The organism is Bradyrhizobium sp. SZCCT0153, assembly GCF_018129995.1.
GTDB lineage: Bacteria > Pseudomonadota > Alphaproteobacteria > Rhizobiales > Xanthobacteraceae > Bradyrhizobium > Bradyrhizobium japonicum_G.
In genome coordinates this window covers 1,027,386-1,140,344 of record NZ_JAFCKS010000002.1, presented here as the reverse complement: position 1 = coordinate 1,140,344, position 112,959 = coordinate 1,027,386, and the positions used below count along the sequence as shown (strand labels likewise).

The 112,959-nt window shown below is 64.7% G+C and carries 108 protein-coding genes and 1 pseudogene (2 of these 109 running past the window's edge); 43 read left to right on the top strand and 66 right to left on the bottom strand.

The features are described 5' to 3' along the window. The 4 genes in view from JQ572_RS12965 to JQ572_RS12950 are tightly spaced (at most 45 nt apart) and all read right to left on the bottom strand, a layout consistent with a single transcriptional unit that may run on beyond the window. Positions 1-121 carry the 5' portion of an amidohydrolase family protein gene (locus tag JQ572_RS12965; RefSeq protein WP_211383384.1) on the bottom strand. It extends 1,316 nt beyond the left edge of the window, so only the first 121 of its 1,437 coding nucleotides appear in the window; it begins with the start codon at positions 119-121; the stop codon falls past the left edge of the window. 18 nt (positions 122-139) lie between these two features. Further along, positions 140-1,165: an ABC transporter substrate-binding protein gene (locus tag JQ572_RS12960; RefSeq protein ID WP_211383383.1), complete on the bottom strand. Its 1,026-nt coding sequence runs from the start codon at positions 1,163-1,165 to the stop codon at positions 140-142. Between the two features lie 45 nt (positions 1,166-1,210). After that, positions 1,211-1,987: an ABC transporter permease gene (locus tag JQ572_RS12955; RefSeq protein WP_211383382.1), complete on the bottom strand. Its 777-nt coding sequence runs from the start codon at positions 1,985-1,987 to the stop codon at positions 1,211-1,213. Position 1,988: 1 nt separating this feature from the next. Then, the gene (locus tag JQ572_RS12950; protein ID WP_211383381.1) at positions 1,989-2,846 is read right to left on the bottom strand and encodes an ABC transporter ATP-binding protein; all 858 of its coding nucleotides are present in this window, start codon (positions 2,844-2,846) and stop codon (positions 1,989-1,991) included. Positions 2,847-3,042: 196 nt separating this feature from the next. Here JQ572_RS12950 and JQ572_RS12945 point away from each other — a divergent pair, with 196 nt between their 5' ends. After that, the gene (locus JQ572_RS12945) at positions 3,043-3,798 is read left to right on the top strand and encodes a GntR family transcriptional regulator (protein WP_211383380.1); all 756 of its coding nucleotides are present in this window, start codon (positions 3,043-3,045) and stop codon (positions 3,796-3,798) included. An 86-nt stretch (positions 3,799-3,884) separates the two neighbouring features. On the opposite strand, the gene JQ572_RS12940 is transcribed toward JQ572_RS12945, so the two are convergent. Continuing rightward, positions 3,885-4,301, bottom strand: coding sequence for a nuclear transport factor 2-like protein (locus JQ572_RS12940; RefSeq protein ID WP_211383379.1), 417 nt, complete (start codon positions 4,299-4,301; stop codon positions 3,885-3,887). A 148-nt stretch (positions 4,302-4,449) separates the two neighbouring features. On the opposite strand from JQ572_RS12940, the gene JQ572_RS12935 reads away from it, so the two are divergent. Then, the gene (locus tag JQ572_RS12935; protein ID WP_211383378.1) at positions 4,450-5,691 is read left to right on the top strand and encodes an amidohydrolase family protein; all 1,242 of its coding nucleotides are present in this window, start codon (positions 4,450-4,452) and stop codon (positions 5,689-5,691) included. Between the two features lie 213 nt (positions 5,692-5,904). After that, complete coding sequence (locus JQ572_RS12930) at positions 5,905-6,216, top strand: hypothetical protein (protein WP_211383377.1); 312 nt, start codon at positions 5,905-5,907, stop codon at positions 6,214-6,216. A 12-nt stretch (positions 6,217-6,228) separates the two neighbouring features. Here the strand turns inward: JQ572_RS12930 and JQ572_RS12925 are convergent, their stop codons facing one another. The 8 genes from JQ572_RS12925 to JQ572_RS12890 form a co-directional block, all read right to left on the bottom strand. Continuing rightward, entirely contained in the window at positions 6,229-7,152 is a 924-nt protein-coding gene (locus JQ572_RS12925; protein ID WP_211383558.1) for a DUF1932 domain-containing protein, read from the bottom strand. Continuing rightward, entirely contained in the window at positions 7,149-8,018 is an 870-nt protein-coding gene (locus tag JQ572_RS12920) for a substrate-binding domain-containing protein (RefSeq protein WP_211383376.1), read from the bottom strand. Before JQ572_RS12920 ends, JQ572_RS12925 begins: the two co-directional genes overlap by 4 nt. A 24-nt stretch (positions 8,019-8,042) precedes the next feature. Next, complete coding sequence (locus JQ572_RS12915; RefSeq protein WP_211383375.1) at positions 8,043-8,726, bottom strand: 4-carboxy-4-hydroxy-2-oxoadipate aldolase/oxaloacetate decarboxylase; 684 nt, start codon at positions 8,724-8,726, stop codon at positions 8,043-8,045. Further along, on the bottom strand, positions 8,723-9,436 hold the full coding sequence (locus JQ572_RS12910; RefSeq protein ID WP_211383374.1) for a PIG-L deacetylase family protein: 714 nt from the start codon (positions 9,434-9,436) through the stop codon (positions 8,723-8,725). Before JQ572_RS12910 ends, JQ572_RS12915 begins: the two co-directional genes overlap by 4 nt. 67 nt (positions 9,437-9,503) lie before the next feature. Continuing rightward, positions 9,504-10,805 carry a C4-dicarboxylate transporter DctA gene (gene dctA / locus JQ572_RS12905; RefSeq protein WP_211383373.1) on the bottom strand — a complete coding sequence of 434 codons (1,302 nt, stop codon included), beginning with the start codon at positions 10,803-10,805 and terminating at the stop codon, positions 9,504-9,506. Next, positions 10,802-11,686 carry an amidohydrolase family protein gene (locus JQ572_RS12900; RefSeq protein WP_211383372.1) on the bottom strand — a complete coding sequence of 295 codons (885 nt, stop codon included), beginning with the start codon at positions 11,684-11,686 and terminating at the stop codon, positions 10,802-10,804. Before JQ572_RS12900 ends, dctA begins: the two co-directional genes overlap by 4 nt. Further along, complete coding sequence (locus tag JQ572_RS12895) at positions 11,686-12,645, bottom strand: amidohydrolase family protein (protein ID WP_211383371.1); 960 nt, start codon at positions 12,643-12,645, stop codon at positions 11,686-11,688. The genes JQ572_RS12900 and JQ572_RS12895 overlap by 1 nt, the downstream gene beginning before the upstream one ends. A gap of 74 nt (positions 12,646-12,719) precedes the next feature. Next, positions 12,720-13,430 carry a TetR/AcrR family transcriptional regulator gene (locus tag JQ572_RS12890; RefSeq protein WP_211383370.1) on the bottom strand — a complete coding sequence of 237 codons (711 nt, stop codon included), beginning with the start codon at positions 13,428-13,430 and terminating at the stop codon, positions 12,720-12,722. Between the two features lie 115 nt (positions 13,431-13,545). Here JQ572_RS12890 and JQ572_RS12885 point away from each other — a divergent pair, with 115 nt between their 5' ends. Together JQ572_RS12885 and JQ572_RS12880 are read left to right on the top strand one after the other, a co-directional pair. Beyond that, a complete protein-coding gene (locus tag JQ572_RS12885; RefSeq protein WP_211383369.1) occupies positions 13,546-14,526 on the top strand; it encodes a tripartite tricarboxylate transporter substrate binding protein in 981 nt (326 codons plus the stop codon). Between the two features lie 10 nt (positions 14,527-14,536). Further along, complete coding sequence (locus tag JQ572_RS12880; RefSeq protein WP_211383368.1) at positions 14,537-15,337, top strand: ABC transporter substrate-binding protein; 801 nt, start codon at positions 14,537-14,539, stop codon at positions 15,335-15,337. Positions 15,338-15,480: 143 nt separating this feature from the next. Here the strand turns inward: JQ572_RS12880 and JQ572_RS12875 are convergent, their stop codons facing one another. Beyond that, entirely contained in the window at positions 15,481-16,623 is a 1,143-nt protein-coding gene (locus tag JQ572_RS12875) for a mechanosensitive ion channel family protein (RefSeq protein WP_211383367.1), read from the bottom strand. A 127-nt stretch (positions 16,624-16,750) separates the two neighbouring features. Between JQ572_RS12875 and JQ572_RS12870 the strand changes: the two genes are divergently transcribed. Continuing rightward, positions 16,751-18,004 (top strand): DUF763 domain-containing protein, encoded by a 1,254-nt coding sequence (locus tag JQ572_RS12870; RefSeq protein ID WP_211383366.1) that lies wholly within the window; start codon positions 16,751-16,753, stop codon positions 18,002-18,004. Between the two features lie 70 nt (positions 18,005-18,074). On the opposite strand, the gene JQ572_RS12865 is transcribed toward JQ572_RS12870, so the two are convergent. From JQ572_RS12865 to JQ572_RS12855, 3 genes are all read right to left on the bottom strand, one after another. Then, the gene (locus JQ572_RS12865) at positions 18,075-19,340 is read right to left on the bottom strand and encodes a cytochrome P450 (protein WP_211383365.1); all 1,266 of its coding nucleotides are present in this window, start codon (positions 19,338-19,340) and stop codon (positions 18,075-18,077) included. A gap of 111 nt (positions 19,341-19,451) precedes the next feature. Further along, a complete protein-coding gene (locus tag JQ572_RS12860; protein WP_211383364.1) occupies positions 19,452-19,778 on the bottom strand; it encodes a hypothetical protein in 327 nt (108 codons plus the stop codon). A gap of 106 nt (positions 19,779-19,884) precedes the next feature. Next, positions 19,885-20,658: a ferredoxin--NADP reductase gene (locus JQ572_RS12855; protein ID WP_211383363.1), complete on the bottom strand. Its 774-nt coding sequence runs from the start codon at positions 20,656-20,658 to the stop codon at positions 19,885-19,887. A 156-nt stretch (positions 20,659-20,814) separates the two neighbouring features. Here JQ572_RS12855 and JQ572_RS12850 point away from each other — a divergent pair, with 156 nt between their 5' ends. Next, the gene (locus JQ572_RS12850) at positions 20,815-22,011 is read left to right on the top strand and encodes an amidohydrolase family protein (protein ID WP_211383362.1); all 1,197 of its coding nucleotides are present in this window, start codon (positions 20,815-20,817) and stop codon (positions 22,009-22,011) included. Between the two features lie 125 nt (positions 22,012-22,136). After that, a complete protein-coding gene (locus JQ572_RS12845) occupies positions 22,137-22,826 on the top strand; it encodes a hypothetical protein (protein ID WP_211383361.1) in 690 nt (229 codons plus the stop codon). Positions 22,827-22,831: 5 nt separating this feature from the next. Here JQ572_RS12845 and JQ572_RS12840 read toward each other — a convergent pair whose 3' ends face one another. The 9 genes from JQ572_RS12840 to JQ572_RS12800 all read right to left on the bottom strand — a co-directional run bounded on the left by JQ572_RS12840 (position 22,832) and on the right by JQ572_RS12800 (position 31,525). Then, positions 22,832-23,221: a hypothetical protein gene (locus JQ572_RS12840; RefSeq protein ID WP_211383360.1), complete on the bottom strand. Its 390-nt coding sequence runs from the start codon at positions 23,219-23,221 to the stop codon at positions 22,832-22,834. Between the two features lie 43 nt (positions 23,222-23,264). Continuing rightward, positions 23,265-23,720: a MarR family winged helix-turn-helix transcriptional regulator gene (locus JQ572_RS12835; RefSeq protein ID WP_211383359.1), complete on the bottom strand. Its 456-nt coding sequence runs from the start codon at positions 23,718-23,720 to the stop codon at positions 23,265-23,267. 13 nt (positions 23,721-23,733) lie between these two features. After that, the gene (locus JQ572_RS12830) at positions 23,734-24,438 is read right to left on the bottom strand and encodes an ABC transporter ATP-binding protein (RefSeq protein WP_211383358.1); all 705 of its coding nucleotides are present in this window, start codon (positions 24,436-24,438) and stop codon (positions 23,734-23,736) included. Next, entirely contained in the window at positions 24,435-25,226 is a 792-nt protein-coding gene (locus JQ572_RS12825; protein WP_211383357.1) for an ABC transporter ATP-binding protein, read from the bottom strand. The genes JQ572_RS12830 and JQ572_RS12825 overlap by 4 nt, the downstream gene beginning before the upstream one ends. Beyond that, a complete protein-coding gene (locus JQ572_RS12820) occupies positions 25,223-27,112 on the bottom strand; it encodes an ABC transporter permease (protein WP_211383356.1) in 1,890 nt (629 codons plus the stop codon). The genes JQ572_RS12825 and JQ572_RS12820 overlap by 4 nt, the downstream gene beginning before the upstream one ends. A 166-nt stretch (positions 27,113-27,278) precedes the next feature. Then, on the bottom strand, positions 27,279-28,481 hold the full coding sequence (locus JQ572_RS12815; RefSeq protein WP_211383355.1) for an ABC transporter substrate-binding protein: 1,203 nt from the start codon (positions 28,479-28,481) through the stop codon (positions 27,279-27,281). 81 nt (positions 28,482-28,562) lie between these two features. Next, the gene (locus JQ572_RS12810) at positions 28,563-29,147 is read right to left on the bottom strand and encodes an amino acid synthesis family protein (protein ID WP_211383354.1); all 585 of its coding nucleotides are present in this window, start codon (positions 29,145-29,147) and stop codon (positions 28,563-28,565) included. A 27-nt stretch (positions 29,148-29,174) separates the two neighbouring features. Beyond that, the gene (locus tag JQ572_RS12805; protein WP_211383353.1) at positions 29,175-30,071 is read right to left on the bottom strand and encodes a UPF0280 family protein; all 897 of its coding nucleotides are present in this window, start codon (positions 30,069-30,071) and stop codon (positions 29,175-29,177) included. Next, positions 30,068-31,525 (bottom strand): 6-hydroxynicotinate reductase, encoded by a 1,458-nt coding sequence (locus JQ572_RS12800; RefSeq protein ID WP_211383352.1) that lies wholly within the window; start codon positions 31,523-31,525, stop codon positions 30,068-30,070. The genes JQ572_RS12805 and JQ572_RS12800 overlap by 4 nt, the downstream gene beginning before the upstream one ends. A gap of 258 nt (positions 31,526-31,783) precedes the next feature. Between JQ572_RS12800 and JQ572_RS12795 the strand changes: the two genes are divergently transcribed. After that, positions 31,784-32,266, top strand: coding sequence for a (2Fe-2S)-binding protein (locus JQ572_RS12795; protein WP_211383351.1), 483 nt, complete (start codon positions 31,784-31,786; stop codon positions 32,264-32,266). After that, a complete protein-coding gene (locus JQ572_RS12790) occupies positions 32,266-35,796 on the top strand; it encodes a molybdopterin cofactor-binding domain-containing protein (RefSeq protein WP_211383350.1) in 3,531 nt (1,176 codons plus the stop codon). The genes JQ572_RS12795 and JQ572_RS12790 overlap by 1 nt, the downstream gene beginning before the upstream one ends. A 55-nt stretch (positions 35,797-35,851) precedes the next feature. Here the strand turns inward: JQ572_RS12790 and JQ572_RS12785 are convergent, their stop codons facing one another. Further along, positions 35,852-36,820: a catechol 2,3-dioxygenase gene (locus JQ572_RS12785; RefSeq protein ID WP_211383349.1), complete on the bottom strand. Its 969-nt coding sequence runs from the start codon at positions 36,818-36,820 to the stop codon at positions 35,852-35,854. A gap of 422 nt (positions 36,821-37,242) precedes the next feature. On the opposite strand from JQ572_RS12785, the gene JQ572_RS12780 reads away from it, so the two are divergent. The 3 genes from JQ572_RS12780 (at position 37,243) to JQ572_RS12770 (ending at position 40,806) form a co-directional block, all read left to right on the top strand. Then, a complete protein-coding gene (locus tag JQ572_RS12780) occupies positions 37,243-38,982 on the top strand; it encodes an ATP-binding protein (protein WP_211383348.1) in 1,740 nt (579 codons plus the stop codon). A gap of 102 nt (positions 38,983-39,084) precedes the next feature. Further along, on the top strand, positions 39,085-39,663 hold the full coding sequence (locus JQ572_RS12775) for a peroxidase-related enzyme (protein WP_211383347.1): 579 nt from the start codon (positions 39,085-39,087) through the stop codon (positions 39,661-39,663). Between the two features lie 210 nt (positions 39,664-39,873). After that, positions 39,874-40,806: a hypothetical protein gene (locus JQ572_RS12770; RefSeq protein WP_211383346.1), complete on the top strand. Its 933-nt coding sequence runs from the start codon at positions 39,874-39,876 to the stop codon at positions 40,804-40,806. A 100-nt stretch (positions 40,807-40,906) separates the two neighbouring features. Here JQ572_RS12770 and JQ572_RS12765 read toward each other — a convergent pair whose 3' ends face one another. The 4 genes from JQ572_RS12765 to JQ572_RS12750 all read right to left on the bottom strand — a co-directional run bounded on the left by JQ572_RS12765 (position 40,907) and on the right by JQ572_RS12750 (position 44,693). Next, a complete protein-coding gene (locus JQ572_RS12765) occupies positions 40,907-43,459 on the bottom strand; it encodes an HAD-IC family P-type ATPase (protein ID WP_211383345.1) in 2,553 nt (850 codons plus the stop codon). Beyond that, positions 43,456-43,623, bottom strand: coding sequence for a hypothetical protein (locus JQ572_RS12760; RefSeq protein ID WP_211383344.1), 168 nt, complete (start codon positions 43,621-43,623; stop codon positions 43,456-43,458). The genes JQ572_RS12765 and JQ572_RS12760 overlap by 4 nt, the downstream gene beginning before the upstream one ends. Before the next feature lie 149 nt (positions 43,624-43,772). Further along, on the bottom strand, positions 43,773-43,916 hold the full coding sequence (locus tag JQ572_RS12755; RefSeq protein ID WP_211383343.1) for a hypothetical protein: 144 nt from the start codon (positions 43,914-43,916) through the stop codon (positions 43,773-43,775). Positions 43,917-44,066: 150 nt separating this feature from the next. After that, positions 44,067-44,693, bottom strand: coding sequence for a ParB-like protein (locus JQ572_RS12750; protein ID WP_211383557.1), 627 nt, complete (start codon positions 44,691-44,693; stop codon positions 44,067-44,069). Positions 44,694-44,965: 272 nt separating this feature from the next. Between JQ572_RS12750 and JQ572_RS12745 the strand changes: the two genes are divergently transcribed. The 6 genes from JQ572_RS12745 (at position 44,966) to JQ572_RS12720 (ending at position 49,778) form a co-directional block, all read left to right on the top strand. Further along, on the top strand, positions 44,966-45,307 hold the full coding sequence (locus tag JQ572_RS12745; RefSeq protein ID WP_211383342.1) for a hypothetical protein: 342 nt from the start codon (positions 44,966-44,968) through the stop codon (positions 45,305-45,307). A gap of 234 nt (positions 45,308-45,541) precedes the next feature. Next, positions 45,542-45,829, top strand: a complete 288-nt coding sequence (locus JQ572_RS12740) for an acyl carrier protein (protein WP_092025034.1) — start codon at positions 45,542-45,544, stop codon at positions 45,827-45,829. 10 nt (positions 45,830-45,839) lie between these two features. After that, on the top strand, positions 45,840-46,310 hold the full coding sequence (locus JQ572_RS12735; RefSeq protein WP_211383341.1) for a 3-hydroxyacyl-ACP dehydratase FabZ family protein: 471 nt from the start codon (positions 45,840-45,842) through the stop codon (positions 46,308-46,310). After that, positions 46,307-47,512, top strand: coding sequence for a beta-ketoacyl-ACP synthase (locus JQ572_RS12730; protein ID WP_211383340.1), 1,206 nt, complete (start codon positions 46,307-46,309; stop codon positions 47,510-47,512). The genes JQ572_RS12735 and JQ572_RS12730 overlap by 4 nt, the downstream gene beginning before the upstream one ends. 47 nt (positions 47,513-47,559) lie before the next feature. After that, positions 47,560-48,837, top strand: coding sequence for a beta-ketoacyl-ACP synthase (locus JQ572_RS12725; RefSeq protein WP_211383339.1), 1,278 nt, complete (start codon positions 47,560-47,562; stop codon positions 48,835-48,837). An 8-nt stretch (positions 48,838-48,845) separates the two neighbouring features. Continuing rightward, positions 48,846-49,778, top strand: a complete 933-nt coding sequence (locus JQ572_RS12720; RefSeq protein WP_211383338.1) for a lipid A biosynthesis lauroyl acyltransferase — start codon at positions 48,846-48,848, stop codon at positions 49,776-49,778. Between the two features lie 89 nt (positions 49,779-49,867). On the opposite strand, the gene JQ572_RS12715 is transcribed toward JQ572_RS12720, so the two are convergent. Further along, a complete protein-coding gene (locus JQ572_RS12715; RefSeq protein WP_211383337.1) occupies positions 49,868-51,655 on the bottom strand; it encodes a phosphatase PAP2 family protein in 1,788 nt (595 codons plus the stop codon). 197 nt (positions 51,656-51,852) lie between these two features. Continuing rightward, complete coding sequence (locus JQ572_RS12710) at positions 51,853-53,574, bottom strand: tetratricopeptide repeat protein (protein WP_211383336.1); 1,722 nt, start codon at positions 53,572-53,574, stop codon at positions 51,853-51,855. Between the two features lie 190 nt (positions 53,575-53,764). On the opposite strand from JQ572_RS12710, the gene JQ572_RS12705 reads away from it, so the two are divergent. Both JQ572_RS12705 and JQ572_RS12700 read left to right on the top strand, forming a co-directional pair. Next, positions 53,765-57,985: an autotransporter outer membrane beta-barrel domain-containing protein gene (locus JQ572_RS12705; RefSeq protein ID WP_211383335.1), complete on the top strand. Its 4,221-nt coding sequence runs from the start codon at positions 53,765-53,767 to the stop codon at positions 57,983-57,985. A 37-nt stretch (positions 57,986-58,022) separates the two neighbouring features. After that, a complete protein-coding gene (locus JQ572_RS12700) occupies positions 58,023-60,188 on the top strand; it encodes an autotransporter family protein (RefSeq protein WP_211383334.1) in 2,166 nt (721 codons plus the stop codon). A 244-nt stretch (positions 60,189-60,432) separates the two neighbouring features. Here JQ572_RS12700 and JQ572_RS12695 read toward each other — a convergent pair whose 3' ends face one another. The 7 genes from JQ572_RS12695 to JQ572_RS12665 all read right to left on the bottom strand — a co-directional run bounded on the left by JQ572_RS12695 (position 60,433) and on the right by JQ572_RS12665 (position 69,065). Further along, the gene (locus JQ572_RS12695; protein WP_211383333.1) at positions 60,433-61,542 is read right to left on the bottom strand and encodes a polyamine ABC transporter substrate-binding protein; all 1,110 of its coding nucleotides are present in this window, start codon (positions 61,540-61,542) and stop codon (positions 60,433-60,435) included. 6 nt (positions 61,543-61,548) lie between these two features. After that, positions 61,549-62,727: an aminotransferase gene (locus JQ572_RS12690; protein ID WP_211383332.1), complete on the bottom strand. Its 1,179-nt coding sequence runs from the start codon at positions 62,725-62,727 to the stop codon at positions 61,549-61,551. 8 nt (positions 62,728-62,735) lie between these two features. Then, a complete protein-coding gene (locus JQ572_RS12685; protein WP_015686918.1) occupies positions 62,736-63,062 on the bottom strand; it encodes a rhodanese-like domain-containing protein in 327 nt (108 codons plus the stop codon). A 159-nt stretch (positions 63,063-63,221) separates the two neighbouring features. Next, positions 63,222-65,150, bottom strand: a complete 1,929-nt coding sequence (locus tag JQ572_RS12680; RefSeq protein WP_211383331.1) for a potassium transporter Kup — start codon at positions 65,148-65,150, stop codon at positions 63,222-63,224. 141 nt (positions 65,151-65,291) lie between these two features. Next, entirely contained in the window at positions 65,292-67,190 is a 1,899-nt protein-coding gene (locus JQ572_RS12675; protein ID WP_211383330.1) for a potassium transporter Kup, read from the bottom strand. A gap of 246 nt (positions 67,191-67,436) precedes the next feature. Next, the gene (locus JQ572_RS12670) at positions 67,437-68,267 is read right to left on the bottom strand and encodes an OmpA/MotB family protein (protein WP_211383329.1); all 831 of its coding nucleotides are present in this window, start codon (positions 68,265-68,267) and stop codon (positions 67,437-67,439) included. Positions 68,268-68,291: 24 nt separating this feature from the next. Beyond that, the gene (locus JQ572_RS12665) at positions 68,292-69,065 is read right to left on the bottom strand and encodes a motility protein A (protein WP_071915126.1); all 774 of its coding nucleotides are present in this window, start codon (positions 69,063-69,065) and stop codon (positions 68,292-68,294) included. Positions 69,066-69,410: 345 nt separating this feature from the next. Here JQ572_RS12665 and JQ572_RS12660 point away from each other — a divergent pair, with 345 nt between their 5' ends. Then, entirely contained in the window at positions 69,411-69,704 is a 294-nt protein-coding gene (locus JQ572_RS12660; RefSeq protein ID WP_211383328.1) for a hypothetical protein, read from the top strand. A 15-nt stretch (positions 69,705-69,719) separates the two neighbouring features. Here the strand turns inward: JQ572_RS12660 and JQ572_RS12655 are convergent, their stop codons facing one another. The 4 genes from JQ572_RS12655 to JQ572_RS12640 form a co-directional block, all read right to left on the bottom strand. Beyond that, positions 69,720-70,439, bottom strand: a complete 720-nt coding sequence (locus tag JQ572_RS12655; protein ID WP_211383556.1) for an RraA family protein — start codon at positions 70,437-70,439, stop codon at positions 69,720-69,722. A 152-nt stretch (positions 70,440-70,591) separates the two neighbouring features. Next, a complete protein-coding gene (locus JQ572_RS12650; RefSeq protein ID WP_211383327.1) occupies positions 70,592-71,473 on the bottom strand; it encodes a CDP-alcohol phosphatidyltransferase family protein in 882 nt (293 codons plus the stop codon). Between the two features lie 87 nt (positions 71,474-71,560). Then, a complete protein-coding gene (locus tag JQ572_RS12645; RefSeq protein WP_256806929.1) occupies positions 71,561-72,265 on the bottom strand; it encodes a phosphatidylserine decarboxylase in 705 nt (234 codons plus the stop codon). A gap of 77 nt (positions 72,266-72,342) precedes the next feature. Further along, complete coding sequence (locus JQ572_RS12640) at positions 72,343-74,301, bottom strand: ABCB family ABC transporter ATP-binding protein/permease (protein WP_211383325.1); 1,959 nt, start codon at positions 74,299-74,301, stop codon at positions 72,343-72,345. 200 nt (positions 74,302-74,501) lie between these two features. Here JQ572_RS12640 and JQ572_RS12635 point away from each other — a divergent pair, with 200 nt between their 5' ends. Then, positions 74,502-75,107: an LOG family protein gene (locus tag JQ572_RS12635; RefSeq protein WP_211383324.1), complete on the top strand. Its 606-nt coding sequence runs from the start codon at positions 74,502-74,504 to the stop codon at positions 75,105-75,107. On the opposite strand, the gene JQ572_RS12630 is transcribed toward JQ572_RS12635, so the two are convergent. The 4 genes from JQ572_RS12630 to cysS all read right to left on the bottom strand — a co-directional run bounded on the left by JQ572_RS12630 (position 75,104) and on the right by cysS (position 79,197). Next, the gene (locus tag JQ572_RS12630; RefSeq protein WP_211383323.1) at positions 75,104-75,481 is read right to left on the bottom strand and encodes a VOC family protein; all 378 of its coding nucleotides are present in this window, start codon (positions 75,479-75,481) and stop codon (positions 75,104-75,106) included. The two genes, JQ572_RS12635 and JQ572_RS12630, sit on opposite strands and share 4 nt — an antisense overlap. 131 nt (positions 75,482-75,612) lie before the next feature. Continuing rightward, on the bottom strand, positions 75,613-77,211 hold the full coding sequence (gene cimA, locus JQ572_RS12625; RefSeq protein ID WP_211383322.1) for a citramalate synthase: 1,599 nt from the start codon (positions 77,209-77,211) through the stop codon (positions 75,613-75,615). After that, positions 77,208-77,699: a GNAT family N-acetyltransferase gene (locus tag JQ572_RS12620; RefSeq protein ID WP_211383321.1), complete on the bottom strand. Its 492-nt coding sequence runs from the start codon at positions 77,697-77,699 to the stop codon at positions 77,208-77,210. Before JQ572_RS12620 ends, cimA begins: the two co-directional genes overlap by 4 nt. A gap of 115 nt (positions 77,700-77,814) precedes the next feature. Continuing rightward, on the bottom strand, positions 77,815-79,197 hold the full coding sequence (cysS, locus tag JQ572_RS12615) for a cysteine--tRNA ligase (protein ID WP_211383320.1): 1,383 nt from the start codon (positions 79,195-79,197) through the stop codon (positions 77,815-77,817). Positions 79,198-79,486: 289 nt separating this feature from the next. Between cysS and JQ572_RS12610 the strand changes: the two genes are divergently transcribed. Beyond that, on the top strand, positions 79,487-79,792 hold the full coding sequence (locus JQ572_RS12610) for a hypothetical protein (RefSeq protein ID WP_211383319.1): 306 nt from the start codon (positions 79,487-79,489) through the stop codon (positions 79,790-79,792). Positions 79,793-79,923: 131 nt separating this feature from the next. Then, positions 79,924-81,114 (top strand): DUF2865 domain-containing protein, encoded by a 1,191-nt coding sequence (locus JQ572_RS12605; RefSeq protein WP_211383318.1) that lies wholly within the window; start codon positions 79,924-79,926, stop codon positions 81,112-81,114. A gap of 218 nt (positions 81,115-81,332) precedes the next feature. Here the strand turns inward: JQ572_RS12605 and JQ572_RS12600 are convergent, their stop codons facing one another. Genes JQ572_RS12600 through JQ572_RS12590 form a run of 3 tightly spaced genes read right to left on the bottom strand, consistent with a single transcriptional unit; the run spans position 81,333 to position 84,861 of the window. Continuing rightward, entirely contained in the window at positions 81,333-83,090 is a 1,758-nt protein-coding gene (locus JQ572_RS12600) for an NAD+ synthase (RefSeq protein ID WP_211383317.1), read from the bottom strand. Positions 83,091-83,114: 24 nt separating this feature from the next. After that, the gene (locus tag JQ572_RS12595; protein ID WP_063983991.1) at positions 83,115-83,468 is read right to left on the bottom strand and encodes a diacylglycerol kinase; all 354 of its coding nucleotides are present in this window, start codon (positions 83,466-83,468) and stop codon (positions 83,115-83,117) included. Positions 83,469-83,472: 4 nt separating this feature from the next. Next, on the bottom strand, positions 83,473-84,861 hold the full coding sequence (locus tag JQ572_RS12590) for a class II 3-deoxy-7-phosphoheptulonate synthase (protein WP_211383316.1): 1,389 nt from the start codon (positions 84,859-84,861) through the stop codon (positions 83,473-83,475). Between the two features lie 181 nt (positions 84,862-85,042). Here JQ572_RS12590 and JQ572_RS12585 point away from each other — a divergent pair, with 181 nt between their 5' ends. The 3 genes from JQ572_RS12585 (at position 85,043) to JQ572_RS12575 (ending at position 88,528) form a co-directional block, all read left to right on the top strand. Beyond that, a complete protein-coding gene (locus JQ572_RS12585) occupies positions 85,043-85,939 on the top strand; it encodes an alpha/beta hydrolase family protein (RefSeq protein WP_211383315.1) in 897 nt (298 codons plus the stop codon). A 136-nt stretch (positions 85,940-86,075) separates the two neighbouring features. Next, positions 86,076-87,869, top strand: a complete 1,794-nt coding sequence (locus JQ572_RS12580) for an adenylate/guanylate cyclase domain-containing protein (protein WP_211383314.1) — start codon at positions 86,076-86,078, stop codon at positions 87,867-87,869. A 230-nt stretch (positions 87,870-88,099) separates the two neighbouring features. Beyond that, the gene (locus tag JQ572_RS12575; protein ID WP_211383313.1) at positions 88,100-88,528 is read left to right on the top strand and encodes an SgcJ/EcaC family oxidoreductase; all 429 of its coding nucleotides are present in this window, start codon (positions 88,100-88,102) and stop codon (positions 88,526-88,528) included. A 77-nt stretch (positions 88,529-88,605) separates the two neighbouring features. Here the strand turns inward: JQ572_RS12575 and JQ572_RS12570 are convergent, their stop codons facing one another. Both JQ572_RS12570 and JQ572_RS12565 read right to left on the bottom strand, forming a co-directional pair. Next, positions 88,606-88,869, bottom strand: a complete 264-nt coding sequence (locus JQ572_RS12570) for a hypothetical protein (protein WP_211383312.1) — start codon at positions 88,867-88,869, stop codon at positions 88,606-88,608. A gap of 187 nt (positions 88,870-89,056) precedes the next feature. After that, positions 89,057-90,541: an aldehyde dehydrogenase family protein gene (locus JQ572_RS12565; protein WP_211383555.1), complete on the bottom strand. Its 1,485-nt coding sequence runs from the start codon at positions 90,539-90,541 to the stop codon at positions 89,057-89,059. Positions 90,542-90,654: 113 nt separating this feature from the next. Here JQ572_RS12565 and JQ572_RS12560 point away from each other — a divergent pair, with 113 nt between their 5' ends. Beyond that, positions 90,655-91,737, top strand: coding sequence for a substrate-binding domain-containing protein (locus JQ572_RS12560; protein ID WP_211383311.1), 1,083 nt, complete (start codon positions 90,655-90,657; stop codon positions 91,735-91,737). 39 nt (positions 91,738-91,776) lie between these two features. Here the strand turns inward: JQ572_RS12560 and JQ572_RS12555 are convergent, their stop codons facing one another. Beyond that, positions 91,777-92,364 carry a hypothetical protein gene (locus JQ572_RS12555; protein WP_211383554.1) on the bottom strand — a complete coding sequence of 196 codons (588 nt, stop codon included), beginning with the start codon at positions 92,362-92,364 and terminating at the stop codon, positions 91,777-91,779. A 157-nt stretch (positions 92,365-92,521) separates the two neighbouring features. Between JQ572_RS12555 and JQ572_RS12550 the strand changes: the two genes are divergently transcribed. Both JQ572_RS12550 and JQ572_RS12545 read left to right on the top strand, forming a co-directional pair. Further along, positions 92,522-93,460 carry a LysR family transcriptional regulator gene (locus JQ572_RS12550; protein ID WP_211383310.1) on the top strand — a complete coding sequence of 313 codons (939 nt, stop codon included), beginning with the start codon at positions 92,522-92,524 and terminating at the stop codon, positions 93,458-93,460. A 37-nt stretch (positions 93,461-93,497) separates the two neighbouring features. Then, on the top strand, positions 93,498-93,734 hold the full coding sequence (locus JQ572_RS12545; protein WP_349643093.1) for a helix-turn-helix domain-containing protein: 237 nt from the start codon (positions 93,498-93,500) through the stop codon (positions 93,732-93,734). A gap of 20 nt (positions 93,735-93,754) precedes the next feature. Here JQ572_RS12545 and JQ572_RS12540 read toward each other — a convergent pair whose 3' ends face one another. The 5 genes from JQ572_RS12540 to JQ572_RS12520 all read right to left on the bottom strand — a co-directional run bounded on the left by JQ572_RS12540 (position 93,755) and on the right by JQ572_RS12520 (position 96,504). Beyond that, positions 93,755-94,339 carry a TIGR00645 family protein gene (locus JQ572_RS12540; RefSeq protein WP_211383309.1) on the bottom strand — a complete coding sequence of 195 codons (585 nt, stop codon included), beginning with the start codon at positions 94,337-94,339 and terminating at the stop codon, positions 93,755-93,757. 33 nt (positions 94,340-94,372) lie between these two features. After that, a complete protein-coding gene (locus JQ572_RS12535; RefSeq protein ID WP_211383308.1) occupies positions 94,373-95,011 on the bottom strand; it encodes a TerC family protein in 639 nt (212 codons plus the stop codon). Continuing rightward, positions 95,008-95,370: a hypothetical protein gene (locus tag JQ572_RS12530; protein ID WP_211383307.1), complete on the bottom strand. Its 363-nt coding sequence runs from the start codon at positions 95,368-95,370 to the stop codon at positions 95,008-95,010. The genes JQ572_RS12535 and JQ572_RS12530 overlap by 4 nt, the downstream gene beginning before the upstream one ends. A 2-nt stretch (positions 95,371-95,372) precedes the next feature. After that, on the bottom strand, positions 95,373-95,834 hold the full coding sequence (locus tag JQ572_RS12525) for a TerB family tellurite resistance protein (protein WP_211383306.1): 462 nt from the start codon (positions 95,832-95,834) through the stop codon (positions 95,373-95,375). A 289-nt stretch (positions 95,835-96,123) separates the two neighbouring features. Next, positions 96,124-96,504, bottom strand: a complete 381-nt coding sequence (locus JQ572_RS12520; RefSeq protein WP_211383305.1) for a nuclear transport factor 2 family protein — start codon at positions 96,502-96,504, stop codon at positions 96,124-96,126. Positions 96,505-96,689: 185 nt separating this feature from the next. Between JQ572_RS12520 and JQ572_RS12515 the strand changes: the two genes are divergently transcribed. The 6 genes from JQ572_RS12515 (at position 96,690) to JQ572_RS12490 (ending at position 102,948) form a co-directional block, all read left to right on the top strand. After that, on the top strand, positions 96,690-98,450 hold the full coding sequence (locus JQ572_RS12515) for an MOSC and FAD-binding oxidoreductase domain-containing protein (RefSeq protein ID WP_211383304.1): 1,761 nt from the start codon (positions 96,690-96,692) through the stop codon (positions 98,448-98,450). Positions 98,451-98,465: 15 nt separating this feature from the next. Continuing rightward, the gene (locus tag JQ572_RS12510) at positions 98,466-99,062 is read left to right on the top strand and encodes a redoxin domain-containing protein (protein ID WP_211383303.1); all 597 of its coding nucleotides are present in this window, start codon (positions 98,466-98,468) and stop codon (positions 99,060-99,062) included. A gap of 85 nt (positions 99,063-99,147) precedes the next feature. Continuing rightward, positions 99,148-99,975 carry a class II glutamine amidotransferase gene (locus JQ572_RS12505; RefSeq protein ID WP_211383302.1) on the top strand — a complete coding sequence of 276 codons (828 nt, stop codon included), beginning with the start codon at positions 99,148-99,150 and terminating at the stop codon, positions 99,973-99,975. A gap of 19 nt (positions 99,976-99,994) precedes the next feature. Further along, positions 99,995-101,221 (top strand): carboxylate-amine ligase, encoded by a 1,227-nt coding sequence (locus JQ572_RS12500; protein WP_211383301.1) that lies wholly within the window; start codon positions 99,995-99,997, stop codon positions 101,219-101,221. 63 nt (positions 101,222-101,284) lie between these two features. Beyond that, positions 101,285-101,470 (top strand): hypothetical protein, encoded by a 186-nt coding sequence (locus JQ572_RS12495; RefSeq protein ID WP_211383300.1) that lies wholly within the window; start codon positions 101,285-101,287, stop codon positions 101,468-101,470. A 338-nt stretch (positions 101,471-101,808) separates the two neighbouring features. Then, complete coding sequence (locus JQ572_RS12490) at positions 101,809-102,948, top strand: hypothetical protein (RefSeq protein WP_211383299.1); 1,140 nt, start codon at positions 101,809-101,811, stop codon at positions 102,946-102,948. Positions 102,949-103,004: 56 nt separating this feature from the next. On the opposite strand, the gene JQ572_RS12485 is transcribed toward JQ572_RS12490, so the two are convergent. Genes JQ572_RS12485 through JQ572_RS12475 form a run of 3 tightly spaced genes read right to left on the bottom strand, consistent with a single transcriptional unit; the run spans position 103,005 to position 104,206 of the window. After that, a complete protein-coding gene (locus JQ572_RS12485; RefSeq protein ID WP_211383298.1) occupies positions 103,005-103,613 on the bottom strand; it encodes a general stress protein in 609 nt (202 codons plus the stop codon). Positions 103,614-103,634: 21 nt separating this feature from the next. After that, positions 103,635-103,970 carry a hypothetical protein gene (locus JQ572_RS12480; RefSeq protein ID WP_211383297.1) on the bottom strand — a complete coding sequence of 112 codons (336 nt, stop codon included), beginning with the start codon at positions 103,968-103,970 and terminating at the stop codon, positions 103,635-103,637. 53 nt (positions 103,971-104,023) lie between these two features. Continuing rightward, a complete protein-coding gene (locus JQ572_RS12475) occupies positions 104,024-104,206 on the bottom strand; it encodes a hypothetical protein (RefSeq protein ID WP_211383567.1) in 183 nt (60 codons plus the stop codon). 250 nt (positions 104,207-104,456) lie between these two features. Here JQ572_RS12475 and JQ572_RS12470 point away from each other — a divergent pair. The 3 genes and pseudogenes from JQ572_RS12470 to JQ572_RS12460 form a co-directional block, all read left to right on the top strand. Continuing rightward, positions 104,457-104,576, top strand: a pseudogene (locus JQ572_RS12470) (glutathione-dependent formaldehyde dehydrogenase); the annotation flags it as partial. A gap of 119 nt (positions 104,577-104,695) precedes the next feature. After that, positions 104,696-105,703, top strand: coding sequence for an alpha/beta fold hydrolase (locus JQ572_RS12465; RefSeq protein ID WP_211383296.1), 1,008 nt, complete (start codon positions 104,696-104,698; stop codon positions 105,701-105,703). Positions 105,704-105,809: 106 nt separating this feature from the next. Further along, entirely contained in the window at positions 105,810-107,105 is a 1,296-nt protein-coding gene (locus tag JQ572_RS12460) for a DUF892 family protein (protein WP_211383295.1), read from the top strand. A 334-nt stretch (positions 107,106-107,439) separates the two neighbouring features. Here the strand turns inward: JQ572_RS12460 and JQ572_RS12455 are convergent, their stop codons facing one another. The 4 genes from JQ572_RS12455 to rpiA all read right to left on the bottom strand — a co-directional run bounded on the left by JQ572_RS12455 (position 107,440) and on the right by rpiA (position 110,994). After that, a complete protein-coding gene (locus tag JQ572_RS12455) occupies positions 107,440-107,979 on the bottom strand; it encodes a hypothetical protein (protein ID WP_211383294.1) in 540 nt (179 codons plus the stop codon). 312 nt (positions 107,980-108,291) lie between these two features. Further along, complete coding sequence (gene gor, locus JQ572_RS12450) at positions 108,292-109,680, bottom strand: glutathione-disulfide reductase (RefSeq protein WP_211383293.1); 1,389 nt, start codon at positions 109,678-109,680, stop codon at positions 108,292-108,294. Positions 109,681-109,735: 55 nt separating this feature from the next. Then, positions 109,736-110,278, bottom strand: coding sequence for a DUF2059 domain-containing protein (locus JQ572_RS12445; RefSeq protein WP_211383292.1), 543 nt, complete (start codon positions 110,276-110,278; stop codon positions 109,736-109,738). A 2-nt stretch (positions 110,279-110,280) separates the two neighbouring features. Beyond that, complete coding sequence (rpiA, locus tag JQ572_RS12440) at positions 110,281-110,994, bottom strand: ribose-5-phosphate isomerase RpiA (protein ID WP_211383291.1); 714 nt, start codon at positions 110,992-110,994, stop codon at positions 110,281-110,283. 165 nt (positions 110,995-111,159) lie between these two features. On the opposite strand from rpiA, the gene JQ572_RS12435 reads away from it, so the two are divergent. The 3 genes from JQ572_RS12435 to moaA form a co-directional block, all read left to right on the top strand. After that, the gene (locus tag JQ572_RS12435; RefSeq protein WP_211383290.1) at positions 111,160-111,834 is read left to right on the top strand and encodes an HAD-IA family hydrolase; all 675 of its coding nucleotides are present in this window, start codon (positions 111,160-111,162) and stop codon (positions 111,832-111,834) included. A gap of 153 nt (positions 111,835-111,987) precedes the next feature. Next, positions 111,988-112,473 (top strand): hypothetical protein, encoded by a 486-nt coding sequence (locus JQ572_RS12430; protein WP_211383553.1) that lies wholly within the window; start codon positions 111,988-111,990, stop codon positions 112,471-112,473. 119 nt (positions 112,474-112,592) lie between these two features. Then, a protein-coding gene (gene moaA, locus JQ572_RS12425; RefSeq protein ID WP_211383289.1) for a GTP 3',8-cyclase MoaA crosses the window boundary here: on the top strand, positions 112,593-112,959 show its start. The gene runs 668 nt beyond the window's last position; 367 of the gene's 1,035 nt are visible here — the first part of the coding sequence; it begins with the start codon at positions 112,593-112,595; its stop codon lies beyond the right edge, outside the window.

The window sequence follows — 112,959 nt, the reverse complement described above, 5'->3', positions numbered from 1 at the left end:
CGGGCCCCGCTCCACCGGAGATGTCAGTGATGACGCCGCCGTCGTGGCGCAGCGTGACGTCGTCGCGGATGGCGCGGTCAGGACGACAGAACAGGCCGGTTGCCGCAATCTCCGTGGCCATGACCGCCGTTACTCCAAGCTAGTTGGCAGTATATACAAGCTCCCGCTCTGCGCGCGGCGGCAGGAACTCGCGGGAAAATACTTCCGCAGGCGTGGGGGCGCGGGCGAGCTGGTAACCCTCGACGATGATCCCGATCGCGCGCGTCATGCGGTCGTCCTTGATGTCGCCGATGCCGATCTCCTTCATCTCCGGGGAGACGATCAGCTTGTCGAAGGAATATTGCAGCCGGCGCTTCTCGACGGCGACGTCGATCAGATTGTCATAGTTCAGTGCGGCCTTCATGCCCGCATTCTGGTCCTTGGCGACCGCGATCGCGCCCTTGTTGATGGCGCGCACGAGGCCGGCAACGGCCTTCGGATTCGACGCGAGCAGCTTCTTGGAGACCATCACGCCGTTGGAATAGAGATCGAGGCCGTATTCACCGAACGAGAACCATTTGAAGTCCTTGTCCGGATCCTGGCGGTTGAGCACGAGGTTGAAGTAGCTGGTGATGTTGAAGACCAAGGCTGCGTCGATGTCGCCCTTGATCAGCATCGGCTCCTGCAGGTTCGGCGCCATGTTCGAGATCTTGATCTTCTCGCCGTCGAGCCCGTTCTTGCGCGTGAACACCGGCAACAGCCGCGTCGTCGGCGTGCCCTGCGCGCCGCCGAGCGTGTGGCCCTCGAAATCCTTGATGGTGTTGATGCCACTGCTGTTCTTGGCGACGATCGCAAACGGCGGCTGGTTCCACATCATGTAGACCATGACGGGGGCGTCCTGCGGCTTGGTCGAGGCGTTCTGGATGATGGCGTTGACGTCGCCGAAGCCGGCGTCATAGGCACCCGACATGACGCGCGTGACGGTCGCGCCGGAGCCTTCGCCCTGGTCGATCACGACGTTGAGGCCTTCCTCTTTGAAGAAGCCGTTGTCCTTGGCGTAGAAGAACGCGGCGTCGCTGCCCTGCGTCTTCCAGCCCAGCGTGAACTTGATCGTGGTGTCCTCGGCCGTGGCGACGCCCGTGGACAGGGCCAATCCCAGCAGTGCGGCAGTTGCTCTTCTCAACATCGAGACCTCCTCAAGCTTCGTTGCGTGACGGTTCAGAAATTCAGATCAAGTGGCGATGACGTCGTTCTTGCGCGTGGCCCATCCGGTGACCCGCCCCTCGATCAGCGAGAACACGACGTAGAGCGCGACGCCGAGGGCTGCGAGCACGAACAGGCTGGCGAACACCAGCGGCACGTTGAAATTGGACGAAGCGGTCATCATGACGTTGCCGAGGCCACGGTTGGAGGCGACCGTCTCCGACAACACCGCGCCGACGAAGGCGTAGGAGATCGCGACCTTCAGCGAGGCGAAGAAGAACGGCATGGTCCTGGGCAGACCGACATTCCAGAGAATGTCGAACTTGCTGGCGCCGAGCGCCTTGAGCACGTCCTCGAGCTCCGGCTCGGTGGTCGCAAGGCCCGTGGCGATGTTGACGACGATCGGGAAGAAGCAGATCGACAGCGCAGTCAGCACCGCCGGCACCGTGCCGGAGCCGAACCACAGCACGAAGATCGGCACCACGGCGACCTTGGGGATCGAGGAGAAGCCGATCAGGAGCGGATAGCAGGTGTCATAGGCAGTTTTGGAAACGCCGATGATCGCGCCAAGGGCAACGCCGAGCGCGACGCCCAGAACGAAGCCGAACATCGTGGTGGCGAGCGTCTGTACGATATGCGGCCACAGCACGGGAAAGCGCTGGTACAGGGTCACGAACACCTGCGACGGCCGCGGTAGCACCAGATCCGACATGCCGGTCGCGAGACAAAACAGCTCCCAGCCGACGAAGAACAGCACGATCAGCCCCGCCGACCACGCCTTCTGCCTGATATCAATTCCCGACATCTCAGCCTGCCCCCTGCTCGGCCGCGCCGCGCGCATCCTCGATGAAGGCGCGCAGCTTCTGGTTCAGCGCGACGAAATCCGGCTCGAACGTCATGGCGACGGTGCGCGGCCGCGCGAAATCCACACGGCTGTCGTCGAGAATGCGGCCCGGTCGCGCGCTCATCACGCAAATGCGGCTGGCCAGGAACCCGGCCTCGCGCAGGTCATGGGTGACGAGTAGCACCGTCGGCTTGTGCGTCATCCAGAGGTCCTGCAGGATCGCCCACAGTTCCTCGCGGGTGAACTGGTCGAGCGCGCCGAAAGGTTCATCCAGCAGCAGCAGGCGCGGCTCGTGGATCAGCGCGCGGCAGAGATTGGCACGCTGGAGCATGCCGCCCGAGAGCTGCCAGGGAAAGCGGCTGCCGAAGCCCTTGAGGCCGACCTGCTCCAGCAGTGCATTGGCCTTGTCGCGGAACTCGGTCTTGCGCAGCCTGCGGAAGTCCGAGCGAAACGGCTCGACGATCTTCAGCGGCAGCATGATGTTCCGCTCGATCGTCATCCACGGCAGCATGGTCGGGTTCTGGAAGGCCATGCCGACCCGCAGCGCTTGCGCCGCGACCTCGCGGCCGCCGACGATGACGACGCCGCCGGTCGGCTGCACCAGGCCGCTGACGAGACGCAGAATGGTCGATTTGCCGCATCCGGATGGGCCGACCAGTGCGACAAACTCACCGTCGGCGATCCGCAAGCTGGTCTTCGACAGAGCCGGCACGGCGCGATCGCCGCGCCCGAAGGTCACCGACGCCTCGGACAGCTCGATGGCGGCGGGGCCGGAGCCTTCGGGAACTGGCTGGCCGTCAAACTGGACGTTAGGTTGCATGCGCATCACAGCCAAAGTGCATGCAAGCTGAATGCCAGTCGCCGATCTCCGAAAAATCCAGGGCGTAGCCGAAAGGTGCGCGAGATGGCGGGATTTGATTTAGGCAATCCGCGCGCCAAACTGCATGCAATTGGAGCGCCGGTTTGCCAAAATGCTGTGCTAAAGACAGAAGAAGTCCCGCTCCATGGATTCGCCGATGGCCGCTCGCGCCTCCCACAAGACTTCCGAATCGTCCGACAAGGTCAGCGTGATCTGCCGCGCGCTGCGGCGCGCGATCATCGAGCAGGCGCTGGAGCCCGGCGCCAAGCTGCCGGAGGATTCACTCGGCGAACGGTTCGGCGTCAGCCGCACCATTGCCCGCCATGCATTGGGGCAGCTCGCCGCCGAAGGCTTGGTCGAGCTCCGCCGCAACCGGATCGCCGTGGTGGCGACCCCGAGCTGGCAGGAGGCGCGCGATGCCTTCGACATCCGCATCCAGCTCGAGGGCCTCGTCGTCCGCCAGCTCGCGGGCAAGCTGACCAAGAGCCAGATCGCGGAGCTGAACGACCATGTCGACGCGGAGGACCGCACGCGCGGCGGCACGGATGCGGTCTCGATCCGGCTCGCCACCGAATTCCACATCCTGCTCGCGCAGATGACGAGCAGCCCGATCCTGGTGCGCTATGTCAGCGAAGTCGCCTATCGCTGCTGCCTGACGCTGTCGCTCTACAGCCGGCCGCATTCGACCGAATGCGCGATCAACGAGCACCGCGCCATCATCGCCGCGCTCGCCAAGGGCGACGGGGCCAAGGTGATGGACTTGATGCATCATCATCTCGATTCCGTGGCCAGTCGCGCGCTGGTGGCTCCTGCCCCGCAGCGCGGCCGCGACCTGCTCGATATTCTCGCGCCCTATGCCGACGAGGCGACGAGCGATCGCGTCGTCAAGCTGCCGAAGGTGGCACGCCGCTAGAGCGCAATGAATTGCGCTTCAGCCTTTTCTAATTGCGCATGATCTCGTCGGAAAGCCGTTGCGCAGTTTTCCGGATCATGCGCGTGCTAGGCTTCAATCCCGCGCTGGACCAGAATGCGCTCGGCGCTGTCGTTCCAGACGTCCATCTTCACGATCTGCCCGTCCCTGACGACAAAGCGATCGACATAGCGGTTACCCTCGAACGGGGTGCCGTCGATCCACTCGCCGAAGAGAGTACCGACGCTGTAGACGACGGTCTCATCCGCACCCGGACAGACGTCGAACCTGTCCATCTTCTTCTTCACCCAGCGATAGCGTTTGGCGTTGAAGCCGGTCGGCCCGCGCGGATGATCGAACTCGCGCCCGCCGGTAAACGTGATCAGTGTCCCGGGCTTCATGTAGGCCGCGGCGGCATCAGGATCGGGTATCATCGAGGCGGTGAGATAGGCTTCCACGATCTCGGCGTCGGTCATCGGGCGTTCGGCTTTTGCAGGGGCGGACATGGCAGGTTCTCCGGGATCTCGATAGTCTACAATTCGCGCGCTAAACTGCATGCACATTTTTTGAACATTTTGGGCGCGTTACTGCACACAATCTGGAGCTGCCCGCTTCCCCAGCTTCCGCTAGGTTACCACAGTTGAATCCGACGCCATGACCACGCAGACCGCCTTCGACCTGATCTTCCGTAACACGCTGTTGCGATCATCCGCCGCACCCGTCGATATCGGCGTGAAGGGGGGCCGCATTGCTGCGATCGAGCCAAAGCTCGCCTGCGAGGCCGTCGAGGTCGATGTCGGCGGGCACCTTGCCCTGCCCGGCTTCGTCGATACCCACATCCATCTCGACAAGGCCTGCCTGCTCGGCCGCTGCGGGCACGATCACGGCAGCGTCTCGGAGGCGATCCGCGCCGTCGCCGGGATGAAAAAGGACTTTACGGTCGAGGATGTCTACGCGCGTGGCGCAAAAGTGCTCGAGCGCGCGATCGTGCACGGCACGACGCGGATGCGCACGCATGTCGAGATCGATCCGCGCGTCGGCTTGCGCGGCTTCGAAGCCGTGAAGGCGCTCAAACGCGACTATGCCTGGGCGATCGACCTGTCGCTCTGTGTCTTTCCGCAGGAAGGCCTGACCAACGATCCCGGAGCTGAGGAGCTGCTGATCCAGGCGCTGCGTGAGGGCGGCGAGGCGATCGGCGGCTGCCCTTACATGGACACCGACCCGAATGCGCACCTCGCGCGCATCTTCGATCTGGCCCAGGAGTTCGACGTCGATGTCGACCTGCATCTGGACTTCGACCTCGATCCCTCCTGGTGGCATCTCGATGAGGTCTGCCGGCAGACCGAGCGGCGCAACTATGGGGGACGCGTGGCGATCGGCCATGCCACTAAGCTCTCGGCCCTGCCGCCGGAACGGATGAAGGCGGCCACCGCGCAACTCGTCAAGGCCGGTGTTGCCGTCACCGTGCTGCCGGCGACCGATCTCTATCTGATGGGGCGCGAAGCGACTCACAACGCGCCGCGCGGGCTGACGCTTGCCCACAAGCTCGCCGGCAACGGCGTGCTGTGCTCGGTCGCGACCAACAACGTGCTCAATCCCTTCACGCCGTTCGGCGATGCGTCATTGCTGCGCATGGCGAATTTCTACGCCAATGTCGCGCACGCCTCGGTCAGCGATTTCGACACCTGCCTCGATCTGGTGACCGAGCTGCCGGCGCGGCTGATGAACCTCGGGGATTACGGCATCAAGGTGGGCAACCCCGCCGATCTGATCGTGCTCGATACCCGGGACAGCCGCTTCGCCATCGCCGAACTGCCGGACATCGTGATGGGCTTCAAAAGCGGCCGGCAGACTTTCGCGCGGCAACGGCCCACTCTGTTCCGCCCCGGCCGCTGACCCGCTGTCGGCGCATATCTGCATTGAAGCGTGGCGGATTGCCGCGCCATTTCAGTTCGATGTTACCGCTGATCGTTCTCATATTCCGAATCCGGTAGAACACCGGATAGTCGATCCGCACTGATTCCCGATAGCTGCACGCATTGCCAGTCCCGCGGTGCCGGTCGAAGCAGAACCTGCACTGATGTCTGCATTCATCGGGGAAGCATCGACATGTTCAGCGCATTCAACAGCATCGACCGTCACGCCGTTCGAGCGAGAACGCCGAGCGAAGCCGCGATGCAACGGCTCGACGGCATCGGGCACGTCCTGTCCGACCTCGATCTGGCGGGCGTCCGGAACCAGGATGACCTGACGCGCATGCTCCTGACGCTGGATACTGCCGACAAGTGCATTCGGGTGATCCGCGCGGAATTCCGCCTCGAAACCGTGAGCGATCGGCTGGCCCGCAAGGCTGAAAACCTGATGGTGCTGATCGAACGCGCGCGCGACGAACTCACCGGCTGCCGCGCTGCTAAATCCTGAGCAGGATGCCGCCTACGTCTCGCGATTGATCTTCGCCAGAATTCGATCCGCCTCGGTACGCCAGTCCGCACTGCGTGCGAACTCCGTGCTGCCCCTGGTGCCGAACAGCCCCTCATCGGCGAGATCGGCGACCCAGGTCTGACGCTCGGCTGTGCCCTGCGCGGACCATGGCGTCAGTCCTGCCTCACGCACGGTCTCGGCGACCTCGCGAACCTCTTCGGCACGGCGACGGCCATGCTCGATCACGCGCTGGAAGAAGTAGGCCCCCTGCTTTTCCCAGTTGATGGCGGGGAAGGTTTCCGCCAGTGACCCCAGCACCGCATCTTCGACGCCATAGGCGCGCGCAGTGGTGAAGCTTTCGATGACCATGGCCTCGAGACCCTTGATCATGATGCTGCGGCACATCTTCACCGCGGAGGATACGCCCAGCTTGTCGCTGGCAACCTTCGCCGCGAAACCGATCGTGTTCAGGAGCGGTTCCAGCTCCCTGGCGCCGGGACCGCCGAGCAGCAGCGGCACCTTGATGCGATACGGCGGTACCGAGGTCATCACGGCGCCCTCGACATAGCGTCCGGCAGCGCCGTCGATCAGCGCTGCGGCGCGCTGCTTGGCGCCTGGAGACGCCGAATTGAAATCGAGAAACCAGGTGCCTTGGTTGATCGCGGCCGCGCAGGCCTTTGCCACCGGAACGGCCTGGCTCGCCGTGACCGCGGAGATGATGAAATCGGATTTCGCGGTCAGATCGGCGTGAGAGGTCGCGAGCGTGACACCGAATTTGGCCGCATGCTCCTTCAGGGAAGCGCCCTGCTCGCCTGCGAGCTTGATGTCGTAGGCCGCGACCTTGATGTCCTGCTGACGCAAGTCCTCGGCAAGAATCCTGCCGACCTCGCCATAGCCAACCAGCCCGATCTGCCACCGCCTCGGATCCGACATCAGTTCAATCCTCGCGTCGTCTCGTCGAACAGCTCCTCGACCGCATAGCGGCGCGGGATCAGCGCCTGCTGAAATGCATAATCGACGATCAGCTCCAACGGTCTTCTGTTCGCTTCGATTCCGAACGGCACGAGGTCCGGCGTAGCGGCAGCGCCCATCTGTTCCTTGTTCCGCTTGAGCAGGTCATAGACGCCCGCGACGACATCGGGGCGCGATTTTGCCAGCTTCTCGGTCACGACCACGAGGTGATTGACCGGGACAGCGCCGCGAAGGGCAAACCATTTGGCGGCTTCCGCGGCCGGATCCGGAAACAGCGGCTTCAGCTTGGGATTATCAGAGGTCTCGCCGAGGACGGCATCGAGCTCGCCGTCGAGCAGCATCTGAAGGACCTTCTTGTCCTTCGGCGCCCGCTCGGTGGTGTCGACATATTCGGCGACGTGCGGGTCCTCGAAGGTGACCCAGCGAATCTTCTCGAGATTGACGCCGTAGTCGTTGGCGAGGATACCCCTGATCCAGGCCCCCGTCGTCGTCGTGAACGAGCGGATGCCGACGCGCCTGCCTTCGAGATCGGTTGGCCCAAGCGTACCCTGCGCGGGATTGTACAGCGCGTAAGCATGCTGGAAGCGGCCGAGCATGGTCGCCGGCAACAGCACCAGCGGCTTGCCATGGGCCTTCGCCATCAGATAAGTGACGATCGCCATCTCGCAGACGTCGAAAGCCTGCTCGCGCACCATCGGCTTGAACGCGGTGTTGGTCGGCGTGTACTCGATGAAGTCGAGGTCGAAAAGGTCGGAGCGGAGCTCGCCGCTCTTCACCGCCCGGACGTGAGGGTGACTGCCGAGCACGGCCTTCAGCTTGAGACGATCCATCCGCGCGCTCCGCTTCTCTTCGCCCTAGACGTCCTCGGGATTGTCGACATAGACGAGCCCGGCCTTGGCCAGCGTCTCGCGCATGCTGTACATGTCGAGGCCCAGTTCGCCCGACGCGAGACGCGTGCGCTTGCCGCCTTCATCCGCGTTGCGCTTCTTCGCCTTCTCGGCGACTTCCGCGGCATAGCGCTTCGGCACCACCACGACGCCGTCGTCATCGGCCACGATGATGTCGCCGGGATCGACGCTGACGCCGGCGCAGACCACGGGAATGTTGACCGAGCCGAGCGTGGCCTTGACCGTGCCCTTGGCCGAGATCGCGCGCGACCACACCGGAAACTTCATTTCATGCAGGGCCTTCACGTCGCGGCAACCGGCATCGATGATCAGCCCCTGCACGCCGCGCGCCTGGAGCGAGGTCGCGAGCAATTCGCCGAACATGCCATCGGTATTGTCGGTGGTGCAGCCGACGACGAGGATATCGCCCTTCGTGCACTGCTCGACCGCGACATGGATCATCCAGTTGTCGCCGGGCTGGGCCAGCACGGTCACGGCTGGGCCGGCAATCGCCGCGCCGGCCCAGACGGGGCGCAAGTAAGGCTTCATCAGACCGATGCGGCCGTAGGCTTCGTGCACGGTCGAAACGCCGTACTCCGCCATCCCGGCGGGATCGGCACGCTTGATGTTGCGAACGACGACCGGCTTCATGCAAGCTCCTCCGCAACGGTCGGGAACAGGCGCTGATAGGCCTCGCCGTAAGTCATGGGCACGCCTGTGTTGCGGCTGCCCTGGATGCCGCGGTTGAGCGCGACGCGCTCGTAATAGCCCCACAGATGCTTCTGCGCGGCGAGGATCTGGAACGCCTCGTACTTCTCCTTCCAGACCTCGTCGATCTTGAGGAGCAGGTCCGGCTTGTAATTGCACTGCTCGGGCTGGTGCGGCTCGAACAGAAACACCGGCGGCGCCGAATATTTGTACTGCGCGCCGGGCTTGTGGCCCATCGCCTGCGCGACCACGCGGGTCTCCTGCGCGAAATGCGCCGCGTTCGGATGGTCGAAATTATACGGGTCTTCCAGCGCGTGCGTCAGCACGAAGCTCGGATTGAGCTCGCGGTAGATGTCGACCATGCGATCGAAATGCGCCTCGTCAAGCTTCAGCGGATAGTCGCCGCAGTCGAAGAACTCGATCTCGGCGCCGAGCAGCTTTGCCGCCCGCTCCGCCTCGTCCTTGCGGCCGGCCTTGACCGATTCCAGCGTTGCGCCCTTCTCCTTCCAGGCGAACTGGCTTTCGCCGCGCTCGCCGAAGGACATGCACACGATCTTCATGCGATAGCCCTTTTTCGCATGCAGCGCGATGGCACCGCCGGCGCGCCAGACGAAATCGCCCGGATGGGCCGTGACCACGAGACCTGTCTTCATGGGACAAACTCCCCTCTTTCGTTCGTACGCAGCATAGGCCACCCGCGCCACGCAGGCAGCAATTTCATCAAGCGGTGACGGCCGCGGGTTCCTCGCCGTCGAGCACGCGCCTGAGGCGCTCGCCGTCGAGGGCGCCTTCCCATTTGGCAATCGCAATCGTCGCAACCGCGTTCCCGATCAGATTGGTCGGCGTCAGTCCCTGGGACATCAGGCGATGGATGCCGAGCACCAGCGCCACGCTCGTCACCGGAATGGAGCCGGTGGCGGACAGCGTCGCCGCCAGCACGACAAAGGCGGCGCCCGCGATACCTGCGGCGCCCTTGGAGGTCACGAGCAGGATCAGCAGCAGCTCGATCTGCTCGGCGAGCCCGAACGGCGTGTTGGTCGCCTGCGCCAGGAACACCGAGGCGGCGGCGAGATACAGACAGGTGCCGTCGAGATTGAAGGAATAGCCGGTCGGGATCACGAGGCCAACCACGCTCTTCTCGCAGCCGGCCTTCTCCAGCTTGGTCAGCATGCGCGGCAGCACCGTCTCGGACGATGTCGTGGCGATGCAGATCAGAAGCTCTTCCCAGATGTAGCGGATCAGCTTGAGCAGCGAGAAGCCGCAGAGACGCGCGACGGGGCCGAGCGCCACGATGATGAAGATCACGCAGGTGAGATAAAAGCCGCCGAGCAGCTTGCCGAGCGAGGCCAGCGAGCCGACACCGAACTTGCCGACCGTGAAGGCGATGGCACCGAACGCACCGATCGGCGCCGCCCACATCACGAAGCCGACGACGGCGAACACCATCTTTGCGGCGATGTCGATCAGATGAACCAGCGGTGCGCCGCGCTCGCCGAGCTGTACCAGTGCGAACCCGCACAGCACGGAGATGAAGAGCACCTGGAGGATGTTGCCTTCGGCAAACGCGCCGATGAAGGTTGCCGGCACGATGTTCAAGAGAAACGGCACGAAGCCGATGACGGCGGTCTGCTTGACGTAGGGCTCGATCACGCTGGCATTGATGCTGGCGGGATCGATGTTCATGCCGACGCCGGGCTTGAGCACATTCACCGCGACGAGGCCGATGACCAGCGCGATCGTGGTCATGATCTCGAAATAAACGATCGCCTTCACCGCGACGCGCCCGACCCGCGCCATGTCGGCCATGTGCGCGATGCCGTGCACGACGGTGCAGAAGATGATCGGCGCGATCAGCATCCGGATCGCCTTGATGAAGGCGTCCCCGAGCGGCTGCATCTTGGCGCCCGCCTCCGGGCTTACGATCCCGAGCGCGATGCCCGCCGCCATGGCGATGAGCACCTGGATCCAGAGCTCCTTCCACCAGGCCCGGCCGCGCGGCTTGTCGATCGCGAGCGCCGTCATTGGTCGAACTCGAACAGGCGCGCGGGATTGTCGACGAGGATCTTCTGCTGGAACTCCGGCTCCGGCGCGAACAGCGGGATCAGGTCGACGAGATCGCCGTCATTCGGCATCGCCTTGACGTTGGGATGCGGCCAATCGGTGCCCCAGATGATGCGGTCCGGAGCGGTCTCGACGATCTTTCGCGCGAACGGCACGGCGTCCGTGAACGGGGGACCGGCCGAGGACACCCGCTCCGAGCCGCAGATCTTGACCCAGCATTTCTCGTCGCGCTGCATCAGCTCGATCAAAATCTTGAACGGAATCTGGTCGAGCCCGTCGGACGCCTTCACCCGTCCCATATGGTCGATGGTGTAGCTCAGCGGCAGCCGTGTCAGCATGTCGGCATATTCAGGCAGGTCGATCGCATCGAAATGCAGGTCGATGTGCCAGCCGAGCGGGGCGACCATCGCGATGATGCGGTCGAACACCCGCTTGTCAGGAACGCCGCCGAGATGACGGACGAAATTGAAGCGGCAGCCGCGAAAGCCGCCCTCGTGCAGCACGCGGAGGTCGCGCTCGGTGATGGTGTCGTCAATGTTGGCGACCGCGCGGTAGGCGCCATTGCTCTGCGCGATGGCATCGAGCGCGACCGTGTTGTCGGTGCCGTGGACGCTGGCATTGACGATGACGGCACGCTCGACGCCGAGCTTGGCATGCAGGGCGCGGAAATCGGCGAGCGGCGCATCCGGCGGCGTGTAGGAACGGTCGGGCGCGTAAGGGTATTTCGCGCCGGGGCCGAAGATGTGGCAATGCGCGTCGCAAGACAGCTTCGGCAGCTTGAACTTCGGCGTACGGGTGTTCGGATCGGGCGGCGGAATGGTCGGCGTGTACATCATGCTCATCAGGTGAACTTGAACAGGCGCGCGGGATTGTCGACCAGCAGTTTCTGCCGGACCTTTGCGTCGGGCGCGTAGAGGGGAACAAGGTCGACGATCTCGCCGTCGTTCGGCATGATCTTGACGTTGGGATGCGGCCAGTCGGTGCCCCAGATGACGCGGTCGGGTGCATTGTCGATCAGCGCCTTCGCGAACGGCACGGCATCGTGGAACGGTTTGCCGGCCGCGGAGGCACGTTCGAGGCCGGTGATCTTGACCCAGCACTTCTCGTCCTTCTTCTGAAGGTCGAGCAAGGCCGTGAAACCGGGATCGTCGAGCCCTTTGCTCGCCTGGACCGTTCCCATGTGATCGATCACGTAAGGCGTCGGCAGCGCGGTCAGAAGGGCTGCGAATTCGGAGATCGTGCCCGGCTCGAAATAGACATCGACATGCCAGCCGAGCTCGGCGACGCGATGCACGATGCGCTGGAACTTGGTCATGTCGCCGACGCCGCCGAGGCGCTTGAGGAAGGCAAAGCGGCAGCCACAGATGCCGCCCTTGCCAAGCGCCGCCAGCTCTTTCTCGGTCATCTCGTCGTTGACGTTGGCGATGCCCTTGTAGGCGCCCTCGCTCTGCGCGATGGCATCGGTGACGACGCGATTGTCGGTGCCGTGCACGGTGGCATTGACGATCACGCAGCGCTCGACGCCGATCTTCTCGTGCACGCTGCGGAACGTCTCCAGCGGCGCATCGGCCGTATTGTAAGGGCGCTTTTCCGAGAAGGGATAACGCGACGCCGGCCCGAAAATGTGGGTGTGGCTGTCGCACGACTTCGGCGGCAGCTTGAAGGATGGCGTCTTGGGATTTGGATCCGGCGGCGCGATCGTCGGGATCGCTTTGGGCTCGGCACCTTGCGCGCGCGCTTCGCTCGTGAGCGCGGCACCGGCCAATCCGGTCAAGAGATGCAAACACTCCCGCCTGTTCATTTCCTCAACACCCTGTCACATGGTCCGCTTGCGAGCGAAAGCGCTGTTGCGCGCCTCCGCTCGAGCGGTTTCTTTCAAGTCTTGCTGCTGACGACCGGCCGCCGCTTCACCGGCGCGGCCTGATCGAGCGCCGGCGCCTGGAACGCGGCAACGGTGGCCTGCACCAATTGCTCGATGGCGCTGGCGGCATCGTTGCCGTCGGCTTCGCCACGCGACAGGCGCGAGACGCGATCCGGCGTCACCAGCGAGTAATAGAGCGCGCCGAGCAGGAAGTGGCTGCGCCAGACGATGTCGGTGCGCGGAATGTGCGGCAGGCTGTCGTGGATCGCGTCGATGAAGGCGTGGCTGGTGTCGTCAAAAGTCTGCGCGATGATTTTTCGCGCGACTTCGTTGCCTTCGGCCGACATCACGGCGCGCAGGCGCGTGAAGCGCGCTCCCCCGCCGGCGAGATCGCTGCCCGAGGTGAAGGCCGGCACGACATAGGCCCGCACCACCGCTTCCAGCCGGTCCTGGAGATCGCGCACGCGCTTGGCGGCCGCGAGCAGCTCGGAACGGCGCAAATTCATCGGCCCGCAATGACGCTGGTAGATCTCCAGCAGCAGGCCGTCCTTGGTCTTGAAATGATAGGTCACGCTGCCGGGATTGGCGCCGGCGGCCTGCGCGATGTCGCGCACCGAAACGGCATTGAAGCCGTTGATGGCGAACAGCTCCTCGGCCGCGGCGAGGATCGCCTCGCGCATGTTCGGCTTGCGGGCCGTTTCCTTGCTGGTGGGCTTGCGTACCATGTGATTTGTACTATCGTACAAAAGATCAGGTCTCGTCAACAAGAACCATGGGCGGCGTCCGGAACGGCCTGGAGACCGCCGCGGGGAAGCGAACGCCATCAAGGAGTGCTGGGAAATGCTGGGTTTGAACAAGACAATCGGCGGGTTGATGCTGGGCGCCGGCCTGCTGCTGGCGGGTGGCGCCGCGCAGGCCGCCGACAACTATCCGAGCAAGCCGGTTCACATCCTCGTGCCCTACGCCGCCGGCGGCGCGGTCGACGTGCTCGCACGCACGCTCGGCCAGGCACTGGCGAAGACCTGGGGCCAGCAACCGGTGATCGACAACCGTCCGGGCGCCGGCGGCATCGTCGCCTCGCAGGCGCTGACGCAGGCAGCGCCCGACGGCTATACGCTGATCCTGGTCGCGAGCGGCCACCCGCTCAACCAGTTCATCTATCCGAGCGTGCCCTATGACACGTTCAAGGACTTTACCGCGATCAGTGAAGTCGCCTCCTCACCGCTCGCGATCGTCGTCGCCAAGGACAGCCCCTACAAGACACTCGGCGATCTGCTCGCTGCGGCCAAGAAGGAGCCGGACAAGCTCTCCTATGGCATGTCCGGCAACGGCACCTCGGCGCATCTCGCCGGCGAGCTGCTCAAATACATGTCGGGCACCAAGATCGTCGCGATCCCCTACAAGGGCGGCGCGCCGGCGTTGACCGCGGTGATCGCCGGCGACATACCAATCAGCATCAATCCACTTGCGGAAGCGATCAGCCAGATCGAAGGCGGCCCGGTGCGCGCGCTCGCGGTGACCTCGGCCGAGCGCTCGAAGGCGCTGCCCAATGTCCCGACGGTCGCGGAATCAGGCGTCCCCGGCTACGACGTCTCGGTCTGGTGGGGCGTGCTTGGACCTGCAAAAATGCCGCCGGAAATCGTGGCGAAGCTCGAAACCGATTTGAAGGCGGCACTACAGGATCCGAACGTGCTGTCGACACTCGGCAAGATCGGTGCAGCCCCGATCGGCTCCTCCGCCAAGGAGTTTGACGCCTACATGCACGCCGAGGCAACCAAATGGGAGCCGGTGCTGAAGGCCGCCGACATCCGCGCGCAGTGAGGCTCGCTACATGAGGACCTCTTACGGTCGCCTTGTCCGCGCCGTCCTGCTCGCGTTTGCAGTCATCGGTCTGCCCGGTGCGCCCGCGTGCGCCGATGGCGAAGCAAAACTGCTGGCGCCGAGCGGCATCTTGCGCGTCGGCATCTATCCGGGCAGTCCGACCTCGATGGTCTCGGACGCGGCCGGCAAGCCGCACGGCCTCGCCTACGATCTCGGCGGCGAGCTTGCAAAACGGCTCGGCGTGCACGTCGACTATGTCAGGTTCCAGCGTGTCGCCGACATCGTCACCGCGATCCATGATCGCCAGGTCGACTTTACCGTGACCAACGCCACGCCGGCCCGCGCCAACGACGTCAGCTTCAGCCAGCCCGTGCTGGCGATCGAGCTCGGCTATCTCGTTCCCGCGAACTCGCCTGTCGGCAGGGTCGAGGACATCGACAAACCGGGCATCAAGATCGGCGTCACCAAAGGCTCGACCTCCGAGCGTACGCTGCCGGCCAGATTCAAGAACGCGACCATCGTTCCCGCCGAAAGCGTCAAGGTTGCCATCGCCATGTTCGGCCGCGGCGAGATCGATCTCTACGCGACCAACAAGCCGACACTGTTCGAGATGTCCGACCAGATGCCCGGCGCGAGGGTCCTCGACGGCAATTGGGGCCTGGAACACATGGCGATTGCGATTCCCAAGGGACGCGAGGATGCGCTTCCCCTGCTCAACAGCTTCGTCACGGACGAGCAGTCGTCCGGCGCGCTGGACACGATCCAGCAGCAGGCCGGCTTGCGCGGCGCGGCGAAGGCGACACGCGAGTAACCCGCAATTCGCCACCTGCTTCGCGGACCGCGAGACGATCTCCACCCTGGTCTGGGCGCGGCGAAAACTGCGCAAGCCGCGATCGCGCCCCGACCGGCAAGCCGGCGCAGCCGTGGTTGGCGCCGGCTGATCGTGCCCGCGATTCAATTGCGCACGCTCGCTCGCATCTTCTCCGGCGGCGCGGGGCGCCGCAGGACATCGGCGTCATCGTCGCCCGACGGGATCAGGATCGCGCGCTCGCGCGGCAGCGCTTCGGGCATCTCGTCGCGAATGAAAGCGATGAGCTTCTCTCTCATCTCGCAGCGCAAGTCCCAGGATTGCGGCGCATTTCGCGCGCTGACCAGCGCGCGCAGTTCGATGGTGCGCGAATCCGCGTCGATCACCTGGAGATTGACCACCGCGCCGTCCCAGAGCCTGGAGTCCTTCACCGCTCCCTCCAGCCAGCGCCGGATGCGCGGCACGTCGGCCCGATAATCGACGTGCAGCGCGATGACACCGATCAGGGACGCGGTGTCGCGGGTCCAGTTCTGGAACGGCTTCTCGATGAAATAGGACAGCGGCACCACCATGCGGCGCCAGTCCCACAGCCGGATCACCACATAGGTCGAGGCGATGTCCTCGACCCAGCCCCACTCGTTCTCGATGATGACGGCATCCTCGATGCGGATCGGCTGGGTGATCGCGATCTGCACGCCCGCGATCAGGTTGCTCAGCAGCGGCCGGGCGGCAAGACCGACGATGATACCGGCTGCGCCGGCGGAAGCGAACAGGCTGACGCCGTATTGCCTCACCGAGTCGAACGTCATCAGCGCGGTCGACACCGTGATGATGACGATGATGATATCGGTGACGCGCTTGAACACACGGACCTGGGTGACGTGCTTGCGCGCGATGAAATTCTCGGTGACGTCGCGAAAGTTCTGGAGATAGCGTGCCGCGCTCATGTCCACGATCCGGATCGATATCCACCCGATCAGCGCGATGAAGGCGACGACGAACAGGCTCGTCAGCGGCGTGCGAAAGGCATCGTCCAGCGGCGCGAGCGGCAGCACCAATGCTACAGTGGCAAGACAGAGGGCAAGTTGGGCAGGGCCAGCCGTCCGCTCGATGAACACGCTCATGAGCGGGAGACGGGTTCCGAAGGCGCGGTTGAACAGCCAAACCGCGAGGCGATAGATCGACAGGGCAACCAGGATCGCGCCGGCGACCAGAGCAAGGCCGACGAACCATGACGGTATCCACCCGAACATCCTGTCGATGTCGGCCAAAAGGGCCTGCCGATTCATTAAAGTCCCCGCATTTGCATCCGCGCTTGCCGTCCAACGCGTTGCAGCGTGGTTCGCTCCCGCGTTCAGTGCAACGCAGCATCCCTCTGATGCAATCACCGCCGAACTGCGCTATTTCTAGGCGATCATGACTCGACGCACCGGCAGCGCTGATCTTCCTCTCCACACGGGACGGGTTCCGCCGTGGCTGGCGAACCGCATGGCTTCGTTAGGGGCGATCGTCACGCAGGCAATCGTGCATCATTACGGCCGCGATGCGTTCCTGCAGCGGCTCTCGCATCCGTTCTGGTTCCAGTCGTTCGGGGCCGTCATGGGGATGGATTGGCACTCCTCGGGCATCACGACGTCCGTGATCGGCGCGTTGAAGCGCGGGCTCGCACCGCTCCAGGACGAGCTCGGAATTTACGTCTGCGGCGGACGCGGTCAGCACTCGCGCAAGACGCCTGACGAACTGCTGCAACTCGGCGACCGCGTCGGCTTCGACGGCGCCATGCTCACGCGTGCGAGTCGCCTCGTGGCAAAGGTCGACAGCGCCGCGGTCCAGGACGGATTTGACCTTTACCTGCACGGCTTCTTCGTCACCGCCGATGCCAAATGGACGGTGGTGCAGCAGGGTATGAACGGCGACAAACGGCAGGCCCGCCGTTATCACTGGCATTCCGAGGCGCTGACGAGTTTTGTCGATGCGCCGCACAGCGCGATCGACGGGCCGCTGCAAGGCGAGATCGTCAATCTCACCGACCATCGCGCCGGCGTCTCGCGCGATGCCCAGCTCGAGCTCTTGAGCGTCCTCGGCCCGGATCGCATCCTCTGCGAATTCGAGCGGCTCACCGGGACCGCGCCCGAGCCTGCGCAGGCGATGCTGCCGCACCTGATCATGCCCGCGCATCACGATGTCAGGCCCAAGGACGTGTTCGCGCGCCGCCTGCACGGCACGCTGGCGGCTGCGGCCGAACGTGGCCCGGTCGATTTTCCGGAGCTCCTGCTGATGCCCGGCGTCGGCGCACGCACGGTGCGATCGCTGGCGATGGTGGCCGAGGTCGTGCATGGCGCGCCCTATCGCTTCAGCGATCCCGCGCGCTTATCGCTTGCCCACGGCGGCAAGGACCGGCATCCCTACCCCGTCCCGATCAAGGTCTATGACGAGACCATTCGCGTGCTCAAGGGCGCGATCCAGAACGCGAAGCTCGGGCGCGAGGAGGAGATGCAGGCGATCCGCCGCCTCGACGATCAGGCGCGCCGGCTGGAACGCACCGCGCACGGTCCATCGGTGGAGACGTTCATCGCGGGTGAACGGGCGGCCTCGCCCGATCTCGACGGCCGCTCCGTTTTCGGCTGGGAGCGCGATCTTGTCGCCGCGAAGAAGCTGACCGGCTCTTAGCTTCGCCCACCTACTCGTCCTCGTCCTCCGCAAGCCGGTTGGCCACGGTTCCCGAGCAAGGGGCAACACGTCAACTGGCGAGCAATTGCGAGACGTCGGCCGTAGCCGAACCCGGCTGGGGCGTTGCGCCGGCATCGGCAATGACCGGCAAATTCGCAATCATGCGAATCCCCGGCCGCTTGCGCCAGTGAATCTGTGAGGCATCGACCGCGAGGCCTAGTCGTGGCCAGCGCGTGAACAAGGCCTGAAGCGCGCAAGTGGTCTCGATCCGCGCAAGCTGATGCCCCAGGCAGAAATGGATTCCCGTGCCGAAGGACATATGGCGGTTGGGCTTGCGTTCGAGGTCGAGCCTCTCCGGCTGGTCGTGCACATCAGGGTCCATGTTCGCCGCCGCGAGCATCACCATGACGCGGTCGCCCTTCTTCAGGCGCACGCCCTCCAGCTCGATGTCCCGCCGCACATAGCGCGGTTTTGAAAATTGCACCGGCGAGACGAAGCGCAGGAACTCCTCAACGGCGAGTCCGGCGCGTCTCCAGTCTTCTTCCAGCCAGTCGCGAAGGCCCGGGTTCTTCAGCAATTCGTAGACCGAGCCGCTGACGAGATGCGTGGTGGTCTCGGAGCCGGCCGCGAGCAGCAGGAACACCATCGACACCATTTCGTCCGGCGTGATCTGGCCGCCCTCCCGCTCGACCTGGACCAGCTCCGCGATCAGGCCTTCGCCGCCGTGCACGCGCGCGATCTGCAATTGCCGTTCGAGGTAGGCTCGCATCTTGCGGAACGCGAACAGCAGCCGGAAGAAGCCGGCAACGTTGGTCAGAGAAGACATCGAATTGGCCCAGGCGATGAACCTCGGCCGATCGGCGGGCGGCAGGCCCAACAGTTCGGAGATCACCGCAAGCGGCAGGATGCGCGCGTACCGCTGGACGAGATCGGCGGGGCTACCATCGGCAAACAGTTCGTCCGCGAGGCCATCGGCGATGGCGCGGATACGCGGCTCCATCGCGACGATCGCGCGGCGGCGAAAGGCCTCGTCCACGATGCTGCGCAGCCTCGTGTGATCCGGCTCGTCCATGGTCAGCATGTTGTTGGCGATGGTCCTGACGTAGCCCGGCATCCACCAGCGCAGACCGGCGACGTCGCCATCCTCCCTGCGCAAGGTGAAGGTGGTGCCGTCCTTCAGGACCTGGGCCGTCGCGTCATGAGTGGTGGTGATCCAGACATCGCCGACGAGAGGAAATCGCGTCGCGACCACGGGGCCGGACATGCGCAACCGCGCGATCGCCTTCGGCGGATCGCGAAAGAAGGCCTCGCTGGTGAAGTCGAGGCGTAGAGCCATGTGATCACCGGTGCAGCTGGTGGCGTCTCAGTCCGAGATGGTGCACGGCGCGGCCGGCGCAAGGGGCCGGAACCTCCGCTCCACCTCCGGCGCAGGCGTAGAGCGGCGGGCCTATCCGCGTCCCGGCGAACGCGGGCCGGTCTTGCGCTGCTGCTGATTGGTGTAGGCGTCCCAATGGCTCCAGCTGCCGCTGCTGAGGCTTTGCAGGTCGGTGGTGAGCGGACGGCGCGTGCGCTTGTCGTGATCGGCGATGACGCGCTCGGATTGCGCAATCTTGCGCTTGAGCTCCGCGGTCGCCTTCAGGGTCTGGCCGTTCCGCTTCGAGGTGGCGATCTCGCCCATCGTGAAGCGCGCGGTCTCGAGCGCCTTCAACTCGGCGCGGTTCCTCTTCAACTGAACCCGGTGCCAGGCGATGTTGCTGTCGCTGTCCGCAACCATGTGGGAACTCCGCTGATTCGTTCCCGCATAGTATCGTGTGCCGAATCGGCGCCGCAACGGGCGCCCGGCTGCGAAAATACGGTCTTATTGCGCGAAAACAGCGGGCCTAGCGCTCGGCGAAGGCTTTTTCGACCACGAATTGGGCAGGTTCGCCGTGATTGCCCTCGACGAAGCCCCGTTCGCCAAGCAGCGCGCGGGTATCGGTGACCAGCGCCGGACTGCCGCAGATCATGATGCGGTCGTGGGCGGCTTCCAGTGCCGGCAGGCCGATATCGGAAAACAGCTTGCCTGACGTGATGAGGTCGGTGATGCGACCGCGATTGCGGAACGGATCGCGCGTCACGGTGGGATAATAGATCAGCTGATTGCGGATATAGTCGCCGATCAGCTCGTCCTTCGGCAGCGTCTCGGTGATCATCTCGCCATAGGCGAGCTCCTTCACGTGCCGGCAGCCGTGCAGCAGCACGACCTTCTCGAACCGCTCGTAGGTTTCGGGGTCCTTGATCACGCTCAGGAACGGCGCAAGGCCCGTGCCGGTGCCGATCAAATAGAGGTTGCGGCCGTCTTCCAGATTGTCGATCACCAGCGTGCCGGTGGCCTTGCGGCTGACGATGATCTCGTCGCCTTGCTTGAGGTGCTGGAGCCGCGAGGTCAGCGGACCGTCCGGCACCTTGATCGAGAAGAACTCCAGCGTGTCCTCGTAATTGGCGCTGGCGACGCTGTAGGCCCGCAGCAAGGGCTTCTCGCCGACCTTGAGCCCGATCATGGTGAATTCGCCGTTGCGGAAACGGAAGGTCGGGCTGCGGGTGGTCTTGAAGGAGAACAGCGTGTCGGTCCAGTGATGGACGCTCAAAACGCTTTCCTGATTGAAATTGCTCATCTCACCCTTCCGTGGCGCTTCTTTGCGGTTCCGAGGCGGTCAGCTATGCGTCGTTTGTACACTATCATTCGTATACTAATGAATAATCCGGCTTGATCCCGCGGTCAAGGCTGCCCAAGATCGGAAGCGTTGCAGTTAAGGACAAGGACCCATTCCATGGCGCATGACGCACCCCAGGCCACCGGACCCTCGAAGCTCGTGATCCGAAATATCGGCCTGATCCTGTCCGGCGCGCTGGAAAAGCCGATCCTGGACGGCGACACCATCGTCGCCGAGAACGGCAAGATCACCGCGATCGGCCGCTTCAAGGACCTCGACACCGAAGGCGCGACCACCATCGTCGAGGCCAACGGCACCACGGTGGCGCCCGGTCTGATCGACAGCCATGTCCACCCCGTCGCCGGCGACTGGACGCCTCGCCAGAACCAGATCGGCTGGATCGACAGCAATCTGCACGGCGGCGTCACCACAATGATTTCGGCCGGCGAAGTGCACATGCCCGGCCGCCCCCGCGACGTCGTCGGCCTGAAGGCGATGGCGATCTTCGCCCAGCGCGCATTCTGGAATCTGCGGCCTGGCGGTGTGAAGGTTCATGCCGGCGCGCCGGTGATCGAATGCGAGATGGTCGAAGAGGACTTCAAGGAATTGGCCGCCGCGGGCGTCAAGCTGCTCGGCGAGGTCGGCCTCGGCGGCGTCAAGGACGGTCCCACCGCGCGTAAAATGGTCGGCTGGGCGCGCAAATACGGCATCCAGAGCACCATCCACACCGGCGGTCCCTCGATCCCCGGCTCCGGCCTGATCGACAAGGACGTGGTGCTGGAGGCCGATACCGACGTGGTCGGCCACATCAATGGCGGCCACACCGCCCTGCCCGACGACCAGATCCGCTGCATCTGCGAGGGCTGCAAGCGCGGCCTCGAGCTCGTGCACAATGGCAACGAGCGCTCGGCCCTGTTCACGCTGCGCATCGCACGCGAGATGGGCGATTTGCACCGCGTCATCCTCGGCACCGATGCGCCGGCCGGCTCCGGCGTACAGCCGCTCGGCATCCTGCGCATGGTCTCGATGCTGTCCTCGCTCGGCGACCTGCCGGCCGAGATCGCGTTCTGCCTTGCCACCGGCAACACCGCGCGGATGCGCGCGCTCGATTGCGGCCTCATCGAAGTGGGCCGCTCCGCCGACTTCGTCATCATGGACAAGGCCCAGCACTCGCCCGGCAAGAGCATCCTGGAGAGCGTACAGCTCGGCGACCTTCCCGGCATCGGCATGACCATCATCGACGGCATCGTGCGCACCCAGCGCAGCCGCAACACTCCGCCGGCCGGCAGGGTGCCCGAGGTGGTGGCGAAGTGACGCAGTCGGAGCGGCTCGCCGCTCCACGCGGTCCCCTGAAAGCATTGAACAAGTCGCTGGCCTGCTGCGTCTAACGCAGGCAGCCCCTGGCGGCGGCAGTTCATTGCTGGGACGTCGAGCAAGACATGAAGAATTCGTCGCGGATTGCCGCCGGCGTTGCCGGTGCGGTCGGAGGTTATGTCGCGACCTTTGTGCTGTTTTCAGTGCTCGATCTGGGCAACCGGGCGGACCCGATCACATCGGGTCTGCTGGCATTGTTCGTCTACTCACCCATCGGCGCGATCGCCGGTCTTGTGCTTGCGACCAGGCTGACGATGCGCTCGGGCAATGCCGAAAGCACTGGCGGCCTCGCACGCACCAGCCTGAAATCGCTCGGCGTGGTCGTCCTCCTCTGCGCCGCCGCCGGCGTCACCTATATTGTCTACGCCTATGCGACGGCCACACCCTGGCTCAACCGGAACGGCGGCAATCCCCTGCTCGTGTTCGAGGTTCGCCTTCCGGCCGGCGCAACGGTGCCGAAATCACCGCAAGGCATCACCGTCGAATTGCAGACAGACCTCAACACCATGCCGGGCGAATTGAACCCAGCCGGCTTCTATCGTGACGGCGATCAGCCCGTTATCGCAGGCGAAGTCGAACTGGCGTTTCGAACCTCGCACCGGCAGCTCGCCGTCAATATCCAGGGACAGCCCAGCCGGGTCTACCCGATCGGATTGACGGCCCGGGCTCCGCATACGCCGGAGTTCGGAACGTGGCAGCGGCTCGCCGACGGCAGCGAAATCCGCTACCGCGCCAAATGGCCGGGAAAGACGTAAGGAGATCAGCGCGGCTTTGCGATCTCACAACGCACATAAGTCTGGCGCCTGGCCTGGCCCACCGGGCCATTGTCCATCACGAGCCTGCCATCCGCAGCGATGGACAGCCGGGGATTGGAGCGATACTTCTCGCCCTCGCCTTCGCAGGCGAGCTTCATTTTCCAGCTGAGCTTTCCATTGGCCGTGATCTGGCTGGCCCGGCACCGCGTCTCGTACCAATAGAGGCGGTTGCCGCCTTCGATGCTCATGCGGTTGGCGCTATCCTGATCGCGGCAATCTTTTTTGGTCGACGCCCAGAATCCTTCATAGGCTTGCGCCGCCCAGGCCTGCGCACACCCGCCCGCCAGCGCCGCGCCCAGAGCCAAAACCATCGCAACCCGCCTCGCCACTCTCATGCCGGTAAGCCTCGACAAAACCATCATCGAGGTTAGTCGCGGCTCACCGCAGCTTGTTCAACAGCGCCATCAGCAACTCGCGCTCCTTTGCCTCGAGCGGCGCCAGCGTCTCCCGCGTGATCGCGAGCGCGTTCGGCGCGACCTTTTCCGCAAGCTGCTGCCCCGCGCGCGTCAGGCTGACCAGCAGTCGCCGGCCATCCTCGGGATCCTGGCTGGTCTCGGTCAGGCCGCGCGCCGTCAACCGGTCGATCACGCCCTTGATGGTCGCGACATCCATCGCCGTCAGCCGCCCGAGCTGGTTCTGCGAGCATGGTCCGGCCTCGGCGAGCTTGGACAGCGCCGCCCATTGCGTCGGCGTGATATTGGTGCCGATCTCGCGGGAGAAGATCGCGCTGTGGCGCTGCCAGACCTGGCGCAGGATGAAGCCAACCTGCTCGTCCAGCACGTAAGGCGGCTTTCCGGGTTTGACGCCCTTCTTCACCGCGACGCTTCTCGCCATCCGCTCCCGCCTCTCACAACGACAGATGCGCGTCGCGGATGTCCGGACGCGCGTCGAGCTCGGCCATGGTGCCGCCGAAACAGATGCGGCCGCGCTCGATGATATAAGCGCGATCGGAGATCAATCGCGCGAAATGCAGATTCTGCTCGGAGACGACGATGCTGACGCCCTCCTTCTTCATGGTCAGGATGGCATCGACCATCTGCTCCACGATCTTTGGCGACAGGCCTTCCGAGGGCTCGTCGAGCAGCACCAGCGACGGATTGCCCATCAGCGTGCGTGCGATGGTCAGCATCTGCTGCTCGCCCCCGCTCATGCGGCCGCCCGGGCGGTTCTTCATCTCACCCAGATTTGGAAACAGCGCGAACAGTTTTTCGCGGGTCCAGTACGGCGCGTTGGGACGCTTTGGCTGGCGGCCGACTTCCAGATTCTCCTCAACGGTCAGATCCGTGAAGATGCGGCGCTCCTCCGGGACATAGCCGAGCCCCTCGCGCACGATCTCATGCGTCGGACGCACCGAGACGTCCTTGCCCTCGAACATGATGCGGCCGGTTCGCTGCGCGACGAGACCGACGATCGAGCGGAACGTCGTCGACTTGCCGGCACCGTTGCGTCCGAGCAGCGCCACGACCTCGCCGGCGCCGACCTCGAAGCCGATGTCGAACAGGATGTGCGCGGGGCCGTAATGGCTGTTGAGCCCTTCCACCGTGAGCTTCATGCCGAGGCCCCCTCGCGATGCTGGGCATCGTAGAGAAGACCCTCGCCGAGATAGACCGCCTGCACCTGCGGATTGCCGCGCACCTCGGCGGGCGATCCCTCGGCGATCAGCGTGCCGCGGTTGAGCACGATGATGCGGTCGGCATGCTCGAACACCACGTCCATGTCATGCTCGGTGAAGAGCACGCCGATCGACTTTTCCCGCGCGATCTGCGCGGTCAGCCGCATCAGCTCGACGCGCTCGCGCGGCGCCATGCCGGCGGTCGGCTCGTCCATCAGCAGGAGTTTGGGTTGATTGGCGAGCGCAACCGCAAGCTCGAGCCGCTTGAGGTCGCCATAGGCAAGCTCGCCGCAGGGCCGATCCGCGTAGCCGCCCATGCCGACCAGTTCGAGCAGCCGGCCCGCCTCGCCGCGGTCGAAGTTCGGCGCAGAGCCCCAGAGATTGAACAGCTGCTTCTCATGCGAGATCAGCGCGACCTGCACGTTCTCGCGCACGGTCATCGTCGCGAACGTCGCCGTGATCTGGAAAGTGCGCCCCACTCCCATTCGCCAGATCTCGCGCGGCTTCTTGCCGGTGGTGTCCTTGCCGAGCAGCCGGACATGCCCCGTGTCGGGCCTGTTCTGGCCGTTGAGCATGTCGAAACAGGTGCTCTTGCCGGCGCCGTTCGGGCCGATCAGCGCCAGGATTTCGCCCGCGCGCAGCGAGAACGAGACGCCGCGCACGGCATGGATGCCGCCATAGGATTTGGTCAGGCCTTCGACCGCGAGAAGTGGGGGCGCGACGCTCATTCGGCAGACCCCATCGGCTTGGCAAGCAGGGTTGCCCCTGGCGGCGACGTGCTCTTGCGCCGCTGCGCCAGCATTTCCAGCATGCCGACGATGCCCTTGGGGAAGACGACCACGATCAGCACGATGAAACCGCCGAGCACGAGCTTCGACAGGTCGGTCTGGCTGACCAGCCAGATGTTCAGCGCCTTGTAGACGATGGCGCCGATCACCGCACCCGACACCGTCTCGACGCCGCCGAGCAGCACCATGACCAGCGCATCGACCGACAGCGAGATGCCGAGATTGTCCGGGAAGACGCTGCCCTTCAGGTACGCGAACAGCGCGCCGCCGATGCCGGCGGTCGTGCCCGCGATCACGAAGGCCGTCCACTGGATGCGCTTGGCGTTGATGCCGATCGCCTCGGTGCGCAGAAGCGAATCGCGCGTCGCCCGGAGCGCGTAGCCGAACGGCGAGAACACCATGGCCCGCAGCGCGATCGTGACGAGCGCCGCGACGCCGAGCGCGATCCAATAGAAATGCGACGGGCTCGCCGCCCAGCTCGAAGGCCAGACGCCGAGTATGCCGTTGTCGCCGCCTGTCACGCTCACCCACTGGAACGCGATCGACCAGACGATCTGCGCGAAAGCGAGCGTCAGCATCGCGAAATACACGCCGGAGAGCTGCACCGCGAAGAAGCCGAACACGGCCGCGCCCATACAGCCGAGCAGCGGCCCGAGCAACAGGCACACGATCATCGGCAGTCCCGCCATCTTGGCGAGGAAGGCGACGCCGTAGGCGCCGAGGCCGAAATAGGCGGCGTGGCCGAACGATGCGAGCCCGCCGACCGACATCAGGAAGTGCAGGCTGACGGCGAAGATCACGAAGATCGCGATCTCCGAGCCGACGGTCAGCGCGTAGTTGCCTGCGAACAGCGGCAGCGTCGCTGCGATGACGAGCGCCGCGAGAGCAGCAAGCCGCTCGTTCGACGTCAGCGGCCGCCAGGGATTGACGGTGAGACCCGGCGTCTTGCGCGCGGGCGCCTCCGGCTTGCCGAACAGACCCCAGGGACGCACGATCAGCACCGCTGCCATCACCAGGAAGACGAGGATGATGGAGATCTTCGGGAAGATCAGGATGCCGAAGGCGTTCAGTTCAGAGACCAGCACCGCCGCGACGAAGGCGCCGATGATGCTGCCGAGGCCGCCGATCACGACGACCACGAACACTTCAACGATGATGCGCAGGTCCATCGCGTGATGCACGGCATCGCGCGGGATCTGGAGCGCGCCGCCGAGCGCGGCGAGAAAGACGCCGACCGCAAACACCGAGGTGAACAGCCATTTCTGGTTGACGCCGAGTGCTGCGACCATGTCGCGGTCCTGCGTCGCCGCGCGCACCAGCACGCCCCAGCGCGTGCGCTGGAACAGCAGCCAGAGAATGCCGAGCACGACCGGCCCGAGCACGATCAGGAACAGGTCGTAGCTCGGGATGTTCTGGCCGAAGAAATCGATCGCGCCCCGAAAGCCGGGCGCACGGCGGCCGACGAGATCGTCGGGCCCCCAGATCAGCACGACGAGGTCCTCGACCATCAAGGTCAGGCCGAAGGTCGCGAGCAGCTGGAACAGTTCCGGCGCGTGGTAGATGCGCCGGAGCAGCACCATCTCGACGATGACGCCGATCAGCGCCACCGCGAACGCGGCCACCACGATGCCTCCCCAGAAGCCGAATGCGCCAGACAGACGCTCGGTGAGCGTGAAGGCGACGTACGCGCCGATCATGTAGAAGGCGCCATGCGCGAAATTCACGATCCGCGTCACGCCGAAGATGATCGACAGGCCCGAGGCCACCAGGAACAGCGACGCTGCGCTGGCGAGACCGGTCAGAAACTGTACCACATAAAAGGCCATCGGCGGTCCGGGTTAGGCATATGCTTCACTAATTGGCTTCAGTACTTGGCCTTCATCCTTCGAGACGGCGCTACGCGCCTCCTCGGGATGAGGTCCGGGACCCTCATGGTGAGGAGCGCGGCGACGCCGCGCGTCTCGAACCACGAGGCCCCGGTCTCTCTTCGTATCAATCCTTCGGCCGCAGCTTCTCGACTTCGGCGTCGCTCGGCAGATAGTCCGCGCCCTTCCTGTAGACGGACTCCACCATCACGCCCTTGCCGTCCTTCAGCGCGGTCTTGCCGACAAAGGCTCCGAGCGTCGACTGGTGATCGATCTTGCGGAAGGTGATCTCGCCGAACGGCGACGGCATCGACAGCCCCTCTGCCGCGGCAATCAGCTTCTCCGGATCGGTCGAGCCGGCCTTGGCCAGGATCGCGGCGGCGGCCTTGATGGTCTGATAGCCCACGATCGAGCCGAGACGCGGATAGTCGTTGTACTTGGCCTGATAGGCCTTCAGGAACGCGTCGTGCTCGGGCGTCTTGATCGAGTACCAGGGATAGCCGGTGACGATCCAGCCCGCCGGCGTCTCCTCCTTGAGCGGATCGAGATATTCAGGCTCGCCGGTCAGGAAGGACACGACCTCGCGTCCCTTGAACAGGCCGCGGGTGTTGCCTTCGCGAACGAGCTTCACGAGGTCGGCGCCGAAGGTGACGTTGAGGATCGCCTCGGGATTGGCGGCGGCAACGGCCTGCACCACCGGACCCGCATCGATCTTGCCCTGCGGCGGCCACTGCTCGTCGACCCACTGGATGTCAGGACGCTTCTCCGACATCAGCTTCTTGAACACCGCGACCGCGGACTGGCCGTACTCATAGTTCGGCGCGATCGTCGCCCAGCGCTTGGCCGGCAGCTTGCTGGCGGCTTCCACCAGCATCGCGGCCTGCATGTAATTCGAGGGGCGCAGACGGAATGTGTATTTGTTGCCCTTCGACCAGGTGACAGCGTCCGTCAGCGGCTCGGCTGCGAGGAAGAACACCTTCTTCTGGTTGGCGAAGTCGCTGACCGCGAGGCCGATGTTAGACAGGAACGTGCCCGTCAGCATCGCGACGCCCTCGCTCGACACCAGCTCATTGGCCGCGGTCTGGGCGTCCGCCGGCTTGCCGCCGTCGTCCTTGGAGACGACGACGAGCTTCTTGCCGTTGATGCCGCCGGCCGCGTTGATCTCCTCGACCGCGAGCTGCCAGCCCTTGCGATAAGGTTCGGTGAAGGCCGGCAGCAGCGAATAGCTGTTGATCTCGCCGATCTTGATGTCCTGCGCCAGGGCCGAATGAGCCATGCCGCCCGCCAGAAGCGCGAAGGCCGCGCCGACGAAAATGTTTCTTGCTCGCATCCCAACCTCCAGTTTTGAACTCTCTACGTCTTCAGCGTGATCCTCATCGGAGAAGCTGTGTCCGCCTCCCCGGTTCAAGCTCTATCGCAGACCGTCTTCGCCCTTGATCTCCGCAACCGTCAGTCCGCCGACACGCGGCAAAGGACGACCGCTGTCGGTGACGGCGACCGCGACCATGATCTCGTTGGCGCGCGGCGCGTCGTTGATCTGTACTTCCATCCCGTCGAAATGACTGCGCACGAAGGCTGCGTCCTTGTGACCAAGCGGAATGTCCAGCGTCGTGCCGGGACCGCTGCGCTTTTTCGACGACGGAATCAGCGCTGCGCCCTTGCTCAGCACCTTGCGCACCGGCGTGCCCATCTTCGGGTGAAGGATGGCGGCGGCGTGCTCCAGCTCGCCGTTCTCCCCGACAGCGGCGGCCTTGCCATAGCTCTGCGCCTTCGCGCCATCGATGCCGAGCGCAGCGACCGCGCGCTTCGACAGGAGCTCGCCGAGTTCCTCGCCGATTGCGATCAGCGGCGAGAGGTCCTCGACATATTTTCCGGCAAAGGGATTCTCGATCACGGCGATTGCGGCCGCACGCCGCGTCGGCGGCGAGACCTGGCGGCCCATCTCCATCTGCGTCTCTTCGACGACGGTGACGATCTTGCGGATGATCGCGCTCATGGTTGTTTCCCCGCTTCGTTTCCCTGCTCAGGCATGAACCGCGTTCTCCAGCACAAGCGGGCGCGATCGCTGCCGCTCGATATCCTTCGTTCCGATGACGAGCATATCACCACAAAGCTGCAGCACGGCACCCTCGATCAGTCCGCGATCGAATAATTGCCGTGCACATTTCGCGCCAGACTCCAGCGCGGCCGCAATCTCGTTCTGCGACAACTCACCGACGTCGCGGGTCACGAGCCGTGCGCCGAGATCACTGTCGGGCTGAAGCTCGTTCGCAGGCTTTCGGATGATGGCGGAATGCCCCGGCAGATCGACGGCATTGCCAATGATCGTCGCGGACGCATCGGCCTGCGACGCCGTTCGCGCCAACACGGTCACCGCATCGGCAATGCCGAGCGAAAAGCTGCGGCCGTGCCGCCCGCTGGTCGCGATGCCGCGCACGGGATCATTGGCATCGACCCTCATCGACCGCATCACGCCGTCGCGATCGGGCCGGTCCATCAGGCCGACCGAAAAATGCTCGCCCTCGCCGAGATGCAGCGCGATATCGCCGCCATTGTTGACGTAGGCCCGATCGAGCGATGCCGCGCCCAGCATTGCGCCCAAAACCTCCTCCGCCACGCTGCCGGCCACAGCGGCCATCGGCGTGATGAAGCAGTCCTCAGCATAGGGCGCCACGGCGGCGTGCATGCGACGTGCGACAACGCCTCTCAACGAAGTCCGCTCCCCGGCGGCGCCCCGCAGTTCCGGCAGTTCCGCGCAGAGCTCGTCGAGAAGCCCGGTGAACCGCCCGGCCGCAGCCTCATAGGCCGCACGCACAGCACCGGCGTGTCCCGTCGCCTCGATGACCAGATCAATCGGTCCATCCTGCAAATGCAGCCGCCGGCCGTCAGACAGCAACGCGATTTGCGGGAGCCTGGTCATGGCCGCGGCCCCGGAATCGGGTTCTGCCAGGGGAGCTGGCGGACATCGTCGCCGCCCTGCACCTCGGAGAGCGGCTTCACATGATCCATGTGCCCGCCGAGCGCGGCATAGTCGGACAGCTTCATCGTGAACTCGATCGGCGCGACCAGCGCCGGGGTCGGCACGTAGCCGAACGCACCCGCCGGCATCTGCGTCACGTCCACCATGTAGGTGATGCCGCCGCCCGGCCAGACATAGACCGGCGCACCGCCGCTGGTGACGCGCGTCAGCGCGTCCTTCACCGAGCGCGTCAGCCGCACCGGATTGTCGGTGACGCCCGCACGGAGCGAACCGCCCGCACCGGCCATGAACAGCACCGTGCACAGCGCCGGCTCGCAATTCTCCTTGATGCGCTCGACCGAAAACTTGAGGTCATCGGGCATCTCGGTCTCGACCGGCTTCAGGGCCTCGTCGAGCACATAGTAGGACGAATGCTCGCCGGTCGTGGAGACCATCAGCATGGAGAGACCGGCCTTGGCTTCCTTGGCGTCGAACGGTCCGAGGATCGCGAGCGGATCGGAGATGTTGGTGCCGCCCCAGCCCGTGCCGGGATCGGCGACCTGGAAATAGCGGCCAGGCGTCGAACGCCGGCCCTTCATCTTGATGCCGGTGTCGACGATGTCGAGCAGCTTGCCGGCCTGGTGCTCCGAGAGCACGCCGGTGATGTGATCGTCGACGACCACGACCTCGTCGACCTTGCCGTGCCATTGCTTGGCGAACATTCCGATCGTCGCCGAGCCGCAGCCGACGCGCATGCGCTCTTCCTTCATGCCGTTCACGATCGGCGGCTGGCCGGCCTGCACCACCACGGTCGCTCCGCCGTCGATGGTGAGCTCGACCGCCTTGCAATTGGCGAGATCCATCAGCGTGTCGCAGGTGACGCGGCCCTCCTTCTTCGAGCCGCCGGTCAGATGATGCACGCCGCCGAGCGACAGCATCTGCGAGCCGTATTCGCTGGTGGTGACGTGGCCGACCGCCTCGCCCTGCGCGCGCACGGTCGCGGTTTCCGGCCCGAGATAGCGGTCGGTGTCGATCTTCACCTTGATGCCGCAATAGGAGAAGATGCCCTCGGTGACGACAGTCACCATGTCGACGCCGTCGACTTCCGCGGAGACGATGAAAGGCGCCGGCTTGTAATCGGGATAGGTCGTGCCCGCGCCGATTGCCGTCACAAAGGTCGACGGCTCGTGGACGAGCTTGCCGTCCCAGTCTTCCGTGCGGCTGAAGGGGACGAGCTTGCCGCCATGGGAGACGGTGCGCTCCAGGATCACATGCGGATCGACACGGACGAGCTTGCCGTCGTGGTTGGCGTAGCGATCGCAGGCGCCTGCCGCACCCGGCTTGATGTAGCACATCACCGGACAGGCATCGCAGCGGATCTTGTCGATGGCGGCGCTCGTCGTTTCAGTCACCATGTCAAAGCCAGCCGACCTTGCGGTTATCATTCGTACACGAACGATGTTGCGCGCCCTCCCGAGAGGTGTCAAGCGGCGGAGCGGGGCAAAAGATGCGCCTGCCGTATAAAACCTCATTTGCCTATCACCACTGTCCACAAAGAAGGCATCCGCGCTGCACTGCGGCATGACCGGTTGCACGTTTGTGTACAAACGGTATCGTCGCGACGTACAATTCGCGTGATCGCAGGGCTTGTGATCGCAGGGCTTGGGAACGAGATGACGCAAACACCGATCCGCCTCACCGTGAACGGCAGGGTCCACGAGATCGCGGCGGCGCACGACACGCCGTTGCTCTACGTGCTGCGCAACGACCTCGCGCTCAACGGTCCGAAATATGGCTGCGGCCTGGGCGAATGCGGCACCTGCACAGTCCTGATCGACGGAGCCGCGGCGCGCTCCTGCGTGGTTCCGGTCAGCGGCTGCGCCGGCCGCGACATCGTGACGCTCGAAGGGCTCGGCACGCGCGACGAGCCTGACATCGTGCAGCAGGCCTTCATCGACGAGCAGGCTGCGCAATGCGGCTACTGCCTCAACGGCATGATCATGACCACCAAGGCGCTGCTCGCCATCAACCCGCAGCCGACCGAGCAGGAGGCGCTCGCGGCGCTGCGCTACAATCTCTGCCGCTGCGGCACCCATGTCGAAATTTTGCGTGCCGTGATGCGTGCATCGGGCCAGCTCACCGAGGCCGCGGATTGATGACCTTCCCTTCCTCGAACGGAGCTGAGCGCCAAGCCGGTTCGCTCGTCGTCGTCCGCACCGTGGACGAGGTCACATCCGAGACTTTCATCCGCATCACCGCGGACGGTTCGATCGCGGCCTATAACGGCCATGTCGATCTCGGCACCGGAATCCGCACCGCGCTTGGCCAGATCGTCGCCGAGGAGCTCGACGTGTCCTTTGCACGCGTCGTCGTGGTGCTCGGCGACACCGCGATCGTGCCGAACCAGGGCGCGACGATTGCGAGCGAGACCATCCAGATCACCGCCGTCCCGCTGCGAAAGGCCGCGGCACAGGCGCGGCACTTCCTTATCGCGCGCGCGGCGGAGCGGCTGGAGCTGCCGGCCGGCGACCTCAAGATCGAGGACGGTCTCGTGCGGGGACACGACAACCGCAGCGTCAGCTATGGCGAGTTGATCGGCGGCGAGATCATTCGCCTCGAACTTGCCGACGATGTCGCGGTCAAGCCCGTCGGCGACTACGCCATCGTCGGCCGGTCGGTGCCGCGCGTCGACCTGCCCGCCAAGGCCACGGGCGAATTGACCTTCGTGCACGACATCCGCCTGCCCGGTATGCTGCACGGGCGCGTGGTGCGCCCGCCCTATGCCGGCGTCGATGCCGGCCCGTTCGTCGGCACCAGCCTGATCGCGGTGGATGAATCCTCGGTGCGCAACGTTCCCGGCATCATCGCCGTCGTCCACATCGGCGACTTCGTCGGCGTAGTCGCCGAGCGTGAGGAGAATGCGATCCAGGCGGCCGCGCAGCTCGCCGTGAGCTGGAAGCCAACGCCTGATCTGACCGATCTTGCCGATATCGAGACCGCGCTGCGCGCCAACCCGTCGACCCCGCGCACGCTGATCGACCAGGGCGACGTGACTACCGCGATATCAGGCGCGGCCAAGCCGATGCGGCGCACCTACGTCTGGCCCTACCAGATGCACGCCTCGATCGGCCCGTCCTGCGCCGTCGCCGACTTCCAGGACGGCAACATCCGCGTCTGGTCCGGGACCCAGAATCCTCACGTGCTGCGCAGCGACCTGGCTTTGCTGATCGAGCGTCCCGAGAGCGAGATCGAGGTCGTCAGACTGGAAGCCGCCGGCTGCTACGGCCGCAACTGCGCCGACGATGTCACCGCCGACGCGCTGCTGCTGTCGCGCGCGGTCGGCCGGCCCGTTCGCGTGCAGCTGACGCGCGAGCAGGAGCACGCCTGGGAGCCCAAGGGCACGGCGCAGCTGATCGACGTCAACGGGGGCCTCGACGCAGACGGCGGCGTCGCTGCTTACGATCTCGCCACGCGTTATCCCTCGAACGCCGCCCCGACGCTGGCGCTGCTGCTGACGGGGCGGATCTCGCCAGAGCCCGACGTCCTCCAGATGGGCGACCGCACCGCGATCCCGCCCTACGATTACGACCACATGCGCGTCGTCGCCCACGACATGGCGCCGATCGTGCGCGCGTCCTGGTTCCGCGGCGTCTCGGCACTGCCGAACACCTTTGCGCACGAATCCTACATCGACGAAGCCGCGACCGAGGCCGGTGTCGATCCGATCGAATACCGGCTGCGCTATCTGAAAGACCAGCGCGCCGTCGATCTCGTCAACGCGGTGGCCGAGCGCGCGGGCTGGACGCCGCGCCCGGTCCGCGAAGAGAAGGACGGCGAGGTCGTGCACGGGCGCGGCTTTGCCTACGCGCTCTATGTTCACAGCAAGTTTCCCGGTTATGGCGCGGCGTGGTCGGCCTGGGTCGCCGATGTCGCGGTGAACAAATCCACCGGCGACGTCAGCGTGACACGCGTCGTTGCCGGGCAGGACTCCGGCCTGATGATCAATCCGGACGGCGTCCGCCACCAGATCCACGGCAACGTCATCCAGTCCACCAGCCGCGCGCTGATGGAAGAGGTCTCGTTCGAGCGCGGCGCGGTGGCGGCACGCGAATGGGGCGCTTATCCCATTATTCCCTTCCCCGACGTGCCCAAGATCGACGTGCTGATGCTGCCGCGCCAGGATCAGCCGCCGCTCGGCGTCGGCGAGTCCGCATCAGTGCCGAGCGCGGCAGCCATCGCGAACGCGATCTTCGATGCCACCGGCGTACGCTTTCGCGAGCCGCCGTTCACGCCGGAGCGTATCCTCACGGGGCTTCGCGGCGACACCCCGGCTACGCCGGAGGCCCTGCCCGGGCCCGCTGCGCCGCAGCCGTCCCGCATCTGGGAAAATCCGTTCGCCAAGCGCGCCGGCATCTTCGCGACCATTGCCGCCGTCTGCACCGCGGCGATCGGCATCGGCGCGGCGCTCCTGCCCGGGCGCGCCATCGCGCCGATCGAGCGGCCCGATGCATCGGTCTATTCTGCGGCGACCATCGCGCGCGGCCAGCAGCTTGCCGCGCTCGGCAATTGCGCGGAGTGCCACACCAGCTTCAGTGGCGCGCTCAATGCCGGCGGCCGCGCGCTTCAGACGCCGTTCGGCACGATCTACGCGACCAACATCACGCCAGATGTCGAGACCGGCATCGGAGCCTGGTCCTATCCCGCCTTCGAGCGCGCGATGCGCGACGGCTTGCATCGCGACGGTCGGCAGCTCTATCCCGCATTTCCCTATACGCATTTTTCGAAGACCAGCGATGCCGACCTTCAGGCGCTGTACGCCTATTTGATGGCGCAGCCCGCGGTGCGCGCGACGGCGCCCGCGAATGCGCTCGCCTTCCCCTTCAATCTCCGCCCGCTGCTGGCGGGCTGGAATGCGCTGTTCCACCGGACCAAGGAGTTCAAGCCTGATCCTGCCAAGTCCGAGCAGTGGAATCGCGGCGCCTATCTGGTCGAGAGCCTCGGCCATTGCAGCGCCTGCCATTCGCCGCGCAATGCGCTCGGCGCCGAGCAGCGCGAGGCCTACCTCGCCGGCGGCTTTGCCGAAGGCTGGGAGGCGCCGCCGCTGACCTCGCTCTCGCACGCGCCGATCCCATGGAGCGAGGACGAGCTTTTCGCATATTTGCGCACCGGTCATTCACGCTTTCACGGCGTCGCGGCCGGCCCGATGGCGCCTGTTGTGAAGGATCTGAAGTCGCTGCCCGATCCGGACATCCGCGCCATGGCGGTCTATCTCAATTCGTTCAACGACACCGCGACCGACGGAAAAGCGCACGATGCGACCGCTCTGAAGCTCGAAGCTGCGACGCAGGTCACTGTCGCATCTTCGACCGGCGCGCGGCTCTACCTCGGCGCCTGCGCCGTGTGCCACGAGGTCGGCGGCCTGCCGCTGTTCGGCAGCCGACCGTCACTCGCGCTCAACAGCAATCTGCACAGCGCCACGTCGGACAATCTCGTGCAGGTGATCCTGCACGGCATTGCGGAGCCCGTCTCGAGCGACCTCGGCTACATGCCCGCGTTCAAGAACAGCATGAGCGACGCGCAGGTCGAAGAGCTCGTCACCTTCCTGCGCAAGCAATTTGCACCCGACAAGCCCGCATGGACCGGTGTCCGCGAGACGATTGCACGGGTGCGCACGTCAACGCGTTAGATTTTCTTGAGCATGACCTTAGCGGAAAACCGCTTCACACTTTTCCGGGTCATGCTCAGCCGTGCTTCGTCGCCTCCACCGGCGGCGTGCCATGGGTGTGGAAGGACTCGATGGTCTTCAACCCCCAGGCCTGCCCCTTCTTGCGCTCCTCCTCGGTCCACACGATCGGCTTCCAGTCGGGCGCGAGGATGAGGCGGGCGCCGGCATTGGCGACTTCGACGCGGTTGCCGCCGGGCTCGTAGACATAGAGGAAGAAGGTCTGCTGGATCGCGTGCTTGTGCGGCCCGGTCTCGATGTGGACGCCGTTCTCCAGGAAGATATCCGCCGCGCGCAGAATCTCCTCGCGGCTGTCCAGCGCGTAGGTGACGTGGTGGAATCGGCCGGGCGTGCCGGAATGATCGAGCGAATAGGCGAAGTCGTAGCTCTTGTTCGACATCGTCAGCCACATCGCGGCTTCACGACCGTCGTTGAGGACGATCTGCTCGGTGAGGCGGCAGCCGAGGTAATTCTCGAAGAACTCGCGGTTGGCCTTGATGTCCACCGCAAGGCAGTTGAGATGGTCGAGGCGGCGGACGTTGACGCCGCGGGCGGGAAAGCGCTGCGCCTGGTTCTTCAGCGCGGGCTTCAGCTCGGGCGGCGCCTGATACCATTCGGTCTCGTAATAGAGCTCGACGATGTGGCCGTCGGGATCGCGGCAGCGGAACGTCGGCCCCTGCCCCATGTCGCCGTCGATCCAGCCGATATCGAAGCCCGAGCCCTTCAGCGCGGCGACGCGGCGCTCGAGCGCCTGCTGGCTGCGCGCGCGCAACGCCATGTGCTCCATGCCCGATGTCTTCGACGCCGTCAGCTTGAGCGAATAGCGCTCGTAATCGTCCCAGCCACGCAGATAGACCGACTCGCCCTTTTGGCCGCTGACGGTCATGCCCATCACGTCGACGAAGAACTTGAGGCTCTCGTCGGGCTTGGGCGTCAGCAGTTCCATGTGGCCGAGATGAGCAAGATCGAAAATCGGTTCGGGCTGCATGGTCTCCTCCAAGGCATCGCCGGATCCGGCGGACCGGCTCCCGCAATCAGGCGCAGGCTGCAAATCCGCTCACGCGCCGGGGCGGCATCAGGGTCGCCGGTTTATTTGTACTAATGTACAAATGATTAGGTCCCGTCAACAAATCAAACTGATTCGGATGGTGCTCCGTCCACATGGCAACATCCTCGAACGGCCGACTGACTGGCCGGATGGTAAAATATTCCTTAAACCCTTTTCGACCCGAAAGCCCAGGAAACCGGCATATTCCGGCCGTTTCCGCCCATCGGTATGCATTAGGAACAAACTTCATGGCCGGATTGTCGCGGATTTAACGAAGCCACCGCGCTTGCCGTTTAACCGTTTGTGCAGCGACGGCCGCGCATAGTCGTCCCAAAGCACTCGCTCTTGCCAGGTTCATTCAAGTGACATCCTTTGGACGCGTGATTTCGGTTCGCGGATCGCTCGCCCGGGTCGGGCTTCTGGCCGAAAGCCGGATGCCGGTCTCGGAGGTTCGGGCGACCGTCGGCCGCTTCGTCAGCATTCGCTGCGCAAGCTCGGTCATCGTCGCGATGATCACCGAGGTCTCCTGCGAAAATCTGTCGAGCGCCGACAATTACATCGCCATCGCCTCGGTCGACCTGCTAGGCGAGATCCTCAACGCCGCCGACAAGGCCAAATTCCAGCGCGGCGTCACCAATTATCCGACCATCGGCGATGCCGTCGACCTGATCACGAGCCAGGAGCTGCGCACGATCTACGCGCCGACCGGATCGGACCAGATCAATGTCGGCTTCCTCCAGCAGGACCGCTCCGTCATCGCCTATGTCGATGTCGAGGAAATGCTGTCCAAGCATTTTGCCGTGCTGGGATCGACCGGCGTCGGCAAATCGACCGGTGTCTCGCTGCTGCTCAACGAGATCCTGAAAGCGCGCCCGAACCTGCGCATCTTCCTGCTCGACGTGCACAATGAATACGGCCGCTGCTTCGGCGACCGCGCGCTGGTGCTCAATCCGCGGAACCTGAAGCTGCCGTTCTGGCTGTTCAATTTCGAGGAAATCGTCGACGTGCTGTTCGGCGGCCGCGCCGGCGTGCCCGAGGAGCTCGACATCCTCGCCGAGGTGATCCCGCTCGCCAAGGGCGTCTACACCCAGTACCAGAATGCCGACCGCATCGGCCTCAAGCGCATCGATCCCAAGCAGGTCGGCTACACCGTCGACACGCCGGTGCCGTACCGCCTGGTCGACCTGTTGTCGCTGATCGACGAGCGCATGGGCAAGCTGGAAAACCGCTCCTCGCGCATCATCTATCACAAGCTGATTTCGCGCATCGAAGCGGTGCGCAACGATCCGCGCTACGCCTTCATGTTCGACAACGCCAATGTCGGCGGCGACACGATGGCCGAGGTGATCAGCCTTCTGTTCCGCCTGCCCGCCAACGGCAAGCCGATGACGGTGATGCAGCTTGCCGGCTTCCCGGCCGAGGTCATCGATTCCGTCGTCTCGGTGCTCTGCCGCATGGCCTTCGATTTCGGCCTGTGGAGCGACGGCGTCTCGCCGCTGCTGTTCGTCTGCGAGGAGGCCCACCGTTACGCCTCCGCCGACCGCAATGTCGGCTTCGGACCGACCCGCAAGGCGGTGTCGCGCATCGCCAAGGAAGGCCGTAAATACGGCGTCTATCTCGGCCTCATCACCCAGCGCCCCGCGGAGCTCGACGCCACCATCATCTCCCAGTGCAACACGCTGTTCACGATGCGTCTTGCCAACGAGCGCGACCAGGCGCTGCTGCGCGCCGCCGTGTCGGATGCGGCCGCGAACCTCTTGTCCTTCGTACCCTCGCTCGGCACCCGCGAGGTGCTGGCGTTCGGCGAAGGCGTCGCGCTGCCGACGCGCCTGCGCTTCAAGGAGGTGCCGCCGCACCAATTGCCGCGCGGCGAAGCCACCATCTCGAGCGTGCCCTCCGCCACCTCCGGCCACGACATGCATTTCGTCAGCGCCGTGCTCGAACGTTGGCGCGGCGCCACCTCGCAGCGTGACGTGCCGAACGACCCCGTGTTCTCGGCACCGCCCGCCAAGACGCTCTCCAACGTCGAGGCCCCGATGCTGCAACCGTCGCTGGGGCTCGATCCGGACCGCTTCTCGCTTCTCAAGAAGCCGCTGCGGTAACGCAACGCTCGCTCCCTGACCCGTCATTGCGAGCCTGGCGTCACGTTGAGCATGGCGCCGGCATCGACTATGGTTGCCGGCCCCAAGCCGGAATCCATGCCCATGACAAAGCCCGCGCAACGCTTCCCCGCCCCCGCCCTCGACACGCTTCCCGACGACATCCGCATGCGCCTTCTCGCCGTGCAGGAGAAGAGCGGCTTCGTGCCGAACGTGTTCTTGACGCTGGCTTACCGCCCCGACGAGTTCCGCGCCTTCTTCGCCTATCACGACGCACTGATGGAAAAGGACGGCGGCCTCACCAAGGCCGAGCGCGAGATGATCGTGGTCGCGACCTCGGCGGCCAATCAATGCCAGTATTGCGTGATCGCGCACGGCGCGATCCTGCGCATCCGCGCCAAGAACCCGCTGATCGCCGACCAGATCGCGGTGAACTACCGCAAGGCCGACATCACGCCGCGGCAGAAGGCGATGCTCGACTTCGCGATGAAGGTCTCGGCCGATGCGCAGCGGATCTCGGAGGAGGATTTCGCCGCGCTCGCTCCGCACGGCTTCAGCGACGACGACATCTGGGACATCGCCGCGATCTCGGCCTTCTTCGCCCTGTCGAACCGGCTGGCGAACTTCACCGGCATGCGGCCCAACGACGAGTTCTACCTGATGGGACGGCTTCCGAAGAAGTGATCGACCGCTCCGTGTCTCGAACGCGAACGTAACGCCTCACCAGCAAACGCAACGCGCGAGTTCCCGTCTAACGGGAACTCGACGTTTTCACAATCAGACACGTTTTCTTAAGATACTCACCCTCAACTAGCAGAAACGCTTCGACACAACTTGCACAGTTTCCGTCAAAGGAGACGCGGATGAGTCGTGCCTGCAGAGGGGATCTGTCTCATGAACGTGCGAGCATTCGCCGTCGCGTCTTGCATTGGTGCAACGTTCTTCGCCGCTGGATACGTATGGAACTATCAGCCCGACGCCATCAACCCCGGCGAAATATGGAGCATGCTTCAATCGGAGCACGGCATGGCGCGAGCCGCTGTCGCACGCGTACTGATCGAGCCGAGTTCAGCTCATTTCAACGGATTGCGAACGGTCGACGCGGACAACGCACGATTCGTGTGCGGCTCCGTGAAGGCGATGGACAAGGAGAGGCAGTATGTCGAGACCGCCTTCGTTTACACGGTCGCGATCGATTATGCCCGTATCGACGACGAGGGACGGATCACGTCGCAGCGCTCGACATACAAGCCCTGCCCAATCGCGGCCGACGACAAAATTGCCGACCGGGGGACGCTGATATCTCCGGGCGCCCTGTCGATGATCAAGACCGTCGAAAAGGTCATACCCAAGTCCAGCGGCGGGACGATGGAACAGCAGCTTGGCCAGTTGGCCGGACAGACAGCGGCGCGCGCACCAGGTTCGGCAGGCGCGCCGAGATCGGGAGTCTCGTCAGGTTCGGCCGGGGCCGGCTGGACGTCAGCAGAGCAGCATCCAGGTTCGCGCGTGGAGGCTGCGCAGAAGGATGAACTCACGTGGCGTGTCGACCAGCCGCCGTCGGTATGGCCGACGTTCCCCTCGGGCCACTCCCTGGCGAAATCAACGCAGAAGCGGACGACCGCTGACGCCCTGGCTTTCGCGAAAGATATCGAGGCTCGCTGGGAGCAGTCGAAATCATCCGAGGGGCCAACGAGGCGTCCTTCGCCGGAAGAGATCAGGGAGGCATGCCGCGCGCTGCTGACGATCGATCCCACGGACAAGGAGTATCCGCGGGCCTGGGCCGCCTTCGTGCGGTTGCGGAAAATCGATCGCGACGCGGCTGCCTGAAGCGGACGTCCAATCCATCCGTGCCGCTCTTGACCCGCTGCGCCGGAGGCAAAAGGAGCCGCGCTAGCCGAGATGCATGCGGAGAACTGGGCGGTCGTCGCTAGAACCGAAGCCGCCGCGCCCACAGCGGTTTCAGCAATTCGAGCATCGTGAGCACCAGCAGTCCCGCGCCGAGCGTGATCATCAAATCGTCCGCATGCAACGGACCAAACCGGAACAGGCCGGAGGCCGGCGGCCAGAGCAGCGCCGTGGCGAGAACGAGGGCGACTGCTGCGAAGATCCAGACCAATGCGGGATTTGGACGGAAGAATGCGGACGCGAACGATGCGCTGAACGACCGGTTGACCAGGACCAGGGCGACGATGCAGACGACGAGCGTCACGAAGGCGAGCGTCCTCGCCTCGTCGGCTGCAAGGCCGGAGCGAAGCGCGCCAATGAAAATGACGGCGGTCAGGGCAAATGCGAAGCTGCCCTGAAGCACGCTCCAGCCAACCAGTGTCCATGAGAACAGTTCGGTATCAGGCCGTCTCGGCGGACGCATCATCGCATCGCGCTCCTCCCGCTCGGCCTCGAACACAAGCGAGCATACGGGGTCGATGATCAGTTCCAGAAACGCGATGTGCACCGGACTGAAAATCAGCGGCAGCCCGAAGACGAGAGGCAACAGCGCCAGCCCGGCAATCGGGATATGAACGGCGAAGATGAAGGCCATCGCCTTGCGCAGATTGTCGTAGATGCGGCGTCCCAGACGAATAGCCGACACGATCGAGCCGAAATCGTCGTCGAGCAGGACGATCGACGACGCCTCTCGCGCGACGTCGGTCCCGCGCCCTCCCATCGCGATTCCGATATGGGCGGCCTTGAGCGAGGGCGCGTCGTTGACGCCGTCCCCGGTCATCGCCACGATCGCGCCGTTGAGCTTCATCGCCTGGACGATGCGCAGCTTCTGTTCCGGCAAGACCCGGGCGAACACGTTCACATGCCCCACGCGGTCTGCAAGTTCCTGATCGTCCGCCCGCTTGACCTGATCGCCGGTCATGACGTCCCCGACCTCGAGCCCGGCCTGGTTCGCGATGGCAACAGCCGTTGCCGGATAGTCGCCCGTAATCATGACGACGCGGATTCCCGCCGCACGGCACTCGCGAACCGCCGCCGGGACAGCAGGCCGCAGCGGATCGGCAAGCCCGACCAGGCCGACAAAGCGAAACACGAAAGCTTGCTGGGTCGGCGGGAGTGAAGCGTCATCGCAGGCGGCGACCGCCATGCCCAGCACGCGAAGCCCGTCCTTCGCCATCGCTCCGACGGCAGCTTGCATCGTCTCTTGCTCGGCAGGGTTCATCTCGCACAGGCGCGCAATCGCCTCGGGCGCCCCCTTCGCGCATACGGTGAGGTCGGCCCGGCCGGCTAACCGCCAGACCTGCGTCATGGCCAGCAGCTCGGGGCGCAGACCGTAGGTACGTACCAGCATCCGCTCGCCATCCAGCGCAGCGCCGTCCCGAAAGGCGTCATGCGCGAACAGATGCAGAGCCTTCTCCATCGGATCGAACGGTTCCGGGGAGCTCGCCAAGACACCACAGCGCGCCAACTCGACAAATTCGGGCCTGGCGTCGTCGTGTCCCACCACCGCCGGACGCATGCGCGCACCATCCGGCAACCGCAGCTCTGCGACGGACATCTGGTTCTGCGTCAGTGTCCCGGTCTTGTCGGTGCACAGAACCGTCGCAGAACCGAGCACCTCGATGGCTGCGGCTCGCCGCGTCAGCACGCGGGCTTGCGAAATCCGCCATGCTCCCATCGCCATGAAGACCGTGAGCACGACGCCGAACTCCTCCGGGAGCATCGACATGCCGATTGCGATTCCTGCGAGCAGCGCTTGCAGCCAATCCCCGCGCAAGACCCCGTAGAGCACGATGGCGGCTAAGCTGACCACGGCGCCGCCGAGAAAGCAGAGCCGCACCAGTCTTGCGATCTGTTGCTGGAGTCGGGGCGGCTCGGACTGCAACCCGCGCAGTGACAGCCCGATCTTCCCGATCTCGCTGCGTGGGCCGGTGGCCTCGACCAGCGCCATCCCCTCGCCGCGCACGACGAGCGAGCCGGAATACACGAAGGGCTGATCCTCGCCGCCGGGCCGGTGATCGACTGATGCGGCCTCGTCGGCGACCTGCTTGCGGACCGGTACGGATTCGCCGGTCAGCAGAGACTCGTCGACTTGCAGATCGCGCGCGTCCACGAGCGCGGCGTCGGCCGGAATTCGATCGCCTTCGCCAAGGACGAGGAGATCTCCGTGCACGACTTCGCGGCCCGGAATGCGCCGACGTGCACCGTCCCGCACCACGAGCGCACGCGGGCTGCTCAGGTCGCGCAAGGCTTCCAGGACGCGCTCGGTCCGGCTCTCCTGCACCACCGTGATGACGATCGACATCGCACCGAATGCCAGGAGGATCAGCGCTTCCCTGAGATCGCCGAGCACGAGGTAGACCAGCCCGCCGCATAGCAACAGCACGAGCATCGGCTCGCGCAGCACTTCCATCACGATGCGCAGCGGACTGCGTCGTTCGGGCCGAGGCAATTCGTTGGCGCCGTCCGCCTTCAGCCTCGCCCGGGCCTCGGTCTCGCTGAGCCCGGCCGATCTGCGGCGTTGCGTCTGGCTCACGTCGTCCGCCGTAGGCTCCAGAGGCTGCCGGCACCGACGATGGCAGTGACGAGCAGAACGGCGATGAAGGTCTGAATGATGGTGAAATTCAAGGCATCGCGCGCGACAAACAGCGCCGTGATCGCGCCGGCGGCGACAAAGAGAATACGAAAGATGAGGCTCATGGCCGTGTCTCCAGGTCAGCATGACTGGAGCCGACCTGGCCTCTCGGCACGGGGCGCAACGCTGGTTCGGCAATCATGCAGGCGGACCATAGCCGCCTACCGCCGCCGCGAATTTGCGAAAGATCAAGCGTGCCCGGGCCGCCGGGTCGCTAGCGTTTCACCATCAAATCCAGCGCCGGAGCAAAGCGCTCGGAGAATGTCAAAGTCCTGGCGTGGTGGACTGCGGCAAACGATGCCGAGATTCCTGCTGACGCGACCGCGAGCAAGGCAACAATGAAAATCAGACGGCGCATATTGGCCTCCTGTGTGAGCTCGATGACCTCACAACATGGGATTGCTCTGTTTCAGGACGGCTTCATCGGCGCGGGAAATGATGTCGCTCAAGCAGCTGTGATGAGGCCCGGTTTGCGGGCCGCGTGCCGCACTGCTGCGAGCGCCCGCGCCTAATCATCCTCCGCCGGTCCGCACCAGCCGGGCAGATAGATTGCATCCCTGCTCTTGGCCGAGGACATCGCCTTCTCGAGCGCCCTGTCGAAATTGGCATCGACCGCCTTGCGCGACAGCTTTCGGCGCAGATAGTCGGCCCACAGGAATTCGGAGAACGGCGTGGTGTCCTTGGCGAAGCCGCCCATGCGGCGGAGCTCGCCGGCCAGGCTGCGGAACGGATCGTCCTTGAGATCGACGACCGATTTCGGCAGATCGCGGAACGGCCGCCTTTCCCCCTTGGCGTCGTAGGGATAGACCCAGCGCTTGTTGTCCATCACGCCCCAGAACGCCTCGCGCTCGACCATGCGGAGATCGCCGACGATGGTGACCAGCACCTCCTTGACGCCCTCGTCGTGTAGCGCGCGGCCGAGGTGATGATGGTCGATCACGTAGTAGCGCTGGTCCGGCCCGTGGACGACCGGGATCATGTGCTTGCCGAGCAGGTCGGCCTGCTTCGACTTGTCGTGCTCGCGCCAGCGCTTGCGCTTCTCCTTGACCTCACGCATGCCGACCGTCATCTGCGTCGGCCGAAGCGACAGGATCGAAACCGGATGCACTCTCGGCTCGCGCGCGTTGGTGGTCATGGTCGAACGGCCCTTCACATGGTTTGTCAACGACGGCTCAGGTTCCCTCGACTATGCCACGGGGCATGGCGCCGGGAAAATGCGCCCGGCCGGGCCTGGAGTTGTTGCATCGCAACTCGTGCATGCCGGGACGACGGCGGTTCCGTGATCGTTCGCGCCCCCCTGCAGGATAGTGCGAATGCGCAATGAAGTTGCGCGTTGAGAAGATTTTCTGCAACGCGTTCATCACGTATGCTATCTAAAAATCGCTGCTTCGGAGTGATCTCTGCACCATGAAAACCCAGCGGCCCATAAGCTCGGATGACGAGCACCGGGTGCTCCAGTTCAGGCCGCGCACCTCGCCTTCCCCGACGGCCCACCGGGGCAACGGTAACGTGCAGCCGTTGCGTGTCGCGCCCGAACCGCTCGACCTGTCGCGCTACGAGCAACCCCGCACCGAGCCCGACGATTTTCGTCACCGCATGCTCGCCAACATCGCGGCACTCGCCTTCACCATCGCCCTGACCGCGATCGGGATCTGGCTCGCGGTCAGCATCGCGGACCTGCGCCGGACCCAGGATTGCGTGCTGATGGGCCGCCGCGACTGCGTCAAGATCACGACGCCGCACATCTAGGCGACATGTCTGGCAACGCCGGCCGCCGGTCGTTCGGCGGAAAGGGCTCCATCGGGCATCCCCAGCCCTGCCCCCACCCCTGTCCGGCTCCATTGAACTCAGGGCGGCGCTCCGATATACGGGCTTTCAACCCGGTCAGAGGGGGGTTGAGGGCGTCATCAGGGGCGCGATGCCCACCCGCCGTGCCACCCTGGATAATCAGACAAATATCCGCAATATATCAAAGGCTTAGTGATGTCCACCACATTCGATCAGGTCGCCACGATCATCGCTGAAACCTGCGACATCCCGCGCGACACGATCACACCCGATAGCCACGCCATCGATGACCTCGGCATCGACAGCCTCGATTTCCTGGACATCGCCTTCGCGATCGACAAGCAGTTCGGCATCAAGCTGCCGCTGGAAAAGTGGACCCAGGAGGTCAACGACGGCAAGGCAACCACCGAGCAGTATTTCGTCCTGAAGAATCTCTGCGCCCGCATCGACGAACTGGTTGCGGCCAAGGGCGCGAGCGCCTAAGCGCGCGGTCATGCAACTCGAATACTTCCACATGATCGATCGGATCGTCGACCTCAATGTCGGCGAGAAGAAGATCGTCGTCGAGGCGCTGGTCCCGAAGGAGAGCACCATCTTCGAGGGGCACTTCCCGGGCTATCCGCTGATGCCGGGCGTGCTCCTGATCGAATCGATGGCGCAGGCCTCGGGCTTCCTCCTGCTTGGCGTGCTCAAGTTCGAGCGCATGCCGATTCTCGCTGCCGTGAAGGAAGCCAAGGTGCGCGGCTCGGTGTTTCCGGGCGACCTGATGACCCTTGAGGCGAGCGTGGCCCATGAGGGCTCGGGCTATGCCATGACCGAAGCCAAGATCCGGGTCGGCGGCAAGCTGCGCGCGAATTCGTCGCTGACCTTCACGCTGATCCCCTTCCCCAATGCGGATATGCGCGGATACATGACGAAAGTCGCCGAGCGAGTCGGCTTTCCGCAACAGGCCGTATCGCCATGACCGACACCACTTCGAAGCCCGGCCAGACGGAAGTCTGGATCACCGGCATTGGACTTGCCACCTCGCTCGGCGAGGGCCTGGACGCCAACTGGACCGCGCTCCAGGAGAAGCGCATCAATGTCGACGAGAAGGGCTTTGCGCCCTACATCGTGCATCCCCTGATGCCGGTCTCTTTCGACAGCCAGATCCCGAAGAAGGGCGACCAGCGCCAGATGGAAGCCTGGCAGCGCATCGGCACCTATGCCGCCGGCCTTGCGCTCGACTCCGCCGGGATCAAGGGCAACAAGGACATCCTGTCGAAGATCGACATGGTGGTCGCCGCCGGCGGCGGCGAGCGTGACCTCAACGTCGATACCGGCGTGCTCACGGCCGAAGCCAAGGGCGCCAACGCGCCCGGCTTCCTCAACGAGCGCCTGATGAGCGATTTGCGGCCGACGTTGTTTTTGGCCCAGCTCTCCAATCTCCTCGCCGGCAACATCGCCATCGTCCACGGCCTCGGCGGCACCTCTCGCACCTTCATGGGCGAAGAAGTCGCGGGCGCCGATGCCGCGCGCATCGCGCTTGCGCGCATCGCCTCGGGCGAGAGCGACATCGCGCTGATCGGCGGCTCGCACAATGGCGAGCGCAAGGACCTGATGGTCCTCTACGAATTCGGCGACTTCAATTTGAAGGACAAGTTCGCACCCGTCTGGGCGCGCAAGGACCACGCCGGCTTCGCGCTCGGCTCGGCCGGCGCGTTCCTGGTGCTGGAGTCCCGGGCGCATGCGGAAGCGCGCGGCGCAAAGCCGTTTGCAAGGCTGTCGAGCGTCGTTGCCGACCTCGCCCGGCGCAAGCAGCCCGGCGACATGGCCGCGACGCTCGAGAAGCTGTGGGCCAAGCTGCCCAGGCGCGAGGGCAAGGGCGCGATCATCACCGGCGCGACCGGCGCGGAGCCTGCGACCTCGGAAGAGCGCGGCTTCCTGAAGGGCCATGCTGAATTCCCGGTGCGCTCGACCGGTACGATGTTCGGCCACACCATGGAAACGCAATTCCCGCTCGGGCTCGCGCTCGCCGCCCTCTCGATCTCGCGCGGCGCGCTGTTCCCGCCGAACGATTCCACGGGGACCGAGATTGAAATGCAGGGGGCGCCCACCCAGATTGTCGTGGTGGGGGCCGGACATTGGCGCGGCGAAGGCATGGCGCTGGTCGAGGCTGTCAGCTGAGCGCGGCGTGCTCTAGCTGGATGCTCTAGCTCTATCGGGGGATCGACATGACTGCACCACGCGACAAACTCGGGCGCCCCGTCGTCGTCGTCACCGGCATGGGCATCATGACCTCGCTCGGCGCCGGCAAGGCCGACAATTGGGCGAAACTCGTCGCCGGCGAATCCGGCATCCGCACCATCACGCGTTTCCCGATCGACGGCCTCAAGACCACGATGGCCGGCACGGTGGATTTCGTCAGCGTCGATCCGTTCTCCTCCACCGGCCTGTCCGAGCGGATGGCCGAGCTGGTCACGGAGGAAGCGCTGGAGCAAGCGGGCATCGGCGCCAAGGCCGATTTCCCGGGTCCCCTCTTCCTGGCCGTTGCTCCGGTCGAAGTCGAATGGCCGCAGCGCCGCGAACTCGGCCGCGCCGTAGGCTCACCCGACTTCACCTATGACGATTTGCTGCGCATCTCCGGCGGCGGCAAGTACAGCGCCTATCATCATCGCTTCATGTTCGGCTCGGTGGCCGCGTATCTGGCCGAGACCTTCGGCACCAAGGGCTCGCCGATCTCTCTGTCGACGGCCTGCGCTTCGGGCGCGACCTCGATCCAGCTCGGCGTCGAGGCGATCCGCCGCGGCGAAACCGACGCCGCGCTGTGCGTGGCGACCGACGGCACCGTCAATCCGGAAGCGCTGGTTCGCTTCTCGCTGCTCTCGGCGCTGTCGACCCAGAACGATCCGCCGCAGGCGGCTTCCCGTCCGTTCTCCAAGAACCGCGACGGGTTCGTCATGGCCGAAGGCGCCGGCGCACTCGTCCTGGAGAGCTACGAGGCCGCCACCGCGCGCGGCGCCAAAATCCTGGGCGTGATCGCCGGTTGCGGCGAGCTCACCGATTCCTTCCATCGCACCCGCTCCTCGCCCGACGGCAAGCCGATCATCGGCTGCATGAACAAGACCCTGGCCGATGCCGGCATGACGCCGGACCAGATCGACCACATCAACGCGCACGGCACCGCGACGCCCGAGAACGACAAGATGGAGTACAACACGACATCGGCCGTGTTCGGCGATCTCGTGCAGAAGATTCCAGTCACCTCCAACAAGTCGATGGTTGGCCACACCATCTCGGCCGCCGGCGCGGTCGAGGCGATCTTCTCGCTGCTGACACTCGAACATCAGCGCATCCCGCCGACGATCAACTACGAGACCCCGGATCCCACGATCCTGTTCGACGTCGTCGGCAACAAGGCCCGCGACGCCCGCGTCACCGCGGTGATGTCGAACTCGTTCGGCTTCGGCGGCCAGAATGCCTCGCTGATCCTGACCCGCGAACCGGCCTGACCGTCCGCATGGCGCTGCTTCCTGCGAGCATGAAGGCCCGCGCACGGGAGGCCGCCAAGTCGATCGGCGGCGGCCTGATCGGCGCCGCCACCGTCGGCATGCTGCGCACCACGCGCTATTTCGATCCGGCCAAGACCTCGGATTTTTTCGCACGCGTCACCAAGCTGATCGGCCCACGCCTGCGCGAGCACCGCATCGGCCGCGCCAATCTCACCGCGGCATTTCCGGAGAAGTCGCCTGAAGAGATTGAACAGATCCTGATGGGCGTCTGGGACAATCTCGGCCGCGTCGGCGGCGAATTCGCGCATATGGACCACGTCTGGGATTACGACCGCGCGCATCCGGAAAACAGCCGGATCGAATTGCCGAAGCGCACCATCGAGCTGTTCGACCACGTCCGCGACGACGGCAAGCCGGCACTGATCTTCGCCGCGCATCTGTCCAACTGGGAATTGCCGGCGCTTGCCGCCGTCGCACACGGACTGGACACCGCGATTCTCTACCGCCGACCCAACATCGCGTCCGCAGACCGCATCATTCAGGAGATGCGCCAGGTCAACATGGGCACGTTGATCCCTGCTGGCCGCGACGCCCCGCTCCGCCTCGCGCAGGCGCTAAGAGACGGCAAGCACGTCGCGATGCTGGTCGACCAGTACCTGACCGGCGGCGTCGAGGTCACCTTCTTCGGCCGCAAGACCCGCGCCAATCCGATGCTGGCGCGCCTCTTGCGCCAGGTCGAATGCCCGATCCACGGCGTCCGCATCATCCGCAAGCCCGGCGGCCGCTTCACCGCCGAGCTGACCGAGGAAGTCCCGCCCGTGCGCGACGCCGAGGGCAGGATCGACATCCAGGGCACGACCCAGGCGATCACGAATGTCGTGGAGAGCTGGGTGCGCGAGCATCCCGAGCAGTGGCTCTGGCTGCACCGCAGGTGGCGGTAGACGTGCAGTCCTGACCTTGCAGTCCTGACCCTCACCTCGCGCGAGGCAGCTCGGGACCGCTGGCGATCCCGAGCACCTCGCGTCCGGCGTCAGCGCGCCGTCATCTTCTTGACCGCGCGGAAGAACGAGTCTTGCCCGTTGACCGCGGCGTAGAGGTTGAGCCGCCCCCACCCATCCCAGGTGTTGCCATCGAGCAGTGCGAAGCCTGCCGGCAGCGCCGTGTTGCGCAGGATCTCGGTCCGCTGCTCGTCGGTGGCATAGGGGTAACGGGTCAGCAGCAGCGCCTGAGCCTGCACCGGAACGGTCTCGGGCAGCTTCATGGATGCCGCCAGCGCGAGCCCGTAGGTCAAGCGATAGGTGTAACCCCTGCTGTCGTCAGGATCGAGGTTGCAGTCGAACTTGTTTCGATCGTCGCGGTCGTGATCCCGCCCGTCGCGACGGCCGCGACCATCGCGATGGTCGTGGTCGTCGTCGTGCGCGCCGTCAGCGCGCTTGAGGCAGGCTTCCACCGTGCTGGTGCCGCACGACTGCGCCAGATATTTCTGGGTCTTCATATGGGCCTGATAGATCGCATAGGCCGCGGCGTTGGTGGATTTGGTCCAGTCCAGCCGGTTGCCGCTCGTATCGTAGAGCGCGCCGTAGATGTTGGTCGCGACGATTGCCGTCGCCTCGATGCGGCCACCGATCACATCCAGCGGCGAATGCATGCCGGCAAGGATGCGATTGTTGCCGAGGTCGGCGGCGCGGACCAGGAGGCTTTCGAATTGCTGCGGCACCAGGAAGGCCAGCCCCAGCGCCTGATTGTAGGCAAGATTGGTGTGGCCGCTGACATAGGCCCCGTCGCCATAGGGGTTGGTGCCATTCGCGACCTGCCAGAGCAGTGTCGGGACCTTGACCTTGGTCGAGAGCCTGAACGGACGGGGCGCCGTACCGATGCCCGGGACGTAGTCGCCCGCAACGAACTGGGTGGGGGTGAAATTGCCCGCGGCGTCATAGCTTCCCACATTCGGGACCGTGATCGGCCGGCCGCCATTGGCGGCCACCAGGGCCGGCGTCACGGTGAAGCCCCTCACCCAGTTCAGCGTGTTGTAATAGGCGGTCGGGACCGCAAAATTGCTGAAATAGCTGGGAACGACGAACTGCGCGGTGTCCGTCACCGAAAGACCGGCCTTGTTGCTCGCGGCATTGTAGTTGGCGTAGCGCGCATCGAGCGGGCTGATCACGCCGGTGGTGATCGAAGCGGGATTCACGACCGGCGCGGTCGAGCCCATGTAGCGCGCGAACGTGCGCTTCGGCGGTTCGGTCGAGGCGTTGTTGCGGATGGTGGTGTTGAGGAAGTTCGCGGCATCCGCCAATGGTGTCGCGGTGCCGTTGCCGAACGCCGCAAAGCCGATGGTCGCGCTGTTGAGATAGTTGATACCCTGCGCGCTCGCCTCGTAATCCTGCAGCGTGGTCACCTGATACGACGTCGGTGTCAGGCTCGCTGGCGGTGTTGCCGTCGTGGAGGACCCGATCCCCGTCATGAAGTACGACGTTAGCGGGCCGAGCCCGTTGAGGACGCTGTAGGGCTGCGAGGTCCGATCGTCATGGATCGCCGCGAGCGTCTGCGCCGGCGTACGTTCCTGCGTCATCCTGATGACGGTCTGATAATTCTGCTCCATCAAGCCGCCGCCATTGTGCAGCCTGGGATCGACCTGCATGAGACGGGTATAGGAATCCAGCAGGTTGACGATCGTGGAGCCGACCGAGGCGGTCGAACTGTTGGTGAAATTCACCGGCGGCATCGTCGGAATGGAGCCGGCATGCGCCACGGCCGGCAGCAGCGCGGCGCCGAGGGTCGCATATTTCCAGAAGTTCGCGGACGGCAGGGATATCATCTGAACTGGCTCCAGATCGTGGCGTGCTGAATCCACCCGGCGCTTCTGCACGCGGGTGAGGACGCGCTCGACTGTCTGATGCCATCCCCGCGTTTGACCTATTTATCGAACATTACAGGACGATAACGTTAGGCTGACAGGATCGCTCGATGCACATCCGTGAAGGCCGGCGGCGAAGCGGCACGCCCGCAAGGCGTTCACTGCTCCGGCAGTCCTGCGTCGACCTCGGCCTGAACGATGCGCTCCCAGGCTGCGATACAAATCGGACTTGCGTTCTTCATCGGCGGCCAGACGCTGCGCCTGTTCGTGCCGGGCCGCAATCGCAGTCCCTCCGCGACAGCCGCCTTCGCTTCGTCGAACCGGCCCGATCTCTGGTAGGCGGCGCCAAGCAGCAAATGCGAGCGGCCGGTCGCCGGCGTGATGGCGATCGAACGCTGCAGCCACGGCAATGCCTCCTCGTAGCGCCCCATCAGGACATACGTCATGCCCGCGCCGAGCAGCCAGGTCCAGCGCGAGGCCGGCGGCGTGTCGTAACGATCGGCCTGCTGGAATGTCGCGAGCGCATCGTCGAAGCGGCCGAGATAGACCTGCCCAAGACCGATCAGGTAGAGCGCAGACCCGTTCCACGGGTCGAAGCCCAATGTCTTGGCGCAGGTGACGAGACTCTCCACGAAATGATTGGTGGCGCTGAGGAAGCGGCAAGTGGCTTCCAGCACCGGAATCGAATTCGGCTTCGCGCGCAACGCCTGCTCGAGCGTCGCATTGGCCTTCGCCTCGACCGCGACGGCCTCCTCGGGGCTGAACCAGACCATCTGGATGCCGCGCATCTGGAGCGAGGCGAGCGCGACGGCGAGATCGACATTGTCAGGATCTTCGCCAAGCGCCTTTTGCAGCATGGACTGCGCCATGCCGAAGCGCTCACGCGTGGTCTGGTTGATCGATGCGAGCGACTGCTCGACGGCGACCTTGTCACCGCCCGCGGACGATTTCCGGCTTGCCGACGACGCGACACTGGGCTCCAGCAGCTCGTTGAGGCGGCGCGCCAGCACATGCCCCACGCCGGCGACGAGGCGCGATTGCTGAAGTTGTGCATCCGCCTCGGCGGTACCGACCGACGCGGCGGCGACCGCCTGAACCTCGCCGCTTCCGGTCTTGATGATGCGCGCCCGCAAGGTCCAGGACTGATCGCCGTGCTGGAGCTCGCCGCGGATCTCGTAGTCGGGCGATGCGGCCACCGCACTTGCGCTCTCGACACCCGCCGATGCGCGCGGCGCGACCACGCTGATGTTCTGGATCTTCGCAAAGCCGTCCGTGAGGCGGCCAGTGACCTCGGCCGCCATGGCCGAGCCGCGCGGATCGTTGCTCTCGTCAACGATCGCCGTCACGGCGATCCGTGGCGGCGTGCGCTTGAACAGGGAGTCGGGCTTCAGCACCGGCGCGGCAACCGCAAGCCCGATGATGATGACGCAGAACGCGGTCACGGCACCAAGCACGGCCGGGCTGCGCAGGTGGAAGACCGAGCGCTGTGCCGTCGCTGGTGCAGGTATCGCCACGACCTCGGCCGGCGCGGCTGCCCCGGCAGCCGGCACCGCGGCATGAGCATGGCTCAGCTCGGGCTCGGTCACGACCTCAGCCGTGAGCGAATAGCCGCCGCCGGAGGCGAGCTTGATCAGCTGCCGCTGCTCGTCGCCGAGCGCGGCGCGTAGCTCGCGGATGCATTGAAACAGGCTGTCCTCGCCGACATGGACGTTCGGCCAGACCGCCTCCATCAGCTCTTGCTTGCTCAGCACCCGGCCGCCACTGGCGGCGAACAGCCGGAGCATCTCAAAAGTCTTGGGCCGGAGCTTGATCGGAGCACCATCGGGCCCACGCAGCTCCGCGCGCTGCTGATCCAGCTCGAAGCCGGCGAAACGAAGCAACTTATCCCCCACGGCGTCTCACTGGCCGGCTCATATAGGGCAACTGTGTCGAAAAAGCCCGAAAAGTTTCCCTGAAACGGAAATATCAGAAACTTTCAGAAACTGGCCACCCCCTTATCAGGACACCACTCCCAGCCCGATGCGATGAATCCGGTCGTGGACTCGCGACCGCGTGCTTTGGGGGAAGTTGGTGACCGGGAAAGATTGTTTCAAAGCGACCCGTCGCCTGCGGGTCGCGCTGCTGACGTCGTCGGCGCTGGCTCTGGCCTGGGCGCTGCCGGCCGCGCCATCGCGCGCCGCGTCGAACGGCACCTGGCTCACCTCCCCCGGCAGCAACGACTATGGCACCGGCTCCAACTGGGACGGCGGCTTCGTGCCCCTGGGCACGGCCTCGTTCGGCACCTCTGATACCACCAGCCTGGCGATTACGAGCGCCAGCGTCGGCGGCTGGACCTTCAATGCCGGCGCCTCGAACTACACGTTTGACGTCAACGGTCCGTTGACCTTCACGGGTGCCGGCATCACCGTCAACGGCGGCAGCGCCACGATCACCAACCACAATGTCCTGAATTTCTTAAACAGCAGCACGGCCGGAAGCGCCACCATCATCAACAACGATACCCTGGGATTCTTCAGCACCAGCACGGCGGGCAACGCCACCATCATCAACAACAACGAGCTGGACTTCAACGACGCCAACACGGCAGGCAACGCCACCATCACCAACAACGGAACTCTGTATTTCCTTGGCACCAGCACCGCCGGCAATGCCACCATCACCAACAATTACGTCGTCCGGTTCCGGGACAGCAGCACGGCCGGCAATGCGGCCGTCATCAACAATGCCGGCGGCTCGGTCGATTTCTCCCTCACCACAGGATTGAACGGCGACAACAAGATCAGCGCCGGCTCGATCGCGGGCGCCGGCTCTTACAACCTCGGCGCCAATGAACTGACGGTCGGCTCCAACAATTCCTCGACCGAGGTCAGCGGCGTCATCTCCGGCGCCGGCGGCTCGCTGGTCAAGATCGGCACCGGCACGCTGACACTGTCGGGCGCCAACACCTATACCGGCGGCACCACCATCAACGGCGGCTCATTGGTGCTTGGCAATCTCGCCGGCGGCGTCGGCTCCATTCTGGGGGCGGTCACCGTCGGTAGTGGGAGCATGCTCGAAATCTCGAACGCCGACACAAGCGGCATCACGACGATCTTGAACAATGGCTGGACGGCTTTCCGCAGCGCCACCAGCGCCGGCAGCGCCACCATCACCAACAACAGCGTCCTGCAATTCATCAACACCAGCACGGCCGGCAATGCCACCATCACCAACAATGGCGGCCTGGATTTCTACAGCTCGGCCGGCAATGCCACCATCACCAACAACAGCGGCGGTTGGCTGACTTTCTACCAGACCGGCTCGGCGGGCAGCGCGAGCATCACCAACAGCAGCGGCGGGACAGTCTTTTTCAACGACAGCGCCACGGCGGGAAGCGCCGGCATCACCAACAACGGTACCCTGAACTTCAATGCTTCGAGCACGGCCGCAAGCGCAACCATCACCAACAACTTTTCGATGGGGTTCGTCGGCGTCAGCACGGCTGGCAGCGCGACCATCACCAACACCTATAATCTATCCTTCATGGGCTGGAGCACGGCCGGCAACGCGATCATCACCAACAATGGCGGCGGTCCCTTCCACAGCTCCATCGGAACGACCTATTTCCGGGACAACGCGACCGCGGGCAATGCGCAGCTGGTCAACAACGATCCGGGCGCGGTCTTCGATTTCTCCGGAAGCACCGGCCCGAACGGCGACAACAAGCTCAGCGCCGGCTCGATCGCCGGCAACGGCACCTTCTCACTCGGCGCCAACGAGCTCACGGTCGGCGGCAACAATCTGTCGACCACCGTGAGCGGCGTGATCGCCGATGGCGGCTACTTCGGCGGGACTGGCGGTTCGCTGGTCAAGACCGGCACCGGCACGCTGACGCTGTCGGGCGCCAACACCTATACCGGCGGCACCACCTTCGCCGGCGGGACGGTCAGCGTCTCCTCGGACGCCAATCTCGGCGACCTCGCGGGCGGCCTGACCTTCAATGGCGGCACCCTGCAAGTCACCGGCACGACATTCAACACCACCGCACGCGCCATCACCCTGGGTGCCGGCGGCGGCACGATCGAGATTGCCGACGCAGCCAACGAATTCGTCGTCAGCCAAAGCATCAGCGGCGGCACGCTGACCAAGTCGGGCGCTGGCACGCTGACCCTGACCGGCGCGGCAAATTTTTCCGGCGCGACGGTGTCTGCCGGCACGCTCGCATTCCTCGATGCCACGGCCGGCAACGCCGAGATCACCAACAACGCGCAGCTGACGTTCTACGGCAACTCCACGGCCGGCAGCGCGACCATCGTCAACAGCGGCAATGTGCTGTTCGACGGCAATTCCACGGCAGGCAACGCGCAGCTCGTCAACACCACGGCCGGCGCCGTCATCAACTTCTTCACCCCCGGCCCGAACAGCGACGGCAAGCTCACCGCCGGCTCAATCGCCGGCAACGGCCGCTTTGACCTCAACAGCATAGAGCTGACGGTTGGCGGCAATAATTTGTCGACCACCGTCACCGGCGTGCTCACCGGCGACGGCATGATGACAGGGACATCGCTGATCAAGGTCGGCACCGGCACGCTGACGCTTTCGGGCATCAACACCTATACCGGCGCCACGATCGTCGACGGCGGCACGCTGGCGGTGAACGGCTCGATCCTGGCATCGAGTGGCGTCACCGTGAACGCGGGCGGCGCGCTCGGCGGCACCGGCGTCGTCGGCAACACGACGATTGCGAGCGGCGGCACGCTCGCACCCGGCAATTCCGTGGGCACCCTCACCGTCAGCGGCAATCTTACTTTCGGTGCCGGCAGCTTCTACAGGGTTGAGGTCTCCCCCACTGCCGCCGACCGGACCAATGTCTCGGGTATTGCAACACTCGCCGGCGCCACCGTGCAGGCCGTTGCCTTGTCCGGCAGCTTCCGTGCGCAGACCTATACCATCCTCACGGCAACCGGCGGATTCGGCGGAACACAGTTCGCCGGCATCACGGGCAGCAGCTTCGCACCCGGCGCGCGCAATCCGCACCTCACCTATGATCTGAACAACGTCTATCTCGTGCTCGATCCCGGCGCGATCGCGCTGCCGGCGGGCACCGGTGCCAACCCGACCCGTGTGGCCGACGCCATCAACAGGGCGGTCGTGGGCGGTGCGACACCGCCGGCCGGCTTCGATGCGTTGCTCAACATGGGCAATCCGCAACTCGGCCACGCGCTCAACCAGGTCTCCGGCCAGCCCGGCGCCGCCGGCACGCAGGCCTCGTTCGGCGCGACGCAGCAGTTCGTGGGCATGCTCGATCCCGGCGGCGGCATGGACGCCGGGCGCGGCGCGGGTGGCTCCGCCCCGGGTGGCGGCGCGCTCGGCTATGCGTCCACAGCACCGGGCGATGCCAGGGTGCGCGAAGCCTATGCCGCGGTCACGCCACGCGACGCGAGCGGCGATGTCATCGACCGTCGCTGGGGCGTGTGGGCTTCCGCCTATGGCGGCGCCAGCACGTTGAACGGCAGCAGTGCCGCAGGTTCAAGCACGACCACCAGCCGCATCTACGGCACCGTGGTCGGTGCCGATTATCGCGTCTCGCCCGACACCGTGATCGGCTTCGCACTCGGCGGCGCCGGCTACAATTTCGCGCTGTCCGACAGCCTCGGCGGCGGCCGCGCCGATCTGTTCCAGGCCGGCCTCTATGGCCGTCACAACTTTGGGCCGGCGTATCTCTCCGCGTCCCTCGCCTATGGCTGGCAGGACGTCACCACCGATCGCACCGTGACGGTGTCGGGCACCGACAAGCTCACCGCGAACTACAAGGCCAGCACCTTCTCAGGCCGCCTGGAAACCGGCTGGCGCTTCGCACCCATCCCCGCCTCCACCTTCGGCGTCACGCCCTACGCGGCCACCCAAGTCACGACCTTCCATTTGCCCGGCTACGGCGAGACCGCGATCGTCGGCAGCAACCAGTTCGCGCTGTCCTACAATTCGCAGGACACGACGAACGTCCGCACCGAGCTCGGCGCCCGCACCGATCAGCGCTTCCTCGTCAACGATGGCGAGCTGACCCTGCGCGGCCGGCTCGCCTGGGCGCACGATTCCAACACCAATCGCCTCGTCAGCGCCGCCTTCCAGACGCTGCCGGGCGCAGCCTTCACCGTCAGCGGCGCGCAACCGGCGGCGGACTCCGCGCTTCTCGGCGGCCGTGCCGAGATGAAATGGCGAAACGGCCTCTCGCTCGCGGGCACGGTCGAAGGCGAATTCTCGCAGAGCACGCAGACTTACACGGGCAAGGGCACGGTGCGTTATGAATGGTAGGCGGCACATCGGCTCCCGGCTCGCGAGCCAACACGCAATGCGGACGAGGCTGGGCAAGATCGTCTGCGCCTTGGCCGCCCTGGCGCTGCTGTCATGTCCGCTTGCGACAGCGCGGGCGCAGACCTCCTGCGCCATCGCCGGCACCGATCAAACCTGCACGAACGCGACGACAATCTCGGGCAACAGCATCGGCGTCAGCGACACGGCGACACTGACATTGACCAATACTGCGGCCGGTACGATCTCAGCGGTGGGCACGATTAGCATGGGCATCAGCGCAATCACGGCAAACGTCACCAATGCCGGCACGATTGAGGCGAACGGAGACTTCCCCGTGGCCGTTTCGGCCACCACCATCAACCTGACGAATACCGGTACGATCCGGGGGATCGGGATTCCATGGAACGGAGGCTTTACCGGCGGCAGCGCAGTCTCCGGCACCGACGTCAACGTGACGAACTCGGGTACCATTGTCGGATATTTCTACGGCGTAGCGTCCACCAACACCCTCAACCTCACCAACTCCGGCACGATCCAGTCGCTGATATTTGGCTCTGCCGTCAGCGCATGGAACGCCAACATCATCAACACCGGAACCATCATGGGGTCGGACAGTGTCTTCGACATATCCGGCATATACCTGGAGTCCGGCAACGTCATGAATTCGGGCACCATCCTGGGGCGGAACGGCGGCTACGGCATCATTGGCGGCCTCGGCGTGAACGTCGTGAATTCCGGGTTGATCGAAGCGACCGGATCTGGGAGCCGCGGCATCACCATTAGCGGCGGCAGTGTCACGAACTCCGGCACCATTCGCGCCAGCGGAGCATCCAGCATCGGTATCTACAGCTACGGAACACTGAATGTAACCAATTCCGGCACGATCATCGGCGAGACGGCGGCGTTGAGGTTCGACAATGCATGGGATCCAAGCCAGACGGCCGACGTACTGACCCTGCTGCCGGGCTCGCATATCGTCGGCGCGATCATCACGAGCGGCGGCGGCGACACCATCAACGTCCGCGCCGGCAACCAGAACCTGACCTTCGATACGCTGGCGGGCGCGACCATCACCAGCACGACGCCCTATGTGGTGCTCGGCAATCAAATTGTCACCGTTGACGTCACCTCCTTCGCCGCGAACCGGCGCACGCTGACCGACCTCACCCGCGGCGTGTCCGATGCCGTGCCGGTGTTTTCCGGCGGCACGTCCGGCGGCAGCGCGCCGCTCGCCTTCGCGGGACCTGATGCGCCCTCGCGCTTCGACGATGCCTTTGCGTCACTGCCGGGGCTCTCGTCCGCCTATGCAAGCGAGGCCGCCGTCTTCAAGGCGCCGACATTGACCTATGCCGACGGCACCACGATGTGGGCGCGCGGCTTTGCTGGCCAGCGCATCCAGCAGCAGGACGGCGTCGTGCTGCGCACCGCCAATCTGTTCTATGGCGGCATGATCGGCGCCGATTTCGCGGCGCGTCCCGACCTGCACACCGGCGTCTTCCTCGGCGGCGGCAAGACCCGCACCAGCATCGATCTCGGCCTGGGCGGCACCGATTCCAACATGCTGTTCGCGGGCGCTTATGCCCGCTACGATTTCGGCGCCTCCTTCCTGCATGGCGCGATCCAGGGCGGCGGTTCGCGCAACATCACGACGCGCACGGTCAACAACAATCTCGCGCTTAACGGTATCGAGAACGCCGTCGGCTCCTTCAACGGCTGGTATGTCAGCCCTGAGCTGACCTTCGGCCATCGCTTTGCGCTCGGCCAGCTCGCGGATGCCACCTACACGCTGACGCCGAGCACGCGCGTGCGCTATCTCTTCGGTGCCTTCGACGGCTACACCGAGACCGGCACCAGCGCGCCGCTGACGGTGGGCACGCAGACTGCAAGCACAGTCGAGGAGCGCGGCGAGGTCAAGCTGACGCGGAGCGTGGCGATCGCTCCGATGAACGAGCTCTCCACCAGTCTCTCCGGCGGCGTGCTGGGCACGCAGCGCGTCGGCGGCTCCACCGTCAACGCCGCCCTGCTCGGCCAGGCCATTCCGTTCGCGACACCGGGTCAAGCCAACGTCTGGGGTTACTTCGGCGGATTGGGACTGGAGTGGCGCAGCCGCAATGTCAGCTTCTTCGCCGCCGCCGAATATCTGGCGCTGGCCGACAATTCCAACGTGGTCAGCGGCCGCGCGGGCCTGCGTGTCGGGTTCTGAGCGGTGATGGGCAGGATGTCATCATGCCAGTGTTTTGCCCGACGTGTCAAATGACCCACGCCTGACTCTGCGGCGCGTCGGACGGCTCACGTCGTGTAGTCCATGAGGTGCGCCAAGCGCCTTTGCGCGCGCACGCCAATTCAATCAAGCGGCATCGGCACTTGAGCATCACCGCCGAAATCGCGGTTCTACTGTGCATGGGGTTGTTTTGCGGATTTGGTTTTGAGGTTGATCGCGGGAACACTTATCGCCCCGTCTTCACCTTGGTCCAGAGCCGGTTGATGACGCGTTGCGTCGCCGGATCGCGCGCCGTGATGACGAACAATTTTGCGAGCGTCGCCTCGTCCGGATAGATGTTCTTGTCGTTCAGGATCTTCGGGTCGACCAGCTTCTGGCTGGCGAGGTTGCCGTTGGCGTAGGACAAAAAGTCCGAATTCTTGGCGGCGACGTCGGGACGGTAGAGATAGTTGATCAGCTCGTAGGCCTCGCTGACGTTCTTGGCGTCCGCGGGGATCGCGAGATTGTCGAAGAACATCTGCGCGCCCTCCTTCGGGATCGTGTAGCCGATCTCGATGCCACCCTTCGCCTCCGCCGCGCGGGCGCGGGCCTGCATGATGTCGCCGGACCAGCCGACCACGAAGCAGATCTCGCCGGTCGCGAGCGCGCTCAAATATTCGGACGAATGGAACTTGCGCACGGAGGGGCGGACTTTTGCGACGATGTCGGCGGCCTTCTCCAGGTCGGCCTGCTTGGTCGAGTTCGGATCGAGCCCGAGCCAGCTCAGCGCCGCGGGGAAGATGTCGTCGGCGGAGTCGAGCATGTGCACGCCGCAGTCCTTGAACTTGGCGAGGTTCTCCGGCTTGAAGACGATGTCCCAGCTGTCGATCTTGGCATCAGCCCCGAGGATCTGCTTCACCTTGGCGACGTTGTAGCCGATGCCCGTTGTGCCCCACATGTAGTTGGCGGCGTAGACGTTGCCGGGGTCGTAGATGCCGAGGCGCTGCGTCACCACGGGCCAAGCATGGCTAAGGTTCGGCAACTTCGACTTGTCGAGCTTGTGGAAGATGTTGGCCTTGATCTGGCGCTGCAGGAAATAGGCGGTCGGCACCACGACGTCGTAGCCGGATTTGCCGGCCATCAGGCGGGTCTCCAGCGTCTCGTTGGCGTCGAACGTGTCGTAGACGACCTTGATGCCGGTCTCCTTGGTGAAGGCCTCAAGGACGTCGGGCGCCATGTAGTTCGACCAGTTGTAGAAGTTGACGACCCGCTCCTCGGCCTTTGCAGGGGCGGAAAGCGTCAGCGCGGCTACGATTGCAAAACCAAGGCAAAGCCTCCAGCCGCTGACGTTCGTCATCTCGATCTACCTCTTGCGCCCGCGCACCGCATCCGACAGCCGCTCCAGCGCGGTGTCGAGCGTCTCGTCCTTCTTGGCAAAGCAGAAGCGCACCACCGAAGTCACGGGGTCCTGCTCGTAGAAGGCCGACACCGGGATCGCCGCCACCTTGTATTCCTTCACAATCCGCCAGCAGAACTCGGTGTCGCTCTCGTTGAGCCCGAGCGGGGACAGGTCGACAGTGAGGAAGTAAGTGCCCTGCGACTTCAGCACGGGAAAGCCGAGGCTCTCCAGCCCCCTGGCCAAGCGGTCCCTGCTCCGCGTCAGGTCCTTGCGCATCGACAGGAAGTAGTCGTCGGACTTGCCGAGGCCGTAGGCAACGGCGGCCTGCAGGTTCGGTGCGGTGGTGAAGGTCAGGAACTGGTGCACCTTGGCGGCGACGCGCAGCAGCGGCGGCGCGGCGCAGACGAAGCCGATCTTCCAGCCCGTCAGCGAGAAGATCTTGCCGGCCGAGCCGACCTTGATGGTGCGCTCGCGCATGCCGGGGATGGTGATCAGCGGGATGTGCTTGTGCTCGTCGAAGGTGACGTGCTCCCAGACCTCGTCGCAGATCGCGATGACGTCGAACTCCTGGCAGTAGCGCGCCAGCAGCTCGAGATCCTCGCGCGGATAGACCACCGCGGAGGGATTCAAGGGGTTGTTGAAGAGCACTGCCTTGGTCTTTGAATTGAAGACGCTTTTCAGCATGTCCTCATTCAGCCGCCAGTGCGGCGGCTCGAGCCGGACGAGGCGCGGAATGCCGCCGGCCTGGCGGATGATCGGCAGGTAGGAATCATAGACCGGCTGGAAGCAGACCACCTCGTCGCCGGGCTGGACCACGGCGAGGATGGCCGAGGTCAGCGCCTCGGTGCCGCCGGAGGTCACCATCACCTCGCTCATCGGATCGAGCTTGAGGCCGTGCCAATGGCCGTAATGGGTTGCGATCGCCTGCCGCAGTTCCGGCAGGCCCATCATCGACGGATACTGGTTGTAGCCGTTCAGCGAGGCGTCGGCCGCGGCGCGGCGGATGTCCTCAGGGCCTGGATCGTCGGGAAAGCCCTGGCCGAGATTGATGGCGGCATTGTCGCGCGCGGCCTGCGACATCGCCTCGAAGATGGTGACGGGAAGGTCGGCAAAGACCTTGTTGAGGGACGAGCTTTTGGACATCGGCCGGGTCAGCCGCCGACCTTGCTGGGAAGGCCCGCCGCCTTCCACCCGAGCATGCCGCCGGCCAGATGCTTGTCGTAAGGCAGGCCCGCCGCCTGCGCCGCGAGCGAGGCGGTCACCGAGCGCTTGCCCGAGCGGCAGGCGAACACGACCTCCTTGCCGGCGGGATCGGGGATCGCCTTGGGATCGAAGGTCGAGAGCGGCACCACCACGCCGTAGGGATAGGCCTCGGCCTCGACCTCGTTCGGCTCACGGACGTCGACCAGCAGATAGCGTCCTTCCGCGACACCCTTGGAGACCTCGTCCGGGGTCAGATCCTGCACTTGATTTGCCACATCATCCTCCAAACGTCGCAGCCGCATGCCGGAGCGATCCCGGCCGGCGGCAACCTCGCCTCTCGGCTCACGAAAATCAAGCGCTACAAAGGCTTGAGCTCGGTCCTGCAAGTTAAAGCTAAATCGCAGCGACTTGAAGTGGGGCCTTGGTTTGCCTGACTAGATCGTCACCTGGGTGCCGACCTCGACGACGCGGCCGCTGGGGATCTGGAAATAGTCGGTGGCATCGTTGGCGGAACGGCTGAGCGAGATGAACAGCCGGTCCTGCCAGCGCGGCATGCCCGAATGGGCGGCCGGTTTGAGCGCCCTCCGCGACAGGAAGAACGAGGTCGACATGATGTCGAACTGCCAGCCGAGCTTGCGGGCGATCGCCAGCGCCTTCGGCACGTTGGGCGATTCCATGAAGCCGAACTTCAGCGTCACCTTGGAGAAGGTCGGGCTGATCTGTTCCAGCCTCACCCGCTCGGCCGGATCGATGCGCGGGGTCTGTGCGGTCTCGATGGTGAGAATGACGTTCTTCTCGTGCAGCACCTTGTAGTGCTTCAGACTGTGCATCAGCGCGGTCGGCGCGCTGAGGGGATCGCTGGTCAGGAACACGGCGGTGCCGGACACGCGCTGCGGCGGCCGCTTCTCAAGCATGGCCACGAGGTCGGCGAGCGGGAATTCGAGCTTGCGCGACTTCTCGAACAGCAGCCGGCTGCCGCGCCGCCACGTGTACATCAGGATGATCATGAGCGCGCCGAGCGCCAGCGGCACCCAGCCGCCCTCGAACACCTTGAGCAAATTGGCCGCCAGGAAGGTCAGGTCGAGGAACAGGAACGGCGCGATCAGGGCGGCAGCCGCGAACGGCGACCACTTCCAGACCTTCCAGATCACGACGAAGCCCATCATCGCCGTGACCACCATGGTGCCGGTAACCGAGATGCCATAGGCCGACGCCAGCGCGCTGGAGGAGCGGAACAACAGCACCAGCAGCACCACGGCGACCAGCAGAAGCTGGTTGATGCGCGGGATGAAGATCTGGCCGGAATGGGCTTCGGAGGTATGGCGAATCTCGAAGCGCGGCAGCAGCCCGAGCTGGATCGCCTGGCGCGTCAGCGAATAGGCGCCGGTGATGACCGCCTGGCTCGCGATGACCGTTGCGGCGGTGGCCAGCACGACCATGCAGCCACGTAAAAAGCCTTGCGGGAAGAGCTGGAAGAACGGGCTCACGATCGCGCCGGGATCACCGAGGACGAGGGCGCCCTGCCCCAGATAGTTCAGCGCCAGCGACGGCAGCACGATGAACAGCCAGGCGGTCTGGATCGGCCGCTTGCCGAAATGGCCGAGGTCGGCATAGAGCGCCTCGGCGCCGGTGACCGCCAGGAACACCGCGCCCAGCGTCACGAAACCGATGATGCCGTGGTGGATCATGAAGGACACGGCGTAGAGCGGGTTCAGCGCAAACAGCACCTGCGGCTGCTGGATGATCGGATGGATCGCCGCAACCGCGATCACGGCGAACCAGACGCACATGATCGGGCCGAAAAACGCGGCGACCCGCGCGGTGCCGCGCGACTGCACGGCGAACAGGCCGACCAGGATGATCACGGTCAGCGGCACGACATAGGGCTCGAAGTGCAGGGTGATGTCCTTCATGCCTTCGATCGCCGACAGCACCGAAAGCGCCGGGGTGATGACGGCGTCGCCGTAGAACAGGGCGCCCGAGATGATGCCGAGCAGGACGATCGTCGCCCCGCGGGTACCGACCGCGCGCTGGGCCAGCGCCATCAGCGCCAGCGTGCCGCCCTCGCCGTTGTTGTCGGCACGGAGCAGGATCACGACGTATTTGAGCGTCACCACCACGATGAGGGCCCACAGGATCAGCGAGAGCACGCCGAGCACGGCCGCGGGCGTCGGCACCCCCTCCGCGCCCGAGGCAGCCATCACCGCCTCACGGAACGCGTAGAGCGGGCTGGTGCCGATGTCGCCGTAAACGACGCCGATGCTGCCGAGCGTCAGCGCACCGAAGCGGGCCGTGGTGTGGGCATCGCCATGCCCATTGGTCGCCGCCGTTTCCGGGGCGGAAATCGCTACGTCACTTGTCATGGGAGAGCCTGATGGCCTCTAAAAATGCTTCACTGCACAACGGCGGAAGGGCGCGCGGCTTATAGGCCTGCGCTACCGGCATAGCCTAGCCCGATTCTGGGCCCTCACCATGCAAAATTTGCATAGGTCGGCCGATTGCGTTCAAATGGTGACTTGGGTGCCGACTTCAACCACCCGTCCGGTGGGAATCTGGAAATAGTCGGTGGCGTCATTGGCAGACCGGCTCAGCGCGATGAACAGATGGTCCTGCCAGAGCGGCATGCCGGACTGCGCCGAGGCCTTGAGCGAGCGCCGCGACACGAAGAACGACGTCGACATGATGTCGAACTGCCAGCCCTGCTTGCGCGCGATCGCGAGCGCCTTGGGTACGTTCGGCTGCTCCATGTAGCCGAAGCGCAGCCGGACCTTGGAGAACTTGTCGCTGATCTTCTCCATCCGGAACCGATCGGACAGATCGACCCGCGGTGTCTGCGCGGTCTCGATGGTCAGGATCACGTTGTGCTCGTGCAGCACCTTGTTGTGCTTGAGATTGTGCAGCAGCGCGGTCGGCACGAAGGAAGGATCGCTGGTGAGGAATACCGCCGTGCCCTTGACGATGTGCGGCGGCCGCTTCTCCAGGCTCTTGATCAGGTCGTCGAGCGGCACCTCGATCCGGCGCGTTTTCTGGATCAGGATCCCCGTCCCGCGCCGCCAGGTCCAGATCGTCCCGGCCATGACGACGCCGAACAGCAACGGTACCCAGGCGCCTTCGAGCAGCTTGAGCAGATTGGCGCTGAAGAAGGTCATGTCGACGACGACGAAGGGCATGATCACGGCGGCTGCCGTTGCAGCGCGCCAGTTCCACAATTTCCAGATCACGACGAAGCCCATGATGCCGTCGGCAACCATGGTGGTGGAGACCGCGATGCCGTAGGCCGAAGCCAGATTGCTGGAGGTGTGGAACAACAGCACCAGCAGCATCACGCCGATCAGCAGCAGCCGGTTCACCCGCGGCAGATAGATCTGGCCGGCATGAGTCTCGGAGGTGTAACGCACCTCGAAGCGCGGCAAGAGGCCGAGCTGCACCGCCTGATAGACCAGCGAATAGGCGCCGGTGATCACCGCCTGGCTCGCGATCACGGTCGCTGCGGTCGCGAGTCCGACCAGTGGCAGCACCAGATATTCGGGCACCATGCGATAGAACGAATGCTCGATCGCACCGGGGTCGGACAGCACCAGCGCGCCCTGCCCGAAATAGTTGATCAAGAGCGAAGGCAGCACGAAGAACATCCAGGCCGACTGGATCGGCTTGCGGCCGAAATGGCCGAGATCGGCATAGAGCGCCTCGCCACCGGTGACCGCCAGGAAGACGGCGCCCAGCGTGACGAGGCCGATGGTGCCGTGTGAGAGCAGGAATTGCAGCGCGTAGTAGGGATTGATCGCAGCCAGTACCGATGGATCGTCGGCGATATGGACGGCGCCCATCACCGCTAGGCAGCTGAACCAGATCACCATCACCGGCCCGAACGCCGAGGCCACCAGCGCGGTCCCCTTGCTCTGGACCGCGAACAGCAGCACCAGAATGAAGACGGTGAGCGGCACGACGTAATGCTCGAAGGCGGGGGTGGCGAGCTTCAGGCCCTCGACTGCCGACAGTACCGAGATTGCCGGCGTGATCATGGAATCGCCGATGAACATGGAGGCGCCGACAACGCCGAGCGCGAGCAGGAACCAGCTTCGCCGTCCGAGCGCACGCTGGCCGAGTGCCATCAGCGAGAGCGTGCCGCCCTCCCCGTTGTTGTCGGCGCGCAGCAGCAGCAGGACGTATTTGGCGGTGACGACGATGAAGAGCGCCCACAGGATCAGCGAGAGCACGCCGAGCACCATGACCCGCGAGACCGGCTCGCCATGGGCCGCACCCCGGACCGCCTCGTGGAACGCGTAGAGCGGCGACGTCCCGATATCGCCGAAGACGACGCCGATGCTCCCGAGCGTCAGGCCCCAGAAACCCGAGGTGACCGGCCCATCCTGAGCTTCGGTGGATGTGATGCTCGCCGTCATGTGAAACTAGAAACGCTTCTTCCAGAGAATTGATCCGGCGCTTGTGACGGTTCTGGCGCGCCTGTCAATCGGCACCCCACCATAGCAGGCGCCGGGGCAGATGCTGTGACGGCGCAGCAACGGTCATCGCAAGCGCGACGACATGCCTCAGGTAAGATGGTAGCGCAAGTGCCGAAAGCCTTTCCACTCCGATTGAATCGGAACGGGATCAGGTTCAAGCGAAGCAGCGTCCGCCTCGCCCGAAAACTAGGGCTTCAGATTCGGCGGCAGCGGCGGGTCTTCGCGCATCAGTGTGATGGTCACCCGCCGGTTGGCCGCGAGCGAGGGATCGTCCGGGAACAGCGGCTGGGTGTCCGCCTTGCCGGCGACGGCGAAGATGTGCGAGGCCGGCAGGCCCTCGCGTTCGAGGATCTGGCGCACGGCATTGGCGCGGTCGGCCGACAGGTCGAAGGCACCGTAGTCGCCGCGGGTCGGCACGAACCCGGCTGCGGTATGGCCTGCGATGGAGACGCGAAGCGGCGTCGCCTTGAGCGGAACGGCGAGCTTCTCGATCAGGCGCCGCGTGCGGTCGTAGGGGACCTTGGAGCCGTCGGCGAACATCGAGCGGCCGTCCTGGTCGACGATCTCCAGGTTGAGGCCCTGCTTGGTTTCCTCGAACATGATGTGCTTGGACATCTCGGTCAGTTCCGGCATGTCCTGCAACGCCTGACGCAGCGAGGCCGCGGCGAGGGCGAAATTGCGGTCGACCTTGATCTTCGCGCCCGACGTGCGGTCGCGGTCCTCCTGGTCCGGTGTCGGCGTGTTGGAGGAGTCTTCAGGCTGGATATGGTCGACGTTCTTCAGCCGCGGACGTGTCGGCAGACCGTCGGACTCGACGATACCGGAATAGCGCGCTTCGCTCTGCACGCCGAAGGCGTCGCGCATCGAACCGGCGACGATCTTCAGCTTGTTGGCATCCTGCGTCGAGAACGCGACGAGCATCACGAAGAAGCTCATCATCAGGCCCATCAGGTCGGCGAAGGTCACGAACCAGCCGTGACCGCCACCGTGAGCATCGCCGCGCTTCTTCTTGGCCATCTCTCGATATCCCGGCGGGCGGCGTTACGCCGGCACCGGCTCGCCTTCGGCGTGACGATGCTTCTCCGGCAGATAGGCCAGCAGCATTTCGCGCACGAGCGTCGGGCTCTTGGAGTCGCGGATCATCAGGATGCCGTCGATGATCAGCGTGCGGTTGGTCTCTTCGTCGAGCAACTTGCCGTGCAGCTTGTCGGCGATCGGCAGACAGAACAGGTTCGCGACCAGGGCGCCGTAGAGGGTTGCGAGCAGCGCGGTAGCCATGAACGGGCCGAGCTTGGAGGGGTCGGTCATGTTGGCGAACATCTGCACCATGCCGATCAGGGTGCCGATCATGCCGAAGGCCGGGGCGCAGTCGCCGATGGCGCGGTAGATCTTGCTGCCCTCGTCGAGGTGCATCAGGAAGTTGTCGCGGTCGCGCTCGAGATTGTCGCGGATGAAGTCGAGGTCGTAACCGTCGGCGACGTAGCGGATGCCCTTGGCCAGGAAGGGCTCGTCGGTCTCGACCTTTTCGAGCCCGACCGGACCCTGCTTGCGGGCGATCTCGGCGATGCGGGCGAGTTCGTCGACGAGGTCATGGGCCGACAGGCGGCTCATGGTGAAGGCGAACTTGGCGCCGAGCGGAAGGCCGTGCAGGAGCGCCGAGAGCGGGAAGCGGATCATGGTCGCGGAGATCGAGCCGCCGAAGATGATGATCATGGCATGTTCGGAGATGAACATGTGGAGATCGCCGCCCATGAAGACCATCGCCGTGATGACGATGATGCCCGCAATGAGCCCGACGCTCGTCATGATATCCATGGGACACTCCAACGCGAACGAACAACGGCCATCCTGGCCGCTGGCGCAGTCCAACCCCGAACCGCATCGGAAACCCTAGAGCGCCGCCCTTAAAGCCGCGTAAAGGTTAAGTTGAGCCGACGCGCCTGACTGGCGCAGCGCGCTGAAGCGACTCCGGCTTTGCCGGCCTCCGACGGGCATCTCAACGTTTTGCTAACCATAAGGCGTCGCGCGCCCCGTCGGCTCGGCCCGGTGCGCTCGCTTGATCGCGTGGACAGTCTGGCTGCGGCCCTGGGCCACATCAGGGGGCGGAGGATCGGTTGGTAGTCTGGAGCGGGGCGGACGCTCGTGGCGGGAGCCATCGCAATGGTGACGCTGTTCAGTCTTCTTACCGCACTTCCCGCTGTGCTGGCGCTCCATATGCTCGAGCCCGAGCTCGTCCTGCCGGCGTTCAGCGTGCTGCTCTTTGTCGAGGCTGCCTTCGCCGTGATCGCAGCGCGCCTGATCCACGCCGCCGACAATGCGGAAGACATCACCCTGTGGGATTTGGCCGGCGGCTTCACCTTGATTGGCTGCGCTGCCGCGGTGCTGGGCGAGCCGGATCAGGCTGCCCTGTTCCTGGCTGAACAGGGCAGCCCGCGAGCGGCGTCGCCGCCGTAGATCGTGCCGGTCCGGTTAGTGGATTTCCGCCGAGCGCCTCAGCGCGGCCTTCAGCTTCTCCAGCGAGAAGTCGGGGCTGCGGGCGATCTCCAGGATCGGCGTCTCGCGGCGGCCGCAGAGCTCGGCGGCCTCGGGCAGCTTTGCGGCGATGTCGAGCGGGATCACGATGGCGCCGTGCTGGTCGGCGTGGATGAGGTCGTCGGACTTCACGGTCATGCCGGCGACGCGGACCTCGCCGCCAAAGCTCTCCGCATGCACCCAGGCATGCGACGGGCCGATCGAGCCGGCCAGCGCCTGAAAGCCCGGGGCCCATTGCGGGATGTCGCGGATCGAGCCGTCGGTGATGACGCCGAGACAGCCAAGCGCCTTGTGCACGTTGCTCTGCACCTCGCCCCAGAACGCGCCGTAGCCGACGTCGGGACCGTCGATGTCCTGGATCACCGAGATGCGCGGGCCAAAGCCGGTGCCGACATATTCGTAATATTCGATGCGGCGCTTCGACTGCTCTTCGGCCGGTAGCGAGAACTTCAGCACCGAGCGGATCGCCACCGTGCGGGCATAGCCGACGATCGGCGGCAGGTCGGGAAACGGACAGACCAATTGCTTGGTGGTGTAGCCAATCAAGCGGCGCTCGGGCGCCACGATCTCCATGGCATTGCAGATCGTCGGCGTGTCATAGCGGCCCAGCGCTTCAAGGACGGAAGCGGGCAGCGGCCCGGTCGCGTTATCGGTCACGGCGTTCTCTCCCAGATTGGCGGCCGCTGTTGGCGCGGTGCCGCCGACACTGGCGATATAGCCGAGATCGGGTCTCAACCCAACTCAGGAAGCCCTCATGGCTGATATCCGGGTTTTGCCGCTCAGTGCCTTGCTGCTCGGTGCCTTGCCGCTCAGTGTAGCCTTCCGGGCCGATCGTCGTCATGCGGCGGCTCGGACAGGTTTGCCAGCGTCGGTGCCGAGGGCGGCGACGGGACCTCGCCTCCCGAAGAAGCTGCTGCTTGCATCGCGCGCGCCTGGTCGCGATAGGATTTGTAGCCGAGCGGCAGGCAGACCAGATACAGCACCGTGCCGATCGACAGCACGTGCCAGGGATAGGCGATCAGCAGCGCGATGAAGACGATCACGGCGACGAACGCCGGCAGCACCAGCTCGGGCGCCACGCGCATCCGCTTGGTCTTGCCGGAGAACACCGGCAAGCGCGACACCATCAGGAAGGCAATCAGCAGCGTGTAGCCGGCCGTCAGCGCCGCGGGCCAGCGCCCCAGATCCAGGAACGCCGCATAGATCGGCAACATCACGGTGATCGCCCCGGCCGGCGCCGGCATGCCAGTGAAGAAATTGGCGGCGAAGGCCGGCTTGTTCGGATCGTCCAGCGTGGCATTGAAGCGCGCGAGGCGCAGGCCACCCGAAATCGCGAACACCATCGCGGCAATCCAGCCGGCATTGCCGAGCTCGTGCAGCTGCCAGAAATACAACATCAGGCCGGGCGCGACGCCGAAATTGACGAAGTCGGCGAGGCTGTCGAGCTCGGCGCCGAACTTGGACTGACCCTTGATCAGGCGCGCGATGCGGCCATCGATGCCGTCGAGCGCGGCCGCGAACACGATGGCGTAGACCGCGAGCGACATCCGCCCCTCGATCGAGAGCCGGATCGAGGTCAGGCCCGCGCAGATCGCCAGCAGCGTGATGACGTTGGGCACCAGCATGCGCACCGGGATCGGGCGGAACCGCCTGCGGCGCACGTCGGGATCTTTGAAGTCATAGGGCGTCATGGCTCGTCCTCACCTTGAGGCGAGATATAGCAAGCCATGTTCCTCTCCGCCATTGCGGCGGAAGGCCCCTTGAGGCCGACTTGATGGTTAATTGGCGCGGTAGGCGCGGCTCGGGTCGTCTCCGGCAAGATCGGCCAAGATCGTCTCGCCGGCGATCGCGGTCTGCCCTTCCGAGACCAGCGCCTTGGTGCCCAATGGCAGATAGACGTCGAGCCGCGAGCCGAAGCGGATCAGGCCGAAGCGCTCGCCGGCGCCGATCGCCTGCCCCTCCTTGACGAAGCAGACGATGCGCTTGGCGACGAGCCCCGCGATCTGGATCACGCCGATCCGCGCCGTCGGCGTCGTTATCACCAGCGAGTTGCGCTCATTGTCCTCGCTCGCCTTGTCCAGCTCGGCATTGATGAACAGGCCGGGCCGGTAGGCGATACGGTCCACCCTGCCCGCGATCGGGCTGCGGTTCACGTGGCAGTTGAACACGCTCATGAAGACCGAGATGCGCGGCAGCGGCCGGTCGCCGAGCCCGAGCTCGGCCGGCGGCAGCGCCATGGTGATCATCGAGACGCGGCCGTCGGCCGGCGACACCACGAGCCCTTCGCGCACCGGCGTCACCCTGACGGGATCACGGAAGAACAGCGCGCACCACACGGTCAGGATGGTGCCGATCCACCCCAAGGGCGACCACAGCCAGAACAGGATGAGGCTTGCCAGCGCAAAGCCGCCGATGAAGGGATAGCCCTCCTTGTGGATCGGCGGGATCTGGCGCTGGATCGAATCGAGAATGGACATCGCTATCTGCCGCTCAGGGTTGATGGCGCAGGTCGTCCCGCGCGGTGGAGTTGTTTAGGCCAGAGTTGGGACCGGAGACAAGGTCACTCGGCAGCCGCAGGTGCCGTCAGGACGTCGGCGACCGGCGGAGGCTCCCGGTTGGGCGCCTCGCGGCTGTCGGCCATCTGGGCCAATTTCTCACGCGCCGCCTCGGCTTCGCGCTGCCTGTTCCACATGCTGGCGTAGAGGCCGCCCTGCGCAAGCAGTTGTGCGTGGGTGCCGCGCTCGGCGATGCGGCCCTGGTCCAGCACGATGATCTCGTCGGCGCCGACGATGGTCGAGAGCCGGTGCGCGATCACGAGCGAGGTGCGGTTCTTGGCCACGCGCTCGAGCGCGCCCTGGATCTCGTGCTCGGTGTGGGTGTCGAGCGCGGAGGTCGCCTCGTCCAGCACGAGGATCGGCGGCGCCTTCAGCACGGTGCGCGCGATCGCGACGCGCTGCTTCTCGCCGCCGGACAGTTTCAGGCCGCGCTCGCCGACCTGGGTCTCGTAGCCCATCGGCGCCATGCGAATGAAATGGTCGATCTGCGCCAGGCCCGCCGCCTCCTCGACTTCGGTGTCGCTGGCGTCCCAGCGGCCGTAGCGGATGTTGTAGCGGATGGTGTCGTTGAACAGCACGGTGTCCTGCGGCACCATGCCGATGGAAGCGCGCAAGCTGGCCTGCGTAACCTCGCGAATATCCTGGCCGTCGATCAGGATCCTGCCGCCGGAGATGTCGTAGAGGCGGAACAGGAGCCGCGAGATGGTCGATTTGCCCGCGCCCGACGGCCCGACGATCGCGACCGTCTTGCCCGCCGGCACCTCGAAGCTGATGCCTTTCAGGATCGGCCGCGCCGGCTCATAGGCAAAGCGCACGTCCTCGAAACGCACGGTGCCGGCGGAGATGACCAGTGGCTGCGCATCGGGAACGTCCTTGATCTCGGCCTCGCGTCCCAGCACCCCAAACATCTTCTCGATGTCGATGATGGCCTGCTTGATCTCGCGATAGACCATGCCCATGAAATTCAGCGGCTGGTAGAGCTGGATCATCATGGCGTTGACCAGCACGAAATCACCGACCGTGTTGGTGCCGTTGCGTACGCCGATCGCGCACATCAGCATGGTCGCCGTCAGCCCCAGCGTGAAGATCACGGCCTGGCCGGTGTTGAGGACGGCGAGCGACGTATAGGCCTGAACGCTCGACTCCTCGTAGCGCGCGACCGAGCGGTCATAGCGCTGCGCCTCGCGCGCCTCGGCGCTGAAATATTTCACGGTCTCGTAGTTGAGCAGCGAGTCGATCGCCTTGGTGTTCGCCTCGGTGTCGGAATCGTTCATCTTGCGGCGGATGCCGATCCGCCACTCGGTCGCGATATAGGTGTAGTACATGTAGACCGTAACCGTGATCAGCGTCGCGACCACGTAGCGCCAGTCGAATTGCCAGAGCAGCACGGCCATCAGGAGCGAGACCTCGACGATGGTCGGGATCAGCTGGAGGATCACCATGCGCACGATGACTTCGATGCCCTCGCGGCCGCGCTCGAGCACGCGCGTCAGGCCGCCGGTCTTGCGCTCGAGGTGAAAGCGCAGCGAGAGCTCGTGCATGTGAATGAAGGTGATGGTGGCGAGCTTGCGCACCGCATGCATGGCGACGCGCGCGAAGATGCCGTCGCGCCATTGCGTCATCACCGCCATCAGGATGCGCATCACGCCGTAGCTGGCGGTCAGCAGCAATGGCGAGGCGATCACCCAGAGATGCCAATTGTCGGGCAGCACCGGCGCGGTGTTGGCGCCGGTCAGCGCGTCTGTCGCCCATTTGAAGCTGAACGGAACCGTCAGCGTGATCAGCTTGGCGGCGAGCAGCAGCACCATCGACCAGACCACCCTCATCTTCAGGTCGAAGCGGTCGCCCGGCCAGATATAGGGCCACAGATGCGCCAGCGTGCCCATCAGCGTAGCCCGCTCCAGCTGTCCCCCGGGAGGCGGATCAGGAACGTCGGCGCCGTCGAACGATTGAGGTTGGTCCATCAAGAAGCCTGAAAGCCCGCCGGATGCGGGCGCGGTACGATTTGCGATTTTCGCTCGTCATATAGAGCCTTCCCGATGCCAGCGCACCCCGCCAGATGGCGAATCTTCGATTGTTTGCCGCCATTTACCGGTAAATATCCGGGTCACCCGAATCACCGATTGGGCTTGACGCCTCTTCGCTGCAATGCATCATGGCACCAATGAGCACGATCAAAACCGTCTGTGTCTATTGCGGCTCCGGCCCCGGAACCAATCCCCGCTTCACCGAGGGCGCCAAGGCGTTCGGCAAGGCCCTCGCCGATAACAACATTCGCCTCGTCTATGGCGGAGGCTCGCTCGGCCTGATGGGCTCGGTCGCGACCTCCGTGCTGGATCACGGCGGCAGCGTCACCGGCATCATTCCCGAATTCCTGCGGAAGCGCGAGAACGCGCTGACCCGCGTGCAGGAGATGATCGTCACCCCCGACATGCACGAGCGCAAGCGGCTGATGTTCGAACGCTCCGACGCCTTCGTGGCGCTGCCGGGCGGCGTCGGCACGCTGGAGGAGCTGGTGGAGCAGCTGACCTGGAAACAGCTCGGCCGCCACGCCAAGCCGGTGCTGCTCGCCAATTTCGACAATTTCTGGGAGCCGCTGTTCTCGCTGCTGTCGCACATGCGCCAGACCGAGTTCATCCGCGCCGGCCTCTCGGTCGACATCCTCAAGGCCGATCGGGTCGAGGAGATCCTGCCGAAGCTGAAGGCCGCAGTGGCGCAGCTCGCCGAGGCGGAAAAAGAGCTCGCGCCGGAAGTTGCACGCAAGCTTTAGCCAGCGGGAAACGTCACCGCCTCGATCCGGTTGCCGTCGGGATCGGTGACGAACGCCGCGTAGTAGCGCACGCGGTCGTGCGGGCGGATACCCGGCGCGCCGTCCGATGCGCCGCCGGCGGCAAGGGCCGCGGCGTGAAATGCATCGACCTCGGCCGTCGTCTTTGCCCGCAGGCAGATGTGCACGCCGCTCTCGGGGGCGACATGCGGCATGCCCTCGCGCAGATTGATCCAGAATTCGGGATAGGCCTTGCCGAAGCCGACCGTCCGCGGCCGCGTGACGAGGCGCGACAGGCCGAGGGCGGCGAGCGTCGCCTCGTAGAATCTTGCCGAGCGATCGAGATCGCCGACGCCGACGGAGATGTGGTCGATCATTGGTCGCGCTCCCCTCTCTCCTCGGCATTGCGAGCCAAGCGAAGCAACCCAGACTGTGCCGGCGGAGACAATCTGGATTGCTTCGTCGCTTCGCTCCGCGCAATGACGGTGTTTGTGGCGCCGCCGTCGTTCTACGCCGGCGCGCCCGACTTCACGAGCTTGTAGATCACCGAATCCATCAGCGCCTGGAACGAGGCGTCGATGATGTTCGGGGACACGCCGACCGTGGTCCAGCGATCGCCGGTCTCGTCCTCGCTCTCGATCAGCACGCGCGTCACCGCGCCGGTGCCGCCATTGAGGATACGCACGCGGTAGTCGATCAGCGTCAGCCCCTCGATGTATTTCTGGTACTTGCCGAGGTCTTTTCGCAGGGCAACGTCGAGCGCGTTGACCGGGCCGTTGCCTTCGGCGGCCGAGATCAGGTGCTCGCCGGCGACGTCGACCTTGACCACGGCGAGCGCCACGGTGACGCGCTCGCCATGCGAATTGTAGCGCTGCTCGACATTGACGTCGAACTGCTCGACCTCGAAATAATGCGGCACCTTGCCGAGCGTGCGGCGCGCCAACAGATCGAACGAGGCGTTGGCCGATTCATAGGCGTAGCCTTGCGCCTCGCGCTCCTTCAACTCCTCGACCAGACGCGTCAGCTTCGGGTCGCTCTTCTCGTAGGGAATGCCGGCCCGGTCGAGCTCGGCGATGACGTTGGAGCGGCCGGCCTGGTCGGACACCAGCACCTTGCGGTGATTGCCGACCAGTTCCGGCAGGACGTGCTCATAGGTCTGCGGATCCTTCAGCACGGCGGAGGCATGAATGCCGGTCTTGGTGACGAACGCGCTCTCGCCGACATAGGCCGCATGCCGGTTCGGCACGCGGTTGAGCATGTCGTCGAGCGTGCGGGACACCTTGACCAGGGTCGCCAGCTTCTCTGCGGTGACGCCGATTTCGAAGGCGTCGGCGAATTCCTGCTTCAGCTTCAAGGTCGGGATCAGCGAGCAGAGATTGGCGTTGCCGCAGCGCTCGCCGAGGCCGTTCAGCGTGCCCTGGATCTGCCGCGCGCCGGCGCGCACCGCGGCCAGCGAATTCGCCACCGCCTGCTCGGTGTCGTTATGGGCGTGGATGCCGACATGATCGCCGGGGATGTGCTTCGTCACCTCGGTGACGATGGCCTCGACCTCGTTCGGCATGGTGCCGCCATTGGTGTCGCACAGCACCACCCAGCGCGCGCCGGCCTCATAAGCGGCCTTGGCGCAGGCCAGCGCGAAGCTCGCGTCCTCCTTGTAGCCATCGAAGAAATGCTCGCAGTCGAGCATGACCTCGCGGCCGGCGGCCTTCGCGGCGGCCACGCTGTCGCGGATCGAGGCGAGGTTCTCCTCCTTGGTCGTCTCCAGCGCCACGCGCACCTGATAGGCGGAGGATTTTGCCACGAAGCAGATCGCATCCGCCTTCGCGTCCAGCAGCCCAGCGACACCGGGATCGTTGGAGACCGACCGCCCTGCCCGGCGCGTCATGCCGAAGGCGGTGAAGCGCGCATGATCGAGTTTCGGCTTGGTCGCGAAAAACTCGGTATCGGTCGGATTGGCGCCAGGATAGCCGCCCTCGACATAGTCGATGCCGAGATCGTCGAGCATCGCCGCGATCACCTGCTTGTCCGTCAGCGTGAAATCGACGCCATTGGTCTGCGCGCCGTCGCGCAGCGTGGTGTCGAACAGATAGAGACGCTCCCTGCTCATTGCGGTGCTCCGAGCGTCTTCTGCATCGTGGTATTGGCGAGCCACTCGTCGTTGACGGTGACGGTGTTGCGCTGCTTGGCGATATAGCCGCGCTTGGCGAAGAAGCCTTGCGCGGTGTCGCTGGCATCGACCGCGAGGCTGGTCGCGCCACGGCCGCCGGCGAGCTTCTCCAAAGCATCGACCAGCATGGTCGCGATGCCCTGCCGGCCGACGGCCGGATGCACATAGAGCATGCGGATGTGATCGGCGCCGCGCAGCGAAGCGAAGCCGACGGGCGAGCCCTCGAGCGTCGCGACCAGCGTCAGGTCGGCCGCGAGCCGCTTGCCGAACTCCTCGTCATCGGCCGCGGCCATCCAGGCCTGCTGCTGCGCTTCGTTGTAATCGTCGCCGGTCAGCTCCTCGATGCTGGCGGCGAAGATCGCGGCGAGCACCGGCACGTCATCAGGCAGCAGGGGCCGCAGGCCGGGTTTTGGCAAAGTCTGTCCCATCGTCTTCACCACATCCCATAGAGTTTCAGCGCCAGCGCCACGGCAGCGCCGAGCAGCAGGATTTTCAGCGCGATGTAATAGAGCCAGTGCCGCGGGAACGGCGTGTCGGGGCGCGTCATCGTGCGACCTCCCACGTCGTCCCTTCCTTGGAGTCCTTGATCGCAACGCCCATCGCCGCCAACAGATCGCGGATGCGGTCGGATTCCGCAAAATCCTTGCGCGCACGCGCGGTCGTCCGCTCCGAGATCAGACGCTCGACTTCCCTGGCATCGACCCCGCTCGCCTGCCGCTTGCGCCCTTCCCACTGGGCTGCGCTCTCCGAGAGGAAACCGAGCAAGCGCAATGACCCCGCCAGGGCAGCCACGTCACTGCCACGCAGGCCATGCAGCGCCGCGATTGCGAGCGGCGTGTTGAGGTCGTCGAGCAGCGGCTCGACCACCGACGAAGCCGGCTGGCCGGGCGCGACGTCGGCCGCGACGCGATACCAATCGTCGAGCGTCTTGGCGCTCTCCTCCAGCGACTTCGTGGTCCAGTCGATCGGCGAACGATAATGCGTCTTGAGCATGTTCAGACGCAGCACCTCGCCCGGCCAGTCCGCGAGCAGCTCGTGGATGGTGACGAAGTTGCCGAGGCTCTTCGACATCTTCTCGCTCTCGACCTGCAGGAAGCCGTTGTGCATCCAGGTGTTCGCCATGCGCGGCTGGTGGAAGGCGCAGCAGGTCTGCGCCACCTCGTTCTCGTGATGCGGAAACACGAGATCGATGCCGCCGCCATGGATGTCGAAATGCTCGCCGAGGTGCTTCCAGGCCATGGCCGAGCACTCGACGTGCCAGCCTGGACGCCCCTGCACGGCGATGCCCGCCGGCGACGGCCATGACGGCTCGCCCGGCTTGGACGGTTTCCACAGCACGAAGTCGGTGTTGTCTTTCTTGTAGGGCGCGACATCGACGCGCGCGCCGGCGATCATCTCGTCGAGCGAGCGATTGGACAGCGCGCCATAGCGCGGCAAGCCGGAATTGGCGGCGTTCATCGCCTGCGGCGAGAACAGCACATGGTCCTCGGCGACATAGGCGAAGCCGCCGGCAACCAGCCTCTCGATGATCTCGCGCATCTCGCCGATATGCTCGGTCGCACGCGGCTCGACGCTCGGGCGGAGCGCGCCGAGCGCATCGACGTCGGCGTGAAACTGCCTGCCGGTCTGCTCGGTGACCTTGCGGATCGCCTCGTTCAGCGGGAGCCCTGGAAAATCGCGCGCGGCGCGGTCGTTGATCTTGTCGTCGACGTCGGTGATGTTGCGGACATATTTGACGTGCGCCTCGCCATAGAGATGGCGCAGCAGCCGAAACAGCACGTCGAACACGATCACCGGCCGCGCATTGCCGATATGGGCGAAGTCGTAGACGGTCGGTCCGCAGACATACATGCGGACACTGTTCGCATCGAGCGGCTGGAACGGCCGCTTCTCCTTCGTCAGCGTATCGTAGAGGCGCAAGTCCATATGGATACCCGTCGGCTGTTGGCCGGGCGTCCAGTGCTCTCAATGTTTTTGAGAAAAGACGGCTCCAGCCAGCGAATCGCTAGCTCGTAATCTCGCGGCAAATGGCGCAAATGACGAGGAGACCGTTCATGACGGAACATATGGGCTATGAGGCCGCCCCGCGTCAAGAGAGCCGCGGAAACGCCGCTTTATCTCCGCAATCCGCGGCCGCCTGCCTTTATGGTTCATCATCCTTAACTATTTGAGCCCATTCTGGAACTGGCAGTTCCTTTTTTGCCCCGGTGTTTTCATGCGATCATTGCTTGCGCTGATTTCCTGCGCCTCCATCCTTGCGGCGTCCAGCGCATGCGCCGAGACCCGCGTCTTCATCATCGCCAACCAGGCCGACGGCTACGGCGTCGACCAGTGCCTGGCCAAGGGCGAGAAATGCGGCGCGCAGGTCGCACGCACCTATTGCCAGTCACGCGATTTTGCCCAGGCATCAAGCTATCGCCGGGTCGATCCCGACGAAATTACCGGCTCCGTCCCCAAATCCGGCGCAAACTGCTCCCATGGCCATTGCGACGAATATGTCGCAATCACCTGCCAGCGCTGAATTCGCTCGGAACTGGCGTAACTTAGGCCCCGATCCTTGGTCCCCGAAACGACGTGACGATGCCGCAGGAAGCGGCTATTGGAGGGCGCGCTTCGGCCTTCCAGATCACGCTGGGCCGTGACCTCGCTAGAATGGCGGATATGCCTGAATTTTTGTCCCTCTCCCGTGCCCGCTTCCTCCTTGCCTGCGCCGTGCTCCTTGGCACCGTCGTGCTCGCCACCAGCGCTTTCGCACAGGCCGGCCCGCCCGGACCGCCGCCTCAGCCCGGCCAGAACGGGCTTGGAACTAATCCGATGTGCGTGCGACTGGAAGGACAGCTCGCCGCGCTCGATCGTGGCGGCGGCGGTGACCCCGCGCGCGAGGACCAGATCCGCCGCTATCAGGAGTCCCAGACCCGTCAGCAGGCCGAGCTCGACCGCGTCACCATGCAGGCCAAGCGCATGGGCTGCGATTCCTCCGGATTCTTCTCGCTGTTCAACGGCCAGTCGGCACAGTGCGGTCCGGTCAACACCCAGATCCAGCAGATGCGCGCCAATCTGGACCAGATTACCGGCAATCTCGAGCGCCTGCGCGGCGGCGGCCCCGGCGGCTTCAGCCCGGAGCGCGACAACCAGCGCCGTTCGGTGCTTGCAGCGCTGGCGCAGAACAATTGCGGCCCGCAATATGCCAACGCCGCGCAGTCGCAAGGCGGCGGCAATTTCCTGAGCAATCTGTTCGGCGGCAACAACGCCAACAATCCGCAAGCCGTGCCGCCCTCCGATCTCGGGCCGCAATCCGGCACCTACCGCACCGTGTGCGTGCGCACCTGTGACGGCGCTTACTTCCCCATCTCGTTTGCCACCGTGCCGGCGCGCTTCCCTGACGACGAGAGGACCTGCAAGGCGCTGTGCCCGGCCGCTGAAGCCGTGCTCTACACCCATCGCAATCCCGGCGAGGACATGAACTCCGCGGTCTCCATCAGCGGCCAGCCCTACACGGCGCTGCCGACCGCCTTCAAATTCCGCAGCGAGTTCAACCCGTCCTGCTCCTGCAAGGCCGCGGGCCAGACCTGGGCCGATGCGCTGAAATCGGCCGACGACAAGGCCGCGGCCGAGCAGCAAGGTGACATCATCGTCACCGAGGAGAGCGCCAAGAAGATGCAGCAGCAGCGGCTCAACAAGGGCACGCCTGCGAATGCCAAGAAGGGCGCTGCTCCGGCACCCACGACAGCCGCCGCGCCCGCGGCGACGCCGCCTGCGGATACCGGCACGCCTGCGACCTCGTCCGAGAACAAGCCGATCCGCTCGGTCGGACCGAGCTTCCTGCCGCAGCAGCAGAAGTAGTGCCGTTCCCTTCTCCCCTTGTGGGAGAAGGTGGCGCGAAGCGCCGGATGAGGGGTTCTATCCGCGCTCACATATGCATATGCGTACGTGGGGATAGACCCCTCACCCGAGTGAGTCCGTTTCGACGGCAGTGCCGCCCTCTCCCACAAGGGGCGAGGGCACAATAACGCCCATCTCGCTCGCGGGTATGGGCGAGGTAAACCCAAGCGCCAAACCCGTCACCCCTCGAACGCGTCGATCGACGCTTTGCTCCCACGCGAGACCAGCGTCTCGTCCGCGGCGGGCAGCGGCTCTCCCTTGTCGCGAAAACGGTTGGTGATGGGGTAGCGGCGGTCGCGGCCGAAATTCCTGGCCGTCACCTTCACCCCCGGCGCGGCCTGACGGCGCTTGTATTCGGCGACGTTGAGCAGATGATCGATGCGCACCACGGTCTCGCGATCGAAGCCGGCGGCGATGATCTTGTCGAGCGGCTCCTCGCGCTCGATCAGGCGCTCCAGGATGGCATCGAGCACGTCGTAAGGCGGCAGCGAGTCCTGATCGGTCTGGTTCTCGCGCAATTCCGCGGTCGGCGGGCGCGTGATGATATCGGGGGGAATGACCTCGCCTGCAGGGCCCAGCGCGCCATCGGGTTTCCAGCTGTTGCGCAATGCCGCCAGCCGAAACACCTGCGTCTTGTAGATGTCCTTGATCGGGTTGAAGCCGCCGTTCATGTCACCATAGAGCGTGGCGTAGCCGACCGACATTTCCGACTTGTTGCCTGTCGTCATCACCATCAGGCCGGTCTTGTTGGAGATCGCCATCAGCAGCGTGCCGCGGGTGCGGGCCTGGAGATTTTCCTCGGTGATATCAGGCGGCAGATTCTTGAAGATGTCCGAGAGAATAGTCTCGAAGCCGCTCACGGCTTCCGCGATCGGCAGCACCTCGTAGCGGATGCCGAGATGGCCGGCGAGCTCGCCGGCGTCCGCGATCGAGTGTGCTGCCGTATACCGGTAAGGCAGCATCACGCCGTGCACCTGGTCGGCGCCGAGTGCATCGACCGCGATCGCAGCGCACAGGGCGGAGTCGATGCCGCCGGAAATGCCGAGCAGCACGCCGGGAAAGCCGTTCTTGGCGACGTAATCGCGCAGGCCCAGCACGCAGGCGGCGTAGTCGGCATGGTCGCCCTCGGGCTGCGCGGCGATCGGTCCCGTGCAGCGCCAGTCGTCGCCGTTGCGCGTGAAGCGCAGCGTCGTGATGCTCTCCGCGAACGCCGGCAGCTGCGCGGCGAGCGAGAGGTCGCCGTTGAGCGCAAAGGAAGCGCCGTCGAACACCAGTTCGTCCTGGCCGCAGACCTGGTTGAGATAGACCAGCGGCAGCCCGCTTTCGGTGACGCGCGCGACGGCGACCGACAGGCGCACGTCGCTCTTGTCCCGGGCGTAAGGCGAGCCGTTCGGCACCAGGAGGATCTCGGCGCCGGTCTCGGCCAGCGTCTCGACCACGTTCTCGTAATCCTCGGACTCCTCCAGCCAGATGTCCTCGCAGATCGGAACGCCGATGCGCACGCCGCGCACGGTCACGGGGCCTGCGGCAGGCCCGCGCGAAAACAGCCGCTTCTCGTCGAACACGCCGTAATTCGGCAGATTGCATTTGAAGCGCAAGCCGGCGATACGGCCGCCATCGAGCAACGCGCAGGCATTGTAGAGCCTGCCCTCCTCGACCCAGGGCGTGCCGACCAGCATGGCCGGGCCGCCATCGGCGGTCTCGCGGGCGAGCCCCTCGATCGCGGCGCGGCAGGCAGCCTGGAAGGCCGGCTTCTGCACCAGGTCTTCCGGCGGATAGCCGGCAATGAACAATTCCGGTAACAGCACGAGATCGGCGCCGTCCGCGATCGCCTGCAGACGCGCAGCACGGACTTTCGCGGCGTTGCCCTCGATGTCGCCCATGGTCGGATTGAGCTGGGCGAGCGTGACCGCGAATGCGTTGAGACGTTCGGTCATGGCCGCCGCGCTCCGATTATTGGGTTAGAGGAATCCCAATCGCTCGATGATGGCAATGATCCAGAACGCGCCGGCCATCAGCAGCGCAACGCCGACCGCGGCCGAGCCCATGTCCTTGACCCGCCCGATCTGCTTGTCGTGGTCCATGGTCAGACGGTCGGCAAGCTTTTCGATCGCGGTGTTGAGCAACTCGACCGTCAGCACGAAGGCAACCGAACAGACCAGCTCGACCGCCCGCAGCGCCGTCGCGGCGACGAACCATGCCAGCGGCACCGACAGGATGAGCGCAAATATCTCCTCGCGAACGGCCTGCTCCGAACGGAACGCAAAGGCCAGACCGTTACGGGAATTGATCGTGGCCTTCCAGATCCGCAGCAAGGTGTTAGAGCCCCGCTGCGGCCGGCATCGGCTTGACCTTGCCGGCGCGCTCCTGCTTGAGAAGCTCCGCGACCAGGAACGCCATGTCGATGGATTGCTCGGCATTGAGGCGCGGATCGCAGACCGTGTGGTAGCGATCGTTGAGATCCTCGTCCGTGATCGCGCGGGCGCCGCCGAGGCACTCGGTGACGTCCTGGCCCGTCATCTCCAGATGCACGCCGCCGGCATGGGTGCCCTCCGCGGCGTGGATCGCGAAGAACGACTTCACCTCGGACAGGATGCGGTCGAACGGACGCGTCTTGTAACCCGACGTCGAGGTGATGGTGTTGCCGTGCATGGGATCGCAGGACCAGACCACCACTTTGCCCTCGCGCTTCACGGCGCGGATCATGTTCGGCAGATGCTCGCCGACCTTGTCGGAGCCGAAGCGGCCGATCAGCGTCAGCCGGCCCGGCTCGTTGTCGGGATTGAGCACGTCGATCAGCTTCAGCAGCTCGTCGGGCTTGAGCGACGGGCCGCATTTGAGCCCGATCGGGTTCTTGATGCCGCGGAAATATTCGATATGGCCGTGATCGAGCTGGCGGGTGCGGTCGCCGATCCAGATCATGTGGCCGGAGGTCGCGTACCAGTCGCCGGTGGTGGAATCGACGCGGGTCATGGCCTGCTCGTAGCCGAGCAGCAGGGCCTCGTGGCTGGTGTAGAAATCGGTGGCGCGCAGCTCGGGATGGGCCTCGAGATCGAGGCCGCAGGCGCGCATGAAATTCAGCGCGTCGGAAATGCGGTCAGCCAGCTCCTTGTAGCGGCGGGACTGCGGCGAGTCCTTGAGGAAGCCGAGCATCCACTGATGCACGCTGCCGAGATTGGCGTAGCCGCCGGTGGCGAAGGCACGAAGCAGGTTCAGCGTCGCCGCCGACTGGCGATAGGCCATCAGCTGGCGCTGCGGATCCGGCACGCGCGCTTCCCTGGTGAAGGCGATGTCGTTGACGATGTCGCCGCGATAGCTCGGCAGCTCGACGCCGTTGATCTTCTCGGTCGGCGAGGACCGCGGCTTGGCGAACTGGCCGGCGACGCGGCCGACCTTCACCACCGGCACCGCGCCGGCGTAAGTGAGCACCACCGCCATCTGCAGCAGCACGCGGAAGAAGTCGCGAATGTTGTTGGCGCCGTGCTCGGCAAAGCTCTCGGCGCAATCGCCGCCCTGCAGCAGGAAGGCCTCGCCGGCCGCGACCCGCGCCAGTGCCTTTTTCAGGTTGCGCGCCTCGCCCGCGAACACCAGCGGCGGAAAGGTCGCAAGCTGCGCCTCGACGTCGGCCAGGGCCTTGGCGTCGGGATAATCGGGCACCTGGAGCACCGGCTTGCTGCGCCAGGACTCGGGCGTCCACCGCTCGGACATCGCAATCTCTCCGTGAAGCAAAAAGCACAACCTGATCTGTGGGTTGCGAGGGCCGCCTTATACACAGGCTGGGTCCCCGCCGCCAGTTGTAAATCCATTCGGCACTGCAAACCCTTGCGGGAAAAGCCAAATTCGCATTTGTTGGGAAACGGCGAGGAAACTGGCAGGATACCGGCTGCCCATGGACGCGGCACTGGACGACGTTTTCATCGACGAGATCAGCTTCCCGGCGAGCGACGGGTATGCGCTGGCCGGCACCTTGTTCCTGCCGCGCGGGACCAAGCGCCATGCCGTCCTGATCAACTCCGCGACCGCCGTCCCGCGAAAAATCTATCGCGGCTTTGCCTCCTATCTCGCCCACCGCGGCTGCGCGGTCCTGACCTACGACTATCGCGGCATTGGCGACTCCCGGCTGCCGGCGATGGTCGGCTACAACCAGCCGAAATCGCTGGTCGGCTTCAAGGCCTCGATGTCGGACTGGGCCGCGCTCGACGTCGCCGCCGCGGTGCACTGGATGCGCGAGCGCTACAACACCCTGCCGCTCGCCTATGTCGGCCACTCCTTCGGCGGCCAGGCGCTGGGGCTGATCGCAAACAACAGCGAGATTTCGCGCGCCGCCTTCGTGGCCTCGCAAGCGGCAACCTGGCGGCTGATGACATCTCCGGAGAAATATCGCGTCTACGCCTTCATGAATCTCGTCGGCGTGCCGCTCGTCCACGCGCTCGGCTACGCGCCGGGCTGGGCCGGCATCGGCGAGGACCTACCCAAGGGCGTGTTCCTGCAATGGGCCGAGTGGGTCTCGAGCCCGCGCTACCTGTTCGATTCAAAGCTGCCGGCGCTGGAGAATTTCGCAAAATTCAAGGGCGAGCTGCGCGCGCTGTGCTTCTCCGACGATGCCTGGGCGACGCGGCCGGCGGTCGAGCTGCTCACGTCCGGCTTCACCGCGATCAAGCCGGAGGTGCTGACGGTGAAGCCGTCCGACGTCGGCGCCAAGGGAATAGGCCATTTCGGCTTCTTCCGCCCCGAGCATCGCGACACGCTATGGCGCGGCGTGGCGGAATGGATCCAGGGGGAGTGAGAATAGAGCGCGAAAGGCGTGGACCGGCACATGCTGCTTCTCGGGGTGAAGCAGACCGGCGCAACGTGCTCCGGCATTTCGTCTTGTGATTCCGAACGAACGTCGGCGCTAGCCGAAAGCAGTTCTGCGTGCTTTGATGCGCTGGGCCAGATATCATATTTTTGAGGCCATTTTGACCGGCGAGCGCGTGGAACGACGACTTGTAGCGGTGTTGGCTGCGGATGTCGCTGGTTACAGCCGTCTCATGGGCGCCGACGAGGAAGGCACGCTGGCCCGGCTGAAGGAAGCTCGAAAGTCCGTTGTCGATGCCACGATCTCTGCGCATCGCGGCCGCATCGTCAAGACCACCGGCGACGGCATGCTGGTCGAGTTTGCGAGTGCGGTAGACGCGGCGCGCAGTGCGGTTGAAGTCCAGCGCAGAATGGCGGCGCAGAACGCCGACGTCTCCCCGGCAATGAGGATCGAATTCCGGATCGGCATCCACATCGGCGATATCATCATCGATGACAACGACATCTTCGGCGATGGCGTCAACATCGCAGCGCGCCTCGAAGGGATAGCCGACCCCGGCGGCATCTGTGTTTCCGACGATGCTCGTCGGCAGATTCGCGGCAAGATAGACGTCGCCTACGACGATATGGGCCTGCAGGCACTCAAGAATATCGCCGAACCGATGCATGCATGGCGTCTTCTTGTCGATGAGTACTCCTCTGCAGCATCAACGCCAGGTCAAGCGCCTGAAATCGCGGGACCCCTTGCGCTTCCGGACAAGCCATCCATCGCGGTGCTGCCGTTCCAGAACATGAGTCCCGATCCGGACCAGGAGTTCTTCGCCGACGGAATCGCGCAGGACGTCATCACGGCTTTGTCGCGATACTCCTCACTGTTCGTCATCGCCCGCAATTCGTCGTTTTCCTTCAAGGGACGCGCGGTCGACGTGAAACAAGTCGGGCGCGAACTCGGCGTTCGCTATGTGCTTGAGGGCGGTCTGCGAAAATCCGGCAACCGCGTCCGCGTCACCGCACAGCTTGTCGAAGCGGAAACGGGCAAACATGTCTGGGCGGAACGTTACGACCGCGATATAGCCGACATCTTCTCCGTACAGGATGACATCGCGCAATCCACGACCATCGCCATCGCACCGGTCATTGCCGGCGCCGAGCAACAGCGGGCGATGCGCAAGCCACCCGCAAGTCTTGATGCCTGGGGTGCCTACCAGCGTGGAATGTGGCATCTGGGCAAGGCGAGCGCCGAGGATGATGCCGTTGCCGGACAGTTCTTTCAGCGGGCCATTGATCTCGACCCAATGTTCGCGCCCGGATATATCGGGCTCTCCACCGTGCTCAGTCGGGCGAAAGGAACACAAGTCAAAGAAGAAGAATTGGCGCGACGCGCGGTCGCTCTGGATGGTGGCAACGCTGACGCCCATTCACGCCTGGCGCTGGCGCTCAACGCTCGGGGCGATCACAGCGGGGCACATGCCCAGGCCGAACGGGCGCTGGCACTCTGCCCGAATCTGGCAGCGGCTCACGGAGCTTTGGGCGTCATTCTCGCGTATTCCGGCCGTCCAAAAGAGGGGCTCGTCGCCCTCGAGACGTGCATTCGACTCGACCCTCGTGACCCGTCGCTGGTGAATCGCTTGAACCAGGTCGCATTGGCTCACTATTTTTGCCGGGACTACGCCGCCGCAGTCGAGACGGCGGAGCACGCGACCCGAACATTTCCCGATTTTCCCTCCCCCTACCGCTGGCTTGCCGCTGCTCTCGGCCAACTCGGTCGCACCGCTGAAGCCGAAGATGCGCTGCAAAAAGCAATCGCAATTTCATCCACATCCTTTGAGTTTCAGGTCCGTCAGCGGCCACCGTGGTTTCGGCCAGAAGATCACGCCCTCATGCTGGACGGCCTTCATAAAGCCGGTTGGGAGGATTGAAGAAGCAGTCGACCGATTTCCGTTCATGGCCCATCGTATCGGTGATGTGGTGCGGAGTCCTGCGCAAACGGGACGTCACCGGCCAAGGGACGAGCCGCCGCGATTGACCCAACTCCGACATTGGCTGTAACTTTCAAGTATTGCTTGATGAATTGAGCTGAAATTTTCCGGCGCAGGTCCACGCGGCCGAACCGCCGCCCTAGCCGTACCGAATATATTGGAGCGTCCTTATGCAGAGGCTATTCGCAATTTTTCTGATTGTCGTTGGTTTTTCCTTGCCTCAACTTGCGAAGGCCGGACCAAACGAAGACGCCGCGGCGGTCAGAGCGCAGTGGGAGCAGGTCTACAATTCGGGCGATGCCGACAAGTTCGTCGCACTCTACACCAGCGAAGCAACGCTTTTCGGGTCGGTTGCCCAACTCTTCTCAGGCTCAGCGGGCGTACGCGCCTACTTTAGTAAGCTCCCTCCAGGCATCCAAGTAAAGATGGGAGACCAACAAGCCGTCGCGGTGGTGCCAGACGTCCTTCTTAGCTCCGGCTTTGCGAATTTCATTCTCAAGGACGGCACAGTGGTCCCCTACCGTTTGACGCTCGCGATGGTGAAGGTAGACGGCCGATGGCTGATTGCTCAGCATCACGGCTCACCCGTGCCAAAATGAACTGAGGAACGAGACCAGTCTGTTGCTCGTAGGTGGGGGCTGGTCGTCCGGGCGAAGCGGAACCATGAGTAGACGCCCTAGCGAATGATCATCGTCAGAGACGAGTAACGCTTGTTCGGCTTGGCTTCGCCCGGCGCGAATTGCGCAAAGGCGTCGCTGACGCGCACGGCCGGCGGCGTATCGCCGGCGAACCGGAATTCCTTCGGCCGCGGCGCGTAGAAGCTGGCGCTGTAATAGGCGTCGTCGAAGCGCGCTTCGCCAACCCCGAACAATGCGTCGCACGCGAACAGGAGCGCGTAGACTCCCGCGACGGCAACGACGATCTCCCTGAGAACTGACATGCTGATGCCCCAACCTTTTGCAGGCAGCATGCAGGCCGGTTCCAAAACTCTGGTTTAAGGCGCCGTGCTTCTTGTCCGCAGGGTTTGCCGCGACTGAGCGGAATGCAGACAATTTGACCGATCTCGAAAAGAGAGCCCGCCTGACCGAAAGATCAGGCGGGCTCCAGGCTTGGCCGCTCGGGAGGTATCAGACGGCCAGGTTCATCCACACAGCCTTGGGTTCGGTGAAATTGTCGAGCGCGGCCGTGCCGTGCTCGCGGCCAAGGCCGGAGTCGCGCTCGCCGCCCCAGGGCAGGCGCACGTCGGTGTAGCCATAAGTGTTCATCCACACCGTCCCGGCACGCGCCCGCTTGGCGAAGCGCTGCAGCCTGCCGATATCGCGGCTCCAGACACCGGCGGCGAGGCTGTAGGCGGTGCCGTTGGCGATCCGCAGGGCATCGGCCTCGTCCCTGAACTTGATGACGCTGACGACGGGGCCAAAGATTTCCTCCTGCGAGATCCGCATCTCGTGTTCGACGCCCGCGAACACCGCGGGGCTGATGAAATAGCCGCGCTCGCCGACCCGCGTCCCGCCGGTGACGAGGGTTGCCCCCTCCTTCTGCCCGATATCGACATAATCGAGGATCGACTTCATCTGCTTCTCGGAGATCACGGGACCGAGCGTCGTCTTGCGATCGAGCGGATCGCCGATCCTGAGCGATCTTGCGCGCGCAGCCAGCCGCTCGACGACCTCGTCATAGGCTTTCTCCTGCACCAGCACCCGGGAGCCGGCCGAGCACACCTGCCCCGCATTGAAGAAGATGCCGGATGCCGCAGCCTTGCTTGCTGCTTCGAGATCGGCATCGTCGAAGATGACGTTGGCCGACTTGCCGCCAAGCTCGAGCGAGACGCGCTTGAAGTTGCCGGCCGCGCCCTTCATGATTCCGCGGCCCACGCCGGGCGAGCCGGTGAAGGTGACCTTGTCGACGTCGGGGTGATTGACCAGCGCGTCGCCGACGACGCGGCCGGGCCCTGTGACGACGTTGAAGACGCCCGCCGGCAGGCCGGCTTCGAGCGCAAGCTCGGCGATGCGCAGCGCGGACAGCGAGGTCAGCTCGGCCGGCTTCATCACGATCGTGCAGCCGCAGGCCAGCGCCGGCGCGAGCTTCCACATCCCGATCATCAGCGGGAAATTCCACGGCACGATCGCTGCGACCACGCCGACCGGCTCGCGCACGGTATAGGTCAGGGCATCGTCACGCACCGGCACGACGTCGCCGCTGATCTTGTCGGCCCAGCCGGCATAATAGATCAGCGTGTCGATGGCGGCCGGAAAGTCCTGGCGCATCGTCGCGGAGATCGGCTTGCCGGCATCGATCGACTCGAGCTCGATTATCTCGTCGGCGTGCTGTTTCAGCAGCTCGGCCCAGCGCAGCATGATCTGGCCGCGCTCGGAGGCGCGCATCGTGCGCCAGGGACCTTCGAACGCCCTGCGCGCTGCCGCCACGGCGTGCTCGACATCCGCCTCGTTGCCTTCGGCAACAGTCGCGATGACCTGACCGGTCGCGGGATTGAGGGACTTGAAGGTGCGGCCGGAGCTGGCGGCCACGCGGCGACCGTCGATCAGCAGATGCTGCGGCCGGGCCATGAATTCGGCCGCCGGCGAATGCGCAAAGTCATATGCAACGGACATCATATTTACTCCATCTCTGGTATGCCAGCCTAAGCGCATTTTAACCGGAGTAAATATGATATGGTTTGCAAATGGACGCCCCACATATGAAGCGAAGTTCATAAGGACATCAGATGCTTCAGATCGAGATCGAAGCCGTCTGGCGGTTTCGCCGCGAGGGCAATCCGCGCACCGTCGTCGTCATGCTCGGCATCCTCAATGAAATCAGGAAGACCGGAAAGATCACCAGCGCGGCCAGCGATGCGCACCTGTCCTATCGCCATGTCTGGAATCTGATCGAGCAATGGTCGGAATTCTTCGGCACGCCGCTGGTCGAGACCCAGCGCGGCAAGGGCTCGAAACTCACGCCGTTCGGCGAGCGGCTGGTGTGGGCCGGCGAGCGCATGCAGGCCCGGCTCGGGCCGCAGCTCCAAAACCTGGCGCAGGAGCTGGCAAGCGAGATCAAGCCGTTCCTCGAGCAGCGCCCCTCGGTGATCCGCGTCCATGCCAGCCACGGCTTTGCGGTGGCGAAGCTGCGCGAGTTCCTCGACCGCGAGCCCGGCATCGGCGTCGATTTGCGCTATGTCAGCAACCAGCATTCGCTGGTCGCGCTGGCACAGGGTGCCTGCGACCTCTCCGGCCTGCATCTGCCGCACGGCGCGCTGCGCGCCCAGGGCATCAAGGCGGCGCGCGAATGGCTCGATCCGCGCGAAGATCGCATCATCAGCTTCGTGACCCGCGAGATGGGATTGATGGTCGCGCGGGGCAATCCGCTGCGCATCGCTTCGCTCGGCGATCTCACCGGCCCCAAGGTGCGCTTCGTCAACCGCGACCATGATTCCGGCACGCGCCTGCTGTTCGACCAGTTGCTTACCGCAAGCGGCATCGACGAGAGCAGGATCAACGGCGCGCAGCAGATCGAGTTCACCCACGCCGCGGTCGCGGCCTATGTCGCGAGCGGCATGGCGGATGTGAGTTTTGGCGTCGAGGCGGCCGCCCGGCATTTCGGCCTCGATTTCATCCGCCTCCTCACCGAGGATTATTTCTTCGTCTGCAAGCGCGCGTTCCTGGACACCGGGCCGATGCAACGCATTCTCGAGATCATCCGCAGCGCCGATTTTCGCGCGGCTGTCGCGACGCTACCCGGCTACGTGCCGTCCGACACGGGCACTGTCACCGGCGTGAAGGCGTTTCTGGAGTTGCATGCCGTGCGATGATGCCGAAGAATCCCCTGGCGTTGGCCTTGTCCGCGCCGGTCAGATCACCGGCTCGTCCTTCAGCGCGGAAATCACCTGCTCGCCTCGCGTGGTCAGGCGATAGGTCACCAGCGGACGGCTCGACGGCGGTTTTCGCGCGGTCTCGACGATGTAGCCGCGCACCATCAGGGCTTCGAAGCTTCCATAATAGCCGAACATGCTGATCTGGTTCTGCTTGAGCAACTTGAACTCGCGCAAGAGACGAATCTCGTTGCCCGAGAGCAGCGACCGGCGTACGCGCTGGACGAACCGCGCGCGCTGCTCGAACCAAGCCCGGTCGGGCAGCTCGTGCGAGGGCGGCACGGCGTCTCGCTCGCAGGGACGCACTTCCGGCGCAACGTCGATCGCGACCTGCGGCAGGCAGGGCATGCTGCCGACCACTGCATCCCGGGCGACGTCGAGCAACGCGATCGGCCAACGCCGCTTGTTCTCCACCATCACCGGCGGCGGCACGACGTTGTCGCGCACCAATTGCTCGAAGCGGCCGGCGGTCACGCCGACATAGGCGGCGGCGCGGCGGCGGTCGACCAGGCGGCTGTCCCGCACCCCCTCAGGCCCGCAACCGATATTCCGGTCCACTCCGATCATCACCCAATTCATCCCCTGGCGCGTCGTTGCGCAGGCCTGGCGGCGAGGCCGGCCAAGCCGGCGGAGAACCTAGGTTGGAGAGGCGCGCTCGAAAAGCAGAGAATTTCGCACATGTTGATGCCGTTTCGGCAACAGCTATAAATGGGCCGGGGGTCCCATGCGATTTCACTCACCGGCCATTCAGTACTTCCACGCGGTCCGCCGCACCGGCTCGATCCGGGCCGCAGCGCGCGTCCTGAATGTCGCCTCCTCTGCCGTCAGCCGCCAAATTCTCAAGTTGGAACAAGAGATTGGATCACCCCTGTTCGAACGGACGACGCGTGGCCTGACGCTGACGACGGTCGGCGAGATGCTGGCCCGGCACGTCATGAACGTGCTCCAGGACCTCGACCGCTTCCGCTCGGATGTCGCCTCCCTCTCCGGCGCCTGGCACGGCACCGTCAGCATCGCCTGCATCGAGTCGCTGACCGAGTCGGTGCTGCCGGACCTGATCGCCTCGCATCGCACCCGCGCCCGGCGCGTCAGCTTCACCACCGAGGTGAAGGGATCCTCGGACGTGCTGGAGGCCCTGAGCCGCGGCGAGGCCGACATCGGCATCGCCATGGCGCTGCGCCATCCGCCGGATCTGCGGCAGGTCGCATTGAAGCGGTTTCGCCTCGGCGCGGTGGTCGCGCGCGAGCATCCGCTGGCGCGGCGCAAGACGGTCACGCTGGCACAATGCCTCGCCTTCCCCGTCATCCACGCGTTGCCGGAGCTGTCGATCTATCATCTGCTCCAGCCGCTGATCGCGCAGCTCTCGGAAACGCCGGAGCCGGCGATCCAGGCCAACTCGATCGACCTGATGCGCGAACTCGCCGCGCGCGGCGTCGGCGTCGCGTTCCAGACCCAGCTCGGAATCGGCCGGCTGTCGCGCGACAGCCAGCTCGTCTTCCTGCCGCTCGACAATGCCGGCAGCCCGGTCTGGTCCGACCTCGGCATCTACGTTCGCGCCGAGCGCACCCTGCCCGCCTACACCGAGTCGTTTCTTCAGGAACTCGTGCGCGAACTGGGAGAGCGCGAGCGGCGGGAGAACGCGGCATATCCGCAGGTCGCGTGATCAAGGGTCGCGTGATCGAACGCCGCCGTCTTTACCCGTGCGAACGCTCGAGACCGCCACGCGCGCCGTGCACGGCGTCAGCCAGCATCATTGTCTGCGTCTCAAGCGGCTGTGGTCGACCCGCATCCAGCTCATGACCGCCAGCGCCGGCGTGAGCGTCAAGGCCGCAGCACTCGGCAACGGCTTCTGGCAAATGGGCGATTTCGCGAGAGGCTACAAGATGACCTTCGGCGAGGCGCCCTCGGAGACGCCGGCGCGGGGCCGTCGTCTCTGAACGGGGTCCCGGTCGCGGGCTCAGGCGTGCCTGGACTCCTTGCGGTGACCGCTCTCGCTGAGGCGGTCGACCCAGGCGATGCCGACCGCCGAGATGATGAAGGTCAGGTGGATCAGCACCTGCCACATCACGCCGCTCTCGGTGAAATTGCTGCGCGTCGTGCCGAGATTGCCCGCCTCGATGAAGGTCCTGAGCAGCGAGATCGAGGAGATGCCGATGATCGCCATCGCCAGCTTGATCTTGAGCACGCTGGCATTGACGTGGCTCAGCCATTCCGGCTCGTCGGGATGGCCGCTCAAATTCAGGCGCGAGACGAAGGTCTCGTAGCCGCCGACGATCACCATCACCAGCAGGTTCGAGATCATGACGACGTCGATCAGCCCGAGCACGACCAGCATGATCTGCTGCTCGCTGGCGTCGAACGAGTGCAAGACCAGGTGCCAGAGCTCCTTCAGGAACAGCAGCACGTAGACCGCCTGCGCGACGATGAGGCCGACATAGAGCGGCACCTGCAGCCAGCGCGAGCCGAAGATGAGTTGCGCAAACGGGCCGATTTGCGGCGCCGTCGCGGAACGCGCCGAAGGTGCTTTGGGTTCAGAACTCATTGATCACTCCGGATGACGGACAGACACGTTGCCTCAGAGACTCGCGATCACAGGCGCGAGCTCGAGCGAGCCGCGATAGATCATCTCGAAGGCGACGTAGACGATGATGGCGAGGCCGACATAGCCGATCCAGCGCTGCTTCTGCAGCACGCGGCCGAGCAGATCGGCGGCGACGCCCATCAGCGCGACCGACAGCAGCAGGCCGAAGGCGAGGATGTAGGGATGCTCGCGCGCGGCACCCGCGACCGCGAGCACGTTGTCGAGCGACATCGAGACGTCGGCAGCGACGATCTGCACGGCCGCCTGGCTGAATGACTTTCGCGGGGCAGCAGCCGCGCCTCCGCCGCCGCCATGGCTGAACGCGAGCTCGTTCGCATGCGCGGCCTGCTCGCGCAGCTCGCGCCACATCTTCCAGCAGACCCAGAGCAGCAGCACGCCGCCGGCGAGCAGGAGGCCGATCACCTGCAGGAGCTGGGTCGCGACGCCGGCAAAGGCGATGCGCAAGACGGTGGCGGCAATGATGCCGACGACGATGGCGCGCCGGCGCTGCTCTGCCGGCAGGCCGGCGGCGGCAAGGCCGATGACGACGGCGTTGTCGCCGGCGAGCACGAGGTCGATCAGGACGACCTGAAGCAGCGCGGTGAGCGCGTCGGTGGTGATGAATTCGGTCATGATCGATCGTTTTTCGGTGCGGACGGATCGAGCCAGTGCGGCTTCTTCCGCTCAACCCAATCCAGGACCTTGGCGCGCGAGGAGCGCAGCGCGGGCACGTCTTCCGCGAGCAGCGCGAGGCCGAGCGGCAGCATCCAGACGCCGAGCACCGGCAGAAAGGAGAGCACGCCGCCGACGATCAGCAGCGCGCCCGAGGGGATCCTCACCCAGCGGCTGGACGGTTTGAGCAGATAGGTGACGGTGTCGCCCACGCGCGGCGGCAGGCGATCGACGAGCTTGTCAAGGCGCGGATCGCCGCCGGCCATCTGGCGGGCGGCGTCCTCGGTCCCGGTCGTACGCTCGTCCGATGTTGCGCTCATGCTCACTCCTTCGGGACCGTGCCTGCCGCACCCGGTCCGACCTGCTTGGCGCGGGGCAATACCAGCGTCAGCAGCCGCAGCAGCTTGATCGCCTGCACCTCATGGGGATGCACGTCCTCGTCCGCGGCCGCGACGCGCTCCGACAGCTCCATCAGGTGGCTCGAGAGCGACATGTTCGAAACCGGCCGCAGCGTGTCGATCACCACATTGGCAAAGTCCGGCTCCTCCAAACGTTCCGCCAGCGCGTCGAACATCGCGAACAATCGGTCTTCGCTGATATGCGGCGCCAATCCGCGATCCCTGATGAAGCGGATCACCTCGTCGCGCTCGACCGGCGAGACGCGCCGGTCGGCCACCGCGACGAGCGCGCCGGCGATGACCAGCGCCACCGCGGCCTGCTCGTTCAGGCCGGACGGTTCGGTGATCTCGATTTCGATCGGATTGGAAGTGGCAGCGTCAGACATCATGGCTCCTCAAGCTTGTGAGATGGCCGCGCGGAGCTGCGATGGGGACGATTGGGTCGGAGAGAACCAAGGAAGGCCCGACGATCGGCCGATCCATCGCATTCGCGCGGGACAGGTCATCCGACATCGCGAGGTTTGCCGACATTCGTCGGCGTCCTCGCCAGAGGGGCCCGGATTCTTGTTCGTCTCACACTTAAAGATGGGCCTGTCGGAATCAAGGCGAGGAGACTGCGACCAGCCGCCGCATCGGGTTCCAGGTTGACGCGCGTCGCGAGTCCGGGAATCGCTTTTACCCCATCCGCTCGACAAGATGCGCACGCGAGGGCGAAGGATCGAACCTGTCGCCGAAATACTGCGTTTCGTGCGCCACCAACCCGTCGCTGAATTCCATGATGCTGACGACGTAGGACGGCACGCCGTCATAGGTGAGCACGAACTCGCTCACCCAGAGATCGCCGCCGCCGATGATCCGACGAACCGTGAAGCGCTTCTTGTTGGGCTGCACGAACCGGCTCTCCTGGATATTCCGGCGGCCGCAGATACGTTCGCCCGATTGCGGATAGTCGAGCACCGCGTCCTCGCGATAGATGTCGTGCTCGGCCTCGAAATCGTTCGCGTCCGAAGCGTCCCAATGGCGCCGGAGCGCGGCCAGCCTGGCCTGATCATTCATCGCCATCTCCCGTTCTTGCGGTTTCCGCTGTTCAAATTGGAGCAAAGAGAGCCGGGAGCAAGGCTGTCTCGCAACGTCTAACAACGACTAACGGGCCAATAGTCCGGCCTGGGTGCAGATTGGCGATGCAGAAATCTGGAAATCGCCGGATTGCGCAGTGGCATTCGTTACGCCGGGAAATACGCATGGCACGTCTGCTTTCCGTCAATGTCGGCCTGCCGCGCGACGTCGCCTGGCAAGGCAGGACCGTTCATACCGGCATCTGGAAGGCGCCCATCGAGGGCCCGCGCAGGGTGCGCAGGCTCAACATCGATGGCGACAGCCAGGGCGATACGGCCGGTCATGGCGGCGAACATCGTGCCGTCTTCGTCTACCAGGACGAGTCCTATCGATATTGGCAGGAGCACCTAAGCCGGTCGAACCTCGTCCACGGTCAATTCGGCGAGAATTTCACCGTCGAGGGCCTCGCCGACACCGACGTGTGCATCGGCGACCGCTACAGGATCGGCTCTGCCCTGTTCGAGGTGACGCAGCCGCGCGTCACCTGCTACCGCCTCGGCATTCGCATGGAGGAGCCGGACATGCCCGCGCTGCTCGTCAAGCACGGCCGGCCCGGTTTCTATTTTCGCGTGATCGAGGAGGGCGACGTCGAAGCCGATGACGAGATCACGCGGGTCGCCCGCGGGCCCGAGCGCATGAGCGTGTTTGAGATCAATGCGCTGCTTTACATGCCGCCTCACCCGCGCGAACGCCTGGAGCGCGCACTGCGGATTCCGGCGCTGAGCCGCGGCTGGCGTCGTTCTTTCGCGGCGCTGCTCGAGCAGCAGCGCGGGAAGAATACGGCCGCGGGAAACGCCGGGCTCGGACCGGGTTCGAGCCCGCCTCCGGCATGGCACGGTTTTCGACCGTTTCGTGTGTCGCGCAAGATCGCCGAGAGCGGCAACGTGACGTCGCTGATCCTCGATCCCATCGACGGACATCCCGTGGCCGCCGCCCTGCCCGGCCAGTTCGTCGTCGTCCAGCTCGAGCCCCCGGCGGCGCGAGCGATAATGCGCAGCTATTCGCTGTCGAGCGGCTCCGACATCGCATCCTACCGCATCAGCATCAAGCGCGAGGCGCACGGTGCCGCCAGCCTCTACATCGCCGACGAGCTCCGACCGGGCGACGTCGTGCGGGTCGGCGCGCCGCGCGGGAACTTCACGCTGCGGCAGGAGGCAAGGCCCGTCGTCCTGCTGAGCGCCGGCATCGGCGTGACGCCGGTGCTCGCCATGCTCCACGCGCTTGCCGCGGAGGCGGCGACACGGGACGTCTGGTGGCTGCACGGCGCCCGCAACGGCCGCGAACATGCGTTCGCCGTCGAGGCGCGCGGGCTGTTGGCTGCGCTGGCTCACCATCACAGCCACGTCTGCTACAGCGCCCCTGAGCCGGGCGATCGTCCCGGCGTGGATTTCGACACCACCGGACGTCTGGATGGGCGCCTGCTCCTGAGGCTCGATGTGCCGCGCGATGCGGACTACTATCTCTGCGGACCGACGGCCTTCATGAGCGATCTCACGGCGGGCCTCGCAAATTTGGGCGTCTCGCCCGGTCACATCCACACGGAATTGTTCGGTGCCAGGCCATCCCTGACGCCCGGCATCGCGGCCTCGCTGCCGAAGCCTGTACATGTGCCCATGGGGGCGCCCGGCCCCGGCCCGATGGTTTCATTCGCCCGTAGTGGCCTCAACGTCTGCTGGGGACCGTCCTATGCCAGCCTGCTGGAGCTGGCCGAAGCATGCGACGTGCCGGTGCGCTGGTCGTGCCGGACCGGCGTCTGCCACAACTGCGAAAGCGGGCTCATTGCGGGAGTGGTCAGCTATGCGCCGGATCCCCTCGACGGACCGGCGGACGGAAATGTCCTGATCTGCTGCTCACGGCCCCGAAGCGACCTCGTGCTCGATCTGTGAAAGTGGGAGTGTCTGATGCGAACTGACATGGTGCCGGGAGCAACCTTCCCGGATTACGAGCTGAGCGACCACACCGGCAAGCACCGAAAGCTCTCGGATCTGCAGGCGGCCGATCCCATGGTGCTCGTTCTCGGTCGCGGCGGATTCTGTCCGAAGGATCGCCGCCAGGCCGAAGGCCTGCTGCAACTCCATCGCGAGATGGAGGTGGGCTATTGCCGGCTAGTCACGATCACCACCGACAACATCGCCCAGACCAACGAGTATCGCAGCGGTGTCGGAGCGCACTGGCCCTTCCTGTCGGATTCGCGGCGCCTCGTTCAGAAGGACCTCGATATCGCCGAATACACCGATCCCGTCCACAATCCGATGATCCCCCACGTCATCGTGCTCGAGCCCCGCCTCGTCGTTCACAGGATCTACAATGGCTACTGGTTCTTCGGCCGTCCGTCGGTCGAAGAGCTTCGCCAGGATCTGCGAGCGGTCAGCATGAAGTGCCGTCCGGATTGGGACATCACCGCGGCCGGGCTGAAAGCTCTCTGGGAGCAAGGCCGCAAGGAGCATTTTTATCCTTACGGCAAGCCTTACGTCGAAACTCTCGGCGGACAGGATTAGAACGCCGGGAACCATCTTCCCGTCAGGTTGGTTGATGCATCTCAGCACCCCATCTGGCGCCCGACAGGAAGCCCAAGGAACCCTCATGTGCCGCTGGATCGCATACCGGGGCGAGACGACCTCGTTCGAACCTTACGTCACCGAGCCCGAGCATTCGCTGATCGCGCAAAGCATGCGCTCGCTGCAGTCGACGGCGGGCTCCAATGGCGACGGCTTTGGTCTCGGTTGGTATGGCGAACATCCGGAACCCGGCCTTTATCGTGAAACACGCCCCGCCTGGTCGGACGAGAATCTCCGCTATCTCTGCCGCCATCTGCGCTCGCATCTGTTTTTCGCCCATGTGCGCGCCGCAACCGGCACGGCGGTGACGCGGCAGAATTGTCATCCCTTTGCCTGCGGCCAGTGGATGTTCATGCACAACGGATTCGTCGGCAGCTGGAATCGCCTGCGGCGCAAGGTCGAGGCGTTGATCCCCGATGCCTATTACCCTTCGCGGCTGGGCACGACCGATTCCGAGGCCGTGTTCCTCGCCATGATGGGCGCGGGCCTCGATGCCGATCCGCTCGGCGCAACGCAAGCCGTGCTGCAAGCCCTCGTCGGCCTCGTCAACGAAGGCCAGCTCCGCGAGCGGCTGCGCTTCACCAGCGCGATCTCGAATGGCCGCGACCTCTACGCCTTTCGAATTGCAGTCAACGACGCCGCGAACACGCTGTACTTCCGCGAGGCCGGCGGCCAGGTCATCGTGGTATCCGAGCCGTTCGACAAGGAAACGGACTGGACGGAAGTCCCCGCGAATCACGCCCTGATCGCGCGCGCGTCCGAAAGCGCGAAAATTGTTCCGTTTGACCTTGCAATTTCCGGTGAGTCCCCCGCGGAACCCGCACCGGTCAGAAGGATTATCGCCCGCAGGTAATACCTTGGCCGGGTGCACGATGACATTTGCTTCAGACGTTCTGAAACTGCTGCGGCTCGATTCTTCCGACGACAAGCAGCATCTCGTCATCCGCTCCGCCGGCGGAGGCGGCAAGGCGGAGGAATATTCGTTCGGCATCGAGGAGGAATACTTCCTCGCCGACCGCCGTAGCCTTGAAGTCGCGATCCAGACTCCCAACGAGCTGTTCGAATCGGCGAACTGGTCGACCGGCGGCCAGGCGATGCGCGAGATGCTGCAGTCCCAGATCGAGGTCGCCACCAACGTTCACGTCGACGTCAACGACGCGCGCGAAGAGCTCCGTTTCCTGCGCCGCGAAGTCGCCAACGTCGCCGCGCAATACGGCTTCGTGATCATGGCCTGCGGCACGCATCCGACCGCGGTCTGGCGCATGTCACAGCCGAGCCCGAAGCCGCGCTACGAGGAGATGATCGAGGATCTGCGCAGCATCGGTCACCGCAACATGATGTGCGGCATGCATGTCCACGTCCAGTTGCCAGATCCCGAAAAGCGCATGGCGGTGATGCGGGCGATGCTGCCGTATCTGCCGTTGTTCATCGCCCTGTCGGCTTCCTCCCCGTTCTGGAATTCGCACAAGACCGGACTGAAAGGCTACCGGCTCGCCGCCTATTCAGAGCTGCCGCGTACCGGCCTGCCCGAATTGTTCGAGAGCAGGCAGGACTACGACGAATATGTCGGCGCGTTGCAGCGCTCCGGCGTGATCCCTGATGAAAGTCACATCTGGTGGGCCATGCGTCCATCCATGAAGCACCCGACCCTGGAGTTGCGCGCGCCCGACACCTGCACGTTCGTCGACGACGCCGTTGCCATCGCCTCGCTCTATCGCTGCCTGACCCGCTATCTCTATCTGCGGCCTTACCTGTCGAAACAGGTCACCGCGGTCGAGCGCGCGGTCGCGGTGGAGAACAAATGGCGCGCCCAGCGCTACGGCACCGATTGCATCTTTGCCTCCAGGGACGGGCCGGTCACCATCGCGGAGCTGCTCGCGCGCGCGATCGACGACATCGCCGAGGACGCGGCCGCGCTGAATTGCGCCGCGGAGGTCGAGCACTGCCGGACCATCGTGGAGCGCGGAAGCTCCGCGGAATTCCAGCTGCGCTCCTTCCGCGAGAACGGGGATGACATCGGGTCCGTCTCGCGCTGGATCGCAGATGCGACCATCTCCGGCACGAGCGCCCCGGCCGCCGGCCTCAGAGCGCACTCATAGCGCCCGCGTAAGCTTCGGGGACGACAATGTCGTTCCTGAGTTTGGAAGATCGCGGAGAAGAGGATGAATCGCGTCACGTGTTGTGCCGGCTGCGGCCACGGACTTATTCCGATGCTCTCGGCCAAAGGGCGCCCGGAGCTGAGCTGCCTGTGGTGCGAACTGATCGACGCGCGGGCGATGGACATGGCGAAGTGGGCCGACAGCCCCTCCGGCAAGCCCGTGCGGACGGTCCGTCGGTCGTTCGAATGAACAGCTTCAAACACCCGGCCGCTGGCCTTTGCTGATCGGCAGCTGCACGTCCGCGCGAGGACTTGCCGACAAATTAGCCAGGACAGGCGTCGTCACTGGACCTGATGGCTCGGCGAAGCGGCCCCGGCCGGCTGGTGAAACGCGCCATCTAACCTCAGGTGCAACCTCGATTTTTCTTCGCGTTGCGTCGGGCCGGAGAGCCCGCGTGCCGGGCGGCATCTCGACTGGCCCAAAATTCGCAAGGCAACGTCAGGCCTGATTGCCTGCTCCCCCACGAATTCGAGCTGCAGGCTGCGTGCGCCCGGACGACCGGATGAGCGGCCAGATCGGAGAATGCCATGAACGTGCATGCCGCCGGCGATCTCAAATTCACCGGCCTCACCCGCCCGGATGGCGCGCCCCTTCGCCTCAACGCACAGGATTTCGTGGCGATCGACCGCGACCGGAATGCGAAGTTCGAGGCGACGTACCGGCCGCAGGCCCTCTACAATCGCGCCAACGAGGGCTTTCACGCCAACAACGAAACTTTCCTGCTGCACGAAGTCGCGACCAACCTGCCGATCTATCTTCCCGACACCGGCCCCACCGACTTCCATCTCCATCTGCCGCCGGGCGGCTTCCAGCTCGTGCTGGTCACCTCGGGCGCGTTCACCTTCGACTATGACGGCCGCTTCTATAATGTCGGCCCGGGCGCGGTGATGCTGCAAAGCGCGATCGTGCACCGCCAGCTGTTCTACACCTGGTCGGGCCTGTCGACCGAAGAGAATCTGAAGACGCCGCAGACGGTGGTGCCGGATCCGATCTCGATGGGCTATTCGGGCAAATTCCTCGAAGCCTTCATCACCGATCCCACCACCTTTCCGAACCCGACCATCGTCGGTCCGGACCAGATCAACGAAGCCGAGACGCCGCGCGTGGCCTGGAGCCACCCTCTGCACGATCGTCCCGTCGATGCAGGCTTTTGGCTTCAGGACCCCTTGGCGCTGGATGCGCTGTTCAAGCCGCTGATCGACGGCACCGTCAAATCATCCATGCCGGTTTACGTGCGCGATATCGGGATCGAAGTCCCGAGCGGTCATCTCGTCGCCGGCCATATCATCGCAACCGACCCGCGCGGCCAATCGCTGCTGCCGAAGAGCACGTCGGCTGCAGCCGACGCCACCTGTTTCGCCAAGGGCGAGGTCGCGATCTACCGCGTCATTCGCGGCAGCGCAGAATTCAAGAACAAGGCCGGAGAGACCTTCGAGCTCGCCGCCGGTGACGTGGTGACGGCGGGCAAGAACGCGATCAGTCTCACGGGCATCGGCGAAAACACCCAGGTGCTCCGGCTCGGCCTGCTCAAGGGCATGAACGACCTGCGCAGCTGGACACCGACGCAGCGCGATGAGATCGACGGTCTCGCCGGTCAGATCATCACGCAGAAGGACATCCGTCCGCTGCGGACCGAGGGCATGCCGGTCGGGTATCTGTACGGGTAGCCGCACAAGAAACGGCCCGCCGAAGCGGGCCGTCGGGATCTCGATTAGCGCAACGATCAGCCGTAGAGCTGCCGCTCCTTGCGAACCTCGTCGGCACCGTAAGGCTTGCTGGCCGGATCGAACGATTTCCATCCGGCCTTCTGCCAGGCGGCACTGCGGTCACGCAAATTGACAGCAGACTCGTCTAGGATCGAATCAAGGCGCGATCGTTCCGCATCCGCCACACGGGCCGACACGAGCGTGCCTCCGCGACGGACGCCCTCTGCATAAGTGTCGGCATCCTCCCGCGAAACCCCGGCTTCAGTCAGCGCTCCAACGACGCCGCCGGTAGCGGCTCCCGCCGCCGCACCGACCGCGGTCGCGGCGAGCCAGCCGGCAGCGACGACCGGTCCGAGACCAGGAATTGCGAGCAGGCCGAGACCGGCAAGAAGGCCGGCAGTGCCACCCACGCCCGCGCCGATGCCGGCACCCTTGCCTGCACCTTCGGCGCGATCGTCAACGCCATCGCGGTCACGATCCACCTTCTTGTCGGTGTTGAACCAGCTGTCCGAATTGTTGGCGACGATGCTGATGTCCGAATGCGGCACGCCGGCAGCTTCGAGACGCTGAACCGCCTGCTGCGCACTGGTGTAATTGTCGTAGAGACGAGAAATTGTAACGGTCATTTTGATTGCCTCTTTATTTGCTTACTTGGCCGAATTGACGTTGCCTTGAAAGTCGACGCTGACGGCAGAAGCCGATCCGCCCTTGCTGGCCTGGCCGCGCCAGACGCCATTGTCGTCCTTCTTCAACTCGGTGACGTTGGCATAGCCAGCATCCTCGAGCTTCGATTTGGCTTGCCCTTCGGTGAAACTGTTGCGCCCGGCGACAGGAGTGTCGGAGTTGTTCTGACCGGTCGTGTTGACCGCGTTGTTGTTTGGCCCCGACTGCGCCGGCGGATTTTGCGCGGAGGCCGGGGCAGCCGCGAATGCTGTGGCCGCTGCGAATAAAGAAATGCAAACGAAGAGTGACGGGCGTTTCATGATTGTCTCCAGTGACTAAGGAGTGACCCAAGCCCGCATCGGAGCTTTAGTTCCTACCTTTCGCCCCGTGACATCTCCTTCACGCTCAGGTTCTGAAGAATATCATCCACGTGACAGCCGATGAGGACTGCGAGTTCCCCGCTCACATCCAGCAGCATCAGGACACCAGGACCGAGTTCGCCTTGGCGCGCTTCGACTGCAGTCTCGACGATGCGCCCGCTGTTGTCTTGGTCCATCACATCGGTCTCGCATTCGGAGGGATCGGTTTGACCGTTTCCTGGACTAGCGGAGTCGTAGCTGCTGCGCGAACGTTGCGCGCGGATCGATGCCGCATGTCCACCCTGAAGACACCCGCTCCCTGGCCTTCGATCAACGTCCAGAATCGACGCATTCATGGGGTTAGGAACATCCCTCCATCCTTTCTGTTGCATCTGCACGACATGATCCGTGAATGCGCATGCCGTCCCCAAAAATGGAGATTTGACCATGCGTGCACTCTGTTGGCACGGCAAAGGCGACGTCCGGGCAGACACGGTCCCGGATTTCAAGATCCAGCATCCGCGTGACGCGATCATCAGGATTACCGCCTGCGCTATCTGCGGCTCTACCGGAAATTCAGCGACAAAAAAGCCGGCGTCATCAAGGTCGTGATGAGACCAGGACGTTAACCCGGAAGCGTCCCCTCCTACTCTCCAACAACTGGCCCCGGTCAGCGAAAGTGTCACATGCGCATACTGAAAAGACGTTCGCCATCTTTGGCGGCCACGACCCTTCATGCTCTCGCGGAATATCCGTTCGCCTCCGCCCTTGTCGCGGCAGCCGGCCTGATGGCAGCGGCCGCGGTCGTCAATCGGCGCCTTGCCGACAAGGCGCAGCGCGACAACCCGCCTCAAGGACGATTCATCGACGTCGACGGAGTTCGCCTGCATTACGTCGAGCGCGGATCCGGACGCCCCTTGGTCCTGCTCCATGGCAATGGCAGCATGATCCAGGATTTCGAGTCGAGCGGCCTGATCGACCTCGCTGCCAAGGACTATCGCGTCATCGTGTTCGATCGTCCCGGCTTCGGCCACAGCCTGAGGCCCCGCAATGTGGTGTGGACGCCTGCGGCTCAAGCCGACCTCTTCAAGGATGCGCTCGCGCATTTGGGCGTCGAGAAGGCGATCGTGCTCGGACATTCCTGGGGAGCGTCAGTTGCGATCGCCTTGGCAAGCAGACATCGCTCAATGGTCGAGGCCCTGATACTGGCATCGGGCTATTATTTCCCGACGGCCCGCACCGACGCGATGATGGCGATGGCCGGGCCGGCGATCCCGGGATTTGGCGATATCCTCAGTCACACGATCTCCCCGATCTTCAGCCGTCTGATGTGGCCGGCAATGCTGCGTCAGCTGTTCGGACCAAAATCCGTCCCGCAAAAATTCGATGGCTTCCCCAAATCACTGGCCGTGCGTCCATCGCAGCTTCGGGCCGGCGCGGCCGAGGCGGCGCTGATGGTGCCTGCTGCAATGCTGTCTGCGAAGACCTATGGCGAACTGGCCATGCCGGTCACCATCATGGCCGGCGAGGATGACCGTCTCATCGACATCGACGAGCAGTCCGGCCGGCTGCATGACGAAATCAAGCACAGCAAGATGCGCCGCGTCCCGAATGCCGGTCACATGATCCAGCAGTCGGATACGGCCGACCTGATGGCCGCCATCGACGAGGCCGCGGCGGGAACGCTGCACTGAGAGCTCAGTCACGTCAGGCGCATCTGATCGCGGCGCGATCCGAATTAGGAACGTCCGATACAGCGCTCAGTTGGCCCCGGTATCTCCTGCAATCGAAGGTCCTTCCATGTATCATCACGTCAAGAAGCTCATGTTTACAGTCCGGGTCGATGAGCCCGATCCGCGGTTCGGCAATATGCTGCTGGAGCAATTCGGCGGAGCCAACGGCGAGCTGGCGGCCGCCATGCAGTATTCCATTCAGGGTCTCAACTGCGACGATCCGGATCGCAAGGACCTCCTGATGGATATCGGAACCGAGGAATTGAGTCACCTCGAGGTCGTCGGATCGCTCGCGCGCTTGCACTTGAAGCCCATGAAGTTCGATCGCGAAGCGGCGGAAGCCGATCCTTTGATCGCGATCGCCGGAGGCGGCGGCGTCGGCCTGTTCAACTCGCAGGGCAACGCCTGGACCGCCGACTACCTCAAGATCACCGGCGAGCTCGACGTCGACCTGCGCAGCAACATCGCGGCCGAAGCCCGCGCCAAGATCGTCTACGAACGGCTGATCAATTTCTGTGATGACGCCGGCACCAAGGACGCCTTGCAATTCCTGATGACGCGCGAAATCACCCACATGAAGGCGTTCTCGCGCGCGCTGGAAAGCATGAACAAGCCCGCGTTCAGTATCGGCCGCATCGCTCCGACGCCCGGTCTCGTGGACCAGTTCTTCAACGATTCAACCGGGTCCGGCGACAACGGAGAAATCGACACACGAGGTCCCTGGAACGAGGGCGAAGATTGGGTTTTCACGCAATCCCCGGCACTCCAGAGCGGCGATTCCGGCACGGCGCCTTCGATCGTTGCCGAGAGTTCGCCGTCGGAACCTCTCGTCGGCCTTGACGACCTGCTGATCGATCAGTTGCGTGACCTCCTGCATGCGGAGAGGCAATTGACCAAAGCGCTGCCGCAGATGATCGAGGCCGCCCGCTACGACCAGCTCGGCGAGCTCTTCACCGTCCATCTGGCCGAAACTGAAGCGCAGATCGAGCGTCTGGACGGGTGCTTCGAACTGCTCGGCAAGAAGCCCCGCGCCAGGACCTGCAAGGGCATGCAGGGACTTGTCGAAGAAGGCGGCGAAGTGATCAAGGAGGGTGCCAGGAAGGACGATGCCGCCGCTGATCTCGCGTTGACCGGTGCGGCACAGCGGGTCGAGCACTACGAGATTGCCGGCTACACGACTGCCCGCAACCTGGCGCAGCAGTTGCGTCACGGCGGCGTCGTCGCGCTGCTTTCGAAGAATCTGGCCGAGGAAGAAAACGCAGATCAACTGCTCAATCAGGTCGCGCGTTCGTTGATGTCGGTCGCGAAAATGCCCGCCGCGATCGAACAGAGCTTCGTCGAAGACGAGCCCGCCGGAGGATAAGCCGCGTTTTGACAATAAATCCGGGCGGCCCCATGAAGGGCCGCCTGATTAGTGCCACCACCCGGAAGGCTTCACATGATGCGGAAGATCCAAGAGCATGCTTGCCTGGCCTGCAACGGCACGGGCTTTCCCCCGTCGGTACAATCGGCATCTACGGGCCGCAGGATCTACCCTGTCAAATGCGCGGTCTGCCAAGGTAAGGGAAGGATACCGGAGGCCGATCAAGGCAGCCTCGATGCTTCGGTCTCTTGACCTCGAACGTGAATTTGACCGGGGCAGGATGGTTAGCTTTCGCTTCCACCATGCCCCGGTTTGCACGGCCGCTTGGATTGCTTCACGCGGCATGCGGGTTGACGATTGCATAGCCTCGCACCGAACGCGGATGAAGTCGCGTTGCGTGCCCGCCTGAATTTGCGTCATATGCCAACCACGTGTCGCCACCAAGGTGCTGCTCCAGCACAAAAACGTGCCCTCGCCGCGCCGCTACCATTCCGGCTGCAGGTGGTGTGCGCGGAAAGCGGAGCCAGTTAGCCGCAAGGTTCAATTCCGGCACGATGCGACCAAACACGCGTATCGCCGCGCCGCAACCGCAGAAAGAACCAGGGCAGCCAGCTGGGCGACTACCGACAATTTGACCGCGAGGGACATTTGCTTCGGCTACGCTGATACGTCGCTCCGCCGCAGTACGCTCTTCCAACAACCCCGGCCGTCGAGCGTAACGCGAAGCCTTCTCGCTGCGCGATAGTGGAGACGAGAAATCACACGGCATGGTCACATTGCATTCTGGAACCTGACCAGTACGGATGCCGCGAGCTTCCGACGCGATGGATCCGGTAACAACGAAGACCGACGCAATAATAAATTGCTTGAACATGCAGAACTCCACACTGAAGGGTCCTGCCCCGAATTCAGAAACCAATGTCAGGCGGGCGGAATTGTGCCGAGAGAGCGGCTAATTTCCGGCAATCCGTTCAGCAGACGCAGGTCAAACCGTCGGCAGATCGCGGAACTGGCTGACAGCTGACGCTGCCGGGCGCCGCCAGTTAAGCAACCTCACTTCGGTCTCTCGGCTGCGCGCCCAGAAGAATGTCACGATAGGACGAACGCTCGTCCCGATGCACAAGGCACCTTGGGGCCAAATGACAGCCCGCCGCGCGATAAGAAAACAGTCCGGTGATTGCCGCCCCTACTCCGCCGCCTGACGCACGTGGCGCGCGGTCGGCGTGCGCATGGTGACGAGTTCTTCGGCCGCGGTCGGATGCAGCGCAATCGTGGAATCGAAATCGGCCTTGGTCGCCTTCATCTTCACCGCGATCGCGACCGCCTGGGTGACCTCGGCGGCGGCATCGCCGACGATGTGGCAGCCAAGCACGCGGTCGGTCGAGCCGTCGACCACGAGCTTCATCAGCACGCGGGTGTCGCGGCCCGACATCGTCGCCTTGATCGGGCGGAACGTCGTCTTGTAGATGTCGACATGGCTGAACTGCGCCCGCGCCTCGGTCTCGGTAAGACCGACGGTGCCGACCTCCGGCTGCGAGAACACCGCAGTCGGGATGTTGGCGTGATCGACCCTGACCTCGCGCTTGCCGAACACGGTGTCGGCAAACGCATGCCCCTCGCGGATCGCGACCGGCGTCAGGTTGAAGCGGTGCGTGACGTCGCCGATCGCATAGATGCTGTCGACCGAGCTCTTCGAGAAATGATCGACCGCGATGCCGCCGTTCTTCGGATTGATGGTAACGCCGGCCTTCTCCAGGCCGAGATTGGCCACCGCCGGATGACGGCCGATCGCGAACATCACCTGGTCGGAGGCAAGGCTCGACCCGTTCGACAGATGCGTGGTGAATTCCTCGCCGTGGCGATCGACCTTCGCCACCGTGCAGCCGGTGAGGATGGTGATGCCCTGCTTCTCCATCTCGGCGCGGACGTGGGTGCGGACGTCCTCGTCAAAGCCGCGCAGGATGTTGTCGCCGCGGTAGATCACGGTGACGTCGGAGCCGAAGCCGGCGAAGATGCCGGCGAATTCCAGCGCGATGTAGCCGCCGCCCTGGATCACGATCCGCCTCGGCAGCTTCTTGAGGTGAAAGGCTTCGTTGGAGGAGATCACATGCTCGATGCCGGGGATGGAGGCGCCGTGATTGGGCGCTCCGCCGGTGGCGATCAGGATGTATCTTGCGGAGATCTTCCTGCCGTTCTCGAGCAGGCGGACGGTGTGCTCGTCCTCGATCACCGCGCGGCTCTTGACGATCTGCGCGCCCGATTTCTCGACATTGGCGGTGTAAGCCGCCTCGAGCCGCGCGATCTCCTTGTCCTTGTTGGCGATCAGCGTCGACCAGTCGAAGCTCGCGGGCGGAACGGTCCAGCCGAAACCGGCGGCGTCCTCGAGCTCGTGACGGAAATGCGAGCCGATCACGAACAGCTTCTTCGGCACGCAGCCGCGGATCACGCAGGTGCCGCCCATGCGGTACTCTTCCGCGATCATCACACGGGCGCCGTAGCCGGCCGCGATGCGGGCGGCACGCACGCCGCCCGAACCGCCACCGATGACGAAGAGGTCGACGTCGAATTCAGCCATTGTCCACTCCGACCTCTCCTAGAGCACGATCCGGATTCTGATCAGATAGGTTCGATCAGATCTCCTTGCCACGCTTGCGCATCTCGGCGCGGAAGGCGCCCATCACGATCTCGGAGAAGCTCTGGGCCCAGGAGTTCATGAAGGCCATGCTGAGGCCGATGGCGCGCGGCTCGGCGTCGATCAGTTTCTTGCCCAGCGGCGACTTGTAGAAGGTGACGAGATCCTTCAGCTCCTGCTCGGTGAACTCGCTGGCATAGATCTGCGCCATGCCATCGCCGATCTCGCTCTGGCGTCCCTGGAGCTGCTGGGCGACGATCGGGGCGACTTCGTTGAGATCCTTCTGGTAATTGAGGTTCTGCTGGGTCAGCACGCCCTTGGTCTTCTCGACGAGGCCGGGCACGGCGCCGGCATACATCGCAGCGGCGTTCTTGATCTGCAAAATCTCCTTGGCCGCAGCGAGCGCCGCCGGCGAAGCCTTCGGCACGCCCGGGGCCACCGCAGCCTTCGGGGCCGGCTGCTGGGCGACAGCCGGAACGGCTGCGACCGCCAGTCCCGCAGCGAGGGCCGCGGCCGGCAAGAATCTCAAAACGCTGTTCATTCCTAGTCTCCTTTCGGCTTTCGCCGTTCAACCACGCGAATCCCCTCGCCACCCGCCAAAACAGCCGAGCTGGCCAAGCCGATGAACAGACCATGCTCGACGACGCCGGGGATCGCGCTCAACGCCTTGGCGAGACGAGCCGGATCCACGATCTTTCCAAGCTGGGCATCGACGATCCAGTGGCCGCCATCGGTGACGAAAACGTGGCCATCCTTGCCCTTGCGGACCGCCATTTGCCCGGAAACGCCGCATTGCGCAAATGCCTTCTCGATCGCGCGGCGCGTCGCGCCGAGCCCGAACGGGATGACCTCGACCGGCAGCGGAAAGCGGCCGAGCGTCGGCACCCATTTGGTGTCGTCGGCAATCACGATCATGCGATCCGAAGCGGCCGCGACGATCTTCTCGCGCAGAAGCGCGCCCCCGCCACCCTTGATCAGATTGAGCTCGGGATCGATCTCGTCGGCGCCGTCGACGGTGATGTCGAGATGGTCGATCTCATCGAGCGTGGTCAGCGGCACGCCGCAGCGCGCCGCGTCGAGGCGCGTCGCCTCTGAGGTCGGCACGCCGATCACCTTGAGCCCGGCGGCGACGCGCTCGCCGAGCAGTTCGACGAAATGTTTCGCGGTCGAGCCGGTGCCGAGCCCGAGCTGCATGCCGTCACGCACCTCCTCGAGGGCGCGCGCCGCAGCCTGCCGCTTCAACTGGTCCATGTTCACGATGCGCCCGCCTCTGGATGAAGACCGTGCCGCCGATATAGCCGGTTGCGGCGGCCTATGTAGCCTCGTTTTTTCCGCCGGAACAGGCCTGCGGGCCTATCTTATAAGGTGATCTTATGGCTCCGGCCCTTGCGCCGGCGGGGCCGGACCGATAGCGCTTCCGACATGACCTCCCCCTACACCCTCGTCTTCGATCTCGACGGCACGCTTGTGGATACGGCGCCCGACCTGATCACCGCGCTGAATTACGTGCTCGACCGCGAAGGGCTGCCGCCCGTGCCGATGGCCTCGGCACGGAACATGATCGGCGCCGGCGCCCGCAAGCTGATCGAGCGGGGGCTGGAGGCCGAGGGCCGCACGGTCACGCCTTCGGACATGGACCGAATGACGGCGGATTTCATCGCTTATTATGCCGATCATATCGCGGTCGAATCCCGGCCCTTCGAGGGGCTGGAGGCCGCGCTCGACCATTTTGCCGCCCAGGGCCATCGGCTCGCGGTCTGCACCAACAAGCTGGAATGGCTGTCGAAGCGGCTGCTGGACCAGCTCGACCTCAGCAGGCGCTTCGCGGCGATCTGCGGCGCCGACACGTTTGGCGTCCAGAAGCCCGACCCGACCATTTTCCGCGAAACCGTGGCGCGCGCCGGCGGCGCGATCAAAGCCAGCATCATGGTCGGCGATGCCGGAACCGATGTCGGAGTGGCCCGCAGGGCCGGGGTGCCCGTGATCGGGGTCAGCTTCGGCTACACGGACGTGCCGATCGCCGAGCTGAAGCCGGACCGGCTGATCCATCACATGCGCGACCTGCCGGCCGCAGCCCATAGCCTGATGACGGCGTAGGCGCTCTCAACACGTTGATATGTCGTCGATATTCCGGGGAACCCTGCGTTAACCATCTATTAACTATGCGCAGCCCGCCGGTTGCCTGGCTGGAACGACGCCCCTAAGTTCGCTCGGGGATGTGGCGGTTCGTCGCAGAAGATTGGGATGGTCATGCGTCGTGTCAGCGCGATTGCGTTAGCGGGGGCGAGCCTCCTCGGGGCAACCAGCCTTGGCGGTTGCTCTTCAATGTCTTGGGACATGTTCAAATCGGCGCCGCCGACCGTCCAGGTCCGGCTCGAATCCAATCCCCCCGGGGCTGACGCCACGACCTCACTTGGTTCGGGCTGCAAAACCCCCTGCTCCGTCTCGGTTCCGGCCCCCGACGCCCCCTTCACGGTGGCTTTCGCCCTGCCCAAATACCAGCCGGTCAGCGTCCCGGTGAACGTGATCAAGAATCCCGGCGATTTCACCACACCCGCCTCGGTCACCACGGACCCCAGTCCGGTGTTCGCGGAACTTCAGCCGGCCGCCCCGCCGAAACCGGTCCGCAAGCCGCACCGGCCGAAGAAGCCGAAACCGGCTGCAGCCGCCGCACCGGCCGATGCTGCACCTGCTGCAGGATCGCCGTTCCCCGATCCGACCACGGGCAAGCGCTGACCCAAGCTTGGACCTGCGTCACGCTCGCGATTGTCCTTGGGCATCGCCATGCTTAGATTGCGTCCAGCGCGGCGTTGAAGCAAAGCTTTGCCGTCGCCGTAAGTGACAAGGCATTTGGTATGAACGGACTTTCCGCGAGCCCCCGAGCAGCGCTGTCGAGCGCCATGACCGATCCGTTCGGGCGGACCATCTCGTATTTGCGCGTGTCCGTCACCGACCGCTGCGACCTGCGCTGCTTCTATTGCATGTCGGAAGACATGACGTTCCTGCCCAAGGCGGACCTGTTGACGCTCGAAGAGCTCGACCGGCTCTGCTCGGCCTTCATCGCCAAGGGCGTGAAGAAGCTGCGGCTCACGGGCGGCGAGCCGCTGGTCCGTCGCAACGTGATGACGCTGGTGCGCTCGCTGTCGCGGCATCTGTCGAGCGGCGCCTTGAGCGAGCTGACGCTGACCACCAACGGCACCCAGCTTGCGAAATACGCCCAGG

Excerpts from the sequence above, each read along its gene's own strand:
- JQ572_RS12955 (WP_211383382.1), bottom strand. The coding sequence starts at position 1,987 with ATGTCGGGAATTGATATCAGGCAGAAGGCGTGGTCGGCGGGGCTGATC.
- JQ572_RS12430 (WP_211383553.1), top strand. The coding sequence starts at position 111,988 with ATGCGTCGTGTCAGCGCGATTGCGTTAGCGGGGGCGAGCCTCCTCGGG.
- JQ572_RS12695 (WP_211383333.1), bottom strand. The coding sequence starts at position 61,542 with ATGACGAACGTCAGCGGCTGGAGGCTTTGCCTTGGTTTTGCAATCGTA.
- JQ572_RS12935 (WP_211383378.1), top strand. The coding sequence starts at position 4,450 with ATGACCACGCAGACCGCCTTCGACCTGATCTTCCGTAACACGCTGTTG.
- JQ572_RS12885 (WP_211383369.1), top strand. The coding sequence starts at position 13,546 with ATGCTGGGTTTGAACAAGACAATCGGCGGGTTGATGCTGGGCGCCGGC.
- JQ572_RS12605 (WP_211383318.1), top strand. The coding sequence starts at position 79,924 with ATGGCGGATATGCCTGAATTTTTGTCCCTCTCCCGTGCCCGCTTCCTC.
- JQ572_RS12445 (WP_211383292.1), bottom strand. The coding sequence starts at position 110,278 with ATGAACAGCGTTTTGAGATTCTTGCCGGCCGCGGCCCTCGCTGCGGGA.
- JQ572_RS12835 (WP_211383359.1), bottom strand. The coding sequence starts at position 23,720 with ATGGCGAGAAGCGTCGCGGTGAAGAAGGGCGTCAAACCCGGAAAGCCG.
- JQ572_RS12750 (WP_211383557.1), bottom strand. The coding sequence starts at position 44,693 with ATGACCACCAACGCGCGCGAGCCGAGAGTGCATCCGGTTTCGATCCTG.
- JQ572_RS12475 (WP_211383567.1), bottom strand. The coding sequence starts at position 104,206 with ATGGACCAAGACAACAGCGGGCGCATCGTCGAGACTGCAGTCGAAGCG.
- JQ572_RS12610 (WP_211383319.1), top strand. The coding sequence starts at position 79,487 with ATGCGATCATTGCTTGCGCTGATTTCCTGCGCCTCCATCCTTGCGGCG.
- JQ572_RS12745 (WP_211383342.1), top strand. The coding sequence starts at position 44,966 with ATGAAAACCCAGCGGCCCATAAGCTCGGATGACGAGCACCGGGTGCTC.
- JQ572_RS12565 (WP_211383555.1), bottom strand. The coding sequence starts at position 90,541 with ATGTCCGTTGCATATGACTTTGCGCATTCGCCGGCGGCCGAATTCATG.
- JQ572_RS12785 (WP_211383349.1), bottom strand. The coding sequence starts at position 36,820 with ATGCAGCCCGAACCGATTTTCGATCTTGCTCATCTCGGCCACATGGAA.
- JQ572_RS12665 (WP_071915126.1), bottom strand. The coding sequence starts at position 69,065 with ATGGATATCATGACGAGCGTCGGGCTCATTGCGGGCATCATCGTCATC.
- JQ572_RS12820 (WP_211383356.1), bottom strand. The coding sequence starts at position 27,112 with ATGGCCTTTTATGTGGTACAGTTTCTGACCGGTCTCGCCAGCGCAGCG.
- JQ572_RS12770 (WP_211383346.1), top strand. The coding sequence starts at position 39,874 with ATGAACGTGCGAGCATTCGCCGTCGCGTCTTGCATTGGTGCAACGTTC.
- JQ572_RS12735 (WP_211383341.1), top strand. The coding sequence starts at position 45,840 with ATGCAACTCGAATACTTCCACATGATCGATCGGATCGTCGACCTCAAT.
- JQ572_RS12875 (WP_211383367.1), bottom strand. The coding sequence starts at position 16,623 with ATGAATCGGCAGGCCCTTTTGGCCGACATCGACAGGATGTTCGGGTGG.
- JQ572_RS12850 (WP_211383362.1), top strand. The coding sequence starts at position 20,815 with ATGGCGCATGACGCACCCCAGGCCACCGGACCCTCGAAGCTCGTGATC.
- JQ572_RS12520 (WP_211383305.1), bottom strand. The coding sequence starts at position 96,504 with ATGAATGATCAGGCCAGGCTGGCCGCGCTCCGGCGCCATTGGGACGCT.
- JQ572_RS12435 (WP_211383290.1), top strand. The coding sequence starts at position 111,160 with ATGACCTCCCCCTACACCCTCGTCTTCGATCTCGACGGCACGCTTGTG.
- JQ572_RS12510 (WP_211383303.1), top strand. The coding sequence starts at position 98,466 with ATGCGAACTGACATGGTGCCGGGAGCAACCTTCCCGGATTACGAGCTG.
- JQ572_RS12480 (WP_211383297.1), bottom strand. The coding sequence starts at position 103,970 with ATGAAACGCCCGTCACTCTTCGTTTGCATTTCTTTATTCGCAGCGGCC.
- JQ572_RS12700 (WP_211383334.1), top strand. The coding sequence starts at position 58,023 with ATGCGGACGAGGCTGGGCAAGATCGTCTGCGCCTTGGCCGCCCTGGCG.
- JQ572_RS12690 (WP_211383332.1), bottom strand. The coding sequence starts at position 62,727 with ATGTCCAAAAGCTCGTCCCTCAACAAGGTCTTTGCCGACCTTCCCGTC.
- JQ572_RS12715 (WP_211383337.1), bottom strand. The coding sequence starts at position 51,655 with ATGATATCCCTGCCGTCCGCGAACTTCTGGAAATATGCGACCCTCGGC.
- JQ572_RS12950 (WP_211383381.1), bottom strand. The coding sequence starts at position 2,846 with ATGCAACCTAACGTCCAGTTTGACGGCCAGCCAGTTCCCGAAGGCTCC.
- JQ572_RS12505 (WP_211383302.1), top strand. The coding sequence starts at position 99,148 with ATGTGCCGCTGGATCGCATACCGGGGCGAGACGACCTCGTTCGAACCT.
- JQ572_RS12630 (WP_211383323.1), bottom strand. The coding sequence starts at position 75,481 with ATGATCGACCACATCTCCGTCGGCGTCGGCGATCTCGATCGCTCGGCA.
- JQ572_RS12775 (WP_211383347.1), top strand. The coding sequence starts at position 39,085 with ATGACAAAGCCCGCGCAACGCTTCCCCGCCCCCGCCCTCGACACGCTT.
- JQ572_RS12600 (WP_211383317.1), bottom strand. The coding sequence starts at position 83,090 with ATGACCGAACGTCTCAACGCATTCGCGGTCACGCTCGCCCAGCTCAAT.
- JQ572_RS12535 (WP_211383308.1), bottom strand. The coding sequence starts at position 95,011 with ATGACCGAATTCATCACCACCGACGCGCTCACCGCGCTGCTTCAGGTC.
- JQ572_RS12670 (WP_211383329.1), bottom strand. The coding sequence starts at position 68,267 with ATGGCCAAGAAGAAGCGCGGCGATGCTCACGGTGGCGGTCACGGCTGG.
- JQ572_RS12930 (WP_211383377.1), top strand. The coding sequence starts at position 5,905 with ATGTTCAGCGCATTCAACAGCATCGACCGTCACGCCGTTCGAGCGAGA.
- JQ572_RS12620 (WP_211383321.1), bottom strand. The coding sequence starts at position 77,699 with ATGGGACAGACTTTGCCAAAACCCGGCCTGCGGCCCCTGCTGCCTGAT.
- JQ572_RS12575 (WP_211383313.1), top strand. The coding sequence starts at position 88,100 with ATGCAGAGGCTATTCGCAATTTTTCTGATTGTCGTTGGTTTTTCCTTG.
- JQ572_RS12530 (WP_211383307.1), bottom strand. The coding sequence starts at position 95,370 with ATGAGCGCAACATCGGACGAGCGTACGACCGGGACCGAGGACGCCGCC.
- JQ572_RS12810 (WP_211383354.1), bottom strand. The coding sequence starts at position 29,147 with ATGAGCGCGATCATCCGCAAGATCGTCACCGTCGTCGAAGAGACGCAG.
- JQ572_RS12900 (WP_211383372.1), bottom strand. The coding sequence starts at position 11,686 with ATGAGCATGATGTACACGCCGACCATTCCGCCGCCCGATCCGAACACC.
- JQ572_RS12830 (WP_211383358.1), bottom strand. The coding sequence starts at position 24,438 with ATGAAGCTCACGGTGGAAGGGCTCAACAGCCATTACGGCCCCGCGCAC.
- JQ572_RS12720 (WP_211383338.1), top strand. The coding sequence starts at position 48,846 with ATGGCGCTGCTTCCTGCGAGCATGAAGGCCCGCGCACGGGAGGCCGCC.
- JQ572_RS12915 (WP_211383375.1), bottom strand. The coding sequence starts at position 8,726 with ATGAAGCCGGTCGTCGTTCGCAACATCAAGCGTGCCGATCCCGCCGGG.
- JQ572_RS12515 (WP_211383304.1), top strand. The coding sequence starts at position 96,690 with ATGGCACGTCTGCTTTCCGTCAATGTCGGCCTGCCGCGCGACGTCGCC.
- JQ572_RS12680 (WP_211383331.1), bottom strand. The coding sequence starts at position 65,150 with ATGACAAGTGACGTAGCGATTTCCGCCCCGGAAACGGCGGCGACCAAT.
- JQ572_RS12825 (WP_211383357.1), bottom strand. The coding sequence starts at position 25,226 with ATGAGCGTCGCGCCCCCACTTCTCGCGGTCGAAGGCCTGACCAAATCC.
- JQ572_RS12890 (WP_211383370.1), bottom strand. The coding sequence starts at position 13,430 with ATGGTACGCAAGCCCACCAGCAAGGAAACGGCCCGCAAGCCGAACATG.
- JQ572_RS12550 (WP_211383310.1), top strand. The coding sequence starts at position 92,522 with ATGCGATTTCACTCACCGGCCATTCAGTACTTCCACGCGGTCCGCCGC.
- JQ572_RS12940 (WP_211383379.1), bottom strand. The coding sequence starts at position 4,301 with ATGTCCGCCCCTGCAAAAGCCGAACGCCCGATGACCGACGCCGAGATC.
- JQ572_RS12525 (WP_211383306.1), bottom strand. The coding sequence starts at position 95,834 with ATGTCTGACGCTGCCACTTCCAATCCGATCGAAATCGAGATCACCGAA.
- JQ572_RS12800 (WP_211383352.1), bottom strand. The coding sequence starts at position 31,525 with ATGGTGACTGAAACGACGAGCGCCGCCATCGACAAGATCCGCTGCGAT.
- JQ572_RS12500 (WP_211383301.1), top strand. The coding sequence starts at position 99,995 with ATGACATTTGCTTCAGACGTTCTGAAACTGCTGCGGCTCGATTCTTCC.
- JQ572_RS12555 (WP_211383554.1), bottom strand. The coding sequence starts at position 92,364 with ATGATCGGAGTGGACCGGAATATCGGTTGCGGGCCTGAGGGGGTGCGG.
- JQ572_RS12895 (WP_211383371.1), bottom strand. The coding sequence starts at position 12,645 with ATGAACAGGCGGGAGTGTTTGCATCTCTTGACCGGATTGGCCGGTGCC.
- JQ572_RS12570 (WP_211383312.1), bottom strand. The coding sequence starts at position 88,869 with ATGTCAGTTCTCAGGGAGATCGTCGTTGCCGTCGCGGGAGTCTACGCG.
- JQ572_RS12790 (WP_211383350.1), top strand. The coding sequence starts at position 32,266 with ATGACCTTCCCTTCCTCGAACGGAGCTGAGCGCCAAGCCGGTTCGCTC.
- JQ572_RS12870 (WP_211383366.1), top strand. The coding sequence starts at position 16,751 with ATGACTCGACGCACCGGCAGCGCTGATCTTCCTCTCCACACGGGACGG.
- JQ572_RS12945 (WP_211383380.1), top strand. The coding sequence starts at position 3,043 with ATGGCCGCTCGCGCCTCCCACAAGACTTCCGAATCGTCCGACAAGGTC.
- JQ572_RS12880 (WP_211383368.1), top strand. The coding sequence starts at position 14,537 with ATGAGGACCTCTTACGGTCGCCTTGTCCGCGCCGTCCTGCTCGCGTTT.
- cimA (WP_211383322.1), bottom strand. The coding sequence starts at position 77,211 with ATGAGCAGGGAGCGTCTCTATCTGTTCGACACCACGCTGCGCGACGGC.
- JQ572_RS12805 (WP_211383353.1), bottom strand. The coding sequence starts at position 30,071 with ATGACCAGGCTCCCGCAAATCGCGTTGCTGTCTGACGGCCGGCGGCTG.
- JQ572_RS12865 (WP_211383365.1), bottom strand. The coding sequence starts at position 19,340 with ATGGCTCTACGCCTCGACTTCACCAGCGAGGCCTTCTTTCGCGATCCG.
- JQ572_RS12860 (WP_211383364.1), bottom strand. The coding sequence starts at position 19,778 with ATGGTTGCGGACAGCGACAGCAACATCGCCTGGCACCGGGTTCAGTTG.
- JQ572_RS12560 (WP_211383311.1), top strand. The coding sequence starts at position 90,655 with ATGCTTCAGATCGAGATCGAAGCCGTCTGGCGGTTTCGCCGCGAGGGC.
- JQ572_RS12725 (WP_211383339.1), top strand. The coding sequence starts at position 47,560 with ATGACTGCACCACGCGACAAACTCGGGCGCCCCGTCGTCGTCGTCACC.
- JQ572_RS12460 (WP_211383295.1), top strand. The coding sequence starts at position 105,810 with ATGTATCATCACGTCAAGAAGCTCATGTTTACAGTCCGGGTCGATGAG.
- cysS (WP_211383320.1), bottom strand. The coding sequence starts at position 79,197 with ATGGACTTGCGCCTCTACGATACGCTGACGAAGGAGAAGCGGCCGTTC.
- JQ572_RS12660 (WP_211383328.1), top strand. The coding sequence starts at position 69,411 with ATGGTGACGCTGTTCAGTCTTCTTACCGCACTTCCCGCTGTGCTGGCG.
- JQ572_RS12675 (WP_211383330.1), bottom strand. The coding sequence starts at position 67,190 with ATGACGGCGAGCATCACATCCACCGAAGCTCAGGATGGGCCGGTCACC.
- JQ572_RS12855 (WP_211383363.1), bottom strand. The coding sequence starts at position 20,658 with ATGAGCAATTTCAATCAGGAAAGCGTTTTGAGCGTCCATCACTGGACC.
- JQ572_RS12640 (WP_211383325.1), bottom strand. The coding sequence starts at position 74,301 with ATGGACCAACCTCAATCGTTCGACGGCGCCGACGTTCCTGATCCGCCT.
- JQ572_RS12540 (WP_211383309.1), bottom strand. The coding sequence starts at position 94,339 with ATGAGTTCTGAACCCAAAGCACCTTCGGCGCGTTCCGCGACGGCGCCG.
- JQ572_RS12590 (WP_211383316.1), bottom strand. The coding sequence starts at position 84,861 with ATGTCCGAGCGGTGGACGCCCGAGTCCTGGCGCAGCAAGCCGGTGCTC.
- JQ572_RS12840 (WP_211383360.1), bottom strand. The coding sequence starts at position 23,221 with ATGAGAGTGGCGAGGCGGGTTGCGATGGTTTTGGCTCTGGGCGCGGCG.
- gor (WP_211383293.1), bottom strand. The coding sequence starts at position 109,680 with ATGGCTGAATTCGACGTCGACCTCTTCGTCATCGGTGGCGGTTCGGGC.
- JQ572_RS12910 (WP_211383374.1), bottom strand. The coding sequence starts at position 9,436 with ATGAAGACAGGTCTCGTGGTCACGGCCCATCCGGGCGATTTCGTCTGG.
- JQ572_RS12585 (WP_211383315.1), top strand. The coding sequence starts at position 85,043 with ATGGACGCGGCACTGGACGACGTTTTCATCGACGAGATCAGCTTCCCG.
- JQ572_RS12760 (WP_211383344.1), bottom strand. The coding sequence starts at position 43,623 with ATGAGCCTCATCTTTCGTATTCTCTTTGTCGCCGCCGGCGCGATCACG.
- JQ572_RS12795 (WP_211383351.1), top strand. The coding sequence starts at position 31,784 with ATGACGCAAACACCGATCCGCCTCACCGTGAACGGCAGGGTCCACGAG.
- JQ572_RS12495 (WP_211383300.1), top strand. The coding sequence starts at position 101,285 with ATGAATCGCGTCACGTGTTGTGCCGGCTGCGGCCACGGACTTATTCCG.
- JQ572_RS12485 (WP_211383298.1), bottom strand. The coding sequence starts at position 103,613 with ATGACCGTTACAATTTCTCGTCTCTACGACAATTACACCAGTGCGCAG.
- JQ572_RS12740 (WP_092025034.1), top strand. The coding sequence starts at position 45,542 with ATGTCCACCACATTCGATCAGGTCGCCACGATCATCGCTGAAACCTGC.
- JQ572_RS12815 (WP_211383355.1), bottom strand. The coding sequence starts at position 28,481 with ATGCGAGCAAGAAACATTTTCGTCGGCGCGGCCTTCGCGCTTCTGGCG.
- JQ572_RS12920 (WP_211383376.1), bottom strand. The coding sequence starts at position 8,018 with ATGGATCGTCTCAAGCTGAAGGCCGTGCTCGGCAGTCACCCTCACGTC.
- JQ572_RS12465 (WP_211383296.1), top strand. The coding sequence starts at position 104,696 with ATGCGCATACTGAAAAGACGTTCGCCATCTTTGGCGGCCACGACCCTT.
- dctA (WP_211383373.1), bottom strand. The coding sequence starts at position 10,805 with ATGACGGCGCTCGCGATCGACAAGCCGCGCGGCCGGGCCTGGTGGAAG.
- JQ572_RS12580 (WP_211383314.1), top strand. The coding sequence starts at position 86,076 with ATGCGCTGGGCCAGATATCATATTTTTGAGGCCATTTTGACCGGCGAG.
- JQ572_RS12960 (WP_211383383.1), bottom strand. The coding sequence starts at position 1,165 with ATGTTGAGAAGAGCAACTGCCGCACTGCTGGGATTGGCCCTGTCCACG.
- JQ572_RS12845 (WP_211383361.1), top strand. The coding sequence starts at position 22,137 with ATGAAGAATTCGTCGCGGATTGCCGCCGGCGTTGCCGGTGCGGTCGGA.
- JQ572_RS12490 (WP_211383299.1), top strand. The coding sequence starts at position 101,809 with ATGAACGTGCATGCCGCCGGCGATCTCAAATTCACCGGCCTCACCCGC.
- JQ572_RS12635 (WP_211383324.1), top strand. The coding sequence starts at position 74,502 with ATGAGCACGATCAAAACCGTCTGTGTCTATTGCGGCTCCGGCCCCGGA.
- JQ572_RS12730 (WP_211383340.1), top strand. The coding sequence starts at position 46,307 with ATGACCGACACCACTTCGAAGCCCGGCCAGACGGAAGTCTGGATCACC.
- JQ572_RS12650 (WP_211383327.1), bottom strand. The coding sequence starts at position 71,473 with ATGACGCCCTATGACTTCAAAGATCCCGACGTGCGCCGCAGGCGGTTC.
- JQ572_RS12755 (WP_211383343.1), bottom strand. The coding sequence starts at position 43,916 with ATGCGCCGTCTGATTTTCATTGTTGCCTTGCTCGCGGTCGCGTCAGCA.
- JQ572_RS12455 (WP_211383294.1), bottom strand. The coding sequence starts at position 107,979 with ATGTTCAAGCAATTTATTATTGCGTCGGTCTTCGTTGTTACCGGATCC.